We start from the raw sequence: 115,343 nt of genomic DNA, 5'->3' as shown, positions 1-115,343 counted from the left end.
TGCGGCGCTCGGCCAGCTCCGTCAGCGTTTTCCCGAACTGCCGTTTATGGCACTCACCGCGACGGCAGATGACACCACGCGTCAGGATATCGTCCGGCTGCTGGGGCTGAACGATCCGCTGATTCAGGTCAGCAGCTTCGACCGCCCGAACATCCGCTACATGCTGATGGAAAAATTCAAGCCGCTGGATCAGCTTCTGCGCTACGTGCAGGAGCAGCGCGGGAAGTCCGGCATCATCTACTGCAACAGCCGCGCGAAGGTGGAAGACACGGCCGCGCGCCTGCAGAACCGTGGTTTTAGCGCCGCCGCCTACCATGCCGGGCTGGAAAACGCGGTTCGCGCCGATGTGCAGGAGAAATTCCAGCGCGATGACCTGCAGATTGTGGTGGCGACGGTGGCGTTCGGAATGGGGATCAACAAGCCGAACGTGCGCTTCGTCGTACACTTCGACATTCCGCGCAATATCGAATCGTACTACCAGGAAACTGGCCGCGCCGGGCGTGATGGGCTGCCTGCAGAAGCCATGCTGTTTTACGATCCGGCCGACATGGCGTGGCTGCGCCGTTGTCTGGAAGAGAAACCGCAGGGCCAACTGCAGGATATCGAACGTCACAAGCTCAACGCGATGGGCGCGTTTGCCGAAGCGCAAACCTGCCGCCGTCTGGTGCTGCTCAACTACTTTGGCGAGGGGCGTCAGGAGCCGTGCGGCAACTGCGATATCTGTCTTGACCCACCAAAGCAATACGATGGCCTGATGGATGCGCGCAAAGCGCTCTCGACCATCTATCGTGTGAACCAGCGCTTCGGCATGGGCTACGTGGTGGAAGTGTTGCGTGGGGCGAATAACCAGCGTATCCGCGACATGGGACACGATAAACTGCCCGTCTACGGTATCGGCAAAGACCAGAGTCACGAGCACTGGGTGAGCATCATCCGTCAGCTGATTCACCTGGGCTTTGCCACGCAAAACATTGCCCAACACTCCGCGCTTCAGCTTACCGAAGCGGCACGTCCGGTGCTGCGCGGGGATATCGAACTGAAGCTCGCGGTTCCGCGCGTTGTCGCCCTGAAGCCGCGGGTGATGCAAAAATCGTACGGCGGCAATTACGACCGCAAGCTGTTTGCCAAACTGCGCAAGCTGCGTAAAGCCATTGCTGATGAAGAGAACATTCCGCCCTACGTGGTCTTCAACGATGCGACGCTTATCGAGATGGCAGAGCAGACGCCGCTCAGCGCCAGCGAAATGCTCAGCGTCAACGGTGTTGGCACGCGCAAGCTGGAGCGCTTTGGCAAAGAGTTTATGGCGCTTATCCGCGCTCATGTCGACGGTGACGATGAGGAGTAGTCAGCCAGCCTAAAAAATGTCAGGATGGTGACTCACTTAATTATTTCCCTGCGAGTTAATTATGTTAATGCTATTTCTTACCGTGGCGTTAGTGCACATCGTTGCGCTCATGAGCCCGGGCCCTGACTTTTTCTTCGTGTCGCAAACCGCCGTCAGCCGCTCCCGCAAAGAAGCGATGATGGGGGTGCTGGGTATCACCATGGGCGTTATGGTCTGGGCGGCCGTGGCGCTGCTTGGTCTGAACCTGATTCTGGCGAAGATGGCCTGGTTGCACAACATCATCATGGTTGGCGGGGGGCTTTACCTTTGCTGGATGGGCTACCAGATGCTGCGTGGGGCGTTGAAGAAAGAAGAGAAAAAGCCGGAAGAGCCGAAAGTTGAGCTGGCAACGGGCGGCCGGAGTTTTATTAAAGGGCTGCTCACCAACCTGGCGAACCCAAAAGCGATTATCTATTTCGGCTCCGTGTTCTCCCTGTTTGTGGGTGACAACGTGGGGGCGGGTGCGCGTTGGGGCATTTTCCTGCTGATCGTGGTGGAAACTTTTGCGTGGTTTACCGTGGTTGCCAGCCTGTTTGCCTTACCGGCGATGCGCCGCGGTTACCAGCGTATTGCGAAGTGGATTGACGGCTTCGCCGGCGCGTTGTTCGCCGGCTTTGGCATTCATCTCATTATTTCTCGCTAAGCATGACGCGCTGACGCAAGCAGCGCGCCTACCAGCATAAACAGCGAACCAAAGACTTTGTTCAGGGCCTTCATCTGCTTAGGCCCTTTAATCCACACCGCAATCCGCTGCGCCAGCGTCGCGTAACCAATCATCACGATGATATCGACAACAATGGTGGTCGCACCCAGCACCACGTACTGCATGACCTGTGGCTGATGCGGGACGATAAACTGCGGGAACAGCGCGGCGAGGAAAACAATACTTTTCGGGTTGGTCAGGTTCACAAACACCGCGCGTTTAAACAGGCGCCCGCGTGTTTGCGTCTGGGCGAGCGTATTAAGATCAATTGAGCCTGCCGCACGCCACTGCTGAATACCAAGCCAAATCAGGTACGCGGCACCGGCCCATTTCAGCACGTCAAAGGCCAGTACCGAGCGGGAGAACAGCGTACCCAGACCAATGCCCACCAGCACGATATGAATGCCCAGACCGGTCTGCAAACCGGCAATGGACGCCGCGGCACCGCGATAGCCGTGGTTGATGGAGGTGGTCATGGTGTTAATGGCGCCTGAACCTGGGGAAAGGCTAAGGATGATGGATGTCAGCAGATAAGCGAACCACCACTCGAAGGTCATTTGAAACTCCCGAATTGTCTGTTTTTATGCCACAATACGCTATTGTTACGTCATTTTGTGACCGGTGACGAAAAAACGATATTCCTTGGCTTACGGGGGTGGAAACCCGATGTTTCAGCAGAAAAAGGACTGGGAAACACGAGAAAACGCATTTGCTGCTTTCTCTATGGGGCCGCTGACCGATTTCTGGCGTCAGCGTGAGGAAGATGAGTTTACGGGTGTTGGCGATGTTCCGGTACGCTTTGTGCGTTTCCATGATGAGAAAAACGATCGGGTGATCGTGGTCTGTCCGGGACGTATTGAGAGCTACATCAAATACGCTGAACTGGCCTATGACCTGTTCCATCTGGGCTTCGATGTGTTGATTATCGACCATCGCGGGCAGGGGCTTTCTGGCCGCTTATTGTCGGACACGCATCGCGGTCATGTGGATAACTTCAGCGATTACGTCGACGATCTTGCCGCCTTCTGGCAGCAGGAAGTTCAGCCGGGCCCGTGGCGTAAGCGCTATATTCTGGCGCACTCCATGGGTGGGGCGATTTCGACGCTGTTTTTACAGCGCTATGACCACCAGTGTGATGCCATTGCGCTCACCGCGCCGATGTATGGCATCGTCATGCGTTTTCCGGACTGGATGGTGCGCCATATTCTCGACTGGGCTGAGGGCCATCAGCGCATTCGTGAAGGGTATGCCATCGGGACAGGGCGCTGGCGCGCGCTGCCGTTTGCCCTCAACGTATTGACCCATAGCCGGCAGCGTTATCGCCGTAACCTGCGTTTTTATGCCGATGAACCGCGCCTGCGCGTCGGTGGCCCGACATATCACTGGGTGCGGGAAGGGATCCTTGCCGGTGAACAGGTGCTTGCTGGTGTTGGTAAAGATGATACGCCGACACTTCTGATTCAGGCTGAAGAAGAGCGTGTGGTGGATAACCGCATGCATGACCGCTTTTGTGAACTCCGCGCTGCGGCCGGTCACCCTTGCGAAGGGGGTAAACCGCTGGTCATCAACGGCGCGTACCATGAGATCCTTTTTGAAAAGGACGCTATGCGCTCAGTCGCGCTCAACGCCATTGTTGAATTTTTCGACAGGCATAATTGATTGTTGTTTTACCACCAGAGGTTGAAATCCCTATGTACCAGGTTGTTGCATCTGATTTAGATGGCACGCTGCTTTCGCCCGACCATACCCTGTCGCCTTACGCGAAAGAGACCTTAAAGCTTCTGACCGCCCGCGGAGTGAACTTCGTGTTTGCCACCGGCCGCCACCACGTGGACGTGGGGCAGATCCGCGATAATCTTGAGATCAAATCGTACATGATCACCTCCAACGGTGCGCGCGTGCACGATACCGATGGCAACCTGATCTTTACGCATAACCTGGATCGCGACATTGCCGCCGATCTGTTCGGCGTAGTGCATAACAACCCGGACATTATCACTAACGTTTATCGCGATGACGACTGGTTCATGAATCGCCATCGCCCGGATGAAATGCGTTTCTTCAAGGAAGCGGTATTTAACTATTCCCTGTACGAGCCAGGCCTGCTGGAGCCGGAAGGGATCAGCAAGGTGTTCTTTACCTGCGAAAGCCACGAAGCGTTGTTACCGCTGGAACAGGCGATTAATGCGCGTTGGGGTGACCGCGTCAACGTGAGTTTCTCGACCCTGACCTGTCTGGAAGTTATGGCCGGGGGTGTTTCCAAAGGGCACGCGCTGGAAGCCGTGGCGAAACGTCTTGGCTTCGAACTGAAAGACTGTATCGCCTTCGGTGATGGCATGAACGACGCCGAGATGCTCTCTATGGCGGGCAAAGGCTGCATTATGCAGAATGCACACCAGCGTCTGAAAGACCTGCACCCGGAACTGGAAGTGATTGGGTCTAACGCTGACAACGCGGTACCAAAATACCTGCGCAAACTGTTCCTTGAATAATCTTCATTTGATTGTTTATTGCTCAGTTGTCAACTAAAGAGTTCGCTACAATGCCTGTCCTTCTTTCTGAGAGACAAGCATTGTGGCGCTACTCATTATTACCACTATCCTGTGGGCCTTCTCTTTTAGCCTGATTGGCGAGTACCTCGCCGGGCACGTCGACAGCTACTTCTCGGTGCTGATGCGCGTGGGGCTGGCGGCGCTGGTATTCCTGCCCTTCCTGCGTACACGCGGGCAATCGCTGAAGACCATTTTGCTGTACATGCTGGTGGGGGCGATGCAGCTCGGCATCATGTACCTGTTCAGCTTCCGGGCTTACGTCTACCTGTCTGTCTCTGAATTTCTGCTTTTCACCGTGCTTACGCCGCTCTATATCACGCTGATTTACGATCTACTCAGCAAACGTCGTTTGCGCTGGGGATATCTGTTGAGCGCGGCGCTGGCGGTGATCGGGGCGGCGATTATTCGCTACGACAAAGTGAGCGACCACTTCTGGACCGGGCTGATGTTCGTGCAGCTGGCGAACCTCAGCTTTGCCATCGGTATGGTCGGGTACAAGCGCCTGATGGAAACCCGTCCGATGCCACAGCATAACGCGTTCGCCTGGTTCTATATGGGGGCAGCTATCGTCGCGGTGGCGGCATGGTTTATGCTCGGCAACCCGCAAAAGCTCCCGACGACAAGCCTGCAGTGGGGCGTTCTGGTCTGGCTGGGCGTGGTGGCATCGGGGCTGGGGTACTTCATGTGGAACTACGGCGCTACGCAGGTAGACGCCGGTACGCTGGGGATCATGAACAACGTGCATGTGCCTGCAGGGCTGCTGGTGAACCTTGCCATCTGGCAGCAGCAGCCTCACTGGCCGAGCTTCCTTATTGGGGGAGCAGTGATTCTGGCTTCGCTGTGGGTCCATCGCCGTTGGGTCGCTCCGCGCTCCGCACAAACGGAAGATGATCGCACGCGTGGTTCCGCGCAGAGCGAATAAACGCTTCCGTAATCGGCTGACGCTGCTCGCCATCGCGCACGGCGGCGTACAGCCGGCTCCATAGTCCCTCACCCAGGGTTTTAGTGACAACCAGACCCTGGCGTTCAAAACTCTCCACAACCCAGTGTGGCAGCGCCGCGATGCCCATTCTGGCGGCAACCATCTGAATCAACAGCAGGGTGTTATCCACGCTTTTGAGCTGCGGGCTAATGCCGGCCGGCTGCAGGAAGTGACGCCAGATATCCAGCCGACTGCGCTGTACCGGGTAAATCAGCAGCGTTTCACTGGCTAAATCTTCCGGGGTGATACGCGTTTTACTGGCCAGCGGATGATCCGGAGCCAGCACCAGACGTACCTCATAATCAAACATTGGCGAATAGTGCAGGCCGCTGCGGGGCAGAATGTCTGAGGTCATCACCAGATCCAGTTCGCCCTGCTGGAGCGACGGCTGCGGGTCGAACGTCACGCCGGATTTGAAATCCATCTCCACCTGCGGCCACCTCTGGCGGAAGTTCTCAAGCGCGGGTGTCAGCCATTGAATACAGCTGTGACACTCAATGGCGATACGCAGTCTGGTTTGTTGCGGCTCGTTACAGGACTGCAGCGCGCTGGCTATTTGCGGCAGCACCTGATTAGCCAGCTGCAGCAGGATCTCGCCCTGAGGCGTAAAGCGTAGCGGCTGGCTCTTACGCACAAAAAGACGAAAGCCGAGGCGTTGTTCCAGATCGCTGAACTGGTGAGAAAGGGCGGACTGGGTCTGGTGCAGCGTGGCTGCCGCCGCCGCGAGAGAACCGCAATTTCGCAACGCTTGTAGCGTTTTCAGGTGTTTAATCTCGATCATGAAAGTCCTTCACTTCGCCATGAACATTTTGCGCTTGAGGAATATACAGTAACTGCCAATTATGGATGTGTAAACATCTGGATGGCTAAATACGAAAAATTCACAGGGGACACACCATGACAATTCGCAATCACACTCTCGGTTTCCCTCGCGTTGGCCTTCGCCGCGAGCTGAAAAAAGCGCAGGAAAGTTACTGGGCAGGTACCTCTGGCCGTGAAGAATTGCTGGCAGTGGGCCGCGAACTGCGTGCGCGCCACTGGGAACAGCAAAAGCAGGCGGGCATTGACCTGCTGCCCGTGGGCGATTTCGCCTGGTACGACCATGTTCTGACCACCAGCCTGCTGCTTGGCAACGTGCCGGCTCGTCATCAGAACAAAGATGGATCGGTAGATATCGACACCCTGTTCCGCATTGGCCGTGGTCGTGCGCCAACGGGAGAGCCTGCGGCAGCGGCGGAAATGACCAAGTGGTTCAACACCAACTATCACTATATGGTGCCGGAATTTGTGAAAGGCCAGCAGTTCAAACTGAGCTGGACCCAGTTGCTCGACGAAGTCGATGAAGCGCTGGCGCTGGGCCACCAGGTGAAACCGGTACTGCTGGGGCCGGTAACGTATTTGTGGCTGGGTAAAGTGAAAGGCGAGCAGTTTGACCGTCTCAGCCTGCTGAACGATATTCTGCCGGTCTACAAACAGGTGCTGATTGAACTGGGTAAACGCGGAATTCAGTGGGTGCAAATCGATGAGCCTGCGCTGGTGCTGGAGCTGCCGCAGGCGTGGCTGAAAGCGTTTAAACCCGCTTACGATGCCCTTACTGGTCAGGTGAAGCTATTGCTGACCACCTATTTTGAAGGCGTGACGCCGAACCTGAGTACCATTACTGCGCTGCCGGTTCAGGGTCTTCATGTTGACCTGGTCCACGGCAAAGATGACGTGGCCGAACTGCACAAACGTCTGCCCGAAGAGTGGCTGCTCTCGGCCGGACTGGTGAATGGCCGTAACGTCTGGCGCGCCGATCTGAGCGAGAAATATGCACAGATTAAAGATCTCGTCGGCAAACGTGAGCTGTGGGTGGCCTCCTCCTGCTCTCTGCTGCACAGCCCAATCGATTTGAGTGTGGAAACCCGTCTGGATCCCGAGGTGAAGAGCTGGTTTGCCTTTGCGCTGCAAAAATGTGAAGAGCTGGCGCTGCTGCGTGATGCGTTAAATAGCGGTGACACCACGGCCATTACCGACTGGAGCGCCCCCATTCAGGCGCGTCGTCATTCGGCGCGCGTCCACAACCCGGCGGTCGAAAAACGTCTGGCGACCATTACCGCGCAGGACAGCCAGCGTCAGAGCCCCTATGAAGTGCGTGCCGAAGCCCAGCGTGCCCGTTTCAACCTGCCAGCGTGGCCAACCACCACCATCGGCTCCTTCCCGCAGACGACGGAGATCCGCGGCCTGCGTCTGGATTTCAAAAAAGGCAACCTTGATGCGAATCACTACCGCACCGGCATCGCTGAGCACATCAGACAGGCGATTGTTGAGCAGGAACGTTTAGGTCTGGACGTGCTGGTGCACGGTGAAGCCGAGCGTAACGACATGGTGGAATACTTCGGCGAACATCTGGACGGTTTCGTCTTTACGCAGAACGGTTGGGTGCAGAGCTATGGTTCCCGCTGTGTGAAGCCACCGGTGGTGATTGGTGACGTCAGCCGCCCGCAAGCAATCACCGTAGAGTGGGCAAAATTCGCCCAGTCCCTGACCGACAAACCGGTGAAAGGGATGCTGACCGGCCCGGTGACGATCCTCTGCTGGTCCTTCCCGCGTGAAGATGTGACCCGTGAAACCATCGCCAAACAGATTGCGCTCGCGCTGCGTGATGAAGTGGCCGATCTGGAAGCGGCGGGTATTGGCATCATCCAGATTGATGAACCGGCGCTACGCGAAGGTTTGCCGCTGCGTCGCAGTGACTGGGATGCTTATCTGAAGTGGGGTGTGGAGGCTTTCCGCCTCAACGCCGCGGTCGCGAAAGACGACACGCAGATCCACACCCACATGTGTTACTGCGAATTTAACGACATTATGGATTCGATTGCCGCGCTGGATGCCGACGTGATCACCATCGAAACGTCGCGTTCAGACATGGAACTGCTGGAGTCCTTCGAAGCGTTCGAGTATCCAAACGAAATTGGGCCGGGTGTCTACGACATCCACTCCCCGAACGTACCGAGCGTGGAGTGGATTGAGAGCCTGCTGAAAAAAGCCGCCCAGCGGATCCCGGCTGAGCGCCTGTGGGTCAACCCGGACTGCGGACTGAAAACCCGCGGCTGGCCGGAGACCCGTGCGGCACTCGCGAACATGGTCAGGGCGGCGCAGAATTTGCGTCAGGCCTGATAAATCCGAAGCCCGGCAAGGCGTAGCCGCGACCGGGCTTTTGTTTTACGCTTTTTTCCCGCCGTACTGGCTGAACCATGCCAGCATCCGCTGCCAGCCATCTTTAGCTGATTCCGCGTGATAGCTCGGACGATAGTCGGCATTAAAGGCGTGGCCGGCATCCGGGTAAACGATGATTTCAGCTTTTGCATTGGCTGCGCGGAGCGCATGGCGCATGGTCTCTACCGTATCAAGCGGGATCCCGGTGTCCTGGCCGCCATAAAGCCCTAAGACTGGGGCATTTAACTCGGTGGCGATATCAACGGGATGCTTCGGCGAGTTCAGCGTTTTCTCCCCCACCAGTTTGCCGTACCAGGCAACGGCGGCTTTAAGCTGCGGATTATGTGCGGCATACAGCCAGCTGATACGTCCTCCCCAGCAGAAACCCGTCACCATCAGACGATGTGCGTCGCCGCCATTGCGCGCAGCCCAGCTGGCCACGTGGTCCAGATCGGCCAGTACCTGTGCATCCGGCACTTTGCTGACCAGGTTGCTGAACAGTGTCGGTATATCACTGTAGTCGTTCGGATCGCCCTGACGGAAATAGAGCTCTGGCGCAACGGCCAGATAACCTTCCAGCGCCAGACGGCGGCAAAGGTCGCGAATATGTTCGTGAACGCCGAAAATTTCCTGAACCACAATCACGATGGGCAGCGGGCCGTCGGCCGATTTTGGCCGCGCGTGGTAAGCAGGCATATTCTCCCCCTGCGAGGGGATGGAGGTCTCACCTGCCGTAATGGCCTCTTCAGGTGTTGAGACGATGGTTGATGTATGAGGGGCCGCTGCAGGTGCAAAACCGGTTTTTTCAGTCATGGCATTCTCCGTACCAATGAGTTAGCGCAAAGGTAAATATAGTCACCAGGTTAACAATTCACAGTGCCTTAAACGGTCTATCTTTTGTGCAGCACCTGACGATATAACTTGTTAATGTGATGTGAATCACTATTTCATGGAAATTTACTGCAATCATTTTCATTCATGGTGAGATGTGTCACGTAATTCTGCTTACTGCTTCTGTAAAGTACCTTTTTACTTCTTCTGACTAACCGACCCACAGAGGAGTCACCTATGTCTAAGTCTGATGTTTTTCATCTCGGCCTCACTAAAAACGATTTACAAGGGGCTACGCTGGCTATCGTCCCGGGCGATCCTGAGCGTGTGGAAAAGATCGCCGCGCTGATGGATAAGCCGGTTAAGCTTGCTGCCCATCGTGAATTCACCACCTGGCGCGCTGAGCTGGATGGCAAAGCGGTGATCGTCTGTTCTACCGGTATCGGTGGCCCGTCCACCTCAATTGCTGTTGAAGAGCTGGCGCAGCTGGGCATTCGTACTTTCCTGCGTATCGGGACTACCGGTGCCATTCAGCCGCATATCAACGTTGGCGACGTGCTGGTGACAACCGCTTCCGTGCGTCTGGACGGCGCGAGTCTGCACTTTGCCCCTATGGAATTCCCGGCGGTGGCGGATTTCGAATGCACCACTGCACTGGTTGAAGCCGCGAAATCCGTTGGCGCAACCACCCACGTAGGCGTGACCGCCTCTTCTGATACCTTCTACCCAGGCCAGGAGCGTTATGACACCTTCTCCGGCCGCGTGGTAAGCCGTTTCAAAGGTTCTATGGAAGAGTGGCAGTCTATGGGCGTAATGAACTACGAAATGGAATCTGCAACCTTGCTGACCATGTGCGCAAGCCAGGGTCTGCGTGCCGGTATGGTGGCGGGCGTTATCGTCAACCGTACCCAGCAGGAGATCCCGAACGCGGAAACCATGAAGCAGACCGAAAGTCATGCGGTGAAAATCGTGGTTGAAGCAGCGCGTCGCCTGATCTAATCCCTTCTTATACGAAAAAAGGCCGACCCGTTCGGCCTTTTTTTTGCGTAGCGCCTCGCAGGAAAATCCTTTCAAACTGGACGTTTATACAGCACAATTCTATTTTGTGCAGGTAATACGTTGATGCAGGGGGCATTGTGGATATCTCAATCCTGATTTATGCAGTGATTGCGCTGGTGGGCGTGGGGGCAGGCTGGCTGATTTCCAGCTACCAGCACGCGCAACAAAAGGCCGATCAGCTGGCCGAGCGCGAAGAGATAGTCGCCGATTTAAGCGCGGCAAAACAGCAGGTTGCGCTGAGCGAACACTGGCGTGACGAATGTGAACTGCTCAACAACGAGCTGCGCAATCTTCGCGATATCAACACCTCGCTGGAGGCCGATCTCCGCGAAGTGACTACCCGCCTCGAATCCACCCAGCTGCATGCGGAAGATAAAATCCGCCAGATGATGAACAGCGAGCAACGCCTCAGCGAGCAGTTCGAGAACCTCGCGAACCGCATTTTTGAACACAGCAACCGCCGCGTAGACGAACAAAACCGCCAAAGCCTGAATAGCCTGCTAACGCCCCTGCGTGAACAGCTGGACGGCTTTCGTCGTCAGGTACAGGACAGCTTTGGGCAGGAGGCTCGCGAGCGGCACACGCTGGCGCATGAAATTCGTAATCTTCAGCAGCTGAATGCGCAAATGGCGCAGGAAGCGGTCAACCTGACCCGTGCGCTGAAGGGCGATAACAAAACCCAGGGCAACTGGGGAGAAGTGGTGCTGACCCGCGTGCTGGAGGCCTCTGGCCTGCGGGAAGGGTATGAATACGAAACGCAGGTGAGTATCGAGAACGATGCCCGCTCGCGTATGCAGCCTGATGTGATTGTGCGGCTGCCGCAGGGCAAAGATGTGGTGATAGACGCCAAAATGACGCTGGTGGCTTATGAGCGCTATTTCAATGCGGAAGATGACTACACTCGCGAGTCGGCGTTGCAGGAGCACATCGCCTCCGTGCGTAACCACATTCGTCTGCTGGGCAGAAAAGACTACCAGCAGTTACCCGGCCTGCGCTCGCTGGATTACGTCCTGATGTTTATTCCGGTTGAACCCGCGTTCTTGCTGGCGCTCGACAGACAGCCTGAACTGATTACCGAAGCCCTAAAAAATAACATTATGCTGGTGAGCCCCACCACGCTGCTGGTGGCATTGCGCACCATTGCCAACCTGTGGCGCTATGAACATCAGAGCCGCAATGCGCAGCAGATTGCCGATCGCGCCAGCAAGCTTTACGACAAAATGCGCCTCTTTGTGGATGATATGTCCTCGGTTGGGCAAAGCCTTGACCGCGCCCAGGATAACTATCGCCAGGCGATGAAAAAACTCTCTTCCGGGCGTGGCAACTTACTGGCGCAGGCCGAAGCGTTTCGTTCCCTGGGTGTGGAGGTGAAGCGCGAGATTAATCCGGAATTAGTTGAGCAGGCCACCGCCCAGGATGAAGAGTTTCGCCTGCGCGAAGGCGCTGGCGAACAAAAGACAAGCAGTGAAGACAATACGTTAGCGACAGATTTAACGTCAGACGAGCGTCCGGCACGTTTCTTTCGCGAAGGTTGAAACGTAGGGCAAACGCGCCCAATCTGTTACACTTCACGAACATTTTACTGATAAGCAGGCTCTGAGATGGTTGACGATTCACAAGACACGACGCACTTTGGCTTTCAGACTGTCGCCAAAGCGCAGAAAGCTGATATGGTGGCCCACGTATTTCATTCCGTGGCGGCGAAGTACGATGTGATGAATGACTTGATGTCGTTCGGCATTCATCGCTTGTGGAAGCGCTTCACCATCGACTGTAGCGGTGTGCGTCGTGGACAAACGGTACTGGATTTAGCCGGCGGTACAGGCGATTTGACAGCAAAATTCTCCCGTCTGGTGGGCGAAACCGGTCACGTTGTTCTGGCAGATATTAACGACTCAATGCTCAAAATGGGACGTGAGAAGCTGCGTAACATCGGCGTGGTAGGTAATGTCGAGTATGTGCAGGCGAACGCCGAAGCGCTGCCTTTCCCGGATAATACCTTTGACTGCATCACTATCTCCTTCGGCCTGCGTAACGTCACCGATAAAGAAAAAGCGCTGCGCTCCATGTACCGCGTGCTAAAGCCGGGTGGACGCCTGCTGGTGCTCGAATTCTCCAAACCGATTCTTGAGCCGTTAAGCAAAGCTTACGACGCTTACTCATTCCATGTGCTGCCGCGCATTGGTGAGCTGGTGGCAAACGACGCGGAAAGCTACCGGTACCTGGCGGAATCTATCCGTATGCACCCGGATCAGGACACCTTAAAGGCCATGATGCAGGATGCGGAATTCGAGAACGTTGAGTATTTCAACATGACGGCAGGTGTCGTCGCGCTGCATCGCGGTTATAAGTTCTGAGTGGAGGTTTCCCGTGCCCTTTAAACCCTTAGTCACCGCAGGCATCGAGAATGTCCTGAATGCCTTTCTTTACCGCGCACCGGCGCTAAAAGCCGCACGTCAGCGGCTTAACGGCAAGGTGCTGCGTGTTGTTCTGAAAGAGTTCTCGACGCCGCTTGTGCTGGTTTTCAGTGAACGCCAGCTTGACGTTCTGGGTGAGTGGGAAGGTGAAGCCGACTGCTCCGTGATTACGCACATGAGCGTGCTGCCAAAATTACGTGACCGTCAGCAGCTTACGGCGCTTATCCGCAGCGGTGAGCTGGAAGTGGAAGGCGACATTCAGGTCGTACAGAATTTCGTTGCGCTCAGCGATCTGGCCGAGTTTGACCCGGCAGAGCTGCTTGCGCCTTTCATTGGCGACATTGCTGCCGAAGGGATCGGTAAAGCCATTCATGGCGGTACGTCTTTTCTTCGCAAGAGTCTGCAACGGCAGCAACGCTATGCGGCGGAAGTGCTGACTGAAGAGTGGCGTATGGCCCCTGGCGCGCTTGAAGTTGCATGGTTTGCGGAAGAGACCGCAGCGGTTGAACGCGCGGTGGATGCCTTAACCAAACGGCTGGAAAAACTGGAGGGCAAATGACGCCTGGTGAAATTCGGCGCCTCTATTTTATCGTCCACACCTTTTTGAGTTACGGGCTCGACGAGCTTATCCCCAAAATGCGTATCACGCTGCTGCTTCGCATCTGGCGGCGGATGTTGTTCTGGATGCCTAATCGCCATAAAGATCAGCCGCTGGGTGAACGTCTTCGCCTGGCGCTCCAGGAGCTGGGCCCGGTATGGATTAAGTTCGGGCAAATGCTCTCGACTCGCCGCGATCTTTTCCCGCCGCAGATTGCCGATGAACTGGCACTGCTGCAGGACCGCGTTGCACCGTTTGACGGTGTGAGAGCGAAAAAACAGATCGAAGAGGCGATGGGCAATATTCCTGTCGAGACCTGGTTTGACGATTTCGAAATAGAACCTCTTGCTTCAGCCTCTATCGCCCAGGTGCATACAGCACGTCTGAAAGAGAACGGCAAAGAGGTGGTTATCAAAGTGATCCGCCCGGACATCCTGCCGGTAATCCGAGCGGACATGAAGCTTATCTATCGGCTTGCACGCTGGGTTCCGCGCCTGCTCCCCGACGGACGCCGTCTGCGCCCAATGGAAGTTGTACGGGAGTATGAAAAAACGCTGATTGATGAATTAAACCTGCTGCGTGAATCGGCAAATGCCATCCAGCTGCGCCGGAACTTTGAAAACAGCCCGATGCTCTATGTGCCGGAAGTGTATTCGGACTACTGCAGCCAGAACATGATGGTAATGGAGCGGATTTACGGTATTCCGGTCTCGGATGTGGCAGCCCTGGAAAAGCAGGGAACCAACATGAAGCTGCTGGCCGAGCGTGGTGTACAGGTCTTCTTTACCCAGGTATTCCGCGACAGCTTTTTCCACGCGGACATGCACCCGGGGAATATCTTCGTCAGTTATGAGCACCCGGAAGACCCGAAATATATCGGTATTGACTGCGGTATTGTGGGCTCGCTGAACAAAGAAGATAAGCGCTATCTCGCTGAGAACTTTATTGCCTTCTTTAACCGTGATTACCGCAAGGTGGCCGAGCTGCACGTTGATTCTGGCTGGGTTCCGCCGGACACCAACGTCGAAGAATTTGAGTTTGCTATCCGTACCGTCTGCGAGCCGATTTTTGAAAAGCCGCTGGCAGAAATTTCCTTCGGACACGTATTGCTGAACCTGTTTAACACGGCACGCCGCTTCAACATGGAAGTGCAGCCACAGTTAGTTTTACTTCAGAAAACATTACTTTACGTTGAAGGTGTAGGTCGACAGCTCTATCCTCAGTTAGACTTATGGAAGACTGCGAAACCTTTCCTTGAATCCTGGATTAAGGATCAGGTGGGCATTCCGGCGCTGGTGCGCTCTATTAAAGAGAAAGGCCCGTTCTGGATAGAAAAAATGCCTGATATTCCTGAACTGATTTACGACAGTTTGCGTCAGAGCAAGAACCTTCAGCACAGCATGGATAAAATCGCCCGCGAGCTTCAGTCCAGCCGTGTTCGACAGGGGCAGTCGCGCTATCTCTTTGGCATTGGAGCAACGCTGCTGCTGAGTGGTACGCTGTTGCTGATCACTCGCCCTGACTGGCAGATGATGCCCGCCTGGCTGATGGCTGGCGGTGTTGTGGTCTGGCTCGCCGGCTGGAGAAAAACGCGCTGATTTTGCGTCGCTATCGACGGGTCGCCTACGTATAATGCGACCTGACTCATTAATCATCTATCCCTGAGGTACATGTATGGGTGGTATCAGTATCTGGCAATTGTTGATCATTGCCGTCATCGTCGTGCTGCTGTTTGGCACGAAAAAGCTCGGTTCTATCGGCTCCGATCTGGGCGCGTCTATCAAAGGCTTCAAGAAAGCGATGAGCGATGATGAGAGCAAGCAGGATAAAACCAGCCAGGATGCTGACTTTACTGCTAAATCCATCTCCGACAAGCAGGAAGAGGCGAAAAAAGAAGACGCTAAACGCCACGATAAAGAGCAGGTGTAATTCGTGTTCGACATTGGTTTTAGTGAGCTGCTGCTGGTCTTTGTGATTGGCCTGATAGTGTTAGGACCCCAGCGTCTGCCGGTGGCGGTGAAAACCGTTGTGGGCTGGGTACGCGCGCTGAGATCGCTGGCTTCGACCGTACAAAATGAGCTGGCGCAGGAACTTAAGCTGCAGGAGTTTCAGGAAAGCCTGAAAAAGGTGGAAAAGGCGAGCATGGATAACCTGACGCCTGAACTGAAAGCCTCAATGGATGAACTGCGTGAAGCGGCAGAATCCATGAAGCGCTCCTACAGCGTCAACGATCCTGAAAAGGCGAGCGATGAAGCCAACACCATCCACAACCCGGTGGTGAAGGACAGCGAAGCGCAGCGCGAGGGCGTTACGCCTGCCAGCGCGGAGCATCAGGCTACCGCGCCTGAACAAACGCCGCAGGAATCTGAACCGAAAAAACAGACGCAGCCGGAAGCACCGGTGGTAAAAGCGGCTGACGTTAAGCCCGCCGCGCCTGTTTCCGAATCATCCCCCTCGTCGAGTGATAAAGCGTAAACATGGCAGTAGATGATACCCAACCGCTGATTACGCACCTCATAGAGCTGCGTAAGCGCCTGTTAAACTGCATTATCGCGGTTTTCCTCATTTTCTTATGCCTGGTCTATTTCGCCAATGATATCTACCAGGTTGTCTCTGCGCCGCTGATCAAGCAGATGCCGCTGGGGGCAACGATGATCGCAACCGACGTTGCATCACCGTTCTTTACCCCTATTAAGCTCACCTTCTGGGTATCGCTGATTGCCTCTGCGCCGGTCATTCTATATCAGGTGTGGGCGTTTGTGGCGCCAGCGCTGTACAAGCATGAACGCAAGCTGGTGATCCCGCTGCTGGTATCCAGCTCGCTGCTGTTCTATATCGGCATGGCGTTCGCCTACTTTGTTGTCTTCCCGCTGGCCTTTGGCTTCCTGACGCATACCGCGCCGGAAGGGGTTCAGGTGTCGACGGATATCGCCAGCTACCTCAGCTTTGTGATGGCGCTGTTTATGGCGTTCGGCGTGGCATTCGAAGTGCCGGTAGCCATTGTGCTGCTTTGCTGGGTAGGAGTGACGACCCCTGATGACCTGCGTAAGAAGCGCCCGTATATCCTGGTCGGCGCGTTTGTGGTTGGCATGCTGCTCACACCACCTGACGTCTTCTCACAAACGCTGCTGGCAATACCGATGTATTGTCTGTTTGAAGTTGGCGTATTCTTCTCGCGTTTCTACGTGGGAAAAGGGCGTCGGTCGGATGACGAAGACGATACGTCGGAAAAGACCACTGAAGAGTAAAACCAGCCGCCCGTCAGGGCGGTTGTGCTATGGGGAATCGCATGTTTGATATCGGACTCAATCTGACCAGCTCGCAGTTTGCGAAAGACTGCGATGAGGTCGTCGCGCGTGCTTTTGCCGCCGGGGTGAAAGGGCTGCTCCTGACGGGAACCAACCTGCAAGAAAGCGAGCAGGCGCAGCAGCTTGCTCAGCGCTATGATCGCTGCTGGTCAACCGCTGGCGTGCATCCTCATGACAGCAGCCAGTGGACGCCGCAGAGCGCTGAAATCATACACAGGCTGGCGAAAACCACTGAAGTCGTGGCCATTGGCGAATGTGGTCTCGATTTCAACCGTAACTTTTCCACGCCAGCCGAACAGGAAAATGCCTTCACCGCCCAGCTCGCCCTGGCAGCAGAGCTTGGAATGCCTGTGTTTATGCACTGCCGTGACGCGCATGAGCGCTTCCTCGCCTTACTGGAACCCTGGCTCGATAAACTGCCCGGGGCGGTACTGCACTGCTTTACCGGTTCACGGCAGGAGGCGCTGGATTGTCTGGAACGCGGGTTATATCTGGGCATTACCGGCTGGGTTTGCGATGAACGTCGCGGGCTTGAGCTTCGCGAGCTGTTGCCGGTGATCCCGGCGGACCGCTTGCTTGTTGAAACCGACGCACCTTATCTGCTGCCGCGAGATATGCAACCCAAACCGGCTTCTCGACGTAACGAACCGGCCTATCTGGGGCATATTCTTGAGAGCGTAGCGCGCTGGCGCGGAGAAGACCCGCACTGGCTGTGCGCACAGACGGATGACAACGTGCGTCGCCTGTTCGGGATAGACGTTTAAACTTTGCGGAAGTCGGTGTTTTTCACGCTCTGCAATACCTGCTTATTCAGCAGGTTGAGCAACAGCATGGAGCGTGCTTCACCGTCAGGCTCGGCGAAAATCGCCTGTAAGCCCTCGAAAGCCCCTTCAGTGATGACGACGCTGTCGCCTGCGTAGGGGGTTTCCGGATCGGTGATGCCTTCAGGTTGCTGGTACACCGAAAGCTGATGAATCACCGTTGACGGGACCGTGGCCGGGTGAGCGCCAAAACGCACAAAGTGGCTGACACCGCGTGTGGCGCTGATGGTCGTGGTGTGAATCACTTCCGGGTCGAACTCAACGAACAGATAGTTCGGGAATAATGGCTCACTAACGGTCGTGCGCTTCCCGCGCTGCATTTTTTCAAGCGTGATCACGGGTGTCAGGCAATTTACAGACTGACGTTCAAGATGTTCCTGCGCGCGCTGAAGTTGCCCGCGTTTGCAATACAGTAAATACCAGGCCTGCATAATCACTCTTTCCCTTAGTTCGGGGCGCAAGCATATCAAAACCCTGGCGGGATCGCTAAGTTGATTATAATGGGGGAAAAGGGAACAGAATGCATAAGTTCACGCTAATTTAACAAAATTACAGCATCAAGCAGGCTTACGCCGTATAATGAAGCGCTTACAGAGAGGCCATGACTAACTGCATGAAATACCACGATCTCCGCGACTTCCTGACGCTGCTGGAAAAGCAGGGCGAACTCAAACGCATTACACTTCCTGTTGATCCTTATCTGGAAATGACAGAAATTGCTGACCGCACCCTGCGTGCCGGTGGCCCCGCTTTACTGTTTGAAAACCCAAAAGGGTATTCGATGCCGGTGCTGTGCAACCTGTTTGGTACACCGCGCCGTGTGGCGTTGGGGATGGGACAGGAGGACGTCACGGCGCTGCGCGAAGTGGGTAAACTGCTGGCGTTTCTGAAAGAGCCAGAGCCACCGAAAGGTTTCCGCGATCTGTTCGATAAACTGCCGCAGTTTAAGCAGGTGCTTAACATGCCAACCAAACGTCTGCGCGGCGCACCGTGTCAGCAGAAAGTGCTGGAAGGCGATGCGGTGGATCTGACAAAAATTCCTGTCATGCAATGCTGGCCTGAAGATGCTGCGCCGCTTATCACCTGGGGGCTCACCGTCACGCGTGGTCCGCACAAAGAGCGACAAAATCTGGGTATTTACCGCCAGCAGCTGATTGGCAAGAATAAGCTCATCATGCGCTGGTTGTCACATCGTGGCGGCGCCCTGGATTTCCAGGAGTGGTGTGCTGAACACCCGGGAGAGCGTTTCCCGGTTTCCGTTGCGTTAGGCGCCGATCCGGCCACGATTCTGGGGGCGGTAACGCCAGTGCCGGATACGCTGTCCGAATATGCCTTTGCAGGCCTGCTGCGCGGAACCAAAACCGAAGTCGTGAAGTGTATTTCTAATGACCTTGAAGTTCCTGCCAGCGCGGAGATCGTTCTGGAAGGTTACCTTGAGCAGGGCGAAATGGCACCGGAAGGGCCATACGGTGACCACACCGGCTATTACAACGAAGTTGATAACTTCCCGGTGTTTACCGTCACGCACATCACCCAGCGTGAAGATGCGATTTACCACTCCACCTATACCGGACGTCCACCGGATGAACCGGCGGTACTGGGAGTGGCACTGAACGAAGTGTTTGTGCCGATCCTGCAAAAGCAGTTCCCGGAAATTGTTGATTTTTACCTGCCGCCGGAAGGGTGTTCGTATCGCCTGGCGGTGGTGACGATGAAGAAGCAATATCCTGGTCACGCTAAACGCGTGATGATGGGCGTATGGTCTTTCCTGCGCCAGTTTATGTATACCAAATTTGTTATTGTCTGCGATGATGATGTTAACGCCCGCGACTGGAATGACGTTATCTGGGCCATTACTACCCGAATGGATCCGGCGCGCGATACGGTGTTAGTCGAAAACACGCCGATAGATTATCTGGATTTTGCCTCGCCGGTCTCCGGCCTTGGCTCAAAAATGGGACTGGATGCCACAAACAAATGGCCCGGCGAAACCGAGCGTGAATGGGGTCGACCGATCAAAAAAGATCCTGCCGTGACCGCGCGCATTGACGCGATCTGGGATGAACTGGCCATAATGAATAACGGTAAACCTGAAACAGGCCGTTAAGCCCTATAGACTTCACGACAGAGAGAGCGAATGACAACCTTAAGCTGTAAAGTGACCTCGGTAGATGCTATCACCGACACCGTATATCGCGTCCGTTTAGTACCTGAAGCGGCATTCTCTTTCCGCGCCGGTCAGTACTTGATGGTCGTGATGGATGAGCGTGATAAGCGTCCCTTCTCTATGGCTTCTACGCCAGCAGAGCAGGAATTTATTGAGCTTCATATTGGTGCGTCTGAGCTTAACCTGTATGCGATGGCCGTCATGGATCGCATTCTGAAAGAACGTGAAATCGTGGTGGATATTCCTCACGGTGATGCCTGGCTGCGTGAAGATGAAGACCGTCCGCTGATCCTGATTGCGGGGGGAACGGGTTTCTCTTACGTGCGCTCTATCCTGCTGACGGCCCTGGCGCGTAACCCGGATCGCGATATCACCATCTACTGGGGCGGCCGCGAAGAGAAACATCTCTACGACCTGTCTGAACTGGAAGCATTAAGCGTCAATCATCCACACCTGCGCATTGAGCCGGTGGTGGAGCAGCCTGAAGAGGGCTGGCGTGGGCGCAGCGGTACGGTGCTGACAGCGGTGCTGCAGGATCACGGCACGCTGGCGGGACATGATATCTATATTGCTGGCCGTTTTGAGATGGCGAAAATTGCCCGTGACCTGTTCTGCAACGAACGTGACGCGCGTGAAGACCGTCTCTTCGGCGATGCGTTCGCGTTCATTTAAATAAAAAACCCGCCCCTGACAGGCGGGAAGAACGGCAACTAAACTTTATCTCTTCGCCACTGGCGCCATAACTGCGATGGCTGCGCGTGCTCACCCGAATCCCTTACTTCCGTAAGCGCATCGGGCGCCGCTCGCGTGCCGCCGTGTTCTGGCGACACTGGCTGTAAGAACCCCTCGAAGATTTACACTCGCTCAAATACCGTCGCGATACCCTGACCCAGCCCGATACACATCGTCGCCAGACCAAACTGAGCGTCTTTGCGTTCCATCAGGTTAATCAGCGTGGTGCTGATGCGTGCCCCGGAACAACCCAGCGGGTGACCGAGGGCGATCGCGCCGCCATTGAGGTTAATCTTGTCGTCTATCTGATCCATCAGGCCCAGATCTTTGATGCACGGCAGGATCTGCGCGGCAAAGGCTTCGTTCATCTCAAACAGATCGATATCACTGGTGGTTAAGCCTGCTTTTTTCAGCGCCAGCTTCGAGGCCGGCACCGGACCGTAACCCATAATGGACGGTTCGCAACCCACCACCGCCATCGAACGCACCCGGGCACGAGGCATCAGGCCTAACTCGCGGGCACGGCTTTCACTCATCACCAGCATCGCGGCGGCCCCGTCAGATAGGGCAGACGAGGTGCCTGCCGTTACCGTACCGGTGACCGGGTCAAACGCCGGGCGCAGCGTAGAAAGGGTTTCTACAGTGGTTTCCGGGCGAATCACTTCATCGTAGCTGAACTGCTTCAAAACGCCGTCAGCATCGTGACCACCGGTTGGGATGATCTCATGCTTAAATGCGCCGGACTGCGTTGCGGCCCAGGCGCGTGCGTGGGAGCGCGCGGCAAAGGTATCCTGCATTTCGCGGCTGATGCCGTGGAGGCGGGAAAGCATCTCAGCGGTCAGGCCCATCATTCCCGCCGCTTTCGCCACGTTACGGCTCATACCCGGGTGGAAATCAACCCCGTGGCTCATCGGCACGTGGCCCATGTGCTCCACGCCGCCGACCAGACAGGCCTGCGCATCACCGGTCATGATCATGCGTGCCGCGTCGTGCAGCGCCTGCATTGACGAACCACACAGACGGTTAACGGTCACCGCCGGAACTGAATGCGGGATCTCCGCCAGCAGCGAAGCGTTACGGGCGATGTTAAAGCCCTGTTCGAGGGTTTGTTGTACACAGCCCCAGTAAATATCGTCGAGCGCAGCGGGATCCAGTGCCGGGTTACGCGCCAGCAGGCTACGCATCAGGTGCGCGGAGAGGTCTTCCGCGCGCACATTACGGAATGCACCGCCTTTTGAACGGCCCATCGGGGTGCGAATCGCATCAACAATGACAACCTTTTCCATTGTGACTCCTTAAGCCGTTTTCAGCTCGCCAACCGGACGGGATGGCTCAACTGCTGGGTAATAGGGTTCGTTATGGCGCGCTTTGTTACGCAGACCTTCCGGCACGTCATACAGCGGGCCGAGGTGCTGGTACTGCTGAGCCATATCGAGATAACGGGCGCTGCCGAGCGTATCCAGCCAGCGGAACGCGCCGCCGTGGAACGGAGGGAAGCCGAGGCCGTACACCAGCGCCATATCGGCTTCTGCCGGGCTGGCGATAATGCCTTCTTCCAGGCAACGCACCACTTCGTTGATCATTGGAATCATCATTCGGGCGATGATTTCATCGTCGGTGAAGTCACGTTTCGGCTGGCTGACGTCGGCCAGCAGGCCATCCACCGCCGCGTCTTCTTCTTTCTTCGGTTTACCTTTGCTGTCTTCTTTATAGCGCCAGAAGCCCAGGCCGTTTTTCTGACCAAAGCGGCTGGCGTCAAACAGGGCGTCAATCGCGTCGCGGTAATCTTTCTGCATGCGCTGCGGGAAGCCTGCCGCCATCACCGCCTGGGCGTGGTGTGCGGTGTCAATGCCGACCACATCCAGCAGATACGCCGGACCCATCGGCCAGCCGAACTGTTTTTCCATCACTTTGTCGACTTTGCGGAAATCCGCACCGTCGCGCAGGAGCTGGCTGAAACCGGCGAAGTACGGGAACAGCACGCGGTTGACGAAGAAGCCCGGACAATCGTTGACCACGATCGGGGTTTTGCCCATTTTGCTGGCCCATGCCACGACTTTGGCGATCGTTTCGTCAGAGGTTTTTTCCCCACGGATCACTTCGACAAGTGGCATACGGTGCACCGGGTTAAAGAAGTGCATACCGCAGAAGTTTTCCGGGCGCTTCAGAACGCCTGCCAGTTCGCTAATCGGGATGGTGGAGGTGTTTGAGGCCAGTACGGTATCAGGACGAACCTTCTCTTCGGTTTCCGCCAGCACCGCTTTTTTGACTTTCGGGTTCTCAACGACCGCTTCAACGACCACATCCACACGGTCGAAACCGCTATAGTCCAGGGTCGGGTGGATTGTCGAGATCACCCCTGAGAGTTTCAGACCGTCAATTTTGCCGCGTTCCAGCTGTTTATTCAGCAGCTTGGCCGCTTCGGTCATGCCCAGCGTCAGGGATTTCTCGTTGATGTCTTTCATCACCACAGGCACGCCTTTCCAGGCCGACTGATAAGCGATGCCGCCGCCCATAATGCCTGCACCGAGTACCGCCGCCTGTTTTGGCGTCTCAACATTTTTGGTCAGCTGTTTCGCCTTACCTTTCACGAATTGATCGTTCAGGAAGATGCCCACCAGTGCGCGAGCTTCATTAGTGTGCGCCAGCGGAACAAAGCTTTGGTTTTCAAGTTTCAGCGCTTCATCACGGCCAAAGTGGGCCGCGGCTTCAATCGTTTTAACGGCGGTAATGGGCGCGGGGTAGTGTTTGCCTGCCGTCTGCATCACCATCCCTTTGGCGATGGTGAAGCTCATGGCGGCTTCAATTTTGCTGAGTTTCAACGGTTCCAGCTTCGGCTGACGTTTGGCTTTCCAGTCGAGGTCGCCATTAATGGCCTGATGGAGAATGGCGAGGGAGCCTTCAATCAGTTTTTCTGGTTTAACCACACCGTCCACCAGGCCTATTTTCTGCGCCTGTTCCGCCCCGACATCTTTACCGGCGGCGATGATCTCCAGGGCGCTATCGGCACCCAGCATGCGTGGCATACGTACGGAACCGCCAAAGCCTGGCATGATGCCCAGTTTTGTTTCCGGCAGGCCGATGCGCAGGTCTGGCGTGGCCAGACGATAGTCGGTTGCCAGCACGCACTCGCAGCCGCCGCCCAGCGCGTAGCCGTTAACGGCGGAGACTGTCGGAACAGGCAGATCTTCCAGACGATTAAAGACGCTGTTGGCAAAGTGCAGCCACTGGCTCAGCTGTTCTTCCGGGACCTGGAACAGTGAAAGGAATTCGGTGATATCTGCACCGACAATAAAAGCCGCTTTGTTTGAGCGCAGCAGCAGCCCTTTTAATTCAGATTGTTTTTCAAGCACATCCAACGCCTGGCCAAGACTGGCCACCGTCGCGGTATCAAGCTTGTTGACTGAGCCGGGGGCATCGAACACCAGTTCGGCAATGCCATCTTCCAGCCAGTTGAGGTACAGGGTGTCGCCTTTGTAGAGCATGTCAGTCTCCTGAATCCAGCAAGTGGATCTGGTCATACCAGATGAGACGGAGTGTGGGATTTATGTTAATAAAATGCAAATTTCTCATTAAGAAATTGCTGCATTGATCACGGTCGGTGGAAATCACGCAGTCGGAGTCAGGTGTGCTAAGATGCGATGACTTGAGCTCAGAAAAATGAAAGGAAGAAAGATGGACTCACTGGCTTCGCTTTATAAAAATCATATCGTTACCCTACAGGAACGTACCCGTGATGTACTGGCGCGCTTTAAGCTGGATGCGCTGTTAATCCACTCCGGAGAGCTGATTAACACCTTCCTGGATGACCATGCGTATCCGTTTAAGGTCAACCCGCAGTTCAAAGCCTGGGTGCCGGTCACGCAGGTCCCAAATTGCTGGTTGCTGGTGGACGGGGTGAACAAGCCGAAACTGTGGTTCTATTTGCCTGTCGATTACTGGCACAACGTTGAGCCGCTGCCGACCAGCTTCTGGACGGAAGAAGTGGACGTTATCGCTTTACCAAAAGCCGATGGCATTGGCAGCCTCTTGCCAGCCGGGCGCGGCAATATTGCTTATATTGGCCCGGTTCCTGAGCGTGCGCTCGGTCTGGATATTCCGGCGGATAAACTCAATCCGAAAGGGGTTCTGGATTATCTGCACTACTATCGCGCTTATAAGACCGACTACGAACTTTACTGCATGCGTGAAGCGCAAAAAACGGCGGTAAATGGTCACCGTGCTGCGCATGAAGCGTTCCAGTCTGGCATGAGCGAGTTCGATATTAACCAGGCGTATCTGACCGCCACCGGCCACCGTGACACTGATGTCCCTTACAGCAACATCGTCGCGCTGAATGAGCATGCGTCCGTTCTGCACTACACCAGGCTCGATCACCAGGTGCCATCCGAGATGCGCAGCTTCCTGTTGGACGCCGGGGCAGAGTACAACGGCTATGCGGCCGACCTGACCCGCACCTGGGCGGCAAATGCGGATACCGATTTTGCACAGTTGATTAAAGACGTTAACGATGAGCAACTGGCGCTTATTGGCACCATGAAAGCGGGAACCAGCTATGTGGATTACCACATCCAGTTCCATCAGCGCATCGCTAAACTGCTGCGTAAGCACCAGATCGTGAAAGACATGAGCGAAGAGGCGATGGTGGAAAACGATCTGACCGGGCCGTTCATGCCGCACGGTATTGGTCACCCGCTGGGTCTGCAGGTTCATGATGTTGCCGGTTTTATGCAGGACGATACCGGTACGCACCTGGCCGCGCCGTCTAAATATCCTTACCTGCGCTGCACGCGTATTCTTGAGCCGCGTATGGTGCTGACCATCGAGCCGGGTATCTACTTTATCGAATCGCTGTTAGCGCCATGGCGTGAAGGCCCGTTCAGCAAGCACTTCAACTGGGACAAAATTGAAGCGCTGAAACCGTTTGGCGGTATTCGTATCGAAGACAACGTGGTGATCCACGAAAACGGTATTGAGAATATGACGCGAGACCTGAAGCTGGCCTGATGGATAGCTGGCTGATACCGGCTGAACCGGTCACCTTTGTTGAGGAAATTAAGAAGAGTCGATTCATTACGCTGCTGGCACATACCGACGGCGTTGAGGCGGCAAAAGCGTTTGTTGAGTCCGTTCGCGCGCAGCACCCTGACGCACGTCACCATTGCGTGGCGTGGGTGGCAGGGCCGCCGAACGATTCACAACAGCTGGGGTTTTCCGATGACGGTGAACCGGCAGGCACAGCCGGTAAACCCATGCTCTCCCAGTTGATGGGCAGCGGCGTGGGTGAAATCACCGCCGTGGTCGTTCGCTACTACGGCGGTATTTTATTAGGCACGGGTGGACTGGTTAAAGCGTATGGCGGTGGGGTTCAGCAGGCACTGAATATGCTGATTACCACCCGCAAAACGCCGCTCACCGAATATACTTTACTGTGCGATTACGGCCAGTTATCCGGCATTGAGGCATTGCTAAAGCAGTTTAACGGCGTCATCGCGCACAGTGACTATCAGGCAATGGTGCAACTGCGCGTGGCGCTTCCGCAGGCGGAACTGGCTGCTTTTTCAGCAAAGCTGGCGGATTTTAGTCGCGGTTCGTTGCAATTGCTGCCGATTGAAGAATAATCCCCACCTCACTTTTTTGAATACCAAAGGAAGCGGCAGAGATGCATTTTCGTGCCATTACCCGAATCGTTGGACTGCTGGTCATACTTTTTTCCGGGACGATGATTCTCCCAGGACTGGTAGCGCTTATCTACCGGGACGGCGCGGGGCGGGCATTTACCCAGACCTTCTTTGTCGCGCTGGCGATTGGCTCACTGCTCTGGTGGCCAAACCGTCGTCAAAAGGGTGAGCTGAAATCTCGCGAAGGCTTTCTGATTGTTGTTCTGTTCTGGACAGTGCTGGGAAGTGTGGGTGCGCTACCCTTTATCTTCTCTGAGCAGCCTAATCTGACCGTCACGGATGCGTTTTTTGAATCGTTCTCGGGTTTAACGACGACCGGGGCGACCACGCTGGTCGGGCTGGATTCCTTACCGCACGCCATTCTCTTTTATCGCCAGATGCTGCAATGGTTCGGGGGGATGGGGATCATCGTCCTGGCAGTGGCCATCCTGCCTATTCTTGGCGTCGGGGGGATGCAGCTCTACCGTGCGGAAATGCCGGGTCCACTGAAAGATAACAAGATGCGCCCGCGCATAGCCGAGACGGCGAAAACCCTGTGGCTTATCTATGTCTTGCTGACGATTGCCTGTGCGTTAGCGTTATGGTTTGCCGGGATGCCTGCATTCGACGCTATCGGGCACAGCTTTGCGACGATCGCCATCGGCGGGTTCTCGACCCACGATGCCAGCGTGGGTTACTTCGACAGCCCCACCATTAACACGATCATTGCCATCTTCCTGCTGATTTCCGGCTGTAACTACGGTCTGCACTTCTCCTTACTCAGCGGGCGTAGCCTGAAGGTGTACTGGCGTGACCCGGAGTTTCGTATGTTCATTGGTGTCCAGCTTACGCTGGTCATCATCTGTACCGTGGTGTTGTGGTTCCACGATGTCTATAACTCCGCGTTGACCACGTTAAATCAGGCGTTCTTCCAGGTGGTGTCGATGGCAACCACTGCCGGTTTTACAACGGACAGTATTGCGCGCTGGCCGCTGTTCCTGCCGGTACTGCTGCTGTGTTCTGCGTTCATCGGGGGTTGTGCGGGGTCGACGGGCGGTGGCCTGAAGGTGATCCGTATTCTGCTGTTGTTTAAGCAGGGGAACCGTGAACTTAAACGTCTGGTCCACCCGAACGCGGTTTACAGCATCAAACTGGGTAACCGTGCCCTGCCGGAACGTATTCTTGAAGCGGTGTGGGGGTTCTTCTCGGCCTATGCGCTGGTCTTCATCGTCAGTATGCTGGCGATTATTGCGACGGGGGTGGATGATTTCTCTGCCTTTGCTTCCGTCGTTGCAACGTTGAATAACCTCGGGCCTGGCCTGGGAGTTGTGGCAGATAACTTTGCCAGTATGAACCCGGTCGCGAAATGGATCCTCATCGCCAACATGCTGTTTGGTCGTCTGGAGGTCTTTACGCTGCTGGTGCTGTTCACCCCAACATTCTGGCGCGAGTAAGGAGTCGTCGGTGAAAACACTTATTCTTTTCTCTACGCGGGATGGGCAAACGCGTGAGATTGCCTCATATCTGGCTTCAGAATTAAAAGAGCTGGGGATTTACTCTGATGTGGTGAACCTGAACCGCACGGAGCAGATAGCCTGGCAGGATTACGACCGTGTGGTTATTGGCGCGTCTATTCGTTACGGGCATTTCCATCCGGCGCTGGATCGTTTTGTGAAAAAGCATACGGCAGTGCTCAATAAACTGCCCGGGGCTTTTTACTCGGTCAATCTGGTGGCGCGTAAACCTGAGAAACGTACGCCGCAGACCAACAGCTATACGCGCAAGTTTCTGTTGAGCTCTCCGTGGCAGCCGGACATCAGCGCCGTCTTTGCCGGCGCGCTGCGTTATCCGCGCTATCGCTGGTATGATCGCTTTATGATTCGCCTCATTATGAAGATGACCGGCGGCGAAACCGATACGCGCAAAGAGGTGGTGTATACCGACTGGTCGCAGGTCGCCAGTTTTGCACGGGAGATCGCACATTTATCAGGCGATTCGCGGCTTAAATAGGCGTGAAGTTTGAAAAGTGAGCGAACGAAAAGTTTTTTGTATTTTGTGCTTGTCACTTCAGAATAACTCCCTATAATGCGCCTCCACTGACACGGAACAACGGCACACACGCCGCCGGGTTAGCGGGGTTCAGAGATGAACACCAACAGAGATAAGCGAAAATAAATGCTTGACTCTGAAGCGGGAAAGCGTAATATGCACACCCCGCGCCGCAGCGAAAACGAAGCGGCACTGCTCTTTAACAATTTATCAGACAATCTGTGTGGGCACTCAAAGTGACATGGATTCTTAATGTCTTCGGACACTAAATGAATACCAAGTCTCTGAGTGAACATACGTAATTCATTACGAAGTTTAATTCACGAGCATCAAACTTAAATTGAAGAGTTTGATCATGGCTCAGATTGAACGCTGGCGGCAGGCCTAACACATGCAAGTCGAACGGTAGCACAGAGAGCTTGCTCTCGGGTGACGAGTGGCGGACGGGTGAGTAATGTCTGGGAAACTGCCTGATGGAGGGGGATAACTACTGGAAACGGTAGCTAATACCGCATAACGTCGCAAGACCAAAGAGGGGGACCTTCGGGCCTCTTGCCATCAGATGTGCCCAGATGGGATTAGCTAGTAGGTGGGGTAACGGCTCACCTAGGCGACGATCCCTAGCTGGTCTGAGAGGATGACCAGCCACACTGGAACTGAGACACGGTCCAGACTCCTACGGGAGGCAGCAGTGGGGAATATTGCACAATGGGCGCAAGCCTGATGCAGCCATGCCGCGTGTATGAAGAAGGCCTTCGGGTTGTAAAGTACTTTCAGCGGGGAGGAAGGTGTTGTGGTTAATAACCGCAGCAATTGACGTTACCCGCAGAAGAAGCACCGGCTAACTCCGTGCCAGCAGCCGCGGTAATACGGAGGGTGCAAGCGTTAATCGGAATTACTGGGCGTAAAGCGCACGCAGGCGGTCTGTCAAGTCGGATGTGAAATCCCCGGGCTCAACCTGGGAACTGCATTCGAAACTGGCAGGCTAGAGTCTTGTAGAGGGGGGTAGAATTCCAGGTGTAGCGGTGAAATGCGTAGAGATCTGGAGGAATACCGGTGGCGAAGGCGGCCCCCTGGACAAAGACTGACGCTCAGGTGCGAAAGCGTGGGGAGCAAACAGGATTAGATACCCTGGTAGTCCACGCCGTAAACGATGTCGACTTGGAGGTTGTGCCCTTGAGGCGTGGCTTCCGGAGCTAACGCGTTAAGTCGACCGCCTGGGGAGTACGGCCGCAAGGTTAAAACTCAAATGAATTGACGGGGGCCCGCACAAGCGGTGGAGCATGTGGTTTAATTCGATGCAACGCGAAGAACCTTACCTACTCTTGACATCCAGAGAACTTAGCAGAGATGCTTTGGTGCCTTCGGGAACTCTGAGACAGGTGCTGCATGGCTGTCGTCAGCTCGTGTTGTGAAATGTTGGGTTAAGTCCCGCAACGAGCGCAACCCTTATCCTTTGTTGCCAGCGGTCCGGCCGGGAACTCAAAGGAGACTGCCAGTGATAAACTGGAGGAAGGTGGGGATGACGTCAAGTCATCATGGCCCTTACGAGTAGGGCTACACACGTGCTACAATGGCGCATACAAAGAGAAGCAAACTCGCGAGAGCAAGCGGACCTCATAAAGTGCGTCGTAGTCCGGATTGGAGTCTGCAACTCGACTCCATGAAGTCGGAATCGCTAGTAATCGTAGATCAGAATGCTACGGTGAATACGTTCCCGGGCCTTGTACACACCGCCCGTCACACCATGGGAGTGGGTTGCAAAAGAAGTAGGTAGCTTAACCTTCGGGAGGGCGCTTACCACTTTGTGATTCATGACTGGGGTGAAGTCGTAACAAGGTAACCGTAGGGGAACCTGCGGTTGGATCACCTCCTTACCTTAAAGAACCTGCCTTTGTAGTGCTCACACAGATTGTCTGATGAAAAACAGCAGTAAAAAACCTCTACAGGCTTGTAGCTCAGGTGGTTAGAGCGCACCCCTGATAAGGGTGAGGTCGGTGGTTCAAGTCCACTCAGGCCTACCAAATCTGTCATGCAGATTTGAAGAGGTTGGTCATACGATGGGGCTATAGCTCAGCTGGGAGAGCGCCTGCTTTGCACGCAGGAGGTCTGCGGTTCGATCCCGCATAGCTCCACCATCTTTTACTGCGAAAACAAGAAAACTTCAGAGTGAACCTGAAAAGGTGCACTGCGAAGTTTTGCTCTTTAAAAATCTGGATCAAGCTGAAAATTGAAACGACACACAGTTAATGTGTGTTCGAGTCTCTCAAATTTTCGCAAGCCGGTGATGAATCGAAAGAAACATCTTCGGGTTGTGAGGTTAAGCGACTAAGCGTACACGGTGGATGCCCTGGCAGTCAGAGGCGATGAAGGACGTGCTAATCTGCGAAAAGCGCCGGCGAGGTGATATGAACCTTTGACCCGGCGATGTCCGAATGGGGAAACCCAGTGTGTTCCGACACACTATCGTTAACTGAATACATAGGTTAACGAGGCGAACCGGGGGAACTGAAACATCTAAGTACCCCGAGGAAAAGAAATCAACCGAGATTCCCCCAGTAGCGGCGAGCGAACGGGGAGCAGCCCAGAGTCTGAATCAGCTTGTGTGTTAGTGGAAGCGTCTGGAAAGTCGCACGGTACAGGGTGAAAGTCCCGTACACGAAAGCACACAGGCTGTGAACTCGAAGAGTAGGGCGGGACACGTGGTATCCTGTCTGAATATGGGGGGACCATCCTCCAAGGCTAAATACTCCTGACTGACCGATAGTGAACCAGTACCGTGAGGGAAAGGCGAAAAGAACCCCGGCGAGGGGAGTGAAAAAGAACCTGAAACCGTGTACGTACAAGCAGTGGGAGCCTCTTTTATGGGGTGACTGCGTACCTTTTGTATAATGGGTCAGCGACTTATATTCTGTAGCAAGGTTAACCGTATAGGGGAGCCGAAGGGAAACCGAGTCTTAACTGGGCGTTAAGTTGCAGGGTATAGACCCGAAACCCGGTGATCTAGCCATGGGCAGGTTGAAGGTTGGGTAACACTAACTGGAGGACCGAACCGACTAATGTTGAAAAATTAGCGGATGACTTGTGGCTGGGGGTGAAAGGCCAATCAAACCGGGAGATAGCTGGTTCTCCCCGAAAGCTATTTAGGTAGCGCCTCGTGAACTCATCTTCGGGGGTAGAGCACTGTTTCGGCTAGGGGGCCATCCCGGCTTACCAACCCGATGCAAACTACGAATACCGAAGAATGTTATCACGGGAGACACACGGCGGGTGCTAACGTCCGTCGTGAAGAGGGAAACAACCCAGACCGCCAGCTAAGGTCCCAAAGTCATGGTTAAGTGGGAAACGATGTGGGAAGGCACAGACAGCCAGGATGTTGGCTTAGAAGCAGCCATCATTTAAAGAAAGCGTAATAGCTCACTGGTCGAGTCGGCCTGCGCGGAAGATGTAACGGGGCTAAACCATGCACCGAAGCTGCGGCAGCGACGCTTATGCGTTGTTGGGTAGGGGAGCGTTCTGTAAGCCGTTGAAGGTGTCCTGTGAGGGGTGCTGGAGGTATCAGAAGTGCGAATGCTGACATAAGTAACGATAAAGCGGGTGAAAAGCCCGCTCGCCGGAAGACCAAGGGTTCCTGTCCAACGTTAATCGGGGCAGGGTGAGTCGACCCCTAAGGCGAGGCCGAAAGGCGTAGTCGATGGGAAACAGGTTAATATTCCTGTACTTGGTGTTACTGCGAAGGGGGGACGGAGAAGGCTATGTTAGCCGGGCGACGGTTGTCCCGGTTTAAGCATGTAGGCGGAGGTTCCAGGTAAATCCGGTTCCTTGTTAACGCTGAGGTGTGATGACGAGGCACTACGGTGCTGAAGTAACAAATGCCCTGCTTCCAGGAAAAGCCTCTAAGCATCAGGTAACATCAAATCGTACCCCAAACCGACACAGGTGGTCAGGTAGAGAATACCAAGGCGCTTGAGAGAACTCGGGTGAAGGAACTAGGCAAAATGGTGCCGTAACTTCGGGAGAAGGCACGCTGATATGTAGGTGAAGTCCCTGCGGATGGAGCTGAAATCAGTCGAAGATACCAGCTGGCTGCAACTGTTTATTAAAAACACAGCACTGTGCAAACACGAAAGTGGACGTATACGGTGTGACGCCTGCCCGGTGCCGGAAGGTTAATTGATGGGGTTAGCGGCAACGCGAAGCTCTTGATCGAAGCCCCGGTAAACGGCGGCCGTAACTATAACGGTCCTAAGGTAGCGAAATTCCTTGTCGGGTAAGTTCCGACCTGCACGAATGGCGTAATGATGGCCAGGCTGTCTCCACCCGAGACTCAGTGAAATTGAACTCGCTGTGAAGATGCAGTGTACCCGCGGCAAGACGGAAAGACCCCGTGAACCTTTACTATAGCTTGACACTGAACACTGGTCCTTGATGTGTAGGATAGGTGGGAGGCTTTGAAGCGTGGACGCCAGTCTGCGTGGAGCCAACCTTGAAATACCACCCTTTAATGGCTGGTGTTCTAACGTAGACCCGTGATCCGGGTTGCGGACAGTGTCTGGTGGGTAGTTTGACTGGGGCGGTCTCCTCCCAAAGAGTAACGGAGGAGCACGAAGGTTAGCTAATCCTGGTCGGACATCAGGAGGTTAGTGCAATGGCATAAGCTAGCTTGACTGCGAGAGTGACGGCTCGAGCAGGTGCGAAAGCAGGTCATAGTGATCCGGTGGTTCTGAATGGAAGGGCCATCGCTCAACGGATAAAAGGTACTCCGGGGATAACAGGCTGATACCGCCCAAGAGTTCATATCGACGGCGGTGTTTGGCACCTCGATGTCGGCTCATCACATCCTGGGGCTGAAGTAGGTCCCAAGGGTATGGCTGTTCGCCATTTAAAGTGGTACGCGAGCTGGGTTTAGAACGTCGTGAGACAGTTCGGTCCCTATCTGCCGTGGGCGCTGGAGAATTGAGGGGGGCTGCTCCTAGTACGAGAGGACCGGAGTGGACGCATCACTGGTGTTCGGGTTGTCATGCCAATGGCACTGCCCGGTAGCTAAATGCGGAAGAGATAAGTGCTGAAAGCATCTAAGCACGAAACTTGCCCCGAGATGAGTTCTCCCTGAGACTTTAAGTCTCCTGAAGGAACGTTGAAGACTACGACGTTGATAGGTCGGGTGTGTAAGCGCAGCGATGCGTTGAGCTAACCGATACTAATGAACCGTGAGGCTTAACCTTACAACGCCGAAGATGTTTTGGCGATGAGAGACGATTTTCAGCTGATACAGATTACAGAATTTGCCTGGCGGCTTTAGCGCGGTGGTCCCACCTGACCCCATGCCGAACTCAGAAGTGAAACGCCGTAGCGCCGATGGTAGTGTGGGGTCTCCCCATGTGAGAGTAGGGAACTGCCAGGCATCAAATAAGTGAAGAGGCCATCCGAAAGGATGGCCTTTTTGCGTTTTTATCCCTTCCTCGTTGCTCTAAACTAATCACCTATCCCCCCGTATATACGGTAAACTATCCCGGTTTTTGTCTCAGGATAGCGTCTATGAATCACTCCCTTAAGCCCTGGAATACCTTTGGCATTCAACGTAATGCTAATAAAATTGTACGTGCCGATACTGCACAGCAGCTGCTGGATGCCTGGCAAAGCGCAACAGAACAAGACGAACCTGTACTGATTCTGGGCGAAGGAAGTAATGTCCTGTTTCTCGATGATTTTGCGGGAACGGTGATCGTTAACCGCATCATGGGAATTGATGTGGAAGAGCGCGCCGATAGCTGGCATCTGCACGTTGGCGCCGGTGAAAACTGGCATCATCTGGTGCAATACACCCTGGACAAAGGAATGCCAGGACTGGAAAACCTTGCCCTTATCCCTGGCTGCGCCGGATCATCCCCCATTCAAAATATCGGTGCCTATGGCATCGAACTGAAACACGTTTGTGAATACGTCGATTGTATTGAGCTGGCGACCGGCGCGGCTCAGCGTTTAACCGCTGAACAGTGCCGTTTTGGCTACCGTGACAGTATTTTCAAGCATGAATATCAGGATCGCTACGTGATTGTCGCCGTAGGCCTGCGTCTGTCAAAAAACTGGCAGCCGGTGCTAACCTACGGTGATTTAACGCGTCTCGATCCCGAAACGGCGACTGCCCGTGACGTCTTTGACTCGGTGTGCCATATGCGCACGACCAAGCTTCCTGATCCTAAAGTGAATGGAAATGCGGGAAGCTTCTTCAAAAACCCGGTTATCAGCAGCGAAAACGCCCAAGCGTTTCTTGCAGGTTGGCCTGCCGCACCCCATTACCCACAGGCGGATGGTAGCGTGAAGCTGGCCGCGGGCTGGCTTATCGATCAATGCCAGTTAAAAGGCGCCTCCGTGGGCGGTGCGGCCGTTCATCGTCAGCAGGCTCTGGTGCTGATTAATCAAAACGATGCGACCAGCGAGGATGTTGTCCGGTTGGCCCATCACGTCCGTCAGCAAGTGGGCGAAAAATTTAACGTCTGGCTGGAGCCAGAGGTCCGCTTCATTGGCCGTACGGGTGAAGTGAATGCCGTGGAGGTTATCGCGTGAAGGACAATACTATCCCTTTAACCCTGATAAGCATTCTTGCCGACGGTGAATTCCATTCCGGCGAGCAGCTGGGTGAACACCTGGGCATGAGCCGTGCCGCCATTAACAAGCATATCCAGACCCTCCGCGACTGGGGTGTCGATGTCTTTACGGTACCCGGAAAAGGCTACAGCCTGCCGGAGCCGATTCAGCTGCTGAATGAAGCGCTGATCCGCAGCCAGGTAGAGCATGGCAATGTTGCGGTCTTGCCGGTGATCGATTCGACTAACCAGTACCTTATGGATCGACTCAGCGAATTATCCTCCGGGGATGCCTGTGTAGCCGAGTACCAGCAGGCCGGGCGTGGCCGTCGAGGCCGCAAGTGGTTTTCGCCATTTGGTGCCAACCTCTATCTCTCCATGTACTGGCGTCTGGAGCAGGGTCCCGCTGCTGCTGTTGGCCTGAGTCTGGTCATCGGGATTGTGATGGCGGAAGTGCTGCACGATCTGGGCGCTGATAAGGTGCGGGTGAAATGGCCAAACGATCTTTATCTGAACGATCGTAAACTTGCCGGTATTCTCGTTGAATTAACGGGTAAAACAGGCGACGCGGCGCAAATTGTCATTGGTGCAGGCCTCAATATGGTGATGCGCAATGTACAAAATGACGTGGTGAATCAGGCGTGGACCAACCTGCAGGAAGCGGGGATCACCATCGATCGCAACACCCTTGCCGTGCGTATGATTAAAGAATTACGCAGTTCGCTTTCGCTCTTTGAACTAGAGGGGCTGGCATCCTTCCTGTCCCGTTGGGAAAAGCTGGATAACTTTATTAACCGTCCGGTGAAATTGCTGATTGGTGATAAAGAGATCTACGGTATTTCCCGCGGCATCGACGCACAGGGCGCGTTGCTCCTGGAGCAGGATGGCGTGATCAAACCCTGGGTGGGCGGTGAGATTTCACTGCGCAGCGCGGAATAACCCATTATGCGAAAACCCGCATGCGCCGCTCTGGCCGTCATGATGAGTTTACTGTTCTCCCCCCTCTCTCAGGCGGGTCAGGCCTGGGAGAGCTACAAAGCACGCTTTTTTACGCCGGAAGGGCGGATTGTCGATACCGGCAACGGCAATGTTTCGCATACTGAAGGCCAGGGCTTCGCCATGCTGATGGCGGTGGCTAACGACGATAAAGCCACGTTTGATAAGCTGTGGAAATGGACTGACGGTACGCTGAAGAACAAAGAAAATGGTCTGTTTTACTGGCGTTATAACCCTGCCGAGTCCAACCCGATTGCCGACAAAAATAACGCCGCCGATGGCGATGTCCTGATTGCCTGGGCGCTGTTGAAAGCGGATACGCGCTGGCATGACAAACAGTACAGCGCCGCATCGGATGCGATAACGAAAGCACTCATTAGCCACACCGTGACCCGTTATGCGGGTTACCGCGTGATGCTGCCCGGCGTCCAGGGGTTTACCCTCGACGGTGAGATCGTGCTTAACCCCTCTTATTTCGTCTTCCCGGCCTGGCAGGCCTTTGCCAGTCGCAGCCATTCGCCGGTCTGGGGCAAGTTGATTCAGGATGGCCATCGCTTGCTGGCAAAAATGGGATCGGGTAAAGCCAGACTTCCCACGGACTGGGTCTCACTGGGCTCTACGGGCACGCTGTCCCCGGCCAAAGCCTGGCCGCCACGGATGAGCTACGACGCGATCCGCATTCCACTTTACCTGGCCTGGTCTGATAAGAAGAGCCCGCTGTTAACGCCGTGGCGAGCCTGGTTCGGTCAGTTCCCCCGCGAACAAACTCCCGCATGGGTAAACGTGACGACCAATGAATATGCGCCTTACATGATGGAAGGGGGGCTGCTGGCGGTACGTGATTTAACGATGGGACAGCCATCCGGAGAACCCGAGATCACTGCAAAGGATGATTACTACTCCGCAAGCCTGAAAATGCTTGTATGGCTTGCTGAGCAGCCATAACGGAACGGGTGAGCCCTCTCCCCTGGGGGAGAGGGAAATGTGGTTTACTGCGGATAAGGTACCCAGTCTCCACCGTTCAGGCGAACGTATGGTTTGTTCTGATACTGAATCACAACCGCGTTCGCGTTCTCAGAGACTTCGGCAGTTTGCGGCAGGTTACTGGTGAGCTGATCCCAGTTCACGCTGTCTTCCACAAACAGTTTGCCGTCAACCGCGCGGGCAACCAGTTCTGAAATGGCCAGATAGCTGGTTGGCTGAGCGATCTCAATCGGTGCGCCCTGATGAGGTGCCTTCATACCAAAGAATTTAATGCCTGCCGGTACGTTGGTAATCGACGGGCTAGGGATATCACGCAGACCTGACACCTGCATTCTGTCGCCTTTCAGCGCGGCGCCGTGTTCAGGTACCACAACCACCATCACTTTACGGCCCGATTTATCCAGCTCCGTAAAGAATGCGTCCAGTTCATCGAAGAATTTCTGCGCACGAACTTTATAATCGGCCGTTTTGCTCACGCCAGGGAAGTGGTTACCATCGTGAAGCGGCAGCGTGTTGTAGAACGTTGCACTGCGCGGATTACTGTCTTTTTCGATGGTCTTCAGCCAGCGTTGCAGCACGGCGGTATCGTCATAAACAGGTGAACCGTCAAAGCCCAGCAGAGTGACCGGCAGTCCGGTTTGATCCATCAGCTGTGCCTGCATACCACCCTGTTCGCGCACCTCTTTCAGGAAGTTACCGAACTGGCCGTTATGTCCCAGCATCAGATGCTGCGTGAAGCCCAGTTTTGAGAGGTTATCGAACAGATAACACTGGTTGCCGGCGGGTTGATACAGGTTCTTATGCGATGTCTGACCGCAGCTTGCGCGAAGCAGGCGAATTGCCGCCGGGCCGCTGTACGAAGTGGCAGAGTTAAAGTCTTTAAACTGGATATCGAAATGGGACCACAGCGGGTGAGACATCAAACCCGCGGCATCGACGTCAGCCCAGGAGAGTGAACAGATGTTGATCACCAGCAGCTCAAACGGCTGAGCATCCGCCGGCAGGGCTTCCGGGAATTTGGTCTGACGTTTATCTTCCGTGGTATAGAAGCTGGAGAGCCAGGCGTTCAGGTTAGTGGACGTCGGCGGTGCGGTCTGCGTCGGGATATCGCCGACCACAGGCGTATCACCTGCCGTCGTGACGGTTGCCGCTGCACTTCCCCCGGTAGTGGTCACCGTGGTCGTGGGTTGACCCGCGGGCCACAGGGAGAAGTCTGGACCCGCAAGCGTTAGCACGTTCAGCCAGATCATAATGGCGACGACAAATACCGTGACGCGGATCCATTGTGACAGGAACAGCCAGGCCACCAGCAGCACAAAGACGGCACCTATCATTTGCCAGTTAATAAAGCGCTCGGTCAGGTCAAGGACATAGCTGGCGCTAAACCCTGCCACCTGCGAACCCTGACTCATAATGCTGTCCGGTCCCGGCAGCCAGGTGTCTTGCCAGAACAGAGCAAAGCCGACAGGGATAGCAATCCAGTGACGCAAGCGATGCAGCCTGATATTGGGCAAAGGCATCAGCAGGAAAGCCATAAACACCAGGTTGAGCAGGGGATGGAAATTCAGATAGCCTGCCCACAGCAGACCAAACTTCACCAGAAAGTAGAAGTTCCAGCCGGAAAGGCCGCGCCAGTATTGCCAGAGCGGCGATGGTGACGAAGCGGTATAGGTAGAATTAGTCATGTTTTCGGTCTGCCTTGACGTGTGATGCCCGTGTCAGTGTTCCGGCTGGTTTTACATAGCGAGGTTTTACAAACAGCACTCTGGCCGTATCGCGGATACGGCGTATGGAATGGCGTGCATAGTAGCCAAGCGGGAAAAAGATCAGCGCACAGAATACGACCAGTTGAATGATATCGCTGATATTCATGATGGTGCGTTCTCCCCATTCTCAGTTAACAGGCGAAGGGGTTCCGGTATTCGCCGCCAGACGTGTCCGTCATGTCGGGCGTTGAGAATCGGTTTGGCATCGCTCTTCACGGTGAGCGGTTTCGCCCATTGTTCAGGCTCGAGGGCACGCATCTGCACCAGCTCTGCACTGATAGAATTATCTTCGAACCAGATCATACGGTTCGAGAAAATATCCCCGGTTGGCAGGGGGAAGATATGGTTAAGGGCGGTATCAAGATCGTTTATCCGGCAGAAGGACAAGAACAGCACCAGGCGATTGTCGCCGATGGTCATGATGTCTCCTGTGCGGTTCGGACGACATAACGTGAGCGCCTGTTCAACGCGGATACCCGGTACCGGGCGCAGGGCAACCATTACCCCTTTCCCGTCTGCAGGAAGCAGCGTGTTGCTCATCATGTTGCCGACGGCGTCGCAGAAGGTATCCCATTTCTGGTATCCACGCAGCTTCATCGGCTGGGTCATGGAGAGCAGGGTGGAGATATCTTCCGGTACGTGACGGTTGAACTGCTGACCCTGAACACTTTCGAGAAGCGTCAGGCAGCGTGATAACGGCGCATTCCACGGAATCACCATATTGGCACCGCAGCCCAGAAGCAGGCGCTCATCCGTGGCGCGAAGGCTGGTGTTATTTTCGCGCACCACTATTTTTAAGGCGCTTCCGCGCTGGCGACGTAAGGTGTGGATCTGTCGCGCCAGCGTTTCAATCTGGTTATTTTGCATGAGCGAAAAAACAATGGTTGCCGCCTGGGTTGTGCGAGCTTCATTAAAAAGCGCTTCGTTAGAATCAAACAACGACCAATTTTCCGAGAGCGCAGGTGCCCCCTCTAAAACGGCAATATGGCTCAGGATTCGTTTTTCATCGCTGCGCGGTTGCACCACGGTTTCTTCCTGCTGCGCCAGGTGCCATTCGCCCTCAATATGTTTAAGGGTGAGCTGTTGTCTGGCACTTACGCCTTTTTCATTACACCAGAACGCAATATCGTAGAGATAGCTGTCTGCCTGGTTCCGAAGACTCGCCAGACCAAACAGGGAGCGATATTCGCCCATTAAAAGGGAAAACAGTTTGTCATTATTACTGCCAGGATTGACTATCAATAGCGTGCAATTTTGAAATTTTGCCCATTTATTGATTTTTTCCAGCCAGGGCAGTAGTTTTTCAGCAGGGATATTTTGCAGGGCGTTATTTGAGCATTTCAGAATCACCAGATAGTGATCCGGATCAATAGAGCACTGAATGTCGCGGGACAAAAAGTATAGACTATCGGCCTCCGCAGGCATGGAAAATAATCGCACCGTCTGCGGACCGCGATCGTTTTCAAGGGTGATAATTTTCTTTGGCTCTTCGCCCATGCTCACGACGGCCACGCGGGAATCCTTGCCCTGAGCGGCAATTGTCTTGTTTACCAGACTGATAGCATCTTCATTACGATCCGTATTAATCCACCAGACTCCTCCGACTGGCATGTGGCTCAATTCGTCCCATAATGACTGGATGCCAATAGAAAATATGGAGTCCACGGTGTCCCTCTTTTCGTTTAATTTCTCTGTATCTCAGTTTACTAGCGAAAGCGTAGAAATAAACCTAACATTGAAATTAAAGAACATCAGATTTAGCATGTAAATGAAATTTGATAGGGCAGGAAGCCTCGCTACTTCTGATTGTGCGATTTTACTCAAAGGGATGGAATAGAATGGATAATAACGAACCCGGCACCCCAGTCGACTCAACCCTGGGTTACACATTCCAGAACGACTTTCTGGCGCTGACGCAGGCGTTTTCATTACCTGAAATAGATTACACCGACATTTCCCAGCGGGAACAGTTGGCCGCGGCTATTAAACGTTGGCCGCTATTAGCTGAATTTGCCCAACAACAATAAGGGAGCCATTGATGGCCATACTTGGATTACAGGGCGTCCGTGGTGGAGTAGGTACAACATCCGTTACCGCGGCGCTGGCGTGGTCATTACAGCTTTTAGGTGAATCGGTATTGGTGATTGACGCCTGTGCCGATAATTTGCTGCGCATGTCGTTTAATGTCGACTTTACGCGTACAGAGGGTTGGGCTCGCGCGCTGCTTGATGATAAAGACTGGCGCGATGCGGGTATGCGTTATACCTCGCAGCTTGATGTACTGCCCTTTGGCCAATTGACCACTACCGAGCGTGAAAATGAAGCTGCCTATCAGCGTCTGTTTTCCCAGTTCACCGTCGCGCTGCAGGAGCTGAAAGAAAAAGGCCATTATAAGTGGATCCTTCTGGATCTGCCGCACGGCGCCGGCACGCTGACCCGACAGCTTATGGCGCAGTGCGATCGCGTGCTGTCGATTGTGAACGTCGACGCGAATTGCCATATCCGTCTGCATCAGCAAGGGTTGCCTGAAAATGGTCATATCCTGATTAACGATTTACGCATTGGCAGCCAGATCCAGGACGATCTGTATCAGGTTTGGCTGCAAAGCCAGCGCCGTCTGCTGCCGATTGTTATCCATCGTGATGAGGGCATGGCGGAATGCCTTGCCTCCAAACAGCCACTCGGTGAATACCGCAGCGATTCCCTGGCGGCAGAAGAGATCCTGACGCTGGCGAACTGGTGTCTGCTGCACTTTGCCAAAGGGGCAGAGCCTGCAGGGAGTTCTGTATGAGCCGTCTCGCCAGCTGGTTACTCATCCCGCCGGTCAGTTCGCGTCTGAGCGAACATTACCGGCATTTTCGCCGGCACGGAGCTTCGGCATTCAGCGCCGCGCTCGGCTGCTTCTGGATGATTCTGGCCTGGACGTTCATTCCCCTCGAACACCCGCGCTGGCAGCGCATTCGTGCGCAGCACAGTGAGTTATATCCGCATATTCATCCCGACCGCCCGCGGCCGTTGGATCCGGCGCGTTATATCATTCAGGCTGTCTGGCTGGTGGCCACGTCGTCCCGCTCAGAACACAAAGCGCCGCGCTGGCGCAGCTTCTCCCGCGTGCAACATTTACGTGAGCGCTACCACCAGTGGCTGGACAGTTTGCCTGACCGCGTGGGTGACAAGACCAGCCATCTGGATAACCATAAAGAGCTCGGGCATCTGCACCCGGGCTTGCGGCGTTTTATACTCGGCGTAATCGTCGTTTTCTCGCTCATTCTGGCCCTGGTCTGTATTACGCAGCCCTTTAACCCTCTGGCGCAGTTCACCTTCCTGATCCTGCTGTGGGGCGTGGCATTGCTGGTGCGCCGTATTCCGGGACGCTTCTCCGCCCTGATGCTGATAGTGCTGTCGCTGACCGTCTCCTGTCGCTACATCTGGTGGCGTTACACCTCAACGCTTAACTGGGATGACCCGGTCAGCCTGGTGTGCGGTCTGGTTCTGCTGTTTGCGGAAACGTACGCCTGGGTTGTACTGGTGCTGGGGTATTTCCAGGTCATCTGGCCGCTCAACCGTCAGCCGGTTCCGCTGCCAAAAGACACGTCACAATGGCCGTCTGTCGATCTCTTCGTGCCGACCTACAACGAAGACCTGAGCGTGGTAAAAAACACGATTTACGCCGCGCTGGGTATCGACTGGCCGAAAGATAAACTCAAAATCTGGGTCCTGGATGACGGCGGCCGCCCGGCGTTCCGTCAGTTCGCGGAAGAGGTGGGTGTCGAGTACATCGCCCGTACCACCCATGAACACGCCAAGGCCGGGAACATCAACAACGCCCTCAAATATGCCAAAGGTGAGTTTGTCTCAATCTTTGACTGCGACCACGTGCCGACGCGCTCGTTCCTGCAGATGACGATGGGCTGGTTCCTGAAGGAGAAAGAGCTGGCGATGATGCAGACGCCGCACCACTTCTTCTCGCCGGATCCGTTTGAACGTAACCTTGGCCGTTTCCGTAAAACCCCTAACGAAGGCACGCTGTTCTATGGCCTGGTGCAGGACGGGAACGACATGTGGGATGCGACCTTCTTCTGCGGTTCCTGTGCGGTTATTCGTCGTAAACCGCTGGATGAGATCGGTGGCATTGCCGTCGAAACGGTCACCGAAGATGCGCATACCTCGCTGCGCCTGCACCGTCGGGGCTACACCTCCGCGTATATGCGTATTCCGCAGGCCGCGGGTCTGGCAACGGAATCTCTCTCGGCGCACATCGGCCAGCGTATTCGCTGGGCGCGCGGCATGGTGCAGATTTTCCGTCTCGATAACCCCCTGATTGGGAAAGGGCTGAAACTCGCGCAGCGTCTGTGCTACGTCAACGCCATGTTCCACTTCCTGTCCGGTATCCCGCGCCTCATCTTCCTGACCGCGCCGCTGGCGTTCCTGCTTCTTCACGCCTATATCATCTACGCGCCTGCGCTGATGATTGCGCTGTTCGTTCTGCCGCACATGATTCACGCGAGCCTGACGAACTCGAAGATTCAGGGTAAATACCGCCATTCGTTCTGGAGTGAAATCTACGAAACGGTGCTGGCCTGGTACATCGCGCCGCCGACGATGGTGGCGCTGATCAACCCGCACAAAGGTAAATTCAACGTCACCGCGAAGGGCGGTCTGGTGGAAGAAGAGTATGTCGACTGGGTCATCTCCCGGCCGTACATCTTCCTGGTGTTGCTGAATATCGTGGGCGTGATTGCCGGTATCTGGCGCTACTTCTACGGCCCGGAAAACGAGATCCTGACCGTGTTCGTGAGTATGGCATGGGTGTTCTACAACCTGATTATCCTCGGCGGCGCGGTTGCGGTGTCGGTGGAGAGCAAACAAGTCCGCCGTGCGCATCGCGTGGAAATCTGCATGCCTGCGGCAATCGCCCGTGAAGATGGTCACCTCTTCTCCTGTACCGTGCACGACTTCTCAGACGGTGGTCTGGGGATAAAAATCAACGGTCAGGCGAAGGTGCTGGAAGGGCAGAAGGTTAACCTGCTGCTGAAGCGCGGCCAGCAGGAGTACGTCTTCCCGACGCAGGTGGTGCGTGTAGCCGGTAATGAAGTCGGTCTGCAGCTGATGCCGCTGACGAAAAAGCAACATATTGATTTTGTGCAGTGTACGTTTGCCCGCGCGGACACGTGGGCTCTCTGGCAGGACAGCTTCCCGGAAGATAAGCCTCTGGAAAGCCTGCTGGATATTCTGAAGCTGGGGTTCCGTGGCTATCGTCACCTTGCAGAATTTGCCCCGTCGTCGGTGAAATTAATTTTCCGGTCCCTTACTTCGCTGGTTTCCTGGATCGTATCGTTCGTTCCTCGTCGTCCCGAGCGGGATGAGGCGAAGCAGGCGGACCCGGTTATGGCTCAACAATGATGATAACGCGATGAAAACTAAACTTTCCTGGTTATGTGCAGTGGCAATGGGGGTAAGTGCGCTCCCCACAACGATGGCTAACGCAGCACCCGATAACGCAGCGGCAACGCCTGCTCCGACGGTGCCTGTGGTCGCCCAGGCGACCGATCCGGTTATCACCGCGGCACCCGGTCAAACGGAAAACGTCATTCCGAACCAGCCTACGGACGGCAACACCCTGCCGGCAGACAGCAATGTCGTCGGTCAGGTGATGCCGGGCGTACAGGGAGCAAACGCGCCTATTGTCGCGGAAGATGCCCCATCACGGGACGTGAAGCTGAGCTTTGCGCAGATTGCGCCGCCGCCGGGCAGCATGGTGTTGCGCGGTATTAACCCTAACGGCGGCATTGAGTTCGGTATGCGCAGCGATGAGGTTGTCTCTCACGCCATGCTGAACCTTGAATACACGCCATCACCGTCGCTGTTGCCGGTACAGTCTCAGCTGAAGGTTTACCTGAATGATGAACTGATGGACGTTCTGCCCGTCACGAAAGAGCAACTGGGTAAGAAAACACAGGCCCAGGTGCCGATTAACCCTCTTTTCATCACCGACTTTAACCGCATACGTCTGGAGTTTGTCGGTCACTACCGTGACGTCTGTGAGAACCCTGCCAGCAATACGCTGTGGGTAGACGTAGGACGCAACTCTTCGCTGCAGATGACCTACCAGTCGCTGGCACTGAAAAACGACCTTTCGTCGTTCCCGGTTCCGTTCTTTGATCCGCGTGATAGTCGTCAGTTAGTGCTGCCAATGGTGTTTGCGGCGTCTCCGGACGTCACCGAGCAGCTGGCGGCCACCATTGTGGCATCGTGGTTTGGTTCACGTTCTGGCTGGCGCGGGCAGAACTTCCCGGTGATGTACGACAAAATGCCGGACAGAAACGCGATCGTGTTTGCGACCAACGCGAAACGTCCTGCCTTCCTGCGCGATCACCCGGACGTAAAAGCGCCGACCATTGAGATGATGAGCCACCCGGATAACCCGTACGTGAAGCTGCTGGTGGTCTTCGGGCGTGATGATAAAGACCTGGTGCAGGCGGCCAAGGGCATTGCCCAGGGTAACGTTCTGTTCCGTGGAAACAGCGTGGTGGTGGATGAGGTTAAACCGCTGCTGCCGCGTAAACCTTATGATGCACCAAACTGGGTGCGTACTGACCGTGCCGTCACGTTTGGCGAACTGAAAACGTATGAAGAACAGCTTCAGGCGACGGGGCTTGAGCCAGCCCCGATTAGTCTGTCACTGAATCTGCCGCCAGACCTGTACCTGCTGCGCACCAACGGCATTGATATCAATCTGAGCTACCGTTACACCGCGCCGGCAACCAAAGACAGTTCACGCATGGATATCAGCCTGAACAACCAGTTCCTGCAATCTTTCAGTCTGACAAGCACGCAGGATACTAACCGACTGATGCTCCGTCTGCCGGTGTTGCAGGGGCTGCTGGACGGGAAAACGGACGTCTCTATTCCGGCGCTGAAGCTTGGGGCGATCAACCAGCTGCGCTTTGATTTCCAGTACATGAACCCGATGCCCGGCGGCTCGGTGGATAACTGCATCACCTTCCAGCAAGTACAGAACCACGTTGTGATTGGTGATGAGTCAACCATCGACTTCTCGAAGTATTACCACTTCCTTGCCATGCCGGACCTGCGTGCATTTGCTAATGCCAGCTTCCCGTTCAGCCGTATGGCCGATCTCTCTGAATCCATTGTCGTCATGCCAAAAGCGCCAAATGAGGGCCAGGTGACGACCCTGCTGGACACCATGGCGTCCGTGGGTGCGCAGACCGGATTACCGGCAATTAACGTCACGTTGACTGACGATGGTAGCCAGATCCAGAACAAAGACGCGGACATCATGGTGATCGGTAACATCCCGGATAAGCTGAAGGATGACAAACGTATCGATCTGCTGGTCAAAGCAGCCCAGTCCTGGGTTAACACGCCACTGCGTCAGACCGAGTTCCCGAGCATTATGCCGGATATCAACGATCGTCAGGCCAGCGTGCAGACAACCGTTACGTCTCAGGGACCAATGGCCGCGGTGGTTGGCTTCCAGTCACCTTACAACGAGCAGCGTAGCGTAGTGGCGCTCCTGGCGGACAGCCCGCGTGGGTATGCGTTACTCAACAGCGCGATGAACGACAGCGGCAAACGTGCCGCGATGTTTGGTTCGGTGGCGGTGATCCGCGAGTCTGGGGTCAATAGCCTGCGCGTGGGCGATGTGTACTACGTGGGCCATCTGCCGTGGTTCGAGCGTCTGTGGTATGCGCTGGCTAACCATCCGGTTCTGCTGGCTATCCTGGCCGCCGTCAGCGTGGTGTTGCTGGCGTGGGTGCTGTGGCGTCTGCTGCGTATCATCAGCCGTCGTCGCCTTAACCCGGATGAGTAACAGGCGATGAAAGCGTTTCGCTGGTGTGTGTTAGCAGCGTTGATGCTGGCGGCGATCCCTCTTCGCGCCGCCTGCACCTGGCCTGCCTGGGAGCAGTTTAAAAAGGATTACATCAGTGAGAGCGGGCGTGTCATTGATCCCAGCGACACGCGCAAAATCACCACGTCGGAAGGGCAAAGCTATGCGTTGTTCATTGCCCTGGCCGCGAACGATCGCAAAGCCTTTGATCAATTGCTGACGTGGACGCGCGACAACCTGGCCGGGGGCAATCTGAACGATAATTTGCCCGCCTGGCTATGGGGTCAGAAAGACCACGACAACTGGGCGATAATCGATACCAACTCCGCCTCGGATGCCGATGTCTGGATTGCCTGGTCACTGCTTGAGGCGGGCCGGCTGTGGAAACATCCGGACTATACCCGCACGGGTAAGGCGCTCCTTAAACGCATTACCCATGAGGAAGTGGTGAAAGTACCGGGACTCGGCTCCATGCTGCTGCCCGGGAAGGTCGGTTTTGCCGAGGAGAAAGCCTGGCGCTTTAACCCCAGCTATCTTCCTCCGCAGATAGCGAGCTATTTCACGCGCTTTGGTGCCCCGTGGACGACCCTTCGTGAAACCAACCTGCGCTTGTTGCTGGAAACGGCGCCAAAGGGGTTTTCGCCGGACTGGGTGCAGTATCAGAAAAACAGAGGCTGGCATTTGCAGCAGGATAAATCGCTGGTGGGCGGCTACGACGCCATCCGCGTCTACCTCTGGGTCGGAATGATGAGTGACAAAGACGCCCAGAAAGCCCGGTTGCTTACACGCTTCCGGCCGATGGCGACAATGACCACGAAACACGGTGTACCGCCGGAAAAAGTGGATGTGGCGAGCGGGAAGCCTGCGGGCAAGGGGCCGGTCGGCTTTTCCGCTGCGATGCTGCCTTTTTTACAGCAGCGTGATGCGCAGGCGGTACAGCGCCAGCGCGTTGCAGATAATTTTCCCGATAATAATGCCTATTACAGCTACGTACTGACTCTCTTCGGGCAAGGATGGGATCAGCATCGTTTTCGCTTCACCGCTCAAGGTGAATTAATACCGGACTGGGGCCAGGAATGCGCAACTTCACAGTAAATCTTCTCAGTTTATCGCTTAGCCTGGCACTGATGCCGCTGGCTCAGGCCGCTAACTCCCCGCAGCAGCAACAGCTGCTGCAACAGGTGCGGCTGGGTGAATCGACGCAGCGTGAGGATTTGGTTCGTCAGTCGCTCTACCGCCTTGAGCTGATTGACCCGAACAACCCCGACGTCATTGCGGCGCGCTTTCGTTACCTGCTTCGTCAGGGTGATAACGCCGGTGCGCAAAAAGAGCTGGATCGTCTGAAAGGGATCGCGCCGGGCTCCAGTGCGTATCAGTCCTCGCGCAATACGATGCTGCTTTCTACGCCTGAAGGCCGTCAGCAGTTACAGCAGGCCCGGTTACTGGCTACAACGGGTCATACTCAGGAGGCCATTGCGGCCTATGACAAGCTTTTTGACGGTAATCCGCCGGGCGGTGACGTGGCGACGGAATACTGGAATGTTGTGGCGAAAGATCCTGCCCGCCGTAGCGTCGCCATTAATCAGCTGAAGAAAATTAACGCCAGCAGCCCGGGCAATACGCAGTTGCAGGGCACGCTGGCCCAGCTCCTGTTCCAGACCGGACGCCGCGATGAAGGCTTTGCGGTGTTGCAGGAGATGGCCAAATCCAGCAATGGCCGCAGCCAGGCATCTGATATGTGGTATGAGCAGATCAAAGATCAGCCTGTCAGTAACGCCAGCGTCAGCGCGCTGCAAAAATACCTGAGCGTCTTCAGCGACGGCGACAGCGTAGCGGCGGCGCGTACTCAACTTGATACGCAGCAAAAACAGCTCGCCGACCCAACGTTCCGTGCAAAAGCACAAGGGCTGGCGGCGGTGGATGCCGGGCAGGGCGATAAGGCGGTGGCGGATCTGCAAAAAGCGGTCAGCGCAAATCATGCCGACAGCGAAGCCGTGGGCGCGCTTGGACAGGCGTACTCTCAGAAAGGCGATCGCGCCCGTGCGGTGGCGCAGTTTGAAAAGGCGATCGCCCTCGATCCGCAGAGCGATAACCGCGGTAAATGGGACAGTTTGCTGAAAGTTAACCGCTACTGGCTGCTGATCCAGCAGGGTGATACCGCCCTGAAAGCGAACAATACGGCGCAGGCGGAACGTTATTACCAGCAGGCGCGTGCCCTCGACAATACCGACAGTTATGCGGTGCTGGGGCTGGGAGATGCCGCGGCGGCGCGTAAAGACACGGCTGCGGCGGAACGTTATTACCGTCAGGCGCTGCGTATGGACAGCGGTAACAGCAATGCCGTTCGTGGCCTTGCCAATGTTTATCGTGCGCAGTCCCCGGAAAAGGCCGCGCAGTTTATCCAGACGCTCTCTGCCAGCCAGCGCCGAAGCATTGATGACATTGAACGTAGCCTGACCAACGAGCAGCTGTCAGCCCAGGCGGAACAGCTGGAAAACCAGGGCCAATACGCTCAGGCGGCGGAAATTCAGCGTCGTCGTCTGGCACTCTCTCCGGGCGACGTCTGGATAACCTACCGTCTGTCGCGCGATCTCTATAGCGCGGGCCAGCGCAGCCAGGCGGATACCCTGATGCGCCAGCTTGCCAGCCAGAAACCGTCCGATCCGGAACAGGTGTATGCCAGTGGGCTGTATCTCTCCGGAAACGATCAGGACCGGGCCGCGCTCACGCATCTGGAGACGCTTCCGCGCAGCCAGTGGAACGCTAATATTAAGGAGCTTGCCGACCGCCTGCAGAGTAACCAGACGCTGGAAACGGCAAACCGACTGCGCGACAGCGGCAAAGAGCAGGAGGCGGAAAACCTCCTTCGCCAGCAGCCGTCCTCTACCCGTATCGACTTAACCCTTGCGGACTGGGCGCAGCAGCGTGGCGATCTGGAGGCCGCGAAAACGGCTTATAACACCGTGCTGGAGCGTGAACCGCAGAACGAAGATGCGATCCTCGGTCTGACCGAAGTGTATAGCGCCCAGGGCAACAAAGAGGCAGCCCGTGCCGCGCTGGCAAAACTGCCTGCTGCGCAAAACGGAGAGCCGCTGTCGCTCAATATGCAGCGCCGGATCGCGATGGCGCAGGCAGGCCTTGGGGATTCCGCCGCCGCAGAGCAGACGTTCAGCAAGATTATTCCTCAGGCGAAATCACAGCCTGCATCTATGGAAAACGCGCTGGTATTACGTGATGCCGCCCGTTTCCAGACGCAAAATGGTCAGCCTCAGCAGGCACTGGAAACGTATAAAGATGCGATGGTGTCGTCAGGTGTTACGACGACACGTCCGGCTGACAATGACAGCTTTACCCGCCTGACGCGTAACGACGAAAAAGACGACTGGCTGAAACGCGGCGTGCGTAGCGACGCCGGTGATTTGTACCGTCAGCAGGATGTTAACGTCACGCTGCAGCATGATTACTGGGGCTCCAGCGGCACCGGCGGCTATTCCGATCTTAAAGCGCATACCACCATGTTACAGGCGGATGCACCACTGGCGGATGGCCGTATGTTCCTGCGTAGCGATTTGGTCAATATGGATGCCGGGTCCTTTTCCACCGATAACGGTACCTACGATCCGAAATGGGGCACCTGTTACGAAACGCCGTGTAGCGGCAACACGCATCAGTCAGCAAATGGCGCGAGTATTGCCGTGGGCTGGCAGAATAAAACCTGGGCGTGGGATATTGGTACCACGCCGATGGGCTTTGACGTTGTCGACGTGGTCGGCGGTGTAAGCTACAGCAGCGACCTGGGGCCAATCGGTTACACCGTTAACGCCCATCGTCGCCCGATCTCCAGCTCTCTGCTCGCCTTTGCCGGGCAAAAAGATACCAACACCGGCACCACCTGGGGCGGCGTGCGCGCAACCGGCGGTGGCGCGAGCATCAGTTATGACAAAGGTGAGGCGCACGGCGTCTGGTCGAGCCTGAATGCGGAAACGCTGACGGGTAAAAATGTGGAAGATAACTGGCGCGTCCGCTGGATGACCGGTTACTACTACAAGCTCATCAATAAAAACAATGAGCGTCTGACCGTCGGCGTGAGCAACATGCTCTGGCACTACGATAAAGATCTGAGCGGTTATACGCTGGGTCAGGGCGGTTATTACAGCCCGCAGGAGTATGTCTCCTTCGCGTTGCCTGTCACCTGGCGTAAACGTACCGAGAACTGGTCCTGGGAGCTGGGCGGATCGGTGTCATGGTCTCATTCTAAAACTAACGACGTGATGCGCTATCCCATTCAGGGACTGATTCCGACCGATGAGCCCGGTCGCTACACCGACAGAGGCGAAATGGAAACCGGCAGCAGCAGCTCAGGCACGGGTTATACCGCACGGGCCATTATCGAGCGCCGGGTCACGTCCAACTGGTTTGTGGGCCTCGGTGTGGATATTCAGGAAGCAAAAGATTATACCCCAAGCCACGCACTGCTTTATGTTCGCTACTCTGCTGCAGGCTGGCAGGGCGATATGGACTTACCGCCGCAGCCGCTGATCCCTTACGCGGACTGGTAATCGGATTTAACTTAATCCATTTGTAAGTCTCTCTTAAAAGTACAGCAATCGGGTATACTCAGGCGCACCAGGTTTACACCCTGGTGCGCCCTGCGCTTCGAGTTTTGTGGAGAGTCATTTTGCGTGTCAGCCGTTCCTTAACTATCAAACAGATGGCGATGGTTTCTGCCGTCACAATGCTGTTTGTACTCCTTTTTTGCGTAATTTTGCTGTTTCATTCCGTACAGCAGAATCGCTATAACACGGCTTCGCAATTAGAAAGTATTGCCCGCTCGGTGCGTGGCCCGCTCTCTGCCTCTATTTTGAAAGGGGATATTCCCGAAGCGGAAACCATTTTAAAACGCATTCAGCCTGCCGGTGTCGTGAGCCGCGCAGACGTGGTGTTACCCAATCAGTTTCAGGCGCTGCGGATGAGTTTTATCCCCGAGCGACCGGTCCCCATGATGGTGATGCGACTGTTTGAACTGCCGGTGCAGATTTCGCTGCCGGTCTATTCGCTTGAGCGTCCCGCGAATCCACAGCCGTTGGCCTACCTTGTTCTGCAGGCAGACTCGTACCGCATGTACAAGTTCGTCATGAGCTGGGTTGTCACGTTAGTGACCACTTGCTTACTTATGACGCTTATTCTGAGCGTGGCGCTGACCTGGTGTATTAACCGTCTGATTGTGCATCCGCTACGCCGGATTGCCCGGGAGTTGAACACGCTTTCACCGCAGGACCAGGTGGGGCATCAGCTTCCGCTGCCGCGTCTTCATCATGATGACGAGATTGGCATGCTGGTACGCAGCTATAACCTCAACCAGCAGCGGATGCAGCGCCAGCAGGATGAGCTGAACAGCAGCGCCACGCGCTTCCCGGTGTCGGAGCTGCCCAATAAAGCCTTCCTGATGGCGATGCTGGAACAGACTGTTGCCCGCCAGCAAACCACCGCGCTGATGGTGATCGCCTGTGAAACCCTGCAGGACACCGCCGGCGTGCTCAAAGAGAACCAGCGTGAAATGCTGCTCCTGACGCTGGTGGAGAAAGTGAAGTCCGTGCTGGCCCCGCGCATGGTGCTGACCCAGGTCAGCGGGTATGACCTGGTGGTGATTGCCAACGGCGTGAAAGAGCCGTGGCATGCGATCACGTTAGGTCAGCAAGTACTCACTGTCATTAATGAGCGGCTGCCCATTCAGGGCATCCAGCTTCGTCCAAGCGCCAGTATCGGTATTGCGATGTACTACGGTGACTTAACGGCGGAACAGCTTTACCGTCGTGCTTTCTCGGCGGCGTTTACCGCCCGGCGCAAAGGGAAAAATCAGATCCAGTTCTTCGACCCGGAACAGATGGAAAGGGCGCAGCAGCGCCTGACGGAAGAGAGCGACATTTTGACCGCGCTGGATAACCGTCAGTTTGCCCTCTGGCTCCAGCCGCAGGTGAATTTGCTGACGGGCGAGGTGATCAGCGCGGAAGCGCTGCTGCGCGTGCAGCAGCCGGATGGTTCATGGGAATTGCCGGAAGGGCTCATTGAGCGCATCGAATCCTGTGGCCTGATGGTCACCGTCGGTTACTGGGTGCTGGAGGAGTCGTGCCGTCAGCTTGCTGCCTGGCAGGAACGAGGCGTGACGCTCCCGCTGTCGGTCAACTTGTCCGCCCTGCAGCTGATGCATCCGACCATGGTGTCTGAGATGCTGGAGCTGATCCATCGTTACCGGATCAAGCCTGATACGCTGACGCTGGAAGTCACGGAAAGCCGGCGTATTGACGATCCTAATGAGGCGGTCGCGATTCTGAAACCGCTGCGTAATGCCGGTATACGCATCGCGCTGGACGATTTCGGTATGGGTTATGCCGGGCTGCGTCAGCTCCAGCATATGAAAACCCTGCCGGTGGATGTGCTGAAAATCGACAAAGCCTTTGTTGAAGGGTTGCCGGAAGACAGCAGCATGGTCCAGGCCATTATCCAGCTGGCCCGCAGCCTGAAACTGCAGCTGATTGCCGAAGGGATTGAGACAGACGCGCAGCGCACCTGGCTGGCTGAAGCGGGCGTGGAGGGCGGACAGGGCTTCCTGTTTGCGCCGGCTGTTCCGTCGGATGTCTTTGAACAACGCTACCTTTCCGGTGGGGACAATAGCGCAAACGTGTAATTTTGTTGCTGGCTTGTGCGAGCCAGCTCAAAGTTCTTAACATTTGTGTTTCAAATTTGAACTGGGTTTATTTCTGTCCTGTTATACGGGTGTTATTTTAAAGCCGCAGGTTAACCATAACCTTACAAAGCCTGTGGTTTTTCTTCCCAAGGACACCCTATGAAAACCTCACTCTTCAAAAGTCTCTATTTTCAGGTCCTGACAGCCATCGCAATCGGTATTTTGCTTGGTCACTATTACCCTGAACTTGGCGCACAAATGAAACCGCTTGGCGACGCATTCGTTAAGCTCATCAAAATGGTCATCGCCCCGGTGATCTTCTGTACCGTCGTGACGGGCATCGCTGGCATGGAAAGCATGAAGGCGGTAGGCCGTACCGGTGCAGTGGCGCTTCTCTATTTCGAAGTGGTCAGTACCCTTGCGCTGATTATTGGTCTTATCATCGTGAACGTGGTGCAGCCCGGCGCGGGGATGAACGTTGACCCGTCGACGCTGGATGCCAAAGCGGTCGCGGTGTATGCCGATCAGGCGAAAGACCAGGGGGTAGTGGCCTTCCTGCTGGACGTTATCCCAGGCAGCGTCATCGGTGCATTTGCCAGCGGCAACATTCTGCAGGTGCTGCTGTTTGCCGTCATGTTTGGCTTTGCCCTGCACCGTCTGGGCAACAAAGGCCAGCTGATCTTTAACGTCATCGAAAGCTTCTCGCAGGTCATCTTCGGCATCATCAATATGATCATGCGCCTGGCGCCCATTGGGGCCTTCGGTGCGATGGCATTCACCATCGGTAAGTACGGTGTGGGTACCCTGGTGCAGCTAGGTCAGCTCATCATCTGCTTCTATATCACCTGTATTCTGTTCGTGGTGGTGGTGCTGGGCTCAATCGCCCGCGCGGCAGGGTTCAGCATTTTTAAATTTATCCGTTATATCCGCGAAGAGCTGCTGATTGTTCTGGGGACCTCTTCATCAGAATCGGCCCTGCCGCGCATGCTCGATAAGATGGAAAGGCTGGGCTGCCGTAAATCGGTGGTGGGGCTGGTCATCCCGACGGGCTACTCCTTCAACCTTGATGGCACCTCGATATACCTGACAATGGCGGCCGTGTTTATCGCTCAGGCGACCAACAGCCATATGGACATTTTCCATCAGGTTACCCTGCTGGTGGTGCTCCTGCTCTCGTCTAAAGGGGCCGCAGGTGTTACTGGCAGTGGCTTTATCGTGCTGGCGGCCACCATTTCCGCGGTCGGACACCTGCCGGTGGCGGGTCTGGCTCTGATTCTCGGTATTGACCGCTTTATGTCTGAAGCCCGTGCCTTAACCAACCTCGTAGGTAACGGTGTGGCAACGGTAGTCGTGGCAAAATGGGTGAAAGAGCTGGATCACAAAAAACTCGACGATACGTTAAATAATCGCCAGTCAGACAGCAAAACTCCTGGTTTATCCTCTTAATATTGTCACAAATGCCCGCATTCCCTTGTCGGGATGCGGGCTCCTGCGCATAATAACTGTTCGTACCTGTCATAATTCGACAAGATTTTTTTTGGGTATATTTCACTTCTGACCGTGACGTTTTGTAGAACACGCGGTCTAATCGACGTGTTTTCATCGTCATCTTTTAGAGTGAAACGCGTCGCGAGACACTCTCTTTAACCAGGAATGTTGATCAGGGGTTCACATGCAGGGCACAAAAATTCGACTCTTAACCGGCGGTTTGCTGATGATGGCAGCAGCCAGTTATGTGCAGGCAGATGCGCTCCAGCCAGACCCGGCCTGGCAACAAGGGACACTAGCGAACGGTTTTCAGTGGCAGGTTTTAGCCACCCCACAACGTCCGAGTGACCGTGTTGAAATCCGTCTGTCTGTCAATACCGGCTCCCTCACGGAAAGCACTCAGCAAACCGGTTTTAGCCACTTTATTCCCCGACTGGCGCTCACGCAGAGCGGCAGTTTACAAGCAGTTCAGGTGCGTTCGCTCTGGCAACAGGCCATTGATCCGAAACGCCCGCTTCCGCCGGCTGTGGTCTCGTATGACTACACCATGTTCAACCTGAGTCTGCCAAATAACCGTAACGACCTGCTCAAAGAAGCCCTTACGTATCTCGCCGATGCGTCGGGCAATCTGGCGATTACGCCGGAAACTGTTAACTATGCGCTGAGCAACAGTGACATGGTTGCCACCTGGCCTGTGGACACCAAAGAGGGCTGGTGGCGTTACCGCCTGAAGGGTTCAACGCTGCTTGGGCATGACCCGGCCGAGCCGCTGAAACAGCCGGTGGACGCTGAGCAGGTAAAATCGTTCTACCAGAAATGGTACACCCCGGACGCGATGACGCTTATCGTGGTGGGGAATGTGGACAGCCGTGCGGTGGTGGAGCAGATCAACAAAGCGTTTGGCGAACTGAAAGGCAAACGCGAAACACCGGCCCCTGTCCCAACGCTCTCTCCGCTGCGCGCAGAGCCTGTCAGCATTATGACGGATACCGTTCGTCAGGACCGCCTCTCCGTCATGTGGGATAACGCCTGGCAGCCAATCCGTGAGTCAGCGGCGCTGCTGCGCTACTGGCGTGCCGATCTGGCACGTGAAGCGCTGTTCTGGCACGTTCAGCAGACGCTCAGCAAGAATAACGTGAAGAATATCGGTCTCGGCTTTGACTGCCGCGTGCTGTTCCAGCGTGCACAGTGTGCCATTAACGTTGAATCGCCGGGCGATAAGCTGAATGCGAATCTGGGCGTGGTGGCAAAAGAGCTGGCAAAAGTGCGCAAAGAGGGCCTGTCGGAAGAAGAGTTCAATGCACTGGTCGCGCAGAAAAAACTTGAGCTGCAGAAGCTGTTTGCAACGTATGCCCGCGCCGATACCGACATTCTGATCAGCCAGCGTATTCGCTCACTGCAGAATCAGGTGGTGGATATCGCGCCGGAGCAGTACCAGAAGCTTCGTCAGGACTTCCTGGAGGGGTTGACCGTTGATATGTTGAATCAGGACTTACGTCAGCAGCTGTCGCAGGAAATGGCGTTGATTCTTCTGCAGCCGAAAGGCGAGCCGGAATATGACATGAAGGAACTTCAGTCGACCTGGAATACCATTATGGCCTCCGCGCCGCAGCCATCGCAGGCTGCTACCGCAGATGATTTGCACCAGGACGCAACGGATATCCCGCAGGGGCAGTAATGCCCCTCATCCAGAACCCTCTCCCTGTCGGAGAGGGTTTTGTTTTTACTGTGGCATTGCCTCACGCGGAATAATTGCCCCGCGATACTGGATCACGGTGCTCGCCGTCAGGTGTCCACGCTGGGCCGCCGCTTCAGGTGTCCCGCCCGTCAGACGCACCGCCAGATAGCCCGCACTGAATGAATCACCCGCCGCCGTCGTATCAATCACTTTCTCTTTCGGCAACGTCACCGCAGGAACGTCGATGACGGCTTCACCTGCGATGGCGACCAGACATGAATCAGCCCCGCGCTTAATCACCACTTCACTTACGCCGGCGGCCTGCGTACGCGCAATCACCTCATCAACGGGTTTCTCACCCCACAGCGCATCTTCATCATCAAGCGTCAGGAAGGCGATATCGGTGCATTGCAGTATCTGCTGATAAACCTGCTGCGTCTCTTCACGGCTGGCCCACAGGCGCGGACGGTAGTTATTATCGAAAATAACCTTGCCGCCATTGGCGCGGCATTCACGCAGTAACGACAGCAGCTTTTCACGGCTGGTTGAGCTTAAAATAGCCAGGCTAATCCCGCTCAGATAAAGATAATCAAAGGTGGCTAACGCTTCGCAGATGGCAGCCGCAGCGTCGCTCTCCAGCCAGAATTTGGCCGCGGCTTCGTTACGCCAGTAGTAGAAGGTCCGCTCGCCGGTATCGTCGGTTTCAATGTAGTAAAGCCCCGGCAGGCGGTTTTCCATACGCTGTATCAGCGAGGTGTCCACCTGCTCACTCTGCCAGGCTTCCAGCATTTGCTGGCTGAAACTGTCCGTCCCCAGGGCGGTGACGTAGTTCACGGTAAGGGCCTCAGGGGCAACCTGACGGGCAATATAAACGGAGGTGTTTAACGTATCGCCACCAAAACCGCGGCTGACTTCCGCGCCTTTTTGTGACAGCTCAATCATGCATTCGCCAATCACGGCAATTTTCTTGGTCATAGTCGTGAACCTGAACAGAGTAATTTTCGGTAGTGTGCGCTGAGTGAATTATGTGGTCAACTATATTAAAACGACGTTCCATTATTTTATTTGAGCCAGCGCGTGTTCCTGTTAATTTCTGCCCGCTTAATTTCATTTTCCGGCTGAATTGAACATAAAGTTCTCAATTGCCGGGCCGATAACCCTTTGACGAGTCCAGAAAGGCCATCCAACAACAGGACATCTGAAATGAAGTCAGAGCAGGTTATCCAGCGGCTGAGCACTACGCCTGAGGCAAGTATTGAGAACTTGCAGGAGCATCGCTACTGGCTGCAATGTGAGCGTGCGTACACCTATCAGCCGATCTACCGAACGGACGGTCGACTGATGGCTATTGAAATTTTGACCGTCGTGACGCACCCGTCAAACCCCTCACAGCGTATCGCTCCGGACCGCTATTTTGCCGAAGTTGCCGTGCGCCAGCGCCTGGATGTGCTGGAAGAACAGCTCCGTATGCTGGCAACCAAACAGGCCTTTTTCGAACAGCACGCCATCCTCGCCTCGGTCAACGTCGATGGACCCACCTTGCTGGCGCTGCGCCAGAACGCGAAATTACAGGAGCTGATCGCCTCCTTACCGTGGATGCGCTTTGAGCTGGTGGAGCATGTTCGTCTGCCACAGGACTCATCATTTGCCTCGATGTGCGAATTCGGCCCGCTGTGGCTGGATGACTTTGGCACCGGGATGGCGAACTTCTCTGCCCTCAGCGAAGTGCGTTACGACTACATTAAAGTGGCCCGCGACCTGTTCATTATGCTGCGCCAGACCCCGGAAGGGCGGAATCTGTTTACGCTGTTATTACAGCTGATGAACCGCTACTGCCAGGGCGTGATAGTGGAAGGTGTGGAAACGCTGGAAGAGTGGCGTGATGTGCAAAATTCTCCCGCGGCGGCGGCACAAGGCTATTTCCTCTCTCGTCCGGTCCCAATGGATACCCTCGATTCCGTGATAACGATCCTCTGATCTGCCCGCTTCCCTTTGTCTGAACTATAGTTTTACAGGTAAGGTCATCAGGAAAGGGGATAACAATGACAAAAACAACCAGGGTAATCGCCTGGACAGCAGGGATTTTATTGTTGTTGATCGTGGTCACCGTCGTCATTATCGCGACGTTTGACTGGAACCGCCTTAAGCCGACCATCAACCAGAAAGTCTCCACCGAACTCAATCGCCCCTTCGCCATACGCGGCGATCTCGGGGTGGTGTGGGAACGCCAGAAAGAGGAGACCGGCTGGCGAAGCTGGATCCCCTGGCCGCATGTCCACGCCGACGATATCATTCTCGGCAACCCGCCGGATATTCCTGACGTGACAATGGTGCATTTGCCCCGCGTAGAAGCCACGCTGGCTCCGTTAGCGCTACTGACCAAAACGGTTTACCTGCCGTGGATCAAGCTTCAGCAGCCCGATGCGCGTCTGATCCGCCTTTCCGAAAAGAACAACAACTGGACGTTTGATCTCGCCAGCAGCGACGAAAAAGATCCCAATGCGCAACCCTCATCATGGTCATTCCGTCTCGACAATATTCTCTTCGATCGCGGGCGGATCGCCATCGACGACAAGGTCAGCAAGGCTGATGTTGAGATCCTGGTCGATCCGTTGGGCAAACCGCTGCCGTTTAGCGAAGTGACCGGCGCAAAAGCGAAGGGCGATAATGCCAAAGCCGGGGATTACGTTTTCGGCCTGAAGGCCGAAGGGCGCTACAAAGGGCAGCCCCTGACCGGCACTGGCAAAATTGGCGGCATGCTGACGCTTCGAAGCGACTCGACGCCATTTCCTGTGCAGGGGGATTTCCGCTCCGGGAACACGCGGGTGGCCTTCACCGGGACCGTCAACGATCCTATGAACATGGGGGGCGTTGATCTGCGGCTGAAGTTTGCCGGTGATTCGCTGGGTGAACTGTATGAACTCACTGGCGTCCTGCTGCCAGATACGCCACCGTTTGAGACGGACGGGCATCTGGTGGCAAAAATCGACACGGAAAAATCGTCGGTATTTGATTATCGCGATTTCAATGGCCGTATTGGCGACAGCGATATCCATGGCTCGTTGACCTACACCACCGGAAAACCGCGTCCGAAACTGGAAGGCGATGTGGAGTCTCGTCAGCTGCGGCTGGCCGATTTGGGGCCGCTGATCGGGATTGATTCCGGTAAAGGCACGAAATCAAAAGAGGTGAAGAAAGATCGCCAGCCGGCGGGGAAAGTCCTGCCTTACGATCGCTTTGAAACCGATAAGTGGGACGTAATGGATGCGGATGTTCGCTTTAAAGGGGGCAAAATCGAACATGGCAGTACGCTGCCGATCAGCAATCTTTCGACCCATATCCTGCTTAAAAATGCCGATTTACGCCTGCAGCCGCTGAAGTTTGGCATGGCGGGTGGGACCCTCTCATCGAACATTCACCTCGAAGGCGATAAAAAGCCGATGCAGGGGCGTGCCGATATCAAGGCCCGCCGGCTCAAACTGAAAGAGCTGATGCCGAACGTGGAATTGATGCAGAAAACCCTGGGTGAAATGAACGGCGATGCGGATATCCGCGGCGTGGGGAATTCCGTAGCTGCACTGCTCGGGAGCAGTAACGGTAACCTGAAGCTTCTGATGAATGACGGGCTGGTGAGCCGCAACCTGATGGAGATCCTTGGGCTGAACGTCGGGAACTACGTCATCGGGCAAATCTTCGGTGATGATGAGGTGCGGGTGAACTGTGCGGCGGCCAACCTGGATCTGGTCAACGGCGTGGCGCGCCCGCAAATTTTTGCCTTCGATACGGAGAACGCGGTCATCAACGTGACCGGCACCGCCAGTATGGCCTCCGAGCAGCTTGATTTAACCATCGATCCGGAAAGTAAGGGGATTCGTATCATCACCCTGCGTTCGCCGCTCTACGTGCGTGGGACCTTTAAAAATCCGCAGGCGGGTGTGAAACCTGGTCCGCTGATTGCGCGCGGCGCGGTGGCGGCAGCACTCGCGACGCTGGTTACGCCAGCGGCGGCGCTGTTGGCGTTAATTTCGCCGTCAGAAGGGGATGCGAATCAGTGCCGGAACATTTTGTCGCAGATGAAAAAATAACGTACGGCTTTCGGGACCTTTACCCTCTCCCTGGGGGAGAGGGTATCAGGCCGCGGTGAATTACAGAGACTGGTGCTTCGTCTCGTGGGTCAGCAGCAGGGCAATCAGCGTCAGCGCTGCCATGGCGGCCAGGTAAACGCCCACGTAGAACAGGCCATAATTTGCCTGCAGCCAGGTGGCGATATAAGGCGCAACGGACGCACCCAGAATAGAGGCAACGTTATAGGAGAACGACGCGCCGGTATAACGCACTTCCGTCGGGAACAGCTCTGGCAGCAGCGCGCCCATCGGGCCGAAGGTCAGGCCCATCAGGCTCAGACCAATGAGCAGGTACGCCATGACCAGCGCAGGGCTACCTGAACCCAGCAGCGGCGGGAAGACGAACAGGGCAAACAGAATGATCAGCGTGGTGATAACAATCATGCTTGAGCGACGACCAAACTTATCCGCCAGCAGGCCGGCAATCGGCACCATGACGCCAAACCCAATGACCGCCATCATCAACATCCACAGCACTTCGTTACGCGGCAGGCCGAGTCCAACCGGCGCGGCGGCGGTGCTGAACGTCATTGAGTAGACCGTCATGATATAGAACAGCGTGTAGGTCGCGAGCATGATAAACGTGCCCAGTACCGTCACGCGGACGTGTTTAGTCAGCAGCGTACCCAGCGGCACTTTTACCTGTTTTTTCGCGGCGGCAACTTTAGCGAAAACCGGCGTTTCGTGAAGCGACACGCGGACATACAGGCCAATCAGCACCAGCACGGCGGAGAAGACGAACGGAATACGCCAGCCCCAGCTCATGAACTGTTCGTCCGTCAGCAGCCAGGAGAGCAGCAGGAAAGTCCCGTTCGCAAAGAAGAAGCCAATCGGTGCGCCAAGCTGCGGGAATGAACCGTACAGCGCGCGTTTGCGTGCCGGTGCGTTCTCCGTGGCCAGCAGCGCCGCACCCCCCCATTCACCGCCCAGCCCCAGACCCTGACCAAAACGCGCCAGCGCCAGCAGCATCGGGGCCAGAATACCAATGGTTTCGTAGGTAGGCAGCAAGCCGATAGCGACGGTGGAGATCCCCATCGTCAGCAGCGAGGCCACCAGCGTGACCTTACGGCCGATGCGATCGCCGAAGTGTCCAAACAGGGCAGAGCCAATCGGACGCGCAACAAACGCGATCGCAAAGGTAGCCAGAGACTGCAGCGTGGCTGCCGTCGGGTCACCCTGCGGGAAGAAAATATGCGGAAAGACAATGACCGCTGCGGTGGCATAAATGTAAAAGTCGAAGAACTCAATGGCGGTGCCAATCAGCGAGGCGACGACAACTTTGTTTCGCGAGTTAACCGGCGCGGTTTCCGCGCCGGAGTCGAGTGTTGTGGCTGTTGCTTGCATAATATTTTCTTATTTTTAGTCGGACGAAAGGCCATATTACGCACAGCAAAAGCGACATTTCAATCTGTAACAAAGCCGCGCACTGGTGATAAAAGCAACAAAAAGCGGATAATGTTCAGGCCAGACAAAACACTTCTATGAAATGCTTCACAGTTTTCAAATATCAGCTGATAAAACTGGTTTTTGGTTAAATAAAAGTTACGGACTGGATTTATATGCTGAAATGATGAATCGGGCTGAAGTTTCAGCCCGGGAGAGACGTTATCGGTGTGTTTTACCCGGCATGCGCGGGTCGTCTTTGTACTCGGCGGTGGCAATCCATGCCGCGCAGAACAAGGTCAGGCGGGCGAAGAAGTAGAAGAACGCCATCAGCCCCAGCACCGAGCCAAACGCCGCGCCAGAAGGGGATTTCACCAGCGATGGCAGAGTGTAAGTCATCACAATTTTGATCACTTCAAAGCCTATCGCCGCAATCAATGTGCCGCGGATCAGCGCCTTCTTACGCGGACGATGGCGGGGCAAGCGCCAGAAGATCCAGAAGAACAGCAGATAGTTGGCGAAGATGGAAATAGCCAGTCCAATGCCGCGCCACGCGGGCTTCAGCCACTCGATGTAATCCAGATAGAGCGCAGAGATAATCATCTGCTGCGCCGAACCGGCGACAGAGGTGATGGAGAGCGTCACAATCAGCGCGACGAGCAGGCCAATCAGCGAAACAAAGTCGCGAAGATACTTAACCCAGATTTTCTCCTGGTCCTGAGGCTTACGCTCCCACACCTCGCGCGACTGGGCACGAATGGCCTCGCGAAGGTTGCCCATCCAGTTAATCCCGGAGTAAAGGGCAATCAACAGACCGACAATACCGACCGTCGTACGTTGCTGTACGGCGGTATTAATGGTGTTTTTGAGCGTGGTAGCGAGGGTCGGATCACTGACGTTATTCAGGATTTTATTGAAGATATCCTGCAACAGCGTTGGGTGTGACGCGAGTACAAAACCGGCTGCGGCAAAGGACACCATCAGGATAGGGATCATCGATAAAAAAGAGAAATAGGTGATGGCAGCCCCAAACTGGTTACCCATGCGGTCATTAAACCGCTCTGTTGCGCGTATCAGGTGCGCAATCATGGGGAACTGCTGTATCCGCTCTGCCAGGCTGGTGACAGTCCCCAGCGCTTTGCTGGCGGTGCCTGGCATTTTTACTTCTTCAGGCCCGGTTTCCATCTTCTGGATGGGTTCGTAATCTAAATGTTGGGTAGGTCGTTGCGGGTTGTTTTCCGGCGTCACGCGACTTTTCCTTTTCGTTTGGCTGGATGTTATTGAATTATAGCTTGCGACTAATCCACGTAAGCTTTTGTGAGTGCAGTAAGCCACTCCATAAACAGATGTACCCGACGGGAGAGGTTGCGCCGGTGGGGATAAATCAGCGATACCGGCATCGGTTCCGCCCGGTACTGTGGGAGAACTTCAATCAACTTCCTGGTGCGCAGAGCGTCACGCACGCCAACGCGCGGCACCTGGATAATACCCAGTCCGGCGATGCACGCCGCCTGATACGTTTCTGTGCTGTTGACGGTTAAGACCCCGCCCGTCTTCACCCACTGCGTCGACGTGCCGTTATAAAATTCAAAGCCCTGGGGACGTGTTCCCAGCGTGGCGGCATAGTGAATGACGGCGTGTGAACCCAAATCTTCCAGCGTGTCCGGATAGCCAAAACGCGTGACATAATTCGGGCTGGCGCAGTTAATCACCGACAGCTTGCCCAGCGGGCGGGCGATAAGTCCCGAGTCTTTGAGCGCGCCGACGCGTACCACACAATCAAACCCTTCACGAATAACATCCACCAGGCGATCGCTGCTGCTAAGTTCTAGCTCGATGCCCGGATATTGCTGCAGAAAAGCAGGCAGTTTGGGGATGACTAAATTTCGAGCAACGCTGACGGGCATATCCACGCGTAACCGACCGCTGATGGTGGAGGGGTCATGCTGGAACATACCGTCCAGTTCATCCAGGTTTGTCAGAAGATCTTTTGCCCGCTCGTAATACACCATGCCGTCCTGCGTCAGGCTTACGCGACGCGTGGTTCGGTGCAATAGCTGGGTTCCCAGTCGGTTTTCCAGCGCCTGAATTTGCCGCGAAACACTGCCTTTCGGCAGCGTCAGTGACTCCGCCGCCCGGGAAAAACTCTCCAGTTCCGCGACACGAACAAACAGCTGCATTGCGTGAATTTTATCCATAGACGAAGCTCATTGTTGTTGCAATTGAAACAGTGAAGCGCTCTGCGACATCTTTATTGATCTTCTATCACCTAATAAGCTCTTTCTCAATCTCCACAACAGTCAAAACGAGGTTTCTTATGTCTGAACGTATTGCATTAGTCACAGGTGGTAGCCGTGGTCTGGGTAAAAACGCGGCGTTGAAGCTCGCAGCAGACGGAACGGGAATTATCCTGACCTATAACCGAAGCCAACAGGAAGCGCTGGATGTTGTGCGCGAAATTCAGCAAAAAGGCATTAACGCGGCCGCATTGCAGCTCAACGTCGGAGATGTTGCCAGTTTCGACCTTTTTGCCGGTCAGCTTCAGGAAACCCTTAATACCGTATGGCAGCGTGAAACCTTTGATTATTTATTAAACAACGCCGGGACGGGCTTGTACGCGCCCTATGCCGAGACAACGGAAGCCCAGTTTGATGAGGCGCTGAATATCCATTTCAAAGGGCCTTTTTTCCTGACGCAGCGTTTGCTTCCCTTGCTGAACGACGGTGGGCGGATCCTGAACGTCTCCAGCGGGCTGGCCCGTTTTACGCAACCCGGTTCCGGCACTTATGCGGCAATGAAAGGGGCGATGGAAGTGCTGACCCGTTACCAGGCGAAAGAGCTGGGCGCGCGCGGTATCTCCGTCAATATCATTGCTCCCGGTGCGATAGAAACCGACTTTGGCGGCGGACGCGTGCGTGACAACGCGCAGCTTAACCAGACGCTGGCAACGCAGACGGCGCTCGGGCGCGTAGGGCTGCCGGATGATATCGGTGATGCCATTGCGGCGCTGCTCAGCGATAAACTGGGCTGGATGAATGCGCAACGTATTGAAGTATCAGGCGGTATGTTCCTGTGATGCCTTCGCTTAAGGGGATGGAACCTCTTAAGGAAATCCTCAAATTGAATGTGTCCAGATACTGGGAGATATAAATAACACTGGTGGATTTGTAACGTCTCCGTTCATTGAGTTTTTTCTTAAATAATGCCTCTGTAGAATCTCCCTTCGCGACTCTCAGGGGGAGAAAAACGATGCGGGTAATTATGTTTGACAGGCAGTCCCTGTTTATTCACGGAGCGATACACAGTCTTCAGAAATTAATTCCGGAAATAAATATTACGGGAAGCTGTCAGGCAGAAGATTTACGGGCGCAAATTTCAGCGTCACCCTCGGCTATCGTCATGATTGACGGGAATTTAATTGAGGATGAGGGGATCGCCTGGCTGGAAGCGATCATGCAGCGTTTCCCGACGATACGCGTGGTAATGGTTCTGGCTAAAAAAGAGGCCCGATGGGTTGAGCAATTGCTGCAGCGAAACGTGATGGCCATTGTTCCCCGCAATGCGCACCCGGAGCGCTTTTCCGCGGTGCTGGATTCGGTCTCCCGAGGAATGGTGTGCTTCCCCGGTGAGTGGGTGAGGCAACCGTCGGCGCCGCAGGCGTTATTATCCTTAAGCGAACGCCAGCGCGAAGTCCTGAAATTACTGGCGGCGGGGGAGTCCAACAAAGAGATCGGGCGCAATCTCAACATCAGCGCCGCCACGGTGAAAGCGCACCTGGAAGCGCTTTTCCGCCGCCTGGAGGTGAAAAACAGAACCCAGGCCGCGATGTACTATACCCGGGCGACGGCCTGAAGAATTGCGGTCGGGAGTGAGGTCGTCTCACCGAAACTGAGCATCATCAACACCAGCGCGTCGTGCTGCTGTTGGGTTAACGGGCGTTTAAATTTTTCCCGCAGCAGCGTTTCGCACAGCTGAATATCATCGTGAAGTAAATATTCAGCCTGTAGCGGCGTGATAAGACGCTGAAAACATTCGCCCTGGCGAATAACATGGCCATAGCCAATAACCCATAAACCGTTTTCATCACGATATTTCTCCAGAGAAAGCCCCTGGTGTTTTTTTATTAACGCAATGGCGGCAGAAGATATCTTCAGCGCATGACCTTTCATATTCGTTTCCTCTTAATGGCAATATTGTAGAGGAAACGACACGCGCAAAATATCCGCCAAATGGCTATAGATCAGGAATGATTGCTGAGATATTCCTGCTTCAATAAACCGAACAGCCAGTCATTATGCCATTGTCCGCCAAGGTAATAACTCTCGCGTAACTCGCCCTCCAGACGAAAGCCCGTTTTTTCCAGCAGGCGTCTGGAGGCGATATTCCCCGCCGTGACGGTGGCGGTGAGGCGGCGTATGCCGCCCTGATGAAAGGCGTAACCGCACAGCGCCTGCAGCGATTCGAAGCCGTAGCCTTTCCCCTGGGCCGCAGGTGCAAAAAGAAAACCCACTTCCGCGCAATCGTCATCGCGATGAATATAACCGGTGACGCCGAGCGGTACGCCGGAGGTGGCGTCACGCACAACGAGGCAAAGCCAGTGCGCGCTGCCCGGCGTCCAGGGCGTCAGACGAGATTCGAACGCCTCGCGGATCGCCTCCACGGGGCGATCTTCCGCGACAAAACGCATCACCTCGGGGTCGTGCTGCAACGCCAGGAAAAAGGGCCAGTCATGGTCTTGCAGCGGTGAACAGATAAGACGCGATGTCGTTAAGACAGGCATTCAGATTCTCCTGAAACATTTAAAATGATTTTCGTGGTGTCACTTTATTTCAACAGAAAGTCAGGTATGGTTAACCTCGTATAAATAAAAAGAAAAACGGCCATTACAGGCCCATTCTGGTTGTCTTCGTTGTCGCTTAAGGAAAACAATGACTCTCAGCACAGCACACCCTATCCGCGAACAGTTCGAACACTGTCTGGCGGTTATTCGCCAGGCCTCGGTTGAAATTTTACTTCTCCTGAATGTACATGTTTCTGAGGGAAAAGATCCACGCTGGTTTCTGGAACAACTGGACAGCGCGCGTTTAGGCCTGGGGGGCTGGAATGCGGTTGCGAAGACGCTCAATTTGAATGACGCGGAGATGTCCGAATTCACGCTGCAATTGCGTCTGCTTCAGCAGCGTGTTCCTCAGTACGAAAGCGGTCAGGATGTCAGTGAAAACCAGCTGATTGCCGCGATGCGGTTTGTGACCACCCTGGAGCACCTTCGTTTGCAACAGCCTCTTCTGACCTACAGCACCGAAGTGGCGCCTGGCAGTGAACTCCAGCAACAACAGGCGCATAAGCAGGTACGTACGATTGAGTTGATGATAAAAGGGCTCATCCAGCAGGCCTGGCCCGATCAGGTGCGGCTGAATAACCATCTTAAAACCCTGTTTAACGCGGACCGCGTGCGGCGCTGGCTGAAGCTTGGTGACATCAATGATGTGCTGAGCGGCATGATGTTCAGTGAGCTGGCACAGATGCTGGTGGATAAAAAAGAGTTCAGCCGCTACTACGCCTCGCTGTTTAACGATCCGTCAATGCTCACGCTGATGGTGGAACCGCGGAAAACCTTGCAAACCTTCCTCGATGATATTCGGCAAATCCGCAACAATATTACCGTGCAGAAGGCGTTAAGTTCGGCGCAAATCCAGCTGCTGGATAACTACTACACGCAGATCACCCGACCGGTTCAACGTGCTTTTGAAGAGGGGAGAACCCGCGTCAACCCGGCCGGACTGATGGCGGTGGATGCCAGCGAGCTGCATGCTTTCTGGGAAAAGGCGCAGAAAATGGATCGTGTGACCGGCGGGGATCTCTTTGAGGTTCGTGACACGATTGAAAAACCGACCCAGCGCGCACCGCGCACGCCAGAACAGCGTGAGCAGCTTATTTCCGGCGCGTTATGGGGGGCGGTTGGCGTGATGGTGATTGCCATTGTGGCGGGCGGCTTCTGGCTGGTAACCAGCAGTAAACCCCAGCCTGCAGCCGGGAACGTTGCAGAAACGGCCCAGCCTCAGGAGATGCGCGAAACCCCGTCCTCGCGCGAGACGCTGTCGCGCATGGGCGTGACCTGGGACGAGAATAATTTCCGCTCGGCGATTAACCGCAATGATACCCGGGTGGCACTGCTGTTTTTGCAGGGAGGGATGGACTGGAAGCTCTCCTGGACGGAAGAGGCGATGTCGGCTGACTATGACGACGTTCTGGAGCTGATGTTGCGCTACCGACAGAACATGGTGGAACAGAAGCCGTGCCGGCGCTTTATCAACACGCTCAGCCATGCCATGTCGAATGGCGAGTCCCTGACGTCAATGCGTAAACAGTATCTGAAGGCGTTTTGCACCGTGCCTGCCGTGGTGAAGCGCCAGCAGCATGATCTGGATTTGGCGACGCGTCGGGCACAGTCACAGCCGGATGCCACCACAAAAAAATGGCAGTCCATCCAGACCGCCATTTATGAAGTGATTCGTTAATCCTGTCTTCTCCCTCTCCCGGGAGGAGAGGGATGGATACGGGCATCAGACCGCAGAAGGTCACGGCTCCCCATACAACCCAATCAACCGCCGTACCACGCCGTTAGTCCAGCCGAAGCCATCCTGCAGCGGGTACTCACCCCCGCCCCCTTCGCGCGGCGTACTGCTGGCGATGTGATATTTCTCAATCAGCTTATGGTGGGCTTTATAGAAATGATTCACCGTCTGCAGCCAGCTCCAGGCAATCTCATCGCCCAGCGAGTCATTGCCGTACTGTTTGAAGCCCTGAATCGCCATCCACTGCAGCGGCGCCCAGCCGTTGGGTTTATCCCACTGCTCGCCGGTTTCGTACTCGGTGGCCAGAATCCCGCCCGGCGTCAGCAGACGTGCTTTTACCGCATCAGACAAGCGTTCAGCCTGCTCGTGGGTCGCCATGCCAACGTACAGCGGCACAATGCTCGCCGCTGAGAACAGCGCCATGACCTCGCGGCGCCAGTCGTAGTCACGGTAACAGCCATTCTCGTCATCCCACAGATACCGGTTCACCGCGGCGCGGCGATCGCTGGCTTTCTGGCGGAACAGTTCCGCGGTCTCTTTATCCCCTTTCGATGCCGAAATATTGGCGATCGCGCTTTCCAGTTTGAACAGGAACGCGTTCAAATCGATAGGAATAAACTGCGTGGTGCGGATGCTGGCAAGTCGGCCAGGCTCCCGCAGCCAGCGCGAGGAGTAATCCCAGCCGGAGGCCGCACCTGCGCGCAAATCGCGATAAACCTCATTCGGCGGACGGCCAGAGTGACGGGCGGTTTCCACATCCTCAATCCATGATTCATCACGTGGCGTGTCACGGTCGTCCCAGTAGCGGTTTAACAGCGAGCCATCCGGCATACGCACCGCGCTGCGATAGGCCTGATTAAGCAGCAGCGATTCCGCCCCGTCCATCCAGAAGGCATGCTCCATTTTGAGGTGTTCAAGGTAGCGCTTTGCACCGCGCACACCATCCTCTTCAAACAGCTCTACCATCAGGGCAAATACCGGCGGCTGGGAGCGGCTGAGATAATAGGTACGGTTACCGTTCGGGATATGGCCGTAGCGTTCAATCAACCACGCGAAGTTATCCGCCATACATTTCAGCAGATCGTTACGTCCGCTCTCTGCCAGACCCAGCATAGAGAAGTAGGAATCCCAGTAATAGGTCTCACTAAAACGCCCGCCGGGCACGATATAGGCCTGCGGCAGCGCCAGCAGAGAAGACCAGGGGATGTGGTCCTGCGGCTCGCGCGTCAGCACGGGCCACAGGCTGTCAATGTGCTCTTTTAGCGACAGGCCGGGGTCGGAGACATATTCCGTGGTATAGGTCTCTGGCAGCCAGAAGTGGTTCTCCACGAACCGGCGCAGGTCGAAATCCCGGTGGCGCCTGACCTTGCGATAGCGGATCAGAATATCCAGAGGATCCATCTTCGGGGCACAGTCGGGGAAGGTTTTGCTGTCCGCAAACAGACGTGTCGACTGCACGTGCTCGAACAGTTCCAGATAGCGATCGGCGGGCGTCAGAGCATCAGAGGCGGGTAGCCCCTCAATCATTTCGGGTTCCGGCTCCGCCTCAATCATTTCATCCAGTTTTAACTCGCAGGGATCGGTCTCGTAGCGCAGCTCTTCTGCAATCTCGAACTCGATGTTCTCGGCAGCCTGTAGTTTCTGGTTGAACATGGCGATAAGGACCTCCGGTTGTGTGTTCAAAATAACAGTTTTTTCCGGGCGTCTTATAAGCGTAGACATTCGCTTCGGTGTTGGCTGAGGGAAATGTGCGGTTGATCACGTTTTTAAACGCGGGGTATTTGCGGAGTTAAAACAGTAATTGCCTGAAAAATAAAGGCTAAAAGGGATTTTTAGACAGATTTATGGGGCAAATAATTCAGAGCATTCGTTGTGCAACGATTTATGTCTGAAACAAACGCCCCTCCGCAGAGGGGCATTTTGCTTAACGCATGGTGACAAATTCTTCGGCCGCTGTCGGGTGGATCGCAACGGTGTTATCGAAGTCTTTCTTGGTGGCACCCATTTTGAGCGCCACGGCGAAGCCCTGCAGGATCTCGTCCATGCCAAAGCCAATGCCGTGGATACCGACAATCTTCTCTTCCGGACCCACGCAGACCAGCTTCATGCGGCATGGCTGACGGTGAGAGGTGACGGCGGTATACATCGCGGTGAACGCGGATTTATACACTTTCACCTGGTCGTCGCCATACTGCTCGCGCGCCTGAGGTTCTGTTAAGCCCACTGTGCCGATTGGCGGGTGGCTGAAGACCACGGTCGGAATGTTACTGTAGTCCAGATGCTCTTCCGGTTTGTTGTTAAACAGACGCTCAGAGAGGCGACGGCCCGCGGCAACCGCAACCGGCGTCAGTTCGACCGCACCGGTGTTATCGCCCACCGCGTAAATGCCCGGAACGCTGGTGTTCTGGAATTTATCGACAACGATATACCCTTTCTCATCGGTTTTAACGCCCGTCGCCGCCAGGTTGAAGTTGTCGTTAGCCGGTTCACGACCAATCGCCCAGATCAGGCAATCCACGGTCTGGCTACGGCCATCTTCCAGCTCAAGCGTCAGGCTACCGTCTGCATTTTTCACGACCGCTTTTGGCACGGCGTGGGTGTGCAGCGTTGGGCCTTCGGTATTCATCACTTCGACCAACGTATCGACGATCAGCGGGTCAAAGTTGCGCAGCGGCGCGTGTTTACGCACGAACAGGTGCGTTTCTGCGCCCAGGCCATTAATCACACCGGCCAGTTCTACGGCGATGTATCCCGCGCCCACCACGGCAACACGTTCTGGCAGAGCAGGCAGCTCGAAGAAACCGTCGGAGTCGATACCGTATTCCACACCGGGAATATCCGGGTGGCTCGGACGCCCGCCGGTCGCGATCAGGATGTGATCGGCAGTGATCGTCTCACCGTTAACGTCGATCGTCTTCGCATCAACAAAGCGCGCAAAACCATGAATAACATCGACGTTGTTCTTGCCCAGCACATTGTCGTACGAGGTATGAATACGGTCGATATAGGCAGTACGGCTGGCGATCAGCTTGTTCCAGTCAAAGTTATTGATGGTGGTGTCAAAGCCGTAATCCGGGCCATACATATGGATTGCTTCACGGATTTGGGCCGCATGCCACATCACTTTCTTCGGTACACAACCCACGTTGACGCAGGTGCCGCCCAGCGCTTTGGCTTCGATCAGCGCACATTTCTGGCCATACATGGCCGCGCGGTTGATGGAGGCGATGCCGCCGCTGCCGCCGCCGATTGCGATGTAGTCATAATGCTTAGTCATAGCTTTTATCCTTAATCGTGAATTGCCGCGATTGTATACCTGAAATCAATAGTTTCCACCGATGACTGCGATTACTCCGGCACGATCCAACTGACGGTGGCATGGCCCGTTCCGGCCGGCACCAGCGTCTTGTGCAGCCACGGCAGCACGTTGTTCATCTGCGCCTCGAGCTTCCATGGCGGGTTGATCACAATCATGCCGGAAGCGGTCATGCCGCGCTGGTCGCTGTCCGGGCGCACGGCCAGTTCAATTTGCAGAATTTTGCGGATACCGGTCGCTTCCAGGTCTTTGATCATGCGTTTAATTTGCGCACGCAGCACCACCGGATACCACAGGGCATAGGTGCCCGTCGCAAAGCGTTTGTAGCCGTCGTTAATACCGCTCACTACCGCCTGATAGTCGGTTTTGATCTCATAAGGCGGGTCGATCAGCACCAGACCGCGACGGGATACCGGCGGCAGTTTGGCCTTCAGCTGCTGGTAGCCATCCGCCTTTTCCACACGGGCGCGGCTGTCTTTCTGGAATTCAGAACGCAGCAGCGGGAAGTCGCTTGGGTGCAGCTCGGTCAGCTGAAGGCTGTCCTGCTCGCGCAGCAGCTGGCGGGCAATCAACGGCGAGCCAGGGTAGTAGCGCAGCTGGCCGTTGCGGTTAAAATGATTCACCACACCAATGTAGGGCTCCAGCTCTGCCGGCAGGTCGTCCTGCTGCCAGATGCGGGCGATCCCTTCCAGGTATTCCCCGGTGCGTTCGGCATGTTCGCCGCTCAGCTGATAACGTCCCGCGCCCGCGTGGGTGTCCAGATAGAGAAACGGTTTATCTTTCTCTTTGAGTGATTCAATGATCAGGCTCTGAACGGTGTGTTTAAGGACGTCGGCGTGGTTGCCTGCGTGAAAGCTGTGGCGATAACTGAGCATGAATGAATGTGTTCCAGGTAGTAAACGTAGGCCTGATAAGCGTAGCGCCATCGGGCAAAAATAGAGCCTATCGCCACAGTATACAGAAAAGTTTATCCTGCCGCGAAAGCGCAACGTCTGGCATTGAAATCCTCTACACTTATCCCCATTCTAGATCGCATATGCACAGCGCCGGATGCGCGCTTCATTCATCTTATTCAACAGGACAGCGTTTATGACCAATCCATTACTGACGCCTTTTTCGTTGCCACCGTTTTCTAAAATCCGCCCTGAGCATGTGGTTCCAGCCGTAACACAGGCGCTGGACAACTGCCGTGCGGCGGTAGAAAGCGTGGTGGCGCAGGGCGCGCCGTACACCTGGGAAAATCTGTGTCAGCCGCTGGCCGAAGTGGATGACGTGCTGGGACGCCTCTTCTCCCCGGTAAGCCATCTGAATTCAGTGAAAAACAGCCCGGAACTCCGTGAAGCGTATGAACAAACCCTGCCGTTGCTCTCTGAGTACAGCACCTGGGTTGGTCAACACGAGGGGCTGTACAAAGCCTATCGCGACCTGCGCGATGGCGACCATTATGCCGAACTCAACACCGCGCAGAAAAAATCGGTTGATAACGCTCTGCGTGATTTCGAACTCTCCGGCATTGGTTTGCCGAAAGAGAAACAGACCCGTTACGGTGAAATTGCGGCCCGTCTGTCTGAGCTGGGCAACCAGTACAGCAACAACGTGCTGGACGCGACCATGGGCTGGACGAAGCTGATTACCGACGAAGCCGAGCTGGCCGGTATGCCGGAAAGCGCGCTGGCGGCGGCGAAAGCGCAGGCCGACGCGAAAGAGCAGGAAGGCTTCCTCTTAACCCTGGACATCCCGAGCTACCTGCCGGTCATGACCTACTGCGACAATCAGGCGCTGCGCGAGGAGATGTACCGTGCGTACAGCACCCGCGCCTCCGATCAGGGCCCGAATGCCGGTAAGTGGGATAACAGCCCGGTGATGGCTGAAATCCTCGCGCTGCGTCACGAGCTGGCACAGCTGCTGGGCTTTGAGAGCTACGCCTCCAAATCCCTCGCCACCAAAATGGCGGAAAATCCACAGCAGGTCCTCGATTTCCTGACTGACCTGGCGAAACGTGCGCGTCCGCAGGGCGAGAAAGAGCTGGCACAGCTGCGCGCCTTCGCGAAAGCGGAATACGGTGTCGATGAGCTGCAGCCGTGGGATATCGCCTGGTACAGTGAAAAACAGAAACAGCACCTTTACAGCATCAGCGATGAGCAGCTGCGTCCTTACTTCCCGGAAAACAAAGCCGTTAACGGTCTGTTTGAAGTGGTTAAACGCATTTACGGGATCACCGCCAAAGAACGTACCGACATCGACGTCTGGCATCCGGACGTGCGCTTCTTCGAACTGTATGACGAGAAGAACGAGCTGCGCGGGAGCTTCTACCTGGATCTGTACGCTCGCGAGAACAAACGCGGCGGTGCATGGATGGATGATTGCGTCGGGCAGATGCGTAAAGCGGACGGTTCCCTGCAGAAGCCGGTGGCGTACCTGACCTGTAACTTCAACCGTCCGGTGAATGGCAAACCTGCGCTGTTTACCCATGACGAAGTGATCACCCTTTTCCACGAGTTCGGTCACGGCCTGCACCATATGCTGACCCGTATCGAAACCGCAGGCGTTGCCGGTATCAGCGGTGTGCCATGGGATGCGGTCGAACTGCCAAGCCAGTTTATGGAAAACTGGTGCTGGGAGCCGGACGCGCTGGCGTTCATCTCCGGCCATTACGAAACCGGCGAGCCGCTGCCGAAAGAACTGCTGGATAAAATGCTGGCGGCGAAAAACTACCAGGCGGCAATGTTTATCCTGCGCCAGCTGGAGTTCGGCCTGTTCGACTTCCGTCTGCACGCCGAGTTTAGTCCGGAGCAGGGGGCGAAAATCCTCGAGACGCTGGCCGAGATCAAAAAGCAGGTCGCCGTTATTCCTGGCCCAACCTGGGGCCGCTTCCCGCACGCGTTCAGCCATATCTTCGCGGGCGGCTATGCGGCAGGCTATTACAGCTACCTGTGGGCCGACGTGCTGGCGGCGGATGCGTTCTCTCGCTTTGAAGAAGAGGGCATATTCAACCGTGAAACCGGCCAGTCGTTCCTTGATAACATCCTGACGCGCGGCGGTTCTGAAGAGCCAATGGTGCTGTTCAAACGCTTCCGTGGCCGCGAGCCGCAGCTGGATGCGATGCTTGAGCACTACGGAATTAAAGGCTAACCGTTACGTGAAGATTTGTTTAGTCGATGAAACAGGCGCCGGAGACGGCGCCTTATCTGTTCTGGCCGCCCGCTGGGGCCTGGAGCATGATGATGAAAACCTGATGGCGCTGGTGATGACGCCGGCGCATCTGGAATTACGTAAGCGTGACGAACCCAGGCTCGGCGGGATATTTGTCGATTTTGTGGGGGGCGCCATGGCGCACCGGCGCAAGTTCGGCGGCGGTCGCGGTGAAGCGGTTGCCAAAGCGGTTGGCGTCAAAGGAAGCTATCTTCCGGACGTGGTGGATGCCACGGCGGGTTTAGGGCGCGATGCGTTTGTCCTGGCCTCGGTAGGGTGTCACGTGCGGATGCTGGAGCGCAATCCGGTCGTGGCCGCGCTGCTCGACGACGGGCTGACGCGCGGCTATGCCGACCCGGAGATTGGACCGTGGCTGCAGGCACGCTTGCAGTTGATTCACGCCTCCAGCCTGACGGCCCTGACCGATATCACTCCGCGTCCGCAGGTGGTCTACCTCGACCCGATGTTCCCGCATAAGCAGAAAAGCGCGCTGGTGAAGAAAGAGATGCGGGTGTTCCAGTCGCTGGTCGGGCCGGATTTAGACGCGGATGGTTTGCTGGCGCCTGCTCGTCAGCTCGCCACGAAGCGCGTGGTGGTGAAACGTCCGGACTATGCGCCGCCGCTGGCGGACGTGGCGACGGCCAATGCGGTGGTCACCAAAGGGCACCGGTTTGATATTTATTCGGGGACGCCGGAACAGGAAGGTTAGGGTGTGCGGTTTGATGCCGTCACCCCAACCCGCGCTGGAAAGAGGCTCGAACGGTTCCCTCTCCCTTTGGGAGAGGGAAAGCAGACTTACTCGTCTTCTTCGTCACGCAGTGGAACAATCAGCATATCCACATGAACGGTGTTAATCAGCTGACGCGCTGAAGACATCAGCTTGCTCCAGAAGTCCTGGTGGTGACCACAAACGACCAGGTCCATATCGTATTTCTTAATCGCATCAACCAGCACCTGACCCAGATCGCCGCTGCCGCTTAAGGTTTCGGTGATAGGGTAGCCCGCGTTGGTGGACAGTTCGCTCAGGGCGTGGTGTGTCTCTTCAGAGATGCGTTTCTGCATATCACCGAGATTGACGTCAATCAGACCGGTATAGAGGTCGGAGTAATTCACATCAACGTGGATAAGAGAAACTTTCGCGTTGTAAGGGCGTGCCATGGATACCGCTTTATCAACCAGCACTTTACTCTCCGGAGAGAGGTCTACCGCGATGAGAATGTGTTTGTAAGCCATAGTGTTACTCCTTCCTTAAGTTATCGATGACTAAATGGAAAAGCCGTCGTCTGATGCTTTCATTACGGCCCAGTAAAACATATTTTTCAAGCTTTGGTGTTGATAACGATTAACCTTGTGGCAAAAAAATTAACGGATCTCCTACACTATTTAATGAGCCGTTCGGATATTAAAACGCGAACCGGATCGACTTTTGTTCATTCTTTCACTGAACTGTCTGTCAGGGCACTGGAGTGCGGTAGCTCAGAGGCCTTGCTTCGTGGGCGTACGCCGGGGAGGATGTATGATTAGCACCGTCGCATTGTTTTGGGCGTTATGCGTGGTTTGCATAGTGAATATGGCGCGCTACTTCTCATCGTTACGTGCGCTGTTAGTGGTACTTCGTGGTTGCGATCCGTTGCTTTATCAGTATGTGGACGGTGGAGGGTTCTTCACCTCGCACGGACAGCCCAGCAAGCAGATGCGTCTGGTAGGGTATATCTATTACCAGCGCTATCGCGATCACCACGATGAAGAGTTTATTCGCCGTTGCGAGCGTCTTCGCCGTCAGTTCATTTTAACCAGCGCCCTGTGTGGTCTGGTTGTGGTCAGTATGATTGCCTTGATGATTTGGCACTGAGCATAAAAAAAGCGGGTCAGTTTCCTGATCCGCTTTTTTATCGCGTTCTGCCGATTAGATAAGCTTCAGCGAAATCCAGTACAACCCACCCGACAGCAGGATAGAGGCCGGAAGGGTAAATACCCAGGCCATCAGAATGTTGGTCACGGTTTTGCGTTGCAGACCGCCGCCGTCAACAATCATGGTCCCTGCCACGGAAGAGGAGAGTACGTGGGTGGTCGAAACTGGCATACCGGTATAGCTCGCCAGACCGATTGAAACCGCCGCCGTCATCTGCGCGGACATACCCTGCGCATACGTCATGCCTTTCTTACCGATCTTCTCGCCGATGGTGGTCGCCACACGACGCCAGCCAATCATCGTACCGATACCGAGAGCCAGTGCGACAGCCATGATGATCCAGATTGGCGCGTACTCAATAGTATTGAGCATATCGCCTTTCAGTTTCTTCAGCAGACGCTGGTCGTCAGCATTCACTTCTGGCAGCTTCGCCACTTTATCCGTGACATCAGAGATGCACAGCATAATGCGACGCAGTTGACCACGTTGCTCAACGGACAGTTTGTCGTAGCTTTCGATATTACCCAGCATGCCTTTGGCACGTTCCAGCGCGTTAATCGCGTTTGCCGGATGGCAGTGGAATTCGCCCGGCGCAGTGGTAGCGCCTGCTTCAGGAGAAGGGATCAACTGGTCAACGCCGGTTGCCTTCTTCAGCAGCTCAGGGTGTTGCTGGAAATAGATTTCAACGTTGTTCACCGCATCACGGGTACGGGTGATTTCGTAACCGGAGGCGTTCATGTTGACCACGAATCCCGCCGGTGCGACGCCAATCAGTACCAGCATTACCAGACCAATGCCTTTCTGACCGTCGTTCGCGCCGTGAGAGAAGGCAACGCCGATAGCGGAAAGGATCAGGGCAATCCGCGTCCAGAATGGCGGCTTTTTCTTGCCGTCTTTCTTCTCACGCTCTGCCGGTGTCAGGTGAATACGGGAGCGTTTTTTCGTATTGCTCCAGTAACGACGCAGGATGAAAATCAATCCGCCTGCGACCACCAGACCCACGATAGGGGAGACAATCAGTGAGGCGAAAATTCCCAGCACTTTCGGGATGTTTAACGCATCAACAACCGAGGTACCGGTCATGAGGGCATTCGTTAACCCAATACCGATAATCGCGCCGATGAGGGTGTGAGAACTGGATGCAGGCAGGCCGAAATACCAGGTACCGAGGTTCCAGATAATTGCAGCAAGCAGCATTGAGAACACCATAGCGAGGCCATGGCCAGAACTAACGTTGAGAAGCAGATCCGTTGGCAACATATGCACGATCGCATATGCAACGCTCAGTCCACCCAGAAGAACACCAAAAAAGTTAAATACCGCCGCCATAACAACCGCGAGCTGCGATCGCATTGCGCGAGTGTAGATAACCGTTGCTACTGCGTTTGCAGTGTCGTGGAAGCCGTTGATCGCTTCGTAAAACAGTACAAAAACCAGAGCAAGCAATAATAAAAGCCCGGTATGTAAATCCAGGCCAGCAAACAAATGTAGCATAGGACGTTACGCCATTTTGAGGACATGAACGCGGCGCATTATCCAGGACAAATGCGCGGCGGGCAAAGTGAAATATAGCTTTTTTTTGATATAACTTCGGCTTTGTTGGCGTTAGGTAAAGAAATATATTTTATATTTCAAGTATATGACTGATATCTCGGTTAATTGCGCTGGTGTGACCACAGAGGAAACTTTACAATCCGCGGCAGTTAACGAAGAGGATTTTGACGTGGAAAGGTTTGATGCCGTGGTAATTGGCGCCGGTGCGGCGGGTATGTTTTGTGCGGCGATGGCCGGACAGGCGGGTCGTCGCGTGCTGTTGCTGGATAACGGTAAAAAGCCAGGACGTAAAATTCTGATGTCCGGTGGCGGGCGCTGCAACTTTACAAATCTCTACGTCGAACCTGCAGCTTATCTGAGCCAGAACCGTCATTTTTGCAAATCGGCCCTGGCGCGTTACACCCAGTGGGACTTTATCGACCTGGTGGGTAAGCACGGTATCGCATGGCATGAGAAGACGCTGGGCCAGCTGTTCTGTGATGACTCCGCCCAGCAGATTGTCGATATGCTGGTGGCCGAGTGCGAGAAGGGCGGCGTGGTGATGCGCCTGCGCACGGAAGTGCTGGAGGTGTCCCGCGATGAGCAGGGCTACACGCTGCAGTTAAACGGGGAAAGCGTCAGCGCCGATAACCTGGTGATTGCCAGCGGTGGCCTCTCCATGCCGGGGCTGGGTGCTTCACCATTCGGCTACAAGATTGCCGAACAGTTTGGCCTGAACGTGCTGCCCACCCGTGCGGGGCTGGTACCATTCACCCTGCATAAGCCCCTGCTGGAACAGCTCCAGACGCTTTCTGGCGTCTCGGTTCCGTCGGTCATTACGGCTGAAGACGGTACGGTGTTCCGTGAAAACCTGCTGTTTACCCACCGTGGTCTTTCCGGCCCGGCGGTACTGCAAATCTCCAGCTACTGGCAGCCGGGGGAGTTTGTCACGGTTAACCTGATACCCGATTGCGACCTGGAGGCTTTCCTCAACGAGCAACGCGCGGCGCACCCGAATCAAAGCCTGAAAAACACGCTGGCCATGCAGTTGCCAAAACGTCTGGTGGAATGTTTGCAGGTGCTGGGGCAGATCCCTGATGTGTCGCTCAAGCAGCTTAACAGCCGCGAACAGGCGGTGCTGGTTGAGACGCTGACAGCCTGGCGGGTGCAGCCCAACGGCACCGAAGGCTACCGCACGGCGGAAGTGACGCTTGGCGGGGTCGACACGAATGAACTCTCCTCACGCACCATGGAAGCGCGCAACGTGCCGGGGCTCTATTTTATTGGCGAAGTGATGGATGTGACCGGCTGGCTCGGCGGGTACAATTTCCAGTGGGCATGGGCAAGTGCCTGGGCGTGTGCGCAGGCACTTGCAGAGAAATAATCACGCAGCGCAATTATTGCACCAACTTTTTTTCTCCGATCCACTAAGCTTCGACCAGGCCAGACAGCTCCAGGTGCCCCGCTGCGTTCGCGGGGTCATTTTTCTTCCCGGTCAGAGCACCTTTCATGCAGCTACTCAGCATCATTATTTTGCTTACCCTTACGGTGGTCATCCATTCGCTGTGGATGTTTTGCGTTTTAAAATTCATTAACTTAGAGGTCGACTCTGCGGTGCGTGTGGTTTTGCGTAACGTCGGGATCGTTATCTCCATGATCTTCGCCCATCTTCTTGAAGCCGGTCTGTTCGCCGGGTTTTATTTTGTTATTGATGCATTTAACGACTGGAACACCAGCTTCTACTTTTCGCTGGTCAGTTACGCCACGGTGGGATACGGCGATGTCACGTTGCCTCAGCACTGGCGGCTGATTGGGGGTGTGGAAGGCCTGGTCGGCGCCTTGATGGTGGGCTGGTCAGTGGCGGTTCTGGTGGCCGTACTGCAGCGTTTGCGCGGCATGAGCGCCTAAACGGCAGATGCGCGACCCCATGGAGTGCGGTAAAGTACCTCTCTTTGCCGGGCCTGGAAGGCCGCGGCTTTAAGGGTTAAAGGCTGGTAAACAGCCTGCCCCTTTCCGTTCCTGGTTTACGCCAGTTTGCATGGTGTTGTGTTTTGTCTGCCAAAAGGGTTGTGTATGTCTGCTGCTCATCTCGGTTTCCCGACTGAAACCGTTGTTGTCTTTGTAGTGATGGCCGTCGGGGCGATGTTTATCGACCTCTTTATGCACCGTCACGATAAACCGATCTCGCTGAAAAGCGCTGCCATGTGGTCCCTCTTCTGGGTCATGATGGCCATGGCTTTCGCCGGGTTCCTGTATGTTCACCACGGCGCAGAGATGGCAAGCCTGTTCCTCACCGGTTACGCGCTGGAAGAGGTGCTCTCCGTCGATAACCTGTTTGTGATGATGGCGATTTTTGCCTGGTTCGGCGTGCCGGATAAATATCGTCACCGCGTCCTCTACTGGGGCGTGCTCGGGGCGATTGTTTTCCGCGGTATCTTTGTGGCCATCGGGACCAGCCTGTTGAGTCTGGGGCCTTACGTCGAGGTTATCTTCGCGCTGGTCGTCGGCTGGACGGCGGTGATGATGCTCAGACGTAATGAAGAGAGTGACGAGGTTGAAGATTACTCCGGCCATCTGGCTTACCGTCTGGTGAAACGCTTCTATCCTGTCTGGCCTAAAATCAGCAGCAATGCCTTTATTCTGACCCAGAAAGAGGTGGACGCGGAGCTGGAGAAACCTGAAAACCAGGACGTAACGGTTGGACGCGTGAAGAAGGCGAAACGCTACGCAACGCCGCTGCTGCTTTGCGTGGCGGTCGTGGAACTCTCTGATGTGATGTTCGCGTTTGACTCCGTGCCGGCCATTATTGCCGTCAGCCGTGAGCCGCTTATTATTTACAGCGCAATGATGTTCGCCATCCTCGGCTTGCGTACGCTCTACTTCGTGCTGGAAGCGCTGAAGCAGTATCTGGTGCATCTGGAGAAAGCGGTGGTGGTGCTGCTGTTCTTCGTGGCGTTCAAGCTCGGATTAAATGCCACCGATCACTTCTGGCACCACGGTTACAGCATTGGTGCCACGGCAAGCCTGTTTGTGGTGCTTGGCGTGCTGGCGCTGGGGATTATCACCAGCGTGATGTTCCCGGGTAAGAAAGAAGCTCATTAAAAGCAAAACGGCAACCTTTGGTTGCCGTTTTCGGGTAGACAGTGTCTAACACTTAATCGGTGAATGTCGACGCTTGCGCGGTGGATGGAAGTGCCGCCAGTGTGCATCCTGCGCCGCCGCCAGCAGTTCATGGTCGCCGCGGGTATCGCCCCACGCGCGCAGGTGGTAGCTATTCAGATCGCCATACACTTTTTCCAGCCTCGCCACCTTCTGGGCACAGCGGCAGTTGTTGCCGGTGATACGCCCGGTCAGCTTGCCGTCTTTCACTTCCAGCTGTGTGCCAATCAGCTTAATCCCCAGCTTGTCAGCCCACGGCTGGAGCACCAGCGCCGGAGAGGCGGAGCAGATGGTCACTTCCGCACCGGAATTCACCTCTGCGGCGACGGCCAGTACGCCGGCAGGGCGCATCAGCTTGTCCCAGTATTTTTCGCAAAACGCTTCCGCCTGCTGGCGTAGCCAGTGTTCATCCACGCCCGTCAGGAACGTTTTAATCAGCACTTCCTTCAGCTCATCGCGCGTCAGCTTACGACGCACGCAGTGCAGCGTGGGTAAGGCCATACGCACCAGGCGGCCCGCGAAGTAACGTTTACCAAAGGCAAAACGCAGGAAAGGGATAAAGCTGTCGTGGTGCGTCAGTGTTCCATCAAAGTCGAAGACGGAGAGCACGTTGGATTTGGCCACGGCCTCGTCGGCAATCATATTGGTCATAAATACGTCTTAGCTAAAATACACATTCTGTTGATTAGTTTACCTGCTTTACCCTGTCTGTCCTTCTGTCTTGAGCATTTTTTTCGCGATCTTGCGATCGGAAAGTGAGTCCATTTTTGGTCTCAATAATAATTGGTTGAAAAGTGAGCTGTCTATATTATCGCCACATTGAGCGCTATTTCGGGGGAACGTTGGCCCCCACCGGTAAGGAAAATATCCACTCACTGAATCTATTTTGATATGACGTTTAGATCGCTTATTTCAATCCTCTCGTTAAGTCTGGCTTCGTTTTCGGCATTGAGTTTTCAACTGCCGGCGTCGATGCTGTCAATGAACCGCGAGCTTGCCCTTTCTCCGGCAAAATCCGCGCTGCTGCACCAGGAAACAGGACCACTGCGTACCCGGATCCTTGATCAATACCAGAAGTGGAAAGGCACCCACTATCAGTGGGGCGGGACCACACATCGGGGCGTGGACTGCTCCGCGCTGATGCAGCATCTGTTCAGCGATGCGGCGCACCTTAATCTGCCGCGCACGACAGGCGAACAGATCCATCGCGGCGTGAAGGTGGCGCAATACCGTCTGAAGGCGGGGGATTTGGTTTTCTTTCAGACCGGTCCAGACCGAAGGCACGTGGGCGTGTACATCGGCAATAGCCAGTTTATTCATGCCTCACGCAGCCAGGGCGTAACCGTCTCAACCCTGACTGATGACTACTGGCAGGCGCACTATATTACTGCCCGACGGGTCACAGACCGTTCTGTCTGAGGGATCAGATGATGTCATCCACCACGCCGCCATCGACGCGCAGTGCCGCGCCCGAGGTGGCGGAGGCCTGGGGCGAGCAGACATACACCACCATATTGGCGACTTCTTCCACCGTCGCGGCACGCTGGATAACCGAGCTCGGGCGGTGAGTCATCACAAACTCTTTCGCCAGTTCCTCCAGCGATTTGCCGGTTCTCTCGATCTCGTCTTTCATCATGCCGGCAAAACCGTCTGAAAGGGTGGGGCCGGGCAATACGCTGTTCACCGTGACACCGCTTCCCGCCACGAACTTCGCCAGCCCGCGAGCGAGCGACAGCTGCGCCGTTTTGGTCACGCCATAGTGGATCATGTCTGCCGGAATATTGCAGGCCGACTCGGACGAAATAAACACCACGCGTCCCCAGCCTTTCTGCACCATACCCGGCAGCAGCGCACGGGAGATACGTACGCCGGACATCACGTTTGTCTGCCAGTAACGCTCCCAGGTGTCATCGTCGGTGCCATAAAAATCCTGCTGGCCGTAAATGCCGGCGTTGTTGACCAGGATGTCGACGTGGGTCGCCACGTTCAGCAGCGATTCCACCCCTTCAGCCGTGCTGAGGTCGGCAATTGCGGCGCGTACCTGCACCCCAGGCACAACCTGTTGTAGCTGCTGGATACCTTTATTCACAGACTCCGTGCTACGGCCATTGATGATCACTTCCGCACCGCTTTCAGCCAGCCCTCGGGCTATGGCGAACCCGATCCCGCCGGTAGAGGCGGTCACCAGCGCGACTTTCCCCGTAAAATCGATCTTCATCATCTGCTCCTTATCGTGTTTAACGTTCGGACCTTAAAGCGTAGCAGGTGAGGATGGCGGCTCCTGGCTAAAAAGGCGCAGCAGGGTCTCAACCTGTTCATCCAGCGGGCCGAGGGAGCGTTTCACAATCAGGTGCAGCGGCGTAGCCCGGCGTGCGCCATGGCTAAGCGGCAGGCGTTTAAGCACCCCCAGATCAAGCTGGGTCTGAATACGCTCCTCTGGCAGCCAGCCATAGCCGACCTGGGACATCACCGCCTCTATGGCTGCATCAATGGTGGAAAAGGTCCACGACTCGCCGGCCGCACGCGCGGCGGTCTGGCTGTCGGCTATCTGAATGAGCGGCCACGGGCGCAGCATATCGTCGTTAAGCGGCGCGTCGAGGCTAAAGAGGGGATGTTGATGATGCGCCACGGCAACAAAGTCGATATTCATCAGCCATTCGCCAAGACCGGTTATGTCCTGGCGGCGGGTTAACACCATCACGTCGGCTTCATCATTAATGACATCGGTGCGGCTATTTTCCAGCACTTCGGTGAGGCGGACCTGCGTTTGCGGATACAGCTGCTGGAACTGACGCAAAATAGCGAACAGGCGTCGGCGCGGGAAAATGCTGTCCACCACCAGATCTAACCGCGTGCGCATTCCGTTACGCAGGCTTGCCGCACGGGTCTCAACATAGGCGAAGGCTTTCAGCAACGGTTTAACCTGGTTGAGCAGGAGTTCGCCGGCCGGGGTTAAGACAGCCCGCCGCCCCTCGGGCACCAGCAGCGCCACGCCCAGCCGCTCCTGCAGCAGCGACAGGTTATAGCTGACCGAGGACTGGCTGCGGTTGGTCTCTTCCGCTGCTTTGGCAAAGCTGCCTGCCTCGACCACTCTTTCCAGTAATGACCATTGTTCAAGCGTCGTCTTATGCATGATTAATCTAAAATTTGGATGAATTTGATTCAAACATAGCGTTATTCATTCATTTTTTGAAGGGGTACGATCGTCTCATCAAAGCAAAGGAGGCACATTATGAACACCTTCGACAAACATGACTTAAGCGGCTTCGTCGGCAAACACCTTGTATATACCTACGATAATGGCTGGAACTACGAGATTTATGTCAAAAACGAAACCACCCTTGATTACCGTATTCACAGCGGGATTGTGGCGAACCGTTGGGTGAAAGATCAGCAGGCTTATATTGTTCGTGTAGGGGAGAGCATCTATAAAATTTCCTGGACAGAACCAACCGGTACCGACGTGAGTCTGATAGCAAACCTGGGTGACAAACTGTTCCACGGCACCATCTTCTTCCCACGTTGGGTGATCAACAATCCAGAAAAAACTGTCTGCTTCCAGAACGATCATATTCCATTGATGAATGCGTATCGTGATGCGGGTCCGGCATACCCCACTGAAGTCATTGATGAATTTGCGACGATCACCTTTGTTCGCGACTGTGGCGCGAATAATGAAAGCGTTATTGCCTGTGCGGCGAGCGAGTTACCAAAAAACTTTCCTGATAATTTAAAATAAGCGCGACAATTAACTAAAAAGAAAAGTTCCCGGCTATTTCTTCTTTTAAAAGAAATAGCCGGGATTTTTTTTGTTTGTTGATGTTAGGTTTAAAAAATTGCAGGCAAAGGTCGAGTTTGATCACACAATAAATAATTCATAATAATTTAACTCTTTGTATTTCAAGTGGTTAATGGCTGGGTAAAGTGAATGGAATGTCTTTCTTAATTTTTCCCTAAGAAATGTTAGCTACCTTGATATAAGTTTATGGTTCGTTGAAATAAACGAGCCGGCATTTGGTTAATATCAAAAGCGTGCCATTCTTATTTCAAGGAAATTAATGATGAGTGATTTTTTGCCTTTTTCCCGGCCGTCCATGGGTAGCGAGGAATTAGCGGCGTTGCAGGAGGTATTAACCTCCGGCTGGATCACCACAGGACCGAAAAATCAGGCGCTTGAAGAGGCATTCTGTCAGCTAACCGGGAATCAACATGCGATTGCCGTCAGCTCAGCGACCGCGGGAATGCATGTCACGCTGATGGCGCTGGGTATTGGTCCAGGCGATGAAGTGATCACCCCCTCCCTGACCTGGGTATCCACACTGAATATGATTGTGCTGCTGGGCGCAACCCCGGTGATGATTGATGTGGACCGGGATACGTTGATGGTCACGCCGGATGCGATCGACGCCGCCATTACGCCACGCACAAAAGCGATTGTTCCGGTTCATTATGCCGGCGCGCCGTGTGATATCGACGCCATTCGCGCCATCGGGGAACGTCACGGTATTCCGGTCATTGAAGATGCGGCGCATGCAGCCGGCACGTACTACCACTCGCGTCACGTGGGCTGGCAGGGCACCGCGATTTTCTCATTCCACGCCATTAAAAACATGACCTGCGCCGAAGGCGGGTTAGTGGTCACGGACGATGCGCAACTGGCGCAGCGGATCCGTAGCCTGAAATTCCACGGCCTGGGTGTGGACGCCTACGACCGCCAGACGCACGGTCGTGCGCCGCAGGCAGAAGTTATCACGCCCGGCTTCAAATACAACCTGGCGGATATCAACGCCGCGCTGGCGCTGGTGCAGTTGGGCAAACTGAAAGAGGCCAACGCACGACGTCATGACATTGCTGAACGCTATCTTCGCGAGCTTGCCGATACGCCGTTCCAGCCGCTGCGTATTCCTTCATGGCCGCACGTCCACGCCTGGCACCTGTTCATCATTCGCGTGGATGAATCCTGCTGCGGGATTTCTCGCGACAACCTGATGGCAGCCCTGAAGGAAAAAGGCATTGGCACCGGCCTGCATTTCCGCGCGGCGCACACGCAAAAATACTACCGCGAGCGTTTTCCTGATGTATCGCTCCCGAATTCTGAATGGAATAGCGCGCGTATTTGTTCTCTCCCCCTTTTCCCGGACATGACTCATGACGACACAACCCGCGTCATTATCGCGCTCCATCAGCTTGCAGGAAATTGATATGTTCAGCGCACCGCCTGTACAAAAAGTTTCTGTGGTTATCCCCGTTTACAACGAACAGGAGAGCCTGCCCGAACTGATCAGCCGCACGACGGCCGCCTGCGACACGCTCGGCAAAGCCTATGAAATACTGCTGGTGGATGATGGCAGTAGCGATAATTCCGCGCCGATGCTGACCGAAGCCGCGCAGGCCGAGGGCAGCCATATTGTTGCCGTGCTGCTTAACCGTAACTACGGCCAGCACTCCGCCATTATGGCCGGGTTCAGCCACGTGACGGGCGATCTGATTATTACGCTTGATGCCGATCTGCAAAACCCGCCGGAAGAGATCCCGCGTCTGGTTGCAAAGGCCGATGAAGGGTACGACGTGGTCGGCACGGTGCGGCAAAACCGTCAGGACAGCCTGTTCCGTAAGCTGGCTTCCCGCACAATCAACCGTCTGATCCAGCGGACCACCGGCAAAGCGATGGGCGATTATGGCTGCATGCTGCGCGCCTACCGCCGCCATATTGTCGACGCCATGCTGCACTGCCATGAACGCAGCACGTTTATTCCCATTCTCGCGAATACCTTTGCCCGTAAGGCGACGGAAATCCCGGTACTGCACGCCGAGCGCGAGCACGGGGAGTCGAAGTACAGCTTTATGCGTCTCATCAACCTGATGTACGACCTTATCACCTGCCTGACCACCACGCCGCTGCGCCTGTTGAGCGTTTTCGGCAGCATCATTGCCGTGTTCGGCTTCGCGCTCTCTGTGCTGCTGGTGTTACTCCGCCTGATCTACGGTCCCCAGTGGGCGGCGGAAGGGGTCTTCATGCTCTTTGCCGTGCTGTTTATGTTCATCGGCGCCCAGTTTGTCGGGATGGGCCTGCTCGGGGAATACATTGGCCGTATTTATAACGATGTTCGCGCACGTCCGCGCTACTTTATTCAACGTGTTGTCCGCCAGGAACACAAAGCATCTCAAGAGGAAATTCACCCATGAAAGCTGTTGTCTTTGCCTATCACGATATGGGGTGTGCGGGCACGCTGGCCCTGCTGGAAGCGGGCTATGAAATCGCTGCAATCTTCACGCATCCGGACACGGCCGGAGAGAATAACTTCTTTGGCTCGGTGGCGCGTATCGCCGCAGAGCGCGGTATTCCGGTTTACGCCCCGGACGATGTCAACCATCCGCTGTGGGTGGATCGCATCCGGGCGCTCGCGCCTGATGCCATCTTCTCGTTCTATTATCGCAACCTGATTTGCGATGAGATTTTAAGTCTGGCCGCAAAAGGGGCATTTAATCTTCACGGCTCTTTGCTGCCCGCCTACCGTGGCCGCGCACCGCTGAACTGGGTGCTGGTGAACGGTGAAACGGAAACCGGCGTCACTCTGCACCGTATGGTGCACCGCGCAGATGCCGGTGCCATCATCGCGCAGCAGCGCGTGGCTATCGACGCGGATGAAACTGCGCTGCAGCTTCATCAGAAGCTCTGCACCGTAGCGCAAAGCCTGTTACGTGATGTGTTGCCAGCGATCCTTAACGGCACCTTCAGCGAGACCGCGCAGGATGAGAGCAAGGCGAGCTGTTTTGGCCGTCGCCGGCCAGAAGATGGCCGTCTGGACTGGAACAAGCCGGCTCGTCAGTTGCACAACCTGGTGCGTGCCGTTACCGACCCCTGGCCGGGGGCGTACAGCTTTGCAGGCGTAAGTAAATTTATCGTCTGGAAATCCCGCGTACGCGACGACATTCCTGCCGCCAAACCGGGCACCGTTGTCTCGGCTTCCCCGCTGATTGTCAGCTGCGGCGAGCAGGCGCTGGAGATCGTTACCGGGCAAACCGATAACGGCGTTTATGTTCAGGGCGCGCAGCTGGCTCAGTCTCTGGGGCTGGTCACTGGCGCACTGATCACCAGCGCACCGGTTGTGGCCATCAAACGCCGCACCCGCGTGCTGATCCTTGGCGTCAATGGCTTTATCGGCAACCACCTGACCGAGCGTCTGCTGAAAGACGATAACTACGAAATTTATGGTCTGGATATCGGTGCCGATGCCATCAGTCGTTTCCTCGACAATCCGCGTTTCCACTTTGTGGAAGGGGATATCAGCATTCACTCCGAGTGGATTGAATATCACATTAAAAAATGTGACGTGGTGCTGCCGCTGGTGGCGATTGCCACGCCGATTGAGTACACCCGTAACCCGCTGCGCGTGTTCGAGCTGGACTTCGAAGAGAACCTGAAGATCATCCGCGACTGTGTGAAATACGACAAGCGCATCATCTTCCCGTCCACTTCTGAAGTGTACGGCATGTGTACTGACAAAAACTTCGACGAAGATACCTCTAACCTGGTCGTCGGTCCGATCAACAAACAGCGCTGGATTTATTCCGTCTCCAAGCAGCTGCTCGACCGCGTGATCTGGGCCTACGGTGAGAAAGCGGGTCTGCGCTTTACGCTGTTCCGTCCGTTTAACTGGATGGGGCCACGTCTGGATAACCTTAACGCGGCGCGTATCGGCAGCTCACGTGCCATCACCCAACTGATCCTGAACCTGGTGGAAGGCTCGCCCATCAAGCTTATCGAAGGCGGTAAACAAAAACGCTGCTTTACGGATATCAGCGACGGTATCGAGGCGCTGTTCCGCATCATCGAAAACAAAGAGGGTCGCTGCAACGGAGAGATCATCAACATCGGTAACCCGGATAACGAAGCGAGCATTCGCGAACTGGCTGAGATGCTGCTGGCAAGCTTTGAACGTCATCCGCTGCGCGATCGCTTCCCGCCGTTTGCCGGTTTCCGTGAAGTGGAAAGCAGCAGCTACTACGGTAAAGGTTATCAGGACGTTGAGCACCGTAAACCGAGCATTCGTAATGCGAAACGCTGCCTGAACTGGACACCGACGGTGAAGATGGATCAGACCATTGATGAAACGCTCGATTTCTTCCTGCGCACCGTGGAGCTGTCGGAAAAGGTCTCATGAGAAAAGTCGGTTTACGCATTGATGTCGACACCTTCAGGGGGACGCGTGACGGCGTACCCAAACTGCTGGAACTGCTGAGCAAGCACAACGTGCGCTCATCCATTTTCTTCAGCGTGGGGCCTGACAATATGGGACGTCATTTATGGCGTCTGGTTAAACCGGCATTTCTGTTCAAAATGCTGCGCTCACGCGCAGCCTCTCTCTACGGCTGGGATATTTTGCTGGCCGGAACCGCATGGCCCGGCAGGCGCATTGGCGCGGGTAATGAAGCCGTTATCCGCGACGCGGCGCAGCACCATGAGGTTGGACTGCATGCCTGGGATCACCATGCCTGGCAGGCCTGGGCTGGCGTCTGGGATATTCCACGCCTGTCGCGTGAAGTTGAGCGCGGCATGCTGGAGCTGGAGGCCATCACCGGTCAGACGATTCGCTGCTCCGCCGTGGCGGGATGGCGTGCCGACCAACGCGTAGTGAAAGCCAAAGAACCCTTCGCGTTTCGCTACAACAGCGATTGCCGCGGCACCGGGCCTTTTTTGCCGCTCATTGGGGAGAATCGCCTGGGGACGGTGCAAATCCCGGTCACGCTTCCCACCTGGGATGAAGTGGTTGGGCGCGAGGTCAGTGCCGGAGGGTTCAATCGCTATATTCTGGACTGCATTCATCGCGACACTGGTACGCCCGTCTATACCATCCACGCGGAAGTGGAAGGGATTGCGTATCAGCATGATTTCGATGCACTGTTGACGATGGCCGCTCAGGAGGGCATTCAGTTTTGTCCATTGAGCGAATTGCTGCCAGAGGATCTTAGCGTCCTGCCCGTGGGCAAAATTGTGCGTAATGAACTGGCTGGCCGGGAAGGCTGGCTTGGTTATCAACAAACCGTGAGTCCGGTATCATGAAAGCAGCCCGTTATGGCTTAGCGCTTCTCGCACTGTTTATCGTTTACTACCTCATTCCGATCGATATCCGCCTGCTGTGGCAGCCTGATGAAACGCGCTATGCGGAAATCAGCCGCGAAATGCTGGCGTCTGGAGACTGGATTGTCCCGCATTTTCTGGGGCTGCGTTACTTTGAAAAGCCGATTGCGGGCTACTGGATCAACAGTATCGGGCAACTGCTGTTTGGGCATACTAACTTTGCCGTGCGCGCCGGCGCCATATTCTCAACCGGGTTGACGGCTCTGCTGGTGATCTGGATGGCGTGGCGCCTGTGGCGGGATAAGCGCGTTGCCATTTTCTCCGGCCTTATCTTCCTGACCCTGTTCCTGGTGTATGGCATTGGTACGTACGCCGTGCTGGATCCCATCATTACCCTGTGGCTGGTGGCCGCTATGTGCAGCTTCTGGCTGGCCTCGCAGGCTGAAACCGTGGCCGGAAAAGCGGGTGGCTACGTGCTGCTCGGGCTTGCCTGCGGCATGGGGGTGATGACCAAAGGATTCCTGGCGCTGGCGGTGCCGGTGATAGGCGTGCTGCCGTGGGTGATTGCGCAGAAGCGCTGGAAAGAGGTGCTGATCTTTGGCTGGCTGGCCATCGTGAGCTGTGTGCTGATCGTCCTGCCCTGGGCGCTGGCCATTGCGCATCGAGAGCCTGATTTCTGGCGCTACTTCTTCTGGGTTGAGCATATTCAGCGCTTTGCCCAGAGCGATGCCCAGCACAAAGCGCCGTTCTGGTACTACCTGCCGTTCCTGCTGGCCGGCAGTCTGCCGTGGCTGGCGCTGTTGCCCGGCGCGTTTCGGCTGGGCTGGCGCGAAAGAGACAACACGGGCGGTGGCTTTTATCTGCTTGGATGGGTCGTGATGCCGCTGCTGTTCTTCAGCATTGCCAAAGGCAAACTGCCAACCTACATCCTGCCGTGTTTTGCACCGCTGGCTATCCTGATGGCTCGCTATGCCTGCATCGCGGCGGACAAAGGGGCCAGAGCGTTACGCATTAACGGCGGGATTAACCTGGCGTTTGGTGTGATTGGCGTGGTGGCGGCGCTGGTGGTCTCGCCGTGGGGGATTGCTAAGCATCCGGTCTGGACATCCGTTGAGCTGTATAAAGTCTTCTGCGCAGTGCTGGCGTTTCTCGTCTGGGCGGCTGTCGGCTGGTTTACCGTGCGGCAAAGCGCGCAGCGCTGGTGGCTGGCGGCGTTGTGTCCTGCTGGCGTGGCGCTGCTGATTGGGTTTGCCATTCCTAACCTGGTGGTGGATTCCAAACAGCCGCAGTCGCTGGTGGATACCATCCGTGACCCGCTTCAGAGCAGCCGGTTTTTGCTGGCGAACAATGTTGGCGTGGCCTCCGGGCTGGCGTGGGAACTTAAGCGTAATGACATCATTCTGTTTGGTCAGAGCGGTGAGCTGAGCTACGGGCTAGCGTACCCGGATGTGAAAGACCGGTTTGTCGAGAAAGATAATTTTGCGCAGTGGCTGGCAACGCATCGCCAGCAGGGGGGCGTGTCACTGGTGATCCTGTTGTCAAAACACGACGATATTAAGCGGGCTCATCTGCCAGAACCGGACAGCCTGTATATTCAGGGCCGTCTGGCCTGGCTGCAGTATTTACCGCAATGACGACCTGGCTCTGGTTGATACTGGCAAGCCTGCTGACCTGCGCAGGGCAGCTGTGTCAGAAGCAGGCCACCCGTCCGGCGAAAGCCGGGCGGCGTGGCGCGCATATTATGCTGTGGCTGGGCCTGGCATTGCTGGCGCTGGGCAGCGGCATGCTGGTCTGGCTGGTGGTCCTGCAGCGCCTGCCTGTCGGCGTTGCCTACCCTATGCTGAGCCTCAATTTTGTCTGGGTGACCCTGGCGGCGAAAGCATTCTGGCATGAAAAAGTCGCGTTGCATCACTGGCTGGGCGTCGGGTTCATCATCATCGGCATTGTTATCCTCGGAGGAAGCCTGTGAGAGGAACGTTCTGGGCGTTATGCAGCGTAATGCTGGTCAGCGCGGCGCAGCTGCTGCTGCGCTATGCCATGCAGGCCCTGCCACCAGTCAGCGAGCTTGATGCGTTTGTCTCCGCGCTCTGGCACTTCTCATCCGGTACTGGCGCGCTGCTGCTGGGACTCATGGGGTATATAGCCTCGATGGGCTGCTGGTATCTGGCGTTGCATCGCATGGCGCTCAGCAAAGCGTATGCCTTGCTGAGCCTCAGTTACATTCTGGTGTGGGCCGCGGCCATTTTGTTGCCCGGCTGGAACGAACACTTTTCCTGGCACGGGCTGGCGGGGGTCGGGATGATTATTCTCGGCGTGCTGGTGATTTTTATGCCACGGACATCCCGTGGTGAGCAATCGTCCCGGCGGTAAGGGTATAAGGCGTTGAGGTGCAGACGGCAAGACTGAGCGAGCCGAACTGGAGCTGGCTTACCGAATGCGTCTGCGACGTGCTGTCGATGCTGACAATCTGCCAGGCGCTGCCGCCTCGCTGCTTCACGATGGCCTCTTTACGCGTCCAGATCCCCCAGAAAGCAGAAAGCTTTGTCTCCGGGTCTTCGCGCTCCAGCTCCGCATGTTCCGCCACGCTGAAGACGGCGTTAGCCAGCGCCTGCCAGTTTTCACGTGGGCGGATAACTTCGATATCACACCCCACTTCGCCTTCGTCGCTCAGCAGCAGCGCGATATTATCGCCGCTGTGACTCAGGTTAAACCAGAAGGGCTGCGCATCCACGAAGGCCGGCTTCCCTTGATCACCATAGACGATCTCGGGTAACGGAGAAGGAGAAAGCGTTTTGGCGAGCAGGGTTCTCCCCGCCAGCCAGGATGCATTTCGTGCACCCGCAGGTGCCATATGTGCAAGCGTCGACGCCAGCGGGTCTGCGCTCAGGGTGGAGATCTTTCCCAGTATAAACTGGTACATAGTTACGCCCAGCGTTTGATGATTATCGACGTGTTGATGCCGCCAAATGCGAAGTTATTGCTTTGCAGATACTCGCAGTCAATCTGACGGGCTTCACCCATAATATAATCTAAAGCACCACATTGCTCATCCGGTTGTCTTAAATTGAGCGTCGGGGCAAACCAGCCCTCACGCATCATCTGCAGACTCATCCAGGCTTCCAGCGCCCCACAGGCGCCTAACGTGTGGCCAAAATAGCTCTTCAGCGACGAAATTGGCACGTTGTCGCCAAAGATGGCGGCGGTGGCCTGGCTTTCGGCGATATCACCGCGATCGGTGGCGGTACCGTGCGCGGAGATGTACCCCATATCCCGCGCGCTTAACCCTGCTAACGCCAGCGACTGCTCCATACAAATTTGCATGGTTTCACGTTGTGGCTGGGTGATATGGGCTGCATCACAGTTGGTGGCGAAGCCAACGATCTCGCCATAGATAGTTGCACCGCGTGCTCTGGCATGCTCAAGCTCTTCCAGAATCAGGGTGCCTGCGCCTTCCCCAATGACCAGACCATCACGCTGCGTATCAAATGGCGAAGGGGTGGTTTTCGGCGCATCGTTGCGCTGGCTGGTCGCGAATAAGGTGTCAAATACCGCCGCCTCTGAAGGACAAAGCTCCTCTGCTCCGCCTGCGACCATCACGGTCTGATAACCGTGACGAATGGCTTCCCAGGCGTAGCCAATGGCCTGACTGCCCGACGTACAGGCACTCGACGTCGGGATAACGCGACCCCGAAGGCCAAAGAACAGGCCGGTATTCACCGCGGTCGTGTGTGGCATCATCTGCACATAGGTCGTACCGGTGATGTTGTGGGTGTGTTTTTCGGTGAGCATGGTGGCGAATTCGCTGACTGGCCCGGTACTGCCTGTGGAGGAGCCATAGGCGATACCGGTTTGGCCATTCGTGAGCACCGCCTCGCCAATCAGCCCCGCCTGCTCCAGCGCCAGCTCGGTGGCGCGGGTCGACATCAACGACACGCGGCCCATGGCGCGAATACGCTTGCGGGTATAGTGTTCCGGCAGGGTGAAATCATCAATCGGCGCGCCCAGCAGGGTGTGGAGGCCATCGTAAACCTGCCACTCCGGCATTTTGCGTACCGCGTTGTCATACGCCAGCAGCCTGCGGGAAACGGATTGCCAGTCCTCACCGAAGGCGGTAACGCCGCCCATACCGGTAATCACCACGCGACGCGTCATAGCATTCCTCCGTTGATGGAAATGACCTGGCGGGTAACGTAGCCTGCAATATCTGACATCAAATAGCTGGCAAGTCCTGCAACCTCTTCGGCCTGGCCCATCCGTTTCATGGGAATGATGGACATTGCCTCTTTCAGCGCAGCCTCTTCCATTTCAATCATGCCGGTATCAATCAGCCCCGGCGCAATGCAGTTCACGGTGATGTTGCGTTTTGCCAGCTCAATTGCCAGTGCTTTGGTCGCGCCAATAATGCCCGCTTTTGCCGCGCTGTAGTTCACCTGACCGCGGTTGCCCATCATGCCGGACACGGAGGATAAGGTGATAATGCGCCCCCCTTTTCGGGTGGCGATCATCGGCATAATGCAGGGTTGAATAACGTTATAAAAACTGTCGAGGTTGGTATGAATGACGCTGTCCCAGTCGTCTTCGCTGAGGGCCGGAAACGCACCGTCGCGGGTGATACCGGCATTACTGACCACGCCATACCATGCGCCGTGGGCCTCGATATTCTGCTCCAGCACGTCACGGCACTGTTCGCGGTTACCTGCATCGAAAGAGAGCAGGCGACCCTGACCGCCCGCCTGTGTGATGGTATCCAGCGTCGCCTGCGCGCCTGCGGCGTCACGGTGGTAATGTACGCCTACGGTAAACCCGTCAGCGGCAAGCTGGCAGGCGATGGCACGACCAATGCCTTTGCTGGCCCCGGTGACCAGTACGGAACGACTCATGCGTGAGATCCCTGATTAAAAAGCGATGTTAATTCTTCTGCGCTCGGCTGGAAGGTATTGACCCGGCCCGTGGCCAGCGTCTCCTCACCTGAGGAGATCGTACATTCAAAACTGCCGAAGCGTTCATCCTGCATCAGCAGTCTGACGGTGATGTCCAGCGTCGCGTCTTTTGCGAAACGTCCGCTGGCGCAGACCAACTCGCGCGCACCCAGCACCATGCCCAGCGCAATATGATCTTGCCCTTTCTGCTGGCGATGCCAGCCTGACCAGACGCCAACGGTCTGCGCCATCAGTTCGAGCGCGTACCAGCCAGGCAAATCGCCCTCGGCATTTAAAAAGGGCGCCAGTACGCTTTGGCCGTTGACCGCGACACGGCATACGGCGGAATCGTCGGTGACGCGTTCAACGGATCCCAGCAGCATCATTGGCGCATCGTGCGGCAGATAGTCGACGGGTGATAAGTAGCTCATGACACTCTCCCCAGCAGGATGCTGGCGTTGTTGCCACCAAACGCGAACGAGTTAGATAAAATGACCGGTTTTTTCAGCGCGGTGCTCTGGTGCAGCACGCCGCACGGCGACAGCGTCTCGTCCGGCGCGTAGCGGGCGAAATCCTGTGGGGGTAACGGCAGGTCACGCGTCAGAATAAGCCAGCTCAACGCCGCTTCGGTGATACCGGCAGCGCCCAGCGTATGGCCGGTAAGGTGTTTGGTAGAACTGCAGGGCACGTTTTCTCCAAAGAGGTCGTGTACCACGTGTGATTCAATCTGGTCATTGAGCGGTGTGGCGGTGCCGTGCAGGTTGATATAGCCAATATCCTCCGGCTGCAGACCCGCGTCATTGAGCGCCTGGGTAATGGCGCGAATGGCGCCTTCACCCTGCGGATGCGGCGCCGAAATATGGTAAGCATCGCTGGACTCGCCTGTTCCCAGCAGCGCGACCCCGGCGGGTTCACGGCTCAACACCATCAGCGCAGCGGCTTCACCAATGGTGATACCCCGACGGTCGCGGCCAAACGGCTCGCAGAGCGTTGGAGAAAGCGATTCCAGACTGTGAAAGCCATTGACGGGCATCCGGCTCAGGGTATCTGCGCCGCCCACAATGGCAATATCCACCAGCCCGGCATCAATCAGACGCCGGCCGCTGATAATTGCCCGCGCGCTGGAGGAGCAGGCGGTCGAGAGGGTATATGCCGGGCCCTCAAGCTGTAACCAGTTAGCCAGAAAGCGGGACGGATCGCCCAGCTCCTGTTGCGGATACTGCCACCGGGTGCTGGCTTCGCCGTTGAGCGTTAATCGTACGTGCTCATCCCCTTCATCGAGGCCGGAGGTGCTGGTACCCAAAACCACGGCCACGCGGTCGCGGCCAACCCGGGTAATCGCGTCGTCAACGGTGGATTGAATCTGTGCCAGCGCGGCCAGCAGCAGCTGGTTATTGCGGGTGCGGTGCGCGGACAGGGTATCCGGAATGGACGGCAACTCGCCTTCCACGCCGCCCAGCACGGCGTCGGGCGCATCCTGCAACCAGCCGGACCGACAATGCATGCCAGGGGCTACGCCTGCCGTAAGGTTAGCGGCAATCTCATCCAGCGAGTTACCCAGCGCGTTGACCATGCCAACAGCAGAAATGTAAATCATCTCAGTCACCCAGATATTGAATGGTGATGTGGTAGTTAAAGACGTGTTGCTCGATGCTGATTGGCACGCGCTTGCCTTTGCGTTGCAGGTAGACAATGTCAGTCACCAGCTTGCCGCTGGCATTGCGTAGCTCGCGCCGATCGCCCTTGTCTTTAAGCGTCCAGCCCTTTGGCAGTTGTGGCTGCCAGGCGCTGAGTGGCCAGTGGCTGAGCATCACATCGGCCAGTACCTGGCTGGCGGGAGGCAGCTGCGGCACAACGATCGACTGTTCGGTGTGGATCCCGGTGTCGTCGTAAGTCGCCAGGAACAGACGGATACCGACGGAAGAGAGCCCGGCAAGCGTCACCTTGTGATCATCCGCGTTGAGCATGACCAGCAGGGACTGCGTTTGTCCGTTGAAGGTTCCGGTCAGCAGCTGCTGCGAACTGACCGCCGGGGTAATACCGGGCGGCGGTAGCGTCACTCGGGTTCCTGGCTGAAGCCAGGCTTGCGGACGTCTCCCTTCAGTATCGGTCGAATGGCTACAGCCTGCCAGCAGCAGCGTCGCGACCAGCGCGGCTGCGCGGTAAAAAGCATTCATTTTCGTTTTCTCTCTTTCTTAACAGGCATCGCCAGCGGCGCCAGCAGGAAGGCGGTAAAAATGCCGCTCACCAGCACAATACCGAAGCTGCTGATGGCCTGCGTGGCGCTGAACACGAGCATGCCTAACGTCAGCAGCGTGGTCATCATCGCCAGCGTGATGGCCAGCATCGACGTCAGCGGCGTACCGCGCGGGTTGCCGAAAAACAGCGTGTAGTTAATGCCAATGCCGAGTACCAGGACCAGCGCCAGCAGTGAAAACAGATTTACCGGATGCCCCGTGACGGCCAGCGCGGCCAGCCCGCAGCTGAGCGACAGCACGGACGGGACCAGACTGATAAGCCCTTTTCGCCAGCCGAGGCGTACCATCGCCCCGCAGGCAATCACCGCCAGCGCGACAAACAAGAGTCCCGTTAACAACGTGCGGTAGAGCGCAAACAGGCTGTCAAAATTGGCCTTGCGATCGACCCAGACGACGCCCGCATGACGGGCGGCTACTTCGCTGAGTGCGGCGCTGTTCCGGGCGTTGTCCACCGGCACTAACACACCGCTTTCGCCGTCAGGCAGGGTCAGCCACAGCAGACGCCAGCCTTCGCTGGCCGGGCTGGCGAGCCACGCCTCCACGCTCACGGGCATGGCATTCAGATTCGGTGTGACGGTGCTCAGCCCCGCGTTTCGCAGCGCGTTCGTTATGGCCGGCGCGGCCTGCTGCAACAGCAGCAGATCGCTTTTCTGGCGCGCCAGCGAATTTAAGGGCAGGGTCCGCCAGCGGGTAATATCCCCCGCTTTTTGGGCCTGGGTTAACGCCGGGGTAAAGGCTTCCAGCCGTTCCAGCGTTTGCTGCGGCGATGCGCCATACACCACAAACCATTTCTGATCGACACCTTGCCCGGTCAGGGCGGTAATGGTTTTCTCCTGCGCCAGAATGTCTTTGGGGAGCGCCTGTAGCTGGGCGATATCGTCGTTGACCTTCAGGGTGGCAAGCCCGGCAGCCGAGACCAGCGCCAGTACCACAGGCAGGCCCACAGAGAGTTTTTTATTGCGTCGCCAGGCGGCCAGCCAGCGCAACATCAGGACCATAAACGGAACCGGACGCACCGGCAAACCACGACACAGCCAGGGATGCCAGAAAATCACCGTCAGACAGGAGGCGCTCAGCCCCACCGCGGCAAACACCGCCATCTGGCGGATCCCGGGGAAGGGGGCCAGCATCATAATCAGGTAGGCGGCAACGGTCGTCAGCAGCGCCAGAAGCAGCGCATTACGCACTTTGGCCAGGCTTTGCCACGGGGAATGTTCTGCGCCGTGCACCATGCGTTCGGTGAGGTAATAGAGCGTGTAATCCGCTGAAATTCCGATGATGCTCATGCTCATCACCAGCGTCATCAGATGCAGTTCGCCAAACAGCAGCAGCGTCACCACCGTGCCCGCCAGCGCACCTGTGGCAATGGAAATCAGACACAGCAGCAGGGGTTTCAGGGAACGAAACACTGCCAGGATCAGCAGGATAACCCCAAGGATCGTGACGATGCCCAGCGTGGAGATGTCCCGTTTTGCCTGCTGGCTGGCGTAATCACTGTAAAACACGGTACCGCGTGAGAGCAGCTGCGCCTGCGGAAAGCGTGTTTTCAGCGTCTCCTGCAGGGCGGTAAGGGTGGTTACCAGCTGATGGGTTTGCTGCATATCAAACGATGAGCCCGCCAGCTCACCGTGCAGCATATACCAGTAATTTCCACTGGCATCCTGGGTGACCAGCCAGCCGTCCATCAGCCGTAGCTTCTGGCTGTTTTGCGCCAGCGCCAGCTGCGAGCCGCGCATCAGCATCAGGGGATCGTTTTGCAACTCTTTGCCACTTACGCCGGAAAAGGCCGAGTAGAGCTGGGATAAAATCCACTGCGCCTGCGCCTCACCGCCGTTTTGCAGGCGGGCCCGGGTGGCTGAATCAATCAGGCCGTTGCGATGCTGCCAGAAGAACTCGCCCCAGGCCTTTTGCCCGGCGGCGTCCATCGGGCCTTTAACCTCCCTGAGCGAATGGCTGTTTTTCAACAGATCCAGCCACTGCTGCGCCACCCGCGGATCGGGTTCTTTACCGGGACTGACCAGCCAGACAAGCTGGCGGTCAAGACGCTGCATAAACGCGTCGTTGAGTGCCGGCGGGATTGCCCCGAGCGTCTGCTTCGGCAGCATAGCCAGTACGCTGCTGTTCAGGCGCGCGCCGGGCAGCAGCGACAGCAACACACCCAACAGAATCAGGCATACCGTCGCCCACAGCAGCGCCGGGCGCAGGGATTTACGGTGCGGCAAAGCGTTGGCGTTCGTCATCGGTCAGGCTGGCGGGCGTCAGTGTGTGGCGGGAAAGGACGATATCGGTACGATCGCCCTGCTTATCGTTGAGGCGAATCGTCTCAAGGTAGGTCGCGCCGCCCAGATCGAGGGTGGCGAAAATTTTGTCCAGCGGTGTCGTTGTGGGGGTCAGCACCAGCGACCAGCGGCCTTCGCCGAGATCGCGAAAATCGATGCGGAAGTTCTCTTCCAGCACCTTGCGGTCGGCCTGGAACAGCGCCCGGAGCAGATGGTTGAACTGGAACATCTGCGGGTTATTGTCGGCGGTAATGGTCTGCGGAGGCTGGCCGTTGATCGTCTGGATCATCCGTTTATCATCCAGCAACAACGTCATGGGGAAAGGCGCTTTTTGATCCCACAGCAGGCCGCTGTCGCGTGCGATCAACATTTCGCCCTGCGAGCGCAGCGGCTGCGGCAGATCCTTAATCGTCCGGACCTGTTCGAAATGCGCACGCACGACAGGTTGCCCGGTAAACCGCTGCTGCAGCTCATCCAGCGTTACGGCGCTCACCAGCGGGCTGATCATCAGTGCCAGCACAGGCAACCATTTCATGGCGTAACTCCCATTCGTTCAAACAATATAGCCGGGCTGACAAAGCACATTTCATGGCTGGCTTCTTCGACGGCCACCTGGATGGTATAGCCTGTGGTGGTGCGTTTACCGGTTTGCGCGTCGAAAATTTGATAGGCGATGCGCAGACGGTTTTCATACTCTTCGATGTGCGCGCGCACACGGATGCGCTGCTCAAAGGTCACCGCATCGCGGTATTTCACCCGGGTATCGACTACCGGCCAGACATAGCCTGACGCCTTCATCTGGCGATAGCCGTAGTTAAACTGGTTGAGCAGCGCCTCGCGGGCAATCTCAAAGTAGCGGAAATAGTTGCCGTGCCAGACCACGCCCATCATATCGACATCGTGGAACGGAACGGTGATTTCTACTTCGGTCGTAAAGCGGGGATCGGTCAGCACCCTTTACTCCTTCTCTTTGGCATCCGGCAGGTGCCAGAAATCGAAAAAATTAAACCAGTCGAGCGGTGACATTAAGGCGTAATGCTCAAGCCGCTGTGCATAGCGATCGACGGCCTGTTGCAGCGCCTGCTGGCGCTCCCCGCGTGGCAGAAGCAGCGGGTCGGCAAACGGTTCGCAGTGTATCGTGAGCGCACCCTGCTGACGCAGGGCGTAAATCAGCACTACCGGGCAGCGCAGAATGGAGGCGAGAATAAACGGCCCTTGCGGGAACGGGGCGGGCTGTCCCATAAACGAACTCCAGATCACCCGCCAGTCGCCGCCGCGCTGTGGCGTGACCGCTATGCGATCGCCCACAATGGCGACCCATTCACCGCGCTCAAGCTTCTCTTTGATGGCGATAGCGGTATCCGGCCCAATGTCCGTCACGGGCATCAGGTTAACCCCCGCCTGGGGTGCCATCTCGGTCATGATCTGTTTAAAGCGCTGCGCGTTATCGCTAAAGACCAGCGCGTTGATGACTTTGCTGCCTTCCAGCTGAACCAGTGCCCGGCAGGCTTCCACATCGCCAAGATGCGATGCGAGCAGCAGTTTGCCTTGCGATGCGTCAGCATCCAGCACGTCATATGCACCGGGAGCAAAGACCACGTCACGATGAAACTTCAGTTCGCCGCGCCAGCTGGCGACTTTATCCAGCATGGCGTTACCGAAGCGCATAAAATGGAAAAAGCTGTTAAGGCGTGGCGGAACAGGCATGTTCCGCTGCGTCAGCACCTGCTTCACTCGTGCTGTCCACTGCTGTGAAGCCTGTCGCGCCGGTCGGGCCGTAAGCCAGTACACCGCGATAACCGGCCACAGCAGCACGGTAAAGGCCCGGCGGCCAAACAGCTGCCAGACGCGCAGCATCAGGCGCATTCCCCACAGGCCTTTCACCTCGTCCTGCTGCGCCCAGTGCTGGCGGCGACGACGAAACAGCAGGGCGGGAATGCGGGGCAGCATGCCGAAGAACAGCCGGGTGTGCATCAGCGAGATCCGCACGTTGTCTTTGAGCGCGTCGAAATGGGATAACCCGTCCGGCGGATAGGTAACGCGGGTCGGCAGAAAATAGCTGGTATTGCCCTGCCAGTAGAGACGGACCATCACTTCGGTGTCAAAGTCCATACGTTTGCCAAGCGGCACGCGTGCGGCCAGCTGCAGCGTGGGCGAGACCGGGTAGACCCGAAAACCGCACATGCTGTCTTTAAGTTGCAGGGACAGGGTTTCAATCCATACCCAGACGTGTGTTATCCAGCGACCGTAGAGGCGGGAGCGCGGAATGGAATCATCGTAAATGGGCTGGCCAGATATCAGCGCCTCCGGGTGACGCTCAGCCAGAGCCAGCATTTTGGGGATATCCTCAATAGCATGCTGGCCGTCGGCATCCACCTGTACGGCGTGGGTATAGCCCGCGCGGGCCGACTCTTCCAGCCCCTTAATGACCGCGGCACCTTTACCTGCGTTTTGCGCCAGACGTACCAGCGTAATCTGGGGCTGCCCGGCGGCCAGACGCTCCAGAATGCGGCGCGTCTGCTCGTCACTTCCGTCATCGACCACCAGGCAGGGCAAGCCGAACGGCGCCAGCCGCGACAGTACCTTTGCCATCATCGCGCCATGGTTGTAGCACGGGATCAGCACGCAGGGGCGGAAGGTTACTGACACAGGCGAATCTTCCCGCTGCTGGCAGTATGGCGATCGTCACCGGCATGGCGCTGGTAGCTGAAGGTCAGTATCTGACGTTCGGCATGCCAGTTAAGGACCAGCGTGACCGTGGTATCCGGCAGCAGAGGGGCCTTGAATTTCACATTTTGGATGCTGTGAAAACGGTAACCCGGTGCCAGCAGCGTGGTGGCGTAGTGCATGACCCAGTCAATCTGTGCCACACCTGGCAGCAACGGCTGTACGGCAAAATGCCCCTGGAACCAGAACAGGGAGGGGTCAATATGCAAAACGATTTCCAGGTGCTGCGGCTGTGCCTGGTGGCGTTCGATTTCATGAATTTTCATGAAACAACTCCTGTAACTGCGCATAGACACGCTTATTCATACTGTTTACCGGCATCTCATCGATAATGCGCCAGTAGCGGGGGACGGCGACCGGCTCAAGCCAGGGCCGCAGGGCGCGGCGCCAGGCCAGTTCCTGCGTTTTTTTGCCCTGCTGATGCCAGCGCTGACGGGTCTTCTCATCCAGAACCAGCAGGACACCTATACCCTGACGACCTCCGCGGGTAACCGGTAACGCTGCGGCTTCACATATGCCCTCAAGCTCCAGCAGGCGACGTTCAATCTCGTTCAGTGAGATACGCTTTTCTTCGATTTTGACCACCCGACCACGACGTCCGGCAATGCTAAAAAAACCGTTACTGTCGAAGTGCAGGATATCGTCCAGCTGTAACCCTGCGGCTTCGTGAATGAGCGGGGAGGTCACGCGGCAGATTTCCCCTTCACTCTGGAACACCACACCGGGGAAGGCGAACCAGGGTACGCTGTCCGCCTGACGGTGCCGCCAGGCGAGGATCCCGGTTTCGGTGCTGCCATAGATTTCATCCGGCCAGACGTTAAGCCAGCCATGGGTCTCCGTGACATCGCACCAGGGCAGCATTCCCCCAGCGGAGATCAGCATCACGACGGGAGGGGCAGTCAGCTCGGTATCCAGCCGTTTCAGGAACGCCGGACTGCTGATAAAAAGGTACTGCCTGTCGTGAGGGAGTGCCGCCAGCTGCTCAGCGTAATAAAGCATGGCGGCGTGCAGCGGAAGCCCCATCGCCATTGGCAACATGATGCGGAACGTCAGGCCATAGAGATGTTGTGGTACGACCGAGGCCACAATGCTGCAGCCCGCCAGGCGTTCGCCAAAACGGTTCGCCAGCAGGCATGCTTCACGGTCCAGGCTGGTGATGTGCTTAATGACCCGGCGTGGGGTGCCCGTGGAGCCCGAGGTAAAAAGCTCAACAAAGCGCGCGTCGTCAATGACGGACAACGGTGCCCATTGGCGCGCGGTCTGGGAGGAGGAGGTCACCACAATGACCTTTCCCTGAATATCCAGCGTCTTATCGCTCAGGACACCGCTAAACAGCGACTGCTGTTCGTCGAGCAGAGAGACCCGGCTATGGCCTGGAATGACCGGGGTTTTACCGGCATGCAGCGAGGCCAGCAGCGCAACAATAAACAGGTAGCTGTTTTCAAAGCACAGCGCCCAGCGTTCACCCTCCTGCTGTCGCAATGCTTCTACCAGCAAGGTGACATCGTGGCGCAACTCACCCAGCGTCCAGGTGCGATCGTCAAGCCAGGCGATCGGCATGTCGTCAGGGCGTGGAGCATTTAACCACTGGCCCAGCGGGAGGGGTTTATTCATCGAGCTTCTCTTTTTTCATCACCCGTTGACGCACCAGCCACTCTGTCGCCATCATCGTGCCCATCAGAAAATAAGCCACCATACCGTTCCACACTGTCCAGACATGCATATCGCCGTGTAGCACGGTAAACAGGGCTATCGCACCGTTACCGAGGAAAAACCCGCACCACACCAGCGTCACCTTACGGGTATATCGCACACCCGCCGGAGGCAAATTCGGTTCACGCAGACGTGCCAGCCGTTCAACCAGCGGCATGGTTGTCCACAGTGAGCCGCCAAACACGGCCAGCATCACGAGATTAACCACCACCGGATAGAGCAGCAGCCACTGGTGCGCTTTCAGCAGATAGCTTGCCGCGCAGAGCGCCAGGCCTGCCAGCGCAATGCACTGCACCACATACCGCATCGGGCCTGCGTTTCGCCGCGCCTGATGCAGACGCAGCACCAGCACCAGGGCCATCAGCGGCAACAGCCAGTGCAGACCGTTGTGCGTCAGCCCCAATCCAATCAGGAATGGCCACGCCAGCAACACGACTCCCGTCAGGAGTGGGATCGCCGGAAACGCTCGTCCTCCAGGCACGGTGGTTTACTCGTCGCGCAAAAGCTGAGCGACAGCGTCAACCACATCCTGCACGGTACGGACAGATTTGAAGGTTTCCGGTTTGATTTTCGTCCCCGTTTTCTTCTGCAGGTGAACAATCATGTCCACTGCATCGATACTGTCCAGATCCAGATCTTCGTACAGGCGAGCCTCAGGCGTGATTTCCTGTGGGTCGAGTTCAAACAGCGTAGCCAGGAGTTCGCAGACTTCCTGATAAATGGTTTCTTGTTCAGTCATAACGGATCACATCTCAGGCGCGTTGAGCGTTGATAAAAGAAGCCAGCGTGGCGACGGAAAAGAAGTGCTGACGCATCTCTTCGCTTTCGGCAGACAGCACCACGCCATACTGGTTTTTCACGGCCAGGCCAAGTTCGAGGGCGTCGATAGAGTCGAGGCCCAGTCCATCACCAAACAGCGCAGCATCGGTATCGATATCCTCGGCGGTAAGCTCGTCCAGATTCAGCGTAGTGATGATGAGATTTTTAATTTCAAGATGAAGCGCTTGCATCATTAATTCCTGACAAAGATTGAAGGCCTGATGTTAATCGATGCTGCAGATGCCGGTTTAACTGCCTTGCCGCCAGTGCCGGTTCTTGTGTCTTCGCATCGTAAAAAGCGTCGATATTCACGCGATCGCGAACATCTACGGTGAAAACAGGTTTTACGGGCGGTACGTCGTACCAGTGACTTTTTTTATCCAGCAGAGGTTCGCTGCAGTGGATCACCACGATGCGCAGGTCGCTGTGGCAGCGCACGGCAATATTTGCCGCGCCGCGCTGGAGGGAAATTGCCTCTCCCGACCGGGTTCGTGTGCCCTCCGGAAAGATTAACAGCGTGTCGCCCTGGGCCAGACGCTGCTGGCTTGCACTGAGGAGCGTTTCCGCTTCGCTGTTAATCAGGTAATCCGCTGCGCGAATGACGCCGCTGACAAAGGGATTGCGAAGCAACGCACTTTTCACCAGACAGTCGGTTTCGGGCATGACGGACGCCAGGATCACGTAATCAATCAGCGTCGGGTGATTGGCCACCACCAGACAACCGCGATCCCCGCGAAGGGCGTCAAGATTGTGAATGCGATAGTCCAGTACCCCGGTGCCACGGGCGACATGTAAGAAAAAGCGGAAGCTGGCCGCGATACTGCGACGCGCCAGGCGACGGCGTCTGGCGCGGTCGCGCTGAACCAGCAACAGCAGATTGAACCACACCAGCGACAGCAGCAACCCGCCCGTGCCAAACAGCACGAAGCAGAAGCCGGTCATCATCAGACGCCATAACCAGTTGATACGGGCAGTCAGGCGGCTCATTCGCGTGTCCATTGCCACAGCAGACGTTCGCCTGAAACCACAAACTGCCGTTCATCGCGGAGGTACCGTTGCAGGAACATCAGGCTCTGCGGCAGGGGAGGTTCTTCACCCGTGCTGCCGCTGCGGGTTTCGCACTGCAGTGTGCTCCCGGCTTCAATCACCAGGGCCAGCGCGTAGGGCCAGGTGGGCATCTGCGGCGGTAAACCCGGATGATAAAAATCGGGCAGGGCACCGTCAAAATCGACCAGCAAGACGCGGGAATAGCCCGCCTGAAGCAGGCTTAACACTTCACATAATGCCTGCTGGAAGGTGTCCAGCCCGGCAGAAACAGAAGACGAGACGATGGGGTGTCGCGCAGTGATCGTCAGGTTGCCCACCGCCGAATTGTGCACGGACATGGCAAAGTCTGTCGGCGAGACGGCCTGACCGGTCGCCAGGGAGTGCAGGATGCGGAAATTACGCTCCAGTTCGCCATGACGGCTGGAATAGACAACGGCATCAATCGCGTGGCGGCGAAGCAGGGTGAGTCCGAGGTCTACCGCCAGTTTACTGCCCGAGTTGAGGCGGCGCGCGGTCATCATCGGCAGTTCGGTAAGCTTAGGCAGCGGCGCAGCCGGGTCGAGGGTAAGGTGCTGGCGTGACCACGCCTGCCACTCTGCGGCATCGCTCAGGCCTGGCGCTCTTGCCTGCCAGTCAATTATGTTCAGTGAAAATTTCATCTACGCGCGTCCGCGGAAAACCATCATTAAAAGACAGGCAAGCCTGCCGGGCAGTTCAACTGCTCTATTGTTCAATTTTTTGACAAATCAATAGGGTATGGCCTACCCCAAGGTTGTCCAGCCGCTGTTCTACGTGGAAACCGGCCCGCTCCAGGTAGTGATAAAATTTCTCTACACTGTAAAACCGGCTGTTGCCGTTCGCCATACAGGTGAAATAAAGCGAGGTAGCATTCAGGCTGAATGAGGCGGCTTCAAATTTTTGGGCATCCCAGAACAGTTCCATGATGCACAGTCGCGCGCCGGGCTTCATAACCTGTGCAACGCGAGTCAACATGGCGACAATCTGGTCCGGAGAGAAACAATCCAGGAACTGGCTCATCCACCAGATATCGGCTTCGCCCGGCAATGTCGCATGACTAAGCATATCGACAGCATGGAAGCCAATGCGATGAGATAAACCTGCTTTTTCGATGTTTTCCTGCGCCAGCGTTATCTGCTGTGGCAGGTCAAGGATCGTCACGGCAACATTGTCGTCATAGCGGCAGCAGCGTAACGCCCATTTACCCGTATTTCCGCCCACATCGTACAATTTTGTCGGCGAGCTTGCGAATATATATGGCAGCGCCGCGTCGAAAGCGGCATCAGAATAGTAATGATCAAAAGCGAACCAGCTCTCTTTTGCCTGCGCGGGTAATTGTGATAATGCAGGATAGATGGTTGGCCAGTTGCCAAACACGGATAATCCCGCCGGTTTTTCTTCCTGCAGGGCATCGGCCAGATGGAATAACCCCTGGTAACAAACATCCTGCGTGAAATCCATATTCACGCGGGTCATGGTGTCATGCAATACGAAATGGCCCACCTTTGCCAGGAAATAGCGCCCTTCTTTACAGGTAACGATCCGCCCGCTTAATCCCATATCCAGCAATACGCTTACGCTATAACTGCTCAGGGTACTGTTTTCGGTTATTTCCTCGAGACTTGCCCCTGTTTTCCCTTTTTTATCCAGCCAGGAAAGCACGCCCGAATTACGCAGACAACGCGCGGTCTGAAACAGCATCGGCGCAAAAGCGATGCGTTGCGCTTCGGTAATGGCGTCCAGCGCGTTGAGGGTGTCCTTTTCGTACATGCGTGCGTAACCTTATGAGGCCGAGAAAAACGTTATCGGGCTATTTCGGCCCGACATGAGGAAAATATTACAGCGCGGCACCTGCAGAGAGGTTCATCTGAATATCGTGGTCGAGGTTATGAACCCAGCGGTTATAGTTTTTGTGAATTTTACCGTCGGCGGCTTTCAGGTTCATACTGCTTTCGTAATTAATTGAATAGTTTGTCGCAGAATAAGGAATACGGATTTCGACCGAGTGGTCGCGTGCCTGCAGACGGCCTTTAATTACGCCCGGACCCGCTTCGCTCATGATCCAGTCGCGCTTCTGGCCTGCTTTCAGAATGGCGGTTTTCACCTGCTCAGCGGTGTGGCCTGTACTGACAGTAGCGTGAACCTGATCGATTGGGGCGGTACGCGCGCAACCGGCCAGTGCGCCGACGACAGCAACAGCAGCAAACCATTTAATGATCTTTTTCATCAACAACTCCGTATCAATAATAACAATTTAAATCAGTAATTTTAAAAAATTATATTTTGGCGGAGTATTATCGCTAATGAGGATAATTTTTGTCGATATAAAAGTGGGTATTTATTTTACGCGAGGGGAGGTGTAATGCATTGAAACGAAAGGGTGAGAATTATATGTCATGTAATTTGCGTTAAATAAATATTTGCATGACGATTCATTTATTAGGGCGGGATAAATAACGCGAAATCCTCCTTAGCGAAAATGAAAATTACCGCGCGGTGAGCGTCGCGGTAATTTTCGGTGTGTTGCACTGTTACGCGTTGTGGGACCCGTTATCCCGGCAGACGGCTTTTCGGTCGCCCGGGACCCAACAGGATCGCCAGTTTGCTGCCACCTTTGGTGGTTTCCATCCAGATCTTACACACGCTGGTCAGCGGGACTGACAGTAACATCCCGACCGGTCCCAGCAGCCATCCCCAGATCAGCAACGACAAGAACACCACCAGCGTCGACATTCCGAGACGGTGGCCCATCATGCGCGGCTCAAGGATATTGCCCAGTACCATATGCACGACCAGGAACAGCGCCCCCACCAGCATGCATTCGTAAAAGCCATTGAACAGAAACGCCTGAATCATCGGCGGCACGGCGGAAAGCACCGCGCCGATGTTGGGTACGTAGTTCAGCAGAAACGCCAGTACGCCCCACATCAGCGCGAACTGCACGCCCATCAGCATCAGTCCCAGCCAGACAATCACCCCGGTCCAGACGCTTAACAGCGTTTTCAGGGCCAGATATTTGGACACGCCCTTCAGGGCCCGGTGTAAACCCGCAATATGAATTTGCGGGTTATTCAGCGCAAAGCGCAGCTTATAAGGAACATGGCGGACCTCGAACAGCATAAACACCACCGTCATCACCAGCAGCAGGATGCTGGCCATCGCGCCGGAAAGGCCGGTCATCAGGGTGGTGGCGTAGGTCATGACCTTCTCTGAATCCATGCGGCGTAACATCCGCTCGGGTGAGATATGCAGGTTAAGAAAAGGCATCATCTCCTGAAGCGAAACGATCTTACGCGTCAGCTCTTTGTTGTACTGCGGAAGCATGGTGGAGAATTCACTGAGCGACGCCGCCAGCACGCCGAAAAGCGCCGTCAGGGCAATCATCATCACGATGACCACGATAGTAATGGCCACCGGACGGCTGATGCCCCGGCGCAAAAACCAGGTCACCAGCGGATTAAGCACAATGGCAAAAAAGAGCGCCAGCAGGAGCTGGACAATGATGTCAGCGGCAGCATGGATACCTGCGAGGATAACCACCAGGCAGGCGAGTTTTAATAAGATGTGAAGTCCTGCTTTGTCGGACTGGTTCGGTATCATGCGGGTTCCTTAATGTGATAGCCCGTTAAGTGTAGTGCCCGGTGGCCGCTTCGTCTGGAGCCGATAATCTGAAAGTCAGTGCTGATTTTCTTATCCTGCCGTGGTAATAGTGAAACACTGTTGTAAAAACTCAGGTTAAACCCCATGCCAGAGCATGCCGCCGAACCGGCGCTGAGCGGATTGCGCCTCAATCTGCGCATTGTTTCCGTTGTGATTTTTAACTTCGCCAGTTATCTGACGATTGGCCTGCCGCTGGCGGTGTTGCCGGGCTATGTCCATGACGTCATGGGTTTTAGCGCATTCTGGGCGGGGCTGGTCATCAGCCTGCAGTATTTCGCCACGCTCCTGAGCCGCCCGCATGCCGGGCGCTATGCGGATCTGTTTGGGCCAAAGCGCATCGTCATTGTGGGGCTCTGCGGCTGTTTTCTGAGTGGTCTGGGCTACCTGCTGGCCGCCACCACCAGCCACTGGCCGCTGGTCAGCCTGGCGCTGCTCTGTCTGGGGCGAGTGATTCTGGGTATCGGACAAAGTCTGGCGGGTACCGGTTCGACGCTGTGGGGCGTGGGTGTGGTGGGTGCGTCCCATATTGGCCGGGTGATCTCGTGGAACGGTATCGTCACCTACGGCGCGATGGCACTGGGCGCACCGCTGGGGGTGATCTGTTATGCCTATGGCGGGCTATCCGGGCTGGCTATCACCATTATGGTCGTCGCGCTGCTCGCGATTCTGTTTGCCCTGCCGCGCCCGAAGGTGAAGGCCAGCAAAGGCAAGCCACTGCCCTTCAGGGCGGTGCTGGGGCGCGTCTGGCCTTATGGTATGGCGCTGGCGCTGGCAACCACCGGCTTCGGCGTGATCGCCACGTTCATCACTCTCTTCTATGACGCCAAAGGCTGGGACGGCGCAGCCTTTGCCCTGACGCTGTTTAGCTGTGCGTTTGTCGGCGCGCGTTTGCTCTTCCCGAACGGTATCAACCGTCTGGGGGGACTGAATGTGGCGTTGATCTGCTTTGCGGTAGAGATTGTCGGGCTGGTGTTGACCGGGATTGCCACCGCACCGTGGATGGCGAAAATGGGCGTTTTCCTCGCCGGCGCTGGCTTTTCGCTGGTCTTCCCGGCACTCGGCGTGGTCGCGGTAAAAGCCGTGCCGCAGCAGAACCAGGGGTCGGCGCTGGCGACCTACACGGTGTTTATGGACATGTCGCTGGGTATTACCGGGCCGCTGGCGGGGCTGGTGATGGCGTGGGCAGGGGTACCGGTAATCTATCTTGCCGCGGCGGGTCTGGTGGTTATCGCATTGATGCTGACATGGCGGCTAAAAAAATGGCCCCCGGTGCAGGCACCGGAGGCCACGTCATCATCGTGAAGAATTACTGGATCACGATGGTGTTAATGATGTTTTCAGCAGCCGTCTGCGCTTTCTGCTGATTTTCCGCCGGCAGAGTGATCTGCAGGGTCAGCAGTTTGTTATCAACCTTACCAAGCACCACGGAAGAGTAAGCGGTCTGGCCTTTTGCTGAAATGATGCTGTCCAGCTGTTGCAGCGTGTGGCCTTTCAGTTCGATAGATTTATTGGTCACGACCTGCAGCTGCGGATCGCGGCTGCGCTGCTGATCTTCCAGACGTTTGGTCATGACGGCCAGGTCTTCGCTGGTGTCGTCGCCCACAATCACAATGACGGCTTTCTGCCCGGTTGCATCGGAGTAAACGTGCATATTGTTCGCCTGGGTACCCAGCTTGCCGCTCTGGTCAGTCATATCTGCTGGCAGAGAGAAACTGAGTTTACCGTCCAGCAGACTCACCGGCTGACCGGTGGCGTTGCTCTCTGCAGACGCGCCCTGAGCAGGCGTTTTCGTGTCGCTATTATCACAGGCTGCAAGGCCCACAACCAGCAGGCCAATCCCGACATATTTAACCAGATTGCGCATTAACTTCTTCCTTTCGATAAACGGCCATAACGGCTGATTGGTTCATCTTATCACAACTGATAAAGCGAACCCTTAACCAGCCTGCAATGCTGTGATTTCAGATTTATCTGCGAGTCTTTTCAGCAGCATATTCAGCAGGACGCCGTACATCGGCAGGAAGAACACAATGCTGATAAGCACCTTGAAGCAGTAGTCCACAAGGGCGATTTCCATCCAGTGCTGGGCCATAAATGCATCCGGGCTACGCCAGAATGCGATAAAGAAGAAGGCCAGCGTGTCGCTGACGTTGCCGAACAGCGTGGACGCCGTGGGTGCCATCCACCAGCGATGATTTTGACGCAGGCGGTTAAACACGTGAACGTCGAGGATCTGCCCCAGCGCGTAGGCCATAAAGCTGGCGGAGGCGATACGGGCGACAAACAGGTTGAAGTGCGTTAACGCCTCGAACCCCTGCCAGCTTCCCATATAAAACAGGGAAGAGATCACGTACGAAATGAACAGCGCCGGCAGCATGACCGCGAAAATAATGCGGCGAGCCAGCGGTGCGCCGAAAATACGCACGGTCAAATCAGTGGCGAGAAAAATAAACGGGAAACTGAACGCGCCCCACGTGGTATGAAAACCAAAGATGGAGATCGGGAGTTGCACCAGATAGTTGCTGGAGGTAATCACCAGCAAATGAAAAAGCGAAAGCCAGAACAACGCTTTAACGCGCTGCGAATCAGAAAACTGCATCATGTTGTAACCTTTTTATACGTTGGGGTGAGGGAACCCAATAAAAACCGCAGCATGATACTGCTTTGGCCGGACATTGCAATGGTTAGTTTTTACGCAATCGTTAACCTGGTTGCATTGCCGACGATGGGGCGTAAACTACAGCCGTTTTTACCTGACCGAGAAGAACATGACCGATCTGTTTTCCAGCCCAGACCACACCCTTGATGCTCAGGGCCTTCGCTGCCCGGAGCCGGTAATGATGGTACGTAAAACCGTGCGCAACATGCAGACCGGTGAGACGCTGCTGATCATCGCCGACGACCCCGCCACCACCCGCGACATTCCCGGTTTTTGTACCTTTATGGAACATGAGCTGGTGGCACAGCAGACCGAAACGCTGCCGTACCGGTATGTGATCCGCAAGGGGTAAATGCGGCCTGATGGCCTCACCCCGACCCTCTCCCACAAGGAGAGGGAGAAAACCTTTCTAAACCATCGTTTCAAAATTTCACGCTTTTGTGAGGCGCTTCACCCCCGCTTTTCCGGCCGTAGTCTAGTTTTTAAGCGTACAAAAATAAAACACTGTTTTAACGCTTATCTCACTACCCTGGAGTTGACCCGATGAAAACGACCCTCAAGCCGTTACTGGCCGCCCTGTGCCTCTCCGCTTTTACCTGCTCCGTCGCTGCGCAAACCATCAAAGCCGCCGATGTGCACCCTGAAGGCTACCCGAACGTGGTGGCGGTTCAGCAAATGGGTGAAAAACTCAAACAACAAACCGACGGCAAGCTGGAGATTAAGGTCTTCCCCGGCGGCGTGCTGGGGGATGAAAAACAGATGATTGAGCAGGCGCAGATGGGGGCGATCGATATGATCCGCGTCTCGATGGCGCCGGTGGCGGCCATCCTGCCCGATATCGAAGTCTTCACGCTGCCCTACGTTTTCCGCGATGAAGACCACATGCACAAAGTGATCGACGGGGATATCGGCAAGCAAATTGGCGATAAGCTAACTGCCAACCCGAAATCACGACTGGTGTTCCTCGGCTGGATGGACTCCGGCACCCGCAACCTGATCACCAAAGATCCGATTGTTAAACCCGACGATCTGAAAGGGAAGAAAATCCGCGTACAGGGCAGTCCGGTGGCGCTGGCGACGCTGAAAGATATGGGCGCTAACGCGGTGGCAATGGGGGTAAGCGAAGTTTACAGCGGAATGCAAACCGGCGTGATTGACGGCGCGGAGAATAATCCACCGACCTATGTCGCGCATAACTATATGCCAGTCGCCAAAAACTACACCCTCAGCGGCCACTTTATCACCCCGGAAATGCTGCTCTACTCAAAAGTGAAGTGGGACAAACTCAGCGCCGACGAGCAGAAAAAGATCCTGACCCTGGCCCGTGAAGCCCAGTTTGAACAACGTAAGTTGTGGGAAGCCTATAACGCCCAGGCGCTGGAAAAAATGAAGGCTGGCGGGGTGCAGTTCCACGAGATCGACAAAACGGTATTTATCAAAGCCACAGAGCCGGTGCGCGCCCAGTATGGCGAAAAGCATCAGGATCTGATGAAAGCCATCGCTGACGTCAAGTAACCGGAGTACGTATGTCCGAACTCTATCTGAAGTGGATGGACCGTCTCTACCTGCTGGCGATGGCCGTGGCGGGCATTTCGCTGCTGGTGATGACGATTGTGATCCCCATCGGCATTTTTTCGCGCTATGTGCTTAACCGCGGTGAATCCTGGCCGGAGCCGGTTGCCATCATCTGCATGGTGACCTTCACCTTTATCGGCGCGGCGGTCAGCTACCGTGCCGGTTCGCACATTGCGGTGAATATGCTCACCGACCGGCTGCCCGGGCCGTTAAAATCCGTCTGCGCACGGGCCGTTGATCTGCTGATGCTGCTGATTGCTGGCCTGATGTTCTGGTACAGCTACTGGCTGTGCGTCGAACTCTGGGAGCAACCGGTCGCCGAATTTCCGGTCATGACCTCCGGCGAGAGCTATCTGCCGCTGCCGGTGGGCTCTGCCGTTCTGATCCTGTTTGTGATTGAGCGCCTGCTGTTTGGCTCGCAGGAAAACCGTCCCGTCGTGCTGATCGGCAACCACAGTTAAGGGGTGAACAATGGATGCATTTGTTTTGTTATTCACCCTCGCCATTTTGCTGGCGCTGGGGATGCCGGTGGCCTTTGCCGTCGGGCTAAGCGCCGTCGCGGGCGCATTGTGGATAGATTTACCCCTCGAGGCGCTGATGATTCAGATAACCAGCGGGGTGAATAAATTCACGCTGCTGGCGATCCCCTTCTTTATTCTCGCGGGTGCGATTATGGCGGAAGGGGGGATTGCCCGACGGCTGGTCAATTTCGCCTACGTGTTTGTTGGCTTTATTCGCGGTGGGCTGTCGCTGGTGAATATTGTGGCCTCCACGTTCTTCGGCGCGATTTCCGGCTCGTCGGTGGCGGATACGGCCTCCATTGGCAGCGTAATGATCCCGGAGATGGAGAAGAAGGGCTATCCGCGCGATTATGCGGCGGCGGTGACCGCCAGCGG

At 55.8% G+C, this 115,343-nt stretch carries 103 protein-coding genes, 2 tRNA genes and 3 rRNA genes (2 of these 108 cut by a window edge); 63 read left to right on the top strand and 45 right to left on the bottom strand.

Translation table 11 applies throughout. The features are described from left to right. Both recQ and rhtC read left to right on the top strand, forming a co-directional pair. On the top strand, positions 1-1,345 hold the 3' portion of the coding sequence (recQ, locus tag AM379_RS07025; RefSeq protein ID WP_025202782.1) for an ATP-dependent DNA helicase RecQ. Its footprint begins 485 nt before the window's first position; the window shows 1,345 of its 1,830 coding nt (coding positions 486-1,830); its start codon lies off the left edge, out of view; the stop codon is at positions 1,343-1,345. A 61-nt stretch (positions 1,346-1,406) separates the two neighbouring features. Beyond that, positions 1,407-2,027: a threonine export protein RhtC gene (gene rhtC, locus AM379_RS07020; RefSeq protein WP_014172126.1), complete on the top strand. Its 621-nt coding sequence runs from the start codon at positions 1,407-1,409 to the stop codon at positions 2,025-2,027. Here the strand turns inward: rhtC and rhtB are convergent. Next, positions 2,024-2,644 carry a homoserine/homoserine lactone efflux protein gene (gene rhtB / locus AM379_RS07015; protein ID WP_032679213.1) on the bottom strand — a complete coding sequence of 207 codons (621 nt, stop codon included), beginning with the start codon at positions 2,642-2,644 and terminating at the stop codon, positions 2,024-2,026. The genes rhtC and rhtB overlap by 4 nt on opposite strands. Before the next feature lie 109 nt (positions 2,645-2,753). Here rhtB and pldB point away from each other — a divergent pair, with 109 nt between their 5' ends. The 3 genes from pldB (at position 2,754) to AM379_RS07000 (ending at position 5,561) form a co-directional block, all read left to right on the top strand. Further along, complete coding sequence (gene pldB, locus AM379_RS07010; protein WP_020882879.1) at positions 2,754-3,746, top strand: lysophospholipase L2; 993 nt, start codon at positions 2,754-2,756, stop codon at positions 3,744-3,746. 32 nt (positions 3,747-3,778) lie between these two features. Next, a complete protein-coding gene (yigL, locus tag AM379_RS07005) occupies positions 3,779-4,579 on the top strand; it encodes a sugar/pyridoxal phosphate phosphatase YigL (RefSeq protein ID WP_020882878.1) in 801 nt (266 codons plus the stop codon). An 82-nt stretch (positions 4,580-4,661) separates the two neighbouring features. Further along, a complete protein-coding gene (locus AM379_RS07000) occupies positions 4,662-5,561 on the top strand; it encodes a carboxylate/amino acid/amine transporter (protein WP_025202785.1) in 900 nt (299 codons plus the stop codon). Here AM379_RS07000 and metR read toward each other — a convergent pair. Then, on the bottom strand, positions 5,449-6,402 hold the full coding sequence (gene metR / locus AM379_RS06995) for an HTH-type transcriptional regulator MetR (protein WP_014172120.1): 954 nt from the start codon (positions 6,400-6,402) through the stop codon (positions 5,449-5,451). The genes AM379_RS07000 and metR overlap by 113 nt on opposite strands. Before the next feature lie 116 nt (positions 6,403-6,518). Here metR and metE point away from each other — a divergent pair, with 116 nt between their 5' ends. After that, positions 6,519-8,780, top strand: a complete 2,262-nt coding sequence (gene metE / locus AM379_RS06990; RefSeq protein WP_032679212.1) for a 5-methyltetrahydropteroyltriglutamate--homocysteine S-methyltransferase — start codon at positions 6,519-6,521, stop codon at positions 8,778-8,780. A gap of 45 nt (positions 8,781-8,825) precedes the next feature. Here the strand turns inward: metE and AM379_RS06985 are convergent, their stop codons facing one another. Further along, on the bottom strand, positions 8,826-9,632 hold the full coding sequence (locus AM379_RS06985) for a dienelactone hydrolase family protein (protein WP_032679211.1): 807 nt from the start codon (positions 9,630-9,632) through the stop codon (positions 8,826-8,828). A gap of 255 nt (positions 9,633-9,887) precedes the next feature. Between AM379_RS06985 and udp the strand changes: the two genes are divergently transcribed. The 9 genes from udp (at position 9,888) to tatD (ending at position 17,796) form a co-directional block, all read left to right on the top strand. Beyond that, a complete protein-coding gene (gene udp / locus AM379_RS06980) occupies positions 9,888-10,649 on the top strand; it encodes a uridine phosphorylase (RefSeq protein WP_003860792.1) in 762 nt (253 codons plus the stop codon). 137 nt (positions 10,650-10,786) lie between these two features. Then, the gene (rmuC, locus tag AM379_RS06975; protein ID WP_032679210.1) at positions 10,787-12,244 is read left to right on the top strand and encodes a DNA recombination protein RmuC; all 1,458 of its coding nucleotides are present in this window, start codon (positions 10,787-10,789) and stop codon (positions 12,242-12,244) included. A gap of 66 nt (positions 12,245-12,310) precedes the next feature. Then, positions 12,311-13,066: a bifunctional demethylmenaquinone methyltransferase/2-methoxy-6-polyprenyl-1,4-benzoquinol methylase UbiE gene (gene ubiE / locus AM379_RS06970; protein ID WP_032679209.1), complete on the top strand. Its 756-nt coding sequence runs from the start codon at positions 12,311-12,313 to the stop codon at positions 13,064-13,066. Positions 13,067-13,079: 13 nt separating this feature from the next. Beyond that, positions 13,080-13,685, top strand: coding sequence for a ubiquinone biosynthesis protein UbiJ (gene ubiJ, locus AM379_RS06965; protein WP_025202788.1), 606 nt, complete (start codon positions 13,080-13,082; stop codon positions 13,683-13,685). Beyond that, on the top strand, positions 13,682-15,322 hold the full coding sequence (gene ubiB / locus AM379_RS06960; protein WP_014172113.1) for a ubiquinone biosynthesis regulatory protein kinase UbiB: 1,641 nt from the start codon (positions 13,682-13,684) through the stop codon (positions 15,320-15,322). The genes ubiJ and ubiB overlap by 4 nt, the downstream gene beginning before the upstream one ends. A gap of 76 nt (positions 15,323-15,398) precedes the next feature. After that, positions 15,399-15,653, top strand: coding sequence for a Sec-independent protein translocase subunit TatA (gene tatA / locus AM379_RS06955; RefSeq protein ID WP_020882874.1), 255 nt, complete (start codon positions 15,399-15,401; stop codon positions 15,651-15,653). Positions 15,654-15,656: 3 nt separating this feature from the next. After that, on the top strand, positions 15,657-16,199 hold the full coding sequence (gene tatB, locus AM379_RS06950) for a Sec-independent protein translocase protein TatB (RefSeq protein ID WP_032679208.1): 543 nt from the start codon (positions 15,657-15,659) through the stop codon (positions 16,197-16,199). A gap of 2 nt (positions 16,200-16,201) precedes the next feature. Further along, on the top strand, positions 16,202-16,972 hold the full coding sequence (tatC, locus tag AM379_RS06945) for a Sec-independent protein translocase subunit TatC (RefSeq protein ID WP_014172110.1): 771 nt from the start codon (positions 16,202-16,204) through the stop codon (positions 16,970-16,972). A gap of 41 nt (positions 16,973-17,013) precedes the next feature. After that, positions 17,014-17,796: a 3'-5' ssDNA/RNA exonuclease TatD gene (gene tatD, locus AM379_RS06940; protein ID WP_032679206.1), complete on the top strand. Its 783-nt coding sequence runs from the start codon at positions 17,014-17,016 to the stop codon at positions 17,794-17,796. Here tatD and rfaH read toward each other — a convergent pair. Continuing rightward, entirely contained in the window at positions 17,793-18,284 is a 492-nt protein-coding gene (gene rfaH, locus AM379_RS06935) for a transcription/translation regulatory transformer protein RfaH (protein ID WP_020882871.1), read from the bottom strand. The genes tatD and rfaH overlap by 4 nt on opposite strands. A 170-nt stretch (positions 18,285-18,454) precedes the next feature. On the opposite strand from rfaH, the gene ubiD reads away from it, so the two are divergent. Continuing rightward, positions 18,455-19,960, top strand: coding sequence for a 4-hydroxy-3-polyprenylbenzoate decarboxylase (gene ubiD, locus AM379_RS06930; protein ID WP_014172107.1), 1,506 nt, complete (start codon positions 18,455-18,457; stop codon positions 19,958-19,960). Between the two features lie 30 nt (positions 19,961-19,990). Beyond that, positions 19,991-20,692: an NAD(P)H-flavin reductase gene (fre, locus tag AM379_RS06925; protein ID WP_014172106.1), complete on the top strand. Its 702-nt coding sequence runs from the start codon at positions 19,991-19,993 to the stop codon at positions 20,690-20,692. Positions 20,693-20,874: 182 nt separating this feature from the next. Here fre and fadA read toward each other — a convergent pair whose 3' ends face one another. Both fadA and fadB read right to left on the bottom strand, forming a co-directional pair. Continuing rightward, positions 20,875-22,038, bottom strand: a complete 1,164-nt coding sequence (fadA, locus tag AM379_RS06920) for an acetyl-CoA C-acyltransferase FadA (RefSeq protein ID WP_106503563.1) — start codon at positions 22,036-22,038, stop codon at positions 20,875-20,877. A 9-nt stretch (positions 22,039-22,047) separates the two neighbouring features. Then, positions 22,048-24,237, bottom strand: a complete 2,190-nt coding sequence (gene fadB / locus AM379_RS06915) for a fatty acid oxidation complex subunit alpha FadB (protein ID WP_106503562.1) — start codon at positions 24,235-24,237, stop codon at positions 22,048-22,050. Between the two features lie 190 nt (positions 24,238-24,427). On the opposite strand from fadB, the gene pepQ reads away from it, so the two are divergent. From pepQ to AM379_RS06850, 12 genes are all read left to right on the top strand, one after another. Continuing rightward, positions 24,428-25,759 carry a Xaa-Pro dipeptidase gene (gene pepQ / locus AM379_RS06905; RefSeq protein WP_020882869.1) on the top strand — a complete coding sequence of 444 codons (1,332 nt, stop codon included), beginning with the start codon at positions 24,428-24,430 and terminating at the stop codon, positions 25,757-25,759. Beyond that, positions 25,759-26,373 carry an IMPACT family protein gene (locus AM379_RS06900; protein WP_020882868.1) on the top strand — a complete coding sequence of 205 codons (615 nt, stop codon included), beginning with the start codon at positions 25,759-25,761 and terminating at the stop codon, positions 26,371-26,373. The genes pepQ and AM379_RS06900 overlap by 1 nt, the downstream gene beginning before the upstream one ends. A 41-nt stretch (positions 26,374-26,414) precedes the next feature. Then, positions 26,415-27,866, top strand: a complete 1,452-nt coding sequence (gene trkH, locus AM379_RS06895) for a Trk system potassium transporter TrkH (protein WP_014172101.1) — start codon at positions 26,415-26,417, stop codon at positions 27,864-27,866. 10 nt (positions 27,867-27,876) lie between these two features. Continuing rightward, entirely contained in the window at positions 27,877-28,422 is a 546-nt protein-coding gene (hemG, locus tag AM379_RS06890; protein ID WP_020882866.1) for a menaquinone-dependent protoporphyrinogen IX dehydrogenase, read from the top strand. Between the two features lie 376 nt (positions 28,423-28,798). Next, positions 28,799-30,338: ribosomal RNA gene (locus AM379_RS06885) — 16S ribosomal RNA — on the top strand. Between the two features lie 70 nt (positions 30,339-30,408). Continuing rightward, positions 30,409-30,485: transfer RNA gene (locus AM379_RS06880), tRNA-Ile, on the top strand. Between the two features lie 38 nt (positions 30,486-30,523). Next, positions 30,524-30,599, top strand: a tRNA-Ala gene (locus tag AM379_RS06875). A 180-nt stretch (positions 30,600-30,779) separates the two neighbouring features. Continuing rightward, positions 30,780-33,686: ribosomal RNA gene (locus AM379_RS06870) — 23S ribosomal RNA — on the top strand. Positions 33,687-33,749: 63 nt separating this feature from the next. Continuing rightward, positions 33,750-33,865 (top strand): 5S ribosomal RNA (rrf, locus tag AM379_RS06865). Together the 16S, 23S and 5S rRNA genes with 2 tRNA genes alongside form the textbook arrangement of a ribosomal RNA operon. A gap of 134 nt (positions 33,866-33,999) precedes the next feature. Further along, on the top strand, positions 34,000-35,028 hold the full coding sequence (murB, locus tag AM379_RS06860) for a UDP-N-acetylmuramate dehydrogenase (protein ID WP_014172099.1): 1,029 nt from the start codon (positions 34,000-34,002) through the stop codon (positions 35,026-35,028). Then, positions 35,025-35,987, top strand: coding sequence for a bifunctional biotin--[acetyl-CoA-carboxylase] ligase/biotin operon repressor BirA (gene birA / locus AM379_RS06855; RefSeq protein WP_032679203.1), 963 nt, complete (start codon positions 35,025-35,027; stop codon positions 35,985-35,987). Before murB ends, birA begins: the two co-directional genes overlap by 4 nt. A 6-nt stretch (positions 35,988-35,993) precedes the next feature. Beyond that, entirely contained in the window at positions 35,994-36,989 is a 996-nt protein-coding gene (locus AM379_RS06850; protein WP_020884478.1) for a glycosyl hydrolase family 8, read from the top strand. A 44-nt stretch (positions 36,990-37,033) separates the two neighbouring features. Here AM379_RS06850 and bcsG read toward each other — a convergent pair whose 3' ends face one another. Genes bcsG through bcsE form a run of 3 tightly spaced genes read right to left on the bottom strand, consistent with a single transcriptional unit; the run spans position 37,034 to position 40,459 of the window. Next, a complete protein-coding gene (gene bcsG / locus AM379_RS06845) occupies positions 37,034-38,713 on the bottom strand; it encodes a cellulose biosynthesis protein BcsG (RefSeq protein WP_106503561.1) in 1,680 nt (559 codons plus the stop codon). Further along, positions 38,706-38,903: a cellulose biosynthesis protein BcsF gene (gene bcsF / locus AM379_RS06840; RefSeq protein ID WP_025202797.1), complete on the bottom strand. Its 198-nt coding sequence runs from the start codon at positions 38,901-38,903 to the stop codon at positions 38,706-38,708. Before bcsF ends, bcsG begins: the two co-directional genes overlap by 8 nt. Beyond that, positions 38,897-40,459: a cellulose biosynthesis c-di-GMP-binding protein BcsE gene (bcsE, locus tag AM379_RS06835; RefSeq protein ID WP_020884480.1), complete on the bottom strand. Its 1,563-nt coding sequence runs from the start codon at positions 40,457-40,459 to the stop codon at positions 38,897-38,899. Before bcsE ends, bcsF begins: the two co-directional genes overlap by 7 nt. 173 nt (positions 40,460-40,632) lie before the next feature. Between bcsE and bcsR the strand changes: the two genes are divergently transcribed. From bcsR to AM379_RS06790, 9 genes are all read left to right on the top strand, one after another. Beyond that, positions 40,633-40,821 (top strand): cellulose biosynthesis protein BcsR, encoded by a 189-nt coding sequence (bcsR, locus tag AM379_RS06830; protein ID WP_020884481.1) that lies wholly within the window; start codon positions 40,633-40,635, stop codon positions 40,819-40,821. Positions 40,822-40,832: 11 nt separating this feature from the next. Next, the gene (gene bcsQ / locus AM379_RS06825; RefSeq protein ID WP_025202798.1) at positions 40,833-41,585 is read left to right on the top strand and encodes a cellulose biosynthesis protein BcsQ; all 753 of its coding nucleotides are present in this window, start codon (positions 40,833-40,835) and stop codon (positions 41,583-41,585) included. After that, the gene (gene bcsA / locus AM379_RS06820) at positions 41,582-44,197 is read left to right on the top strand and encodes a UDP-forming cellulose synthase catalytic subunit (protein ID WP_047355815.1); all 2,616 of its coding nucleotides are present in this window, start codon (positions 41,582-41,584) and stop codon (positions 44,195-44,197) included. The genes bcsQ and bcsA overlap by 4 nt, the downstream gene beginning before the upstream one ends. A 10-nt stretch (positions 44,198-44,207) precedes the next feature. Then, positions 44,208-46,628, top strand: a complete 2,421-nt coding sequence (gene bcsB / locus AM379_RS06815) for a cellulose biosynthesis cyclic di-GMP-binding regulatory protein BcsB (RefSeq protein ID WP_032679201.1) — start codon at positions 44,208-44,210, stop codon at positions 46,626-46,628. A gap of 6 nt (positions 46,629-46,634) precedes the next feature. Continuing rightward, positions 46,635-47,741 (top strand): cellulose synthase complex periplasmic endoglucanase BcsZ, encoded by a 1,107-nt coding sequence (gene bcsZ / locus AM379_RS06810; protein ID WP_032679200.1) that lies wholly within the window; start codon positions 46,635-46,637, stop codon positions 47,739-47,741. After that, positions 47,723-51,205 (top strand): cellulose synthase complex outer membrane protein BcsC, encoded by a 3,483-nt coding sequence (gene bcsC, locus AM379_RS06805; protein WP_106503560.1) that lies wholly within the window; start codon positions 47,723-47,725, stop codon positions 51,203-51,205. Before bcsZ ends, bcsC begins: the two co-directional genes overlap by 19 nt. 119 nt (positions 51,206-51,324) lie before the next feature. Continuing rightward, positions 51,325-53,331, top strand: a complete 2,007-nt coding sequence (gene hmsP, locus AM379_RS06800; RefSeq protein ID WP_025202803.1) for a biofilm formation regulator HmsP — start codon at positions 51,325-51,327, stop codon at positions 53,329-53,331. Between the two features lie 159 nt (positions 53,332-53,490). Then, a complete protein-coding gene (locus AM379_RS06795; protein WP_106503559.1) occupies positions 53,491-54,777 on the top strand; it encodes a dicarboxylate/amino acid:cation symporter in 1,287 nt (428 codons plus the stop codon). 226 nt (positions 54,778-55,003) lie between these two features. Continuing rightward, the gene (locus AM379_RS06790; RefSeq protein WP_014172086.1) at positions 55,004-56,497 is read left to right on the top strand and encodes a M16 family metallopeptidase; all 1,494 of its coding nucleotides are present in this window, start codon (positions 55,004-55,006) and stop codon (positions 56,495-56,497) included. Positions 56,498-56,542: 45 nt separating this feature from the next. Here AM379_RS06790 and AM379_RS06785 read toward each other — a convergent pair whose 3' ends face one another. Beyond that, complete coding sequence (locus AM379_RS06785; RefSeq protein ID WP_106503558.1) at positions 56,543-57,472, bottom strand: sugar kinase; 930 nt, start codon at positions 57,470-57,472, stop codon at positions 56,543-56,545. 228 nt (positions 57,473-57,700) lie between these two features. Between AM379_RS06785 and pdeH the strand changes: the two genes are divergently transcribed. Continuing rightward, positions 57,701-58,474 (top strand): cyclic-guanylate-specific phosphodiesterase, encoded by a 774-nt coding sequence (pdeH, locus tag AM379_RS06780; protein ID WP_020884490.1) that lies wholly within the window; start codon positions 57,701-57,703, stop codon positions 58,472-58,474. 65 nt (positions 58,475-58,539) lie between these two features. Beyond that, positions 58,540-60,582, top strand: a complete 2,043-nt coding sequence (locus AM379_RS06775; protein WP_106503557.1) for an AsmA family protein — start codon at positions 58,540-58,542, stop codon at positions 60,580-60,582. A gap of 60 nt (positions 60,583-60,642) precedes the next feature. On the opposite strand, the gene AM379_RS06770 is transcribed toward AM379_RS06775, so the two are convergent. The 3 genes from AM379_RS06770 to AM379_RS06760 form a co-directional block, all read right to left on the bottom strand. Continuing rightward, complete coding sequence (locus tag AM379_RS06770; protein WP_014172082.1) at positions 60,643-61,965, bottom strand: MFS transporter; 1,323 nt, start codon at positions 61,963-61,965, stop codon at positions 60,643-60,645. A 261-nt stretch (positions 61,966-62,226) separates the two neighbouring features. Next, the gene (gene yhjD, locus AM379_RS06765) at positions 62,227-63,252 is read right to left on the bottom strand and encodes an inner membrane protein YhjD (protein ID WP_020884492.1); all 1,026 of its coding nucleotides are present in this window, start codon (positions 63,250-63,252) and stop codon (positions 62,227-62,229) included. A 50-nt stretch (positions 63,253-63,302) separates the two neighbouring features. Continuing rightward, positions 63,303-64,202, bottom strand: a complete 900-nt coding sequence (locus AM379_RS06760; RefSeq protein WP_106503556.1) for a LysR family transcriptional regulator — start codon at positions 64,200-64,202, stop codon at positions 63,303-63,305. A 119-nt stretch (positions 64,203-64,321) separates the two neighbouring features. Between AM379_RS06760 and AM379_RS06755 the strand changes: the two genes are divergently transcribed. Continuing rightward, positions 64,322-65,080, top strand: a complete 759-nt coding sequence (locus AM379_RS06755; protein WP_106503555.1) for an SDR family NAD(P)-dependent oxidoreductase — start codon at positions 64,322-64,324, stop codon at positions 65,078-65,080. A 173-nt stretch (positions 65,081-65,253) separates the two neighbouring features. After that, a complete protein-coding gene (locus AM379_RS06750; protein WP_041162899.1) occupies positions 65,254-65,856 on the top strand; it encodes a response regulator transcription factor in 603 nt (200 codons plus the stop codon). Here AM379_RS06750 and AM379_RS06745 read toward each other — a convergent pair. Both AM379_RS06745 and AM379_RS06740 read right to left on the bottom strand, forming a co-directional pair. Continuing rightward, positions 65,835-66,173, bottom strand: a complete 339-nt coding sequence (locus AM379_RS06745; RefSeq protein WP_014172077.1) for a lysozyme — start codon at positions 66,171-66,173, stop codon at positions 65,835-65,837. The two genes, AM379_RS06750 and AM379_RS06745, sit on opposite strands and share 22 nt — an antisense overlap. 71 nt (positions 66,174-66,244) lie before the next feature. Further along, complete coding sequence (locus tag AM379_RS06740) at positions 66,245-66,784, bottom strand: GNAT family N-acetyltransferase (protein WP_025202811.1); 540 nt, start codon at positions 66,782-66,784, stop codon at positions 66,245-66,247. Between the two features lie 148 nt (positions 66,785-66,932). Between AM379_RS06740 and AM379_RS06735 the strand changes: the two genes are divergently transcribed. Further along, entirely contained in the window at positions 66,933-68,522 is a 1,590-nt protein-coding gene (locus AM379_RS06735) for an STY4199 family HEPN domain-containing protein (RefSeq protein WP_014172075.1), read from the top strand. A 60-nt stretch (positions 68,523-68,582) separates the two neighbouring features. Here the strand turns inward: AM379_RS06735 and AM379_RS06730 are convergent, their stop codons facing one another. From AM379_RS06730 to AM379_RS06720, 3 genes are all read right to left on the bottom strand, one after another. After that, positions 68,583-70,232 carry an alpha,alpha-trehalase gene (locus AM379_RS06730; RefSeq protein WP_020884498.1) on the bottom strand — a complete coding sequence of 550 codons (1,650 nt, stop codon included), beginning with the start codon at positions 70,230-70,232 and terminating at the stop codon, positions 68,583-68,585. 271 nt (positions 70,233-70,503) lie between these two features. Continuing rightward, positions 70,504-71,856 (bottom strand): glutathione-disulfide reductase, encoded by a 1,353-nt coding sequence (gorA, locus tag AM379_RS06725; protein ID WP_014172073.1) that lies wholly within the window; start codon positions 71,854-71,856, stop codon positions 70,504-70,506. Positions 71,857-71,927: 71 nt separating this feature from the next. Beyond that, positions 71,928-72,770: a 23S rRNA (adenine(2030)-N(6))-methyltransferase RlmJ gene (locus AM379_RS06720; RefSeq protein WP_020884500.1), complete on the bottom strand. Its 843-nt coding sequence runs from the start codon at positions 72,768-72,770 to the stop codon at positions 71,928-71,930. A 214-nt stretch (positions 72,771-72,984) separates the two neighbouring features. Here AM379_RS06720 and prlC point away from each other — a divergent pair, with 214 nt between their 5' ends. Together prlC and rsmJ are read left to right on the top strand one after the other, a co-directional pair. After that, on the top strand, positions 72,985-75,027 hold the full coding sequence (gene prlC / locus AM379_RS06715; RefSeq protein ID WP_106503554.1) for an oligopeptidase A: 2,043 nt from the start codon (positions 72,985-72,987) through the stop codon (positions 75,025-75,027). 7 nt (positions 75,028-75,034) lie between these two features. After that, a complete protein-coding gene (gene rsmJ / locus AM379_RS06710) occupies positions 75,035-75,796 on the top strand; it encodes a 16S rRNA (guanine(1516)-N(2))-methyltransferase RsmJ (RefSeq protein ID WP_025202814.1) in 762 nt (253 codons plus the stop codon). An 86-nt stretch (positions 75,797-75,882) separates the two neighbouring features. On the opposite strand, the gene uspA is transcribed toward rsmJ, so the two are convergent. Beyond that, positions 75,883-76,320, bottom strand: a complete 438-nt coding sequence (gene uspA, locus AM379_RS06705; RefSeq protein ID WP_003861223.1) for a universal stress protein UspA — start codon at positions 76,318-76,320, stop codon at positions 75,883-75,885. Between the two features lie 283 nt (positions 76,321-76,603). Here uspA and uspB point away from each other — a divergent pair, with 283 nt between their 5' ends. Continuing rightward, positions 76,604-76,939 carry a universal stress protein UspB gene (gene uspB, locus AM379_RS06700; protein ID WP_003861224.1) on the top strand — a complete coding sequence of 112 codons (336 nt, stop codon included), beginning with the start codon at positions 76,604-76,606 and terminating at the stop codon, positions 76,937-76,939. A gap of 54 nt (positions 76,940-76,993) precedes the next feature. Here the strand turns inward: uspB and pitA are convergent, their stop codons facing one another. After that, positions 76,994-78,493, bottom strand: coding sequence for an inorganic phosphate transporter PitA (pitA, locus tag AM379_RS06695; RefSeq protein WP_014172068.1), 1,500 nt, complete (start codon positions 78,491-78,493; stop codon positions 76,994-76,996). Positions 78,494-78,722: 229 nt separating this feature from the next. Between pitA and AM379_RS06690 the strand changes: the two genes are divergently transcribed. From AM379_RS06690 to AM379_RS06680, 3 genes are all read left to right on the top strand, one after another. Continuing rightward, the gene (locus tag AM379_RS06690) at positions 78,723-79,916 is read left to right on the top strand and encodes an NAD(P)/FAD-dependent oxidoreductase (protein WP_106504350.1); all 1,194 of its coding nucleotides are present in this window, start codon (positions 78,723-78,725) and stop codon (positions 79,914-79,916) included. 125 nt (positions 79,917-80,041) lie between these two features. Beyond that, positions 80,042-80,440 carry a potassium channel family protein gene (locus AM379_RS06685; RefSeq protein WP_020884509.1) on the top strand — a complete coding sequence of 133 codons (399 nt, stop codon included), beginning with the start codon at positions 80,042-80,044 and terminating at the stop codon, positions 80,438-80,440. Positions 80,441-80,605: 165 nt separating this feature from the next. Further along, complete coding sequence (locus AM379_RS06680; protein WP_106503553.1) at positions 80,606-81,634, top strand: TerC/Alx family metal homeostasis membrane protein; 1,029 nt, start codon at positions 80,606-80,608, stop codon at positions 81,632-81,634. A 45-nt stretch (positions 81,635-81,679) separates the two neighbouring features. Here AM379_RS06680 and AM379_RS06675 read toward each other — a convergent pair whose 3' ends face one another. After that, on the bottom strand, positions 81,680-82,342 hold the full coding sequence (locus tag AM379_RS06675; RefSeq protein WP_014172059.1) for an HAD family hydrolase: 663 nt from the start codon (positions 82,340-82,342) through the stop codon (positions 81,680-81,682). A 240-nt stretch (positions 82,343-82,582) separates the two neighbouring features. Here AM379_RS06675 and AM379_RS06670 point away from each other — a divergent pair, with 240 nt between their 5' ends. After that, entirely contained in the window at positions 82,583-83,110 is a 528-nt protein-coding gene (locus AM379_RS06670) for an NlpC/P60 family protein (protein WP_020884511.1), read from the top strand. Positions 83,111-83,114: 4 nt separating this feature from the next. Here the strand turns inward: AM379_RS06670 and AM379_RS06665 are convergent, their stop codons facing one another. After that, positions 83,115-83,909, bottom strand: a complete 795-nt coding sequence (locus AM379_RS06665; protein ID WP_025202822.1) for an SDR family NAD(P)-dependent oxidoreductase — start codon at positions 83,907-83,909, stop codon at positions 83,115-83,117. A gap of 33 nt (positions 83,910-83,942) precedes the next feature. Then, on the bottom strand, positions 83,943-84,824 hold the full coding sequence (locus AM379_RS06660; RefSeq protein WP_020884513.1) for a LysR family transcriptional regulator: 882 nt from the start codon (positions 84,822-84,824) through the stop codon (positions 83,943-83,945). A 99-nt stretch (positions 84,825-84,923) separates the two neighbouring features. Between AM379_RS06660 and AM379_RS06655 the strand changes: the two genes are divergently transcribed. From AM379_RS06655 to arnF, 8 genes are all read left to right on the top strand, one after another. Then, positions 84,924-85,430, top strand: a complete 507-nt coding sequence (locus AM379_RS06655; RefSeq protein WP_020884514.1) for a phenolic acid decarboxylase — start codon at positions 84,924-84,926, stop codon at positions 85,428-85,430. 322 nt (positions 85,431-85,752) lie between these two features. After that, complete coding sequence (arnB, locus tag AM379_RS06650) at positions 85,753-86,892, top strand: UDP-4-amino-4-deoxy-L-arabinose aminotransferase (RefSeq protein ID WP_032679162.1); 1,140 nt, start codon at positions 85,753-85,755, stop codon at positions 86,890-86,892. Position 86,893: 1 nt separating this feature from the next. After that, a complete protein-coding gene (gene arnC / locus AM379_RS06645; protein ID WP_032679161.1) occupies positions 86,894-87,877 on the top strand; it encodes an undecaprenyl-phosphate 4-deoxy-4-formamido-L-arabinose transferase in 984 nt (327 codons plus the stop codon). After that, entirely contained in the window at positions 87,874-89,856 is a 1,983-nt protein-coding gene (arnA, locus tag AM379_RS06640) for a bifunctional UDP-4-amino-4-deoxy-L-arabinose formyltransferase/UDP-glucuronic acid oxidase ArnA (RefSeq protein ID WP_106503552.1), read from the top strand. Before arnC ends, arnA begins: the two co-directional genes overlap by 4 nt. Continuing rightward, the gene (gene arnD / locus AM379_RS06635) at positions 89,853-90,755 is read left to right on the top strand and encodes a 4-deoxy-4-formamido-L-arabinose-phosphoundecaprenol deformylase (RefSeq protein ID WP_020884517.1); all 903 of its coding nucleotides are present in this window, start codon (positions 89,853-89,855) and stop codon (positions 90,753-90,755) included. Before arnA ends, arnD begins: the two co-directional genes overlap by 4 nt. Then, positions 90,752-92,407, top strand: a complete 1,656-nt coding sequence (arnT, locus tag AM379_RS06630) for a lipid IV(A) 4-amino-4-deoxy-L-arabinosyltransferase (protein ID WP_106503551.1) — start codon at positions 90,752-90,754, stop codon at positions 92,405-92,407. The genes arnD and arnT overlap by 4 nt, the downstream gene beginning before the upstream one ends. Continuing rightward, on the top strand, positions 92,404-92,742 hold the full coding sequence (arnE, locus tag AM379_RS06625; protein ID WP_014172049.1) for a 4-amino-4-deoxy-L-arabinose-phosphoundecaprenol flippase subunit ArnE: 339 nt from the start codon (positions 92,404-92,406) through the stop codon (positions 92,740-92,742). The genes arnT and arnE overlap by 4 nt, the downstream gene beginning before the upstream one ends. Further along, positions 92,739-93,143, top strand: a complete 405-nt coding sequence (arnF, locus tag AM379_RS06620) for a 4-amino-4-deoxy-L-arabinose-phosphoundecaprenol flippase subunit ArnF (RefSeq protein ID WP_032679158.1) — start codon at positions 92,739-92,741, stop codon at positions 93,141-93,143. Before arnE ends, arnF begins: the two co-directional genes overlap by 4 nt. Here the strand turns inward: arnF and acpT are convergent. The 20 genes from acpT to AM379_RS06520 form a co-directional block, all read right to left on the bottom strand. Then, positions 93,100-93,693, bottom strand: coding sequence for a 4'-phosphopantetheinyl transferase AcpT (gene acpT, locus AM379_RS06615; protein WP_073397689.1), 594 nt, complete (start codon positions 93,691-93,693; stop codon positions 93,100-93,102). The two genes, arnF and acpT, sit on opposite strands and share 44 nt — an antisense overlap. Before the next feature lie 2 nt (positions 93,694-93,695). Beyond that, the gene (locus AM379_RS06610) at positions 93,696-94,925 is read right to left on the bottom strand and encodes a beta-ketoacyl-ACP synthase (protein WP_014172046.1); all 1,230 of its coding nucleotides are present in this window, start codon (positions 94,923-94,925) and stop codon (positions 93,696-93,698) included. Further along, entirely contained in the window at positions 94,922-95,653 is a 732-nt protein-coding gene (locus AM379_RS06605) for a 3-ketoacyl-ACP reductase FabG2 (RefSeq protein WP_020884521.1), read from the bottom strand. The genes AM379_RS06610 and AM379_RS06605 overlap by 4 nt, the downstream gene beginning before the upstream one ends. After that, positions 95,650-96,123: an ApeP family dehydratase gene (locus AM379_RS06600; protein WP_025202828.1), complete on the bottom strand. Its 474-nt coding sequence runs from the start codon at positions 96,121-96,123 to the stop codon at positions 95,650-95,652. Before AM379_RS06600 ends, AM379_RS06605 begins: the two co-directional genes overlap by 4 nt. Continuing rightward, positions 96,120-97,289 (bottom strand): beta-ketoacyl-[acyl-carrier-protein] synthase family protein, encoded by a 1,170-nt coding sequence (locus tag AM379_RS06595; RefSeq protein WP_020884523.1) that lies wholly within the window; start codon positions 97,287-97,289, stop codon positions 96,120-96,122. Before AM379_RS06595 ends, AM379_RS06600 begins: the two co-directional genes overlap by 4 nt. Position 97,290: 1 nt before the next feature. Continuing rightward, a complete protein-coding gene (locus AM379_RS06590) occupies positions 97,291-97,869 on the bottom strand; it encodes a DUF3261 domain-containing protein (protein WP_106503550.1) in 579 nt (192 codons plus the stop codon). Continuing rightward, positions 97,866-100,190: an MMPL family transporter gene (locus AM379_RS06585; RefSeq protein WP_106503549.1), complete on the bottom strand. Its 2,325-nt coding sequence runs from the start codon at positions 100,188-100,190 to the stop codon at positions 97,866-97,868. The genes AM379_RS06590 and AM379_RS06585 overlap by 4 nt, the downstream gene beginning before the upstream one ends. Next, positions 100,159-100,764, bottom strand: a complete 606-nt coding sequence (locus AM379_RS06580; protein WP_032679154.1) for an outer membrane lipoprotein carrier protein LolA — start codon at positions 100,762-100,764, stop codon at positions 100,159-100,161. The genes AM379_RS06585 and AM379_RS06580 overlap by 32 nt, the downstream gene beginning before the upstream one ends. After that, positions 100,761-101,183 (bottom strand): acyl-CoA thioesterase, encoded by a 423-nt coding sequence (locus tag AM379_RS06575; protein WP_106503548.1) that lies wholly within the window; start codon positions 101,181-101,183, stop codon positions 100,761-100,763. The genes AM379_RS06580 and AM379_RS06575 overlap by 4 nt, the downstream gene beginning before the upstream one ends. 3 nt (positions 101,184-101,186) lie before the next feature. Next, positions 101,187-102,878 (bottom strand): glycosyltransferase family 2 protein, encoded by a 1,692-nt coding sequence (locus tag AM379_RS06570; protein ID WP_032679153.1) that lies wholly within the window; start codon positions 102,876-102,878, stop codon positions 101,187-101,189. Next, positions 102,869-103,222 carry an ApeI family dehydratase gene (locus AM379_RS06565; protein WP_106503547.1) on the bottom strand — a complete coding sequence of 118 codons (354 nt, stop codon included), beginning with the start codon at positions 103,220-103,222 and terminating at the stop codon, positions 102,869-102,871. The genes AM379_RS06570 and AM379_RS06565 overlap by 10 nt, the downstream gene beginning before the upstream one ends. Then, complete coding sequence (locus AM379_RS06560) at positions 103,209-104,570, bottom strand: acyl-CoA synthetase (protein ID WP_032679151.1); 1,362 nt, start codon at positions 104,568-104,570, stop codon at positions 103,209-103,211. Before AM379_RS06560 ends, AM379_RS06565 begins: the two co-directional genes overlap by 14 nt. Continuing rightward, complete coding sequence (locus tag AM379_RS06555) at positions 104,563-105,150, bottom strand: hypothetical protein (protein ID WP_032679150.1); 588 nt, start codon at positions 105,148-105,150, stop codon at positions 104,563-104,565. The genes AM379_RS06560 and AM379_RS06555 overlap by 8 nt, the downstream gene beginning before the upstream one ends. A 6-nt stretch (positions 105,151-105,156) precedes the next feature. Then, the gene (locus AM379_RS06550) at positions 105,157-105,408 is read right to left on the bottom strand and encodes an acyl carrier protein (protein WP_014172033.1); all 252 of its coding nucleotides are present in this window, start codon (positions 105,406-105,408) and stop codon (positions 105,157-105,159) included. A gap of 13 nt (positions 105,409-105,421) precedes the next feature. Then, positions 105,422-105,679 carry a phosphopantetheine-binding protein gene (locus AM379_RS06545; RefSeq protein ID WP_020884530.1) on the bottom strand — a complete coding sequence of 86 codons (258 nt, stop codon included), beginning with the start codon at positions 105,677-105,679 and terminating at the stop codon, positions 105,422-105,424. Continuing rightward, complete coding sequence (locus AM379_RS06540) at positions 105,660-106,475, bottom strand: lysophospholipid acyltransferase family protein (protein WP_025202835.1); 816 nt, start codon at positions 106,473-106,475, stop codon at positions 105,660-105,662. Before AM379_RS06540 ends, AM379_RS06545 begins: the two co-directional genes overlap by 20 nt. Then, a complete protein-coding gene (locus AM379_RS06535) occupies positions 106,472-107,194 on the bottom strand; it encodes a beta-ketoacyl synthase chain length factor (RefSeq protein ID WP_040018231.1) in 723 nt (240 codons plus the stop codon). The genes AM379_RS06540 and AM379_RS06535 overlap by 4 nt, the downstream gene beginning before the upstream one ends. A 64-nt stretch (positions 107,195-107,258) precedes the next feature. Then, positions 107,259-108,323 (bottom strand): methyltransferase, encoded by a 1,065-nt coding sequence (locus AM379_RS06530; RefSeq protein WP_106503546.1) that lies wholly within the window; start codon positions 108,321-108,323, stop codon positions 107,259-107,261. 67 nt (positions 108,324-108,390) lie between these two features. Further along, positions 108,391-108,780, bottom strand: a complete 390-nt coding sequence (locus tag AM379_RS06525; RefSeq protein WP_044867739.1) for a hypothetical protein — start codon at positions 108,778-108,780, stop codon at positions 108,391-108,393. A 323-nt stretch (positions 108,781-109,103) separates the two neighbouring features. After that, complete coding sequence (locus AM379_RS06520; protein ID WP_014172027.1) at positions 109,104-110,153, bottom strand: AI-2E family transporter; 1,050 nt, start codon at positions 110,151-110,153, stop codon at positions 109,104-109,106. Between the two features lie 144 nt (positions 110,154-110,297). Here AM379_RS06520 and AM379_RS06515 point away from each other — a divergent pair, with 144 nt between their 5' ends. Next, positions 110,298-111,515, top strand: coding sequence for an MFS transporter (locus tag AM379_RS06515; protein ID WP_020884535.1), 1,218 nt, complete (start codon positions 110,298-110,300; stop codon positions 111,513-111,515). 4 nt (positions 111,516-111,519) lie between these two features. On the opposite strand, the gene AM379_RS06510 is transcribed toward AM379_RS06515, so the two are convergent. After that, a complete protein-coding gene (locus AM379_RS06510; protein WP_014172025.1) occupies positions 111,520-112,077 on the bottom strand; it encodes a DcrB family lipoprotein in 558 nt (185 codons plus the stop codon). Between the two features lie 72 nt (positions 112,078-112,149). Then, entirely contained in the window at positions 112,150-112,815 is a 666-nt protein-coding gene (locus tag AM379_RS06505; RefSeq protein ID WP_020884536.1) for a 7-cyano-7-deazaguanine/7-aminomethyl-7-deazaguanine transporter, read from the bottom strand. Positions 112,816-112,981: 166 nt separating this feature from the next. On the opposite strand from AM379_RS06505, the gene tusA reads away from it, so the two are divergent. The 4 genes from tusA to AM379_RS06485 all read left to right on the top strand — a co-directional run. Continuing rightward, the gene (gene tusA / locus AM379_RS06500) at positions 112,982-113,224 is read left to right on the top strand and encodes a sulfurtransferase TusA (RefSeq protein ID WP_020884537.1); all 243 of its coding nucleotides are present in this window, start codon (positions 112,982-112,984) and stop codon (positions 113,222-113,224) included. Between the two features lie 191 nt (positions 113,225-113,415). After that, on the top strand, positions 113,416-114,387 hold the full coding sequence (locus AM379_RS06495; protein ID WP_032679145.1) for a TRAP transporter substrate-binding protein: 972 nt from the start codon (positions 113,416-113,418) through the stop codon (positions 114,385-114,387). 11 nt (positions 114,388-114,398) lie between these two features. Further along, entirely contained in the window at positions 114,399-114,908 is a 510-nt protein-coding gene (locus tag AM379_RS06490; RefSeq protein ID WP_032679144.1) for a TRAP transporter small permease, read from the top strand. A 10-nt stretch (positions 114,909-114,918) separates the two neighbouring features. Further along, positions 114,919-115,343, top strand: the start of a protein-coding gene (locus AM379_RS06485) for a TRAP transporter large permease (RefSeq protein ID WP_014172020.1). 862 nt of this gene lie beyond the right edge of the window; the window shows 425 of its 1,287 coding nt (coding positions 1-425); the start codon lies at positions 114,919-114,921; its stop codon lies off the right edge, out of view.

This window comes from Enterobacter cloacae complex sp. FDA-CDC-AR_0132, from assembly GCF_003010695.1.
GTDB lineage: Bacteria > Pseudomonadota > Gammaproteobacteria > Enterobacterales > Enterobacteriaceae > Enterobacter > Enterobacter ludwigii.
The sequence above is the reverse complement of the archived record's forward strand: the minus strand, read 5'-3'. Positions and strand labels throughout refer to the sequence as shown.

Excerpts from the sequence above, each read along its gene's own strand:
- rhtC (WP_014172126.1), top strand. The coding sequence starts at position 1,407 with ATGTTAATGCTATTTCTTACCGTGGCGTTAGTGCACATCGTTGCGCTC.
- rhtB (WP_032679213.1), bottom strand. The coding sequence starts at position 2,644 with ATGACCTTCGAGTGGTGGTTCGCTTATCTGCTGACATCCATCATCCTT.
- pldB (WP_020882879.1), top strand. The coding sequence starts at position 2,754 with ATGTTTCAGCAGAAAAAGGACTGGGAAACACGAGAAAACGCATTTGCT.
- yigL (WP_020882878.1), top strand. The coding sequence starts at position 3,779 with ATGTACCAGGTTGTTGCATCTGATTTAGATGGCACGCTGCTTTCGCCC.
- metR (WP_014172120.1), bottom strand. The coding sequence starts at position 6,402 with ATGATCGAGATTAAACACCTGAAAACGCTACAAGCGTTGCGAAATTGC.
- metE (WP_032679212.1), top strand. The coding sequence starts at position 6,519 with ATGACAATTCGCAATCACACTCTCGGTTTCCCTCGCGTTGGCCTTCGC.
- AM379_RS06985 (WP_032679211.1), bottom strand. The coding sequence starts at position 9,632 with ATGACTGAAAAAACCGGTTTTGCACCTGCAGCGGCCCCTCATACATCA.
- udp (WP_003860792.1), top strand. The coding sequence starts at position 9,888 with ATGTCTAAGTCTGATGTTTTTCATCTCGGCCTCACTAAAAACGATTTA.
- ubiE (WP_032679209.1), top strand. The coding sequence starts at position 12,311 with ATGGTTGACGATTCACAAGACACGACGCACTTTGGCTTTCAGACTGTC.
- ubiB (WP_014172113.1), top strand. The coding sequence starts at position 13,682 with ATGACGCCTGGTGAAATTCGGCGCCTCTATTTTATCGTCCACACCTTT.
- tatA (WP_020882874.1), top strand. The coding sequence starts at position 15,399 with ATGGGTGGTATCAGTATCTGGCAATTGTTGATCATTGCCGTCATCGTC.
- tatC (WP_014172110.1), top strand. The coding sequence starts at position 16,202 with ATGGCAGTAGATGATACCCAACCGCTGATTACGCACCTCATAGAGCTG.
- tatD (WP_032679206.1), top strand. The coding sequence starts at position 17,014 with ATGTTTGATATCGGACTCAATCTGACCAGCTCGCAGTTTGCGAAAGAC.
- rfaH (WP_020882871.1), bottom strand. The coding sequence starts at position 18,284 with ATGCAGGCCTGGTATTTACTGTATTGCAAACGCGGGCAACTTCAGCGC.
- ubiD (WP_014172107.1), top strand. The coding sequence starts at position 18,455 with ATGACTAACTGCATGAAATACCACGATCTCCGCGACTTCCTGACGCTG.
- fre (WP_014172106.1), top strand. The coding sequence starts at position 19,991 with ATGACAACCTTAAGCTGTAAAGTGACCTCGGTAGATGCTATCACCGAC.
- fadA (WP_106503563.1), bottom strand. The coding sequence starts at position 22,038 with ATGGAAAAGGTTGTCATTGTTGATGCGATTCGCACCCCGATGGGCCGT.
- fadB (WP_106503562.1), bottom strand. The coding sequence starts at position 24,237 with ATGCTCTACAAAGGCGACACCCTGTACCTCAACTGGCTGGAAGATGGC.
- pepQ (WP_020882869.1), top strand. The coding sequence starts at position 24,428 with ATGGACTCACTGGCTTCGCTTTATAAAAATCATATCGTTACCCTACAG.
- AM379_RS06900 (WP_020882868.1), top strand. The coding sequence starts at position 25,759 with ATGGATAGCTGGCTGATACCGGCTGAACCGGTCACCTTTGTTGAGGAA.
- trkH (WP_014172101.1), top strand. The coding sequence starts at position 26,415 with ATGCATTTTCGTGCCATTACCCGAATCGTTGGACTGCTGGTCATACTT.
- murB (WP_014172099.1), top strand. The coding sequence starts at position 34,000 with ATGAATCACTCCCTTAAGCCCTGGAATACCTTTGGCATTCAACGTAAT.
- AM379_RS06850 (WP_020884478.1), top strand. The coding sequence starts at position 35,994 with ATGCGAAAACCCGCATGCGCCGCTCTGGCCGTCATGATGAGTTTACTG.
- bcsG (WP_106503561.1), bottom strand. The coding sequence starts at position 38,713 with ATGACTAATTCTACCTATACCGCTTCGTCACCATCGCCGCTCTGGCAA.
- bcsR (WP_020884481.1), top strand. The coding sequence starts at position 40,633 with ATGGATAATAACGAACCCGGCACCCCAGTCGACTCAACCCTGGGTTAC.
- bcsQ (WP_025202798.1), top strand. The coding sequence starts at position 40,833 with ATGGCCATACTTGGATTACAGGGCGTCCGTGGTGGAGTAGGTACAACA.
- bcsA (WP_047355815.1), top strand. The coding sequence starts at position 41,582 with ATGAGCCGTCTCGCCAGCTGGTTACTCATCCCGCCGGTCAGTTCGCGT.
- bcsB (WP_032679201.1), top strand. The coding sequence starts at position 44,208 with ATGAAAACTAAACTTTCCTGGTTATGTGCAGTGGCAATGGGGGTAAGT.
- bcsZ (WP_032679200.1), top strand. The coding sequence starts at position 46,635 with ATGAAAGCGTTTCGCTGGTGTGTGTTAGCAGCGTTGATGCTGGCGGCG.
- bcsC (WP_106503560.1), top strand. The coding sequence starts at position 47,723 with ATGCGCAACTTCACAGTAAATCTTCTCAGTTTATCGCTTAGCCTGGCA.
- AM379_RS06795 (WP_106503559.1), top strand. The coding sequence starts at position 53,491 with ATGAAAACCTCACTCTTCAAAAGTCTCTATTTTCAGGTCCTGACAGCC.
- AM379_RS06790 (WP_014172086.1), top strand. The coding sequence starts at position 55,004 with ATGCAGGGCACAAAAATTCGACTCTTAACCGGCGGTTTGCTGATGATG.
- AM379_RS06785 (WP_106503558.1), bottom strand. The coding sequence starts at position 57,472 with ATGACCAAGAAAATTGCCGTGATTGGCGAATGCATGATTGAGCTGTCA.
- pdeH (WP_020884490.1), top strand. The coding sequence starts at position 57,701 with ATGAAGTCAGAGCAGGTTATCCAGCGGCTGAGCACTACGCCTGAGGCA.
- AM379_RS06775 (WP_106503557.1), top strand. The coding sequence starts at position 58,540 with ATGACAAAAACAACCAGGGTAATCGCCTGGACAGCAGGGATTTTATTG.
- AM379_RS06770 (WP_014172082.1), bottom strand. The coding sequence starts at position 61,965 with ATGCAAGCAACAGCCACAACACTCGACTCCGGCGCGGAAACCGCGCCG.
- AM379_RS06760 (WP_106503556.1), bottom strand. The coding sequence starts at position 64,202 with ATGGATAAAATTCACGCAATGCAGCTGTTTGTTCGTGTCGCGGAACTG.
- AM379_RS06755 (WP_106503555.1), top strand. The coding sequence starts at position 64,322 with ATGTCTGAACGTATTGCATTAGTCACAGGTGGTAGCCGTGGTCTGGGT.
- AM379_RS06750 (WP_041162899.1), top strand. The coding sequence starts at position 65,254 with ATGCGGGTAATTATGTTTGACAGGCAGTCCCTGTTTATTCACGGAGCG.
- AM379_RS06745 (WP_014172077.1), bottom strand. The coding sequence starts at position 66,173 with ATGAAAGGTCATGCGCTGAAGATATCTTCTGCCGCCATTGCGTTAATA.
- AM379_RS06740 (WP_025202811.1), bottom strand. The coding sequence starts at position 66,784 with ATGCCTGTCTTAACGACATCGCGTCTTATCTGTTCACCGCTGCAAGAC.
- AM379_RS06735 (WP_014172075.1), top strand. The coding sequence starts at position 66,933 with ATGACTCTCAGCACAGCACACCCTATCCGCGAACAGTTCGAACACTGT.
- AM379_RS06730 (WP_020884498.1), bottom strand. The coding sequence starts at position 70,232 with ATGTTCAACCAGAAACTACAGGCTGCCGAGAACATCGAGTTCGAGATT.
- gorA (WP_014172073.1), bottom strand. The coding sequence starts at position 71,856 with ATGACTAAGCATTATGACTACATCGCAATCGGCGGCGGCAGCGGCGGC.
- AM379_RS06720 (WP_020884500.1), bottom strand. The coding sequence starts at position 72,770 with ATGCTCAGTTATCGCCACAGCTTTCACGCAGGCAACCACGCCGACGTC.
- prlC (WP_106503554.1), top strand. The coding sequence starts at position 72,985 with ATGACCAATCCATTACTGACGCCTTTTTCGTTGCCACCGTTTTCTAAA.
- uspA (WP_003861223.1), bottom strand. The coding sequence starts at position 76,320 with ATGGCTTACAAACACATTCTCATCGCGGTAGACCTCTCTCCGGAGAGT.
- uspB (WP_003861224.1), top strand. The coding sequence starts at position 76,604 with ATGATTAGCACCGTCGCATTGTTTTGGGCGTTATGCGTGGTTTGCATA.
- pitA (WP_014172068.1), bottom strand. The coding sequence starts at position 78,493 with ATGCTACATTTGTTTGCTGGCCTGGATTTACATACCGGGCTTTTATTA.
- AM379_RS06685 (WP_020884509.1), top strand. The coding sequence starts at position 80,042 with ATGCAGCTACTCAGCATCATTATTTTGCTTACCCTTACGGTGGTCATC.
- AM379_RS06680 (WP_106503553.1), top strand. The coding sequence starts at position 80,606 with ATGTCTGCTGCTCATCTCGGTTTCCCGACTGAAACCGTTGTTGTCTTT.
- AM379_RS06675 (WP_014172059.1), bottom strand. The coding sequence starts at position 82,342 with ATGACCAATATGATTGCCGACGAGGCCGTGGCCAAATCCAACGTGCTC.
- AM379_RS06670 (WP_020884511.1), top strand. The coding sequence starts at position 82,583 with ATGACGTTTAGATCGCTTATTTCAATCCTCTCGTTAAGTCTGGCTTCG.
- AM379_RS06665 (WP_025202822.1), bottom strand. The coding sequence starts at position 83,909 with ATGAAGATCGATTTTACGGGGAAAGTCGCGCTGGTGACCGCCTCTACC.
- AM379_RS06660 (WP_020884513.1), bottom strand. The coding sequence starts at position 84,824 with ATGCATAAGACGACGCTTGAACAATGGTCATTACTGGAAAGAGTGGTC.
- AM379_RS06655 (WP_020884514.1), top strand. The coding sequence starts at position 84,924 with ATGAACACCTTCGACAAACATGACTTAAGCGGCTTCGTCGGCAAACAC.
- arnB (WP_032679162.1), top strand. The coding sequence starts at position 85,753 with ATGAGTGATTTTTTGCCTTTTTCCCGGCCGTCCATGGGTAGCGAGGAA.
- arnC (WP_032679161.1), top strand. The coding sequence starts at position 86,894 with ATGTTCAGCGCACCGCCTGTACAAAAAGTTTCTGTGGTTATCCCCGTT.
- arnA (WP_106503552.1), top strand. The coding sequence starts at position 87,874 with ATGAAAGCTGTTGTCTTTGCCTATCACGATATGGGGTGTGCGGGCACG.
- arnD (WP_020884517.1), top strand. The coding sequence starts at position 89,853 with ATGAGAAAAGTCGGTTTACGCATTGATGTCGACACCTTCAGGGGGACG.
- arnT (WP_106503551.1), top strand. The coding sequence starts at position 90,752 with ATGAAAGCAGCCCGTTATGGCTTAGCGCTTCTCGCACTGTTTATCGTT.
- arnE (WP_014172049.1), top strand. The coding sequence starts at position 92,404 with ATGACGACCTGGCTCTGGTTGATACTGGCAAGCCTGCTGACCTGCGCA.
- acpT (WP_073397689.1), bottom strand. The coding sequence starts at position 93,693 with ATGTACCAGTTTATACTGGGAAAGATCTCCACCCTGAGCGCAGACCCG.
- AM379_RS06610 (WP_014172046.1), bottom strand. The coding sequence starts at position 94,925 with ATGACGCGTCGCGTGGTGATTACCGGTATGGGCGGCGTTACCGCCTTC.
- AM379_RS06605 (WP_020884521.1), bottom strand. The coding sequence starts at position 95,653 with ATGAGTCGTTCCGTACTGGTCACCGGGGCCAGCAAAGGCATTGGTCGT.
- AM379_RS06600 (WP_025202828.1), bottom strand. The coding sequence starts at position 96,123 with ATGAGCTACTTATCACCCGTCGACTATCTGCCGCACGATGCGCCAATG.
- AM379_RS06595 (WP_020884523.1), bottom strand. The coding sequence starts at position 97,289 with ATGATTTACATTTCTGCTGTTGGCATGGTCAACGCGCTGGGTAACTCG.
- AM379_RS06590 (WP_106503550.1), bottom strand. The coding sequence starts at position 97,869 with ATGAATGCTTTTTACCGCGCAGCCGCGCTGGTCGCGACGCTGCTGCTG.
- AM379_RS06585 (WP_106503549.1), bottom strand. The coding sequence starts at position 100,190 with ATGACGAACGCCAACGCTTTGCCGCACCGTAAATCCCTGCGCCCGGCG.
- AM379_RS06580 (WP_032679154.1), bottom strand. The coding sequence starts at position 100,764 with ATGAAATGGTTGCCTGTGCTGGCACTGATGATCAGCCCGCTGGTGAGC.
- AM379_RS06565 (WP_106503547.1), bottom strand. The coding sequence starts at position 103,222 with ATGAAAATTCATGAAATCGAACGCCACCAGGCACAGCCGCAGCACCTG.
- AM379_RS06560 (WP_032679151.1), bottom strand. The coding sequence starts at position 104,570 with ATGAATAAACCCCTCCCGCTGGGCCAGTGGTTAAATGCTCCACGCCCT.
- AM379_RS06550 (WP_014172033.1), bottom strand. The coding sequence starts at position 105,408 with ATGACTGAACAAGAAACCATTTATCAGGAAGTCTGCGAACTCCTGGCT.
- AM379_RS06545 (WP_020884530.1), bottom strand. The coding sequence starts at position 105,679 with ATGCAAGCGCTTCATCTTGAAATTAAAAATCTCATCATCACTACGCTG.
- AM379_RS06540 (WP_025202835.1), bottom strand. The coding sequence starts at position 106,475 with ATGAGCCGCCTGACTGCCCGTATCAACTGGTTATGGCGTCTGATGATG.
- AM379_RS06535 (WP_040018231.1), bottom strand. The coding sequence starts at position 107,194 with ATGAAATTTTCACTGAACATAATTGACTGGCAGGCAAGAGCGCCAGGC.
- AM379_RS06530 (WP_106503546.1), bottom strand. The coding sequence starts at position 108,323 with ATGTACGAAAAGGACACCCTCAACGCGCTGGACGCCATTACCGAAGCG.
- AM379_RS06525 (WP_044867739.1), bottom strand. The coding sequence starts at position 108,780 with ATGAAAAAGATCATTAAATGGTTTGCTGCTGTTGCTGTCGTCGGCGCA.
- AM379_RS06520 (WP_014172027.1), bottom strand. The coding sequence starts at position 110,153 with ATGATACCGAACCAGTCCGACAAAGCAGGACTTCACATCTTATTAAAA.
- AM379_RS06515 (WP_020884535.1), top strand. The coding sequence starts at position 110,298 with ATGCCAGAGCATGCCGCCGAACCGGCGCTGAGCGGATTGCGCCTCAAT.
- AM379_RS06510 (WP_014172025.1), bottom strand. The coding sequence starts at position 112,077 with ATGCGCAATCTGGTTAAATATGTCGGGATTGGCCTGCTGGTTGTGGGC.
- AM379_RS06505 (WP_020884536.1), bottom strand. The coding sequence starts at position 112,815 with ATGATGCAGTTTTCTGATTCGCAGCGCGTTAAAGCGTTGTTCTGGCTT.
- tusA (WP_020884537.1), top strand. The coding sequence starts at position 112,982 with ATGACCGATCTGTTTTCCAGCCCAGACCACACCCTTGATGCTCAGGGC.
- AM379_RS06495 (WP_032679145.1), top strand. The coding sequence starts at position 113,416 with ATGAAAACGACCCTCAAGCCGTTACTGGCCGCCCTGTGCCTCTCCGCT.
- AM379_RS06490 (WP_032679144.1), top strand. The coding sequence starts at position 114,399 with ATGTCCGAACTCTATCTGAAGTGGATGGACCGTCTCTACCTGCTGGCG.